General features: G+C 52.4%; 119 protein-coding genes, 1 tRNA gene and 2 pseudogenes (2 of these 122 only partly in view). 55 read left to right on the top strand and 67 right to left on the bottom strand.

Annotated features, from left to right (window positions below; all coding sequences use genetic code 11):
* Positions 1–886 carry the 5' portion of an IS5 family transposase gene (locus tag SYN7336_RS12455; RefSeq protein ID WP_026100947.1) on the bottom strand. 143 nt of this gene lie to the left of the window's left edge, so the window shows 886 of its 1029 coding nt (coding positions 1–886); its start codon is at positions 884–886; its stop codon lies off the left edge, out of view.
* An 822-nt stretch (positions 887–1708) separates the two neighbouring features.
* Between SYN7336_RS12455 and SYN7336_RS12445 the strand changes: the two genes are divergently transcribed.
* Both SYN7336_RS12445 and SYN7336_RS30845 read left to right on the top strand, forming a co-directional pair.
* A complete protein-coding gene (locus SYN7336_RS12445; protein ID WP_156820134.1) occupies positions 1709–3460 on the top strand; it encodes a hypothetical protein in 1752 nt (583 codons plus the stop codon).
* 159 nt (positions 3461–3619) lie between these two features.
* A pseudogene (locus SYN7336_RS30845) lies at positions 3620–3754 on the top strand (ISKra4 family transposase); the annotation flags it as partial.
* A 73-nt stretch (positions 3755–3827) separates the two neighbouring features.
* On the opposite strand, the gene SYN7336_RS25685 reads toward SYN7336_RS30845, so the two are convergent.
* The 6 genes from SYN7336_RS25685 to SYN7336_RS27990 form a co-directional block, all read right to left on the bottom strand.
* On the bottom strand, positions 3828–4640 hold the full coding sequence (locus tag SYN7336_RS25685) for a sugar phosphate isomerase/epimerase (RefSeq protein ID WP_017326277.1): 813 nt from the start codon (positions 4638–4640) through the stop codon (positions 3828–3830).
* A gap of 44 nt (positions 4641–4684) precedes the next feature.
* Positions 4685–5440 carry a hypothetical protein gene (locus SYN7336_RS12435; RefSeq protein ID WP_017326276.1) on the bottom strand — a complete coding sequence of 252 codons (756 nt, stop codon included), beginning with the start codon at positions 5438–5440 and terminating at the stop codon, positions 4685–4687.
* Between the two features lie 23 nt (positions 5441–5463).
* A complete protein-coding gene (locus SYN7336_RS12430; protein WP_017326275.1) occupies positions 5464–6282 on the bottom strand; it encodes a glycosyltransferase family 2 protein in 819 nt (272 codons plus the stop codon).
* A 142-nt stretch (positions 6283–6424) separates the two neighbouring features.
* Positions 6425–7423, bottom strand: coding sequence for a glycosyltransferase family 2 protein (locus SYN7336_RS12425; RefSeq protein ID WP_017326274.1), 999 nt, complete (start codon positions 7421–7423; stop codon positions 6425–6427).
* The gene (locus tag SYN7336_RS12420) at positions 7423–8565 is read right to left on the bottom strand and encodes an FAD-dependent oxidoreductase (protein ID WP_026100946.1); all 1143 of its coding nucleotides are present in this window, start codon (positions 8563–8565) and stop codon (positions 7423–7425) included. Before SYN7336_RS12420 ends, SYN7336_RS12425 begins: the two co-directional genes overlap by 1 nt.
* Positions 8566–9296: 731 nt before the next feature.
* Positions 9297–10283 (bottom strand): competence protein CoiA, encoded by a 987-nt coding sequence (locus tag SYN7336_RS27990; protein ID WP_017326272.1) that lies wholly within the window; start codon positions 10281–10283, stop codon positions 9297–9299.
* 147 nt (positions 10284–10430) lie between these two features.
* Between SYN7336_RS27990 and SYN7336_RS12410 the strand changes: the two genes are divergently transcribed.
* The 3 genes from SYN7336_RS12410 (at position 10431) to SYN7336_RS29785 (ending at position 11494) form a co-directional block, all read left to right on the top strand.
* Positions 10431–10754: a type II toxin-antitoxin system RelE/ParE family toxin gene (locus tag SYN7336_RS12410; protein WP_038026999.1), complete on the top strand. Its 324-nt coding sequence runs from the start codon at positions 10431–10433 to the stop codon at positions 10752–10754.
* Complete coding sequence (locus SYN7336_RS12405) at positions 10751–11023, top strand: helix-turn-helix domain-containing protein (protein WP_017326270.1); 273 nt, start codon at positions 10751–10753, stop codon at positions 11021–11023. The genes SYN7336_RS12410 and SYN7336_RS12405 overlap by 4 nt, the downstream gene beginning before the upstream one ends.
* Positions 11024–11227: 204 nt before the next feature.
* A complete protein-coding gene (locus SYN7336_RS29785) occupies positions 11228–11494 on the top strand; it encodes a hypothetical protein (RefSeq protein ID WP_156820133.1) in 267 nt (88 codons plus the stop codon).
* Between the two features lie 15 nt (positions 11495–11509).
* On the opposite strand, the gene istB is transcribed toward SYN7336_RS29785, so the two are convergent.
* From istB to SYN7336_RS28890, 11 genes are all read right to left on the bottom strand, one after another.
* Positions 11510–12298 carry an IS21-like element helper ATPase IstB gene (gene istB / locus SYN7336_RS12390; RefSeq protein ID WP_083885715.1) on the bottom strand — a complete coding sequence of 263 codons (789 nt, stop codon included), beginning with the start codon at positions 12296–12298 and terminating at the stop codon, positions 11510–11512.
* Positions 12192–13751 (bottom strand): IS21 family transposase, encoded by a 1560-nt coding sequence (gene istA / locus SYN7336_RS25675; RefSeq protein WP_071590778.1) that lies wholly within the window; start codon positions 13749–13751, stop codon positions 12192–12194. The genes istB and istA overlap by 107 nt, the downstream gene beginning before the upstream one ends.
* A 539-nt stretch (positions 13752–14290) precedes the next feature.
* Positions 14291–14830, bottom strand: coding sequence for a hypothetical protein (locus tag SYN7336_RS12380; protein ID WP_017326264.1), 540 nt, complete (start codon positions 14828–14830; stop codon positions 14291–14293).
* Positions 14831–15040: 210 nt separating this feature from the next.
* A complete protein-coding gene (locus SYN7336_RS12375; protein WP_017326263.1) occupies positions 15041–15343 on the bottom strand; it encodes a HigA family addiction module antitoxin in 303 nt (100 codons plus the stop codon).
* Between the two features lie 9 nt (positions 15344–15352).
* Positions 15353–15634: a type II toxin-antitoxin system RelE/ParE family toxin gene (locus tag SYN7336_RS28895; RefSeq protein ID WP_071590777.1), complete on the bottom strand. Its 282-nt coding sequence runs from the start codon at positions 15632–15634 to the stop codon at positions 15353–15355.
* Positions 15635–16310: 676 nt separating this feature from the next.
* Entirely contained in the window at positions 16311–16973 is a 663-nt protein-coding gene (locus SYN7336_RS12370) for an NAD(P)H-binding protein (RefSeq protein ID WP_017326262.1), read from the bottom strand.
* Positions 16974–17043: 70 nt separating this feature from the next.
* Positions 17044–17385: a hypothetical protein gene (locus tag SYN7336_RS12365; RefSeq protein ID WP_017326261.1), complete on the bottom strand. Its 342-nt coding sequence runs from the start codon at positions 17383–17385 to the stop codon at positions 17044–17046.
* A gap of 267 nt (positions 17386–17652) precedes the next feature.
* Entirely contained in the window at positions 17653–17904 is a 252-nt protein-coding gene (locus tag SYN7336_RS12360) for a type II toxin-antitoxin system Phd/YefM family antitoxin (protein ID WP_017326260.1), read from the bottom strand.
* Positions 17901–18194 carry a type II toxin-antitoxin system RelE/ParE family toxin gene (locus SYN7336_RS12355; RefSeq protein WP_017326259.1) on the bottom strand — a complete coding sequence of 98 codons (294 nt, stop codon included), beginning with the start codon at positions 18192–18194 and terminating at the stop codon, positions 17901–17903. Before SYN7336_RS12355 ends, SYN7336_RS12360 begins: the two co-directional genes overlap by 4 nt.
* A 134-nt stretch (positions 18195–18328) precedes the next feature.
* Positions 18329–18640 (bottom strand): HigA family addiction module antitoxin, encoded by a 312-nt coding sequence (locus tag SYN7336_RS12350; RefSeq protein WP_017326258.1) that lies wholly within the window; start codon positions 18638–18640, stop codon positions 18329–18331.
* A gap of 15 nt (positions 18641–18655) precedes the next feature.
* Positions 18656–18934, bottom strand: a complete 279-nt coding sequence (locus SYN7336_RS28890) for a type II toxin-antitoxin system RelE/ParE family toxin (protein ID WP_071590889.1) — start codon at positions 18932–18934, stop codon at positions 18656–18658.
* Positions 18935–19214: 280 nt separating this feature from the next.
* On the opposite strand from SYN7336_RS28890, the gene SYN7336_RS12345 reads away from it, so the two are divergent.
* Positions 19215–19478 (top strand): type II toxin-antitoxin system Phd/YefM family antitoxin, encoded by a 264-nt coding sequence (locus SYN7336_RS12345; RefSeq protein WP_156820132.1) that lies wholly within the window; start codon positions 19215–19217, stop codon positions 19476–19478.
* 1 nt (position 19479) lies between these two features.
* The gene (locus SYN7336_RS32985; RefSeq protein WP_071590776.1) at positions 19480–19749 is read left to right on the top strand and encodes a type II toxin-antitoxin system RelE/ParE family toxin; all 270 of its coding nucleotides are present in this window, start codon (positions 19480–19482) and stop codon (positions 19747–19749) included.
* A 121-nt stretch (positions 19750–19870) separates the two neighbouring features.
* Here SYN7336_RS32985 and SYN7336_RS12340 read toward each other — a convergent pair whose 3' ends face one another.
* From SYN7336_RS12340 to SYN7336_RS27985, 8 genes are all read right to left on the bottom strand, one after another.
* Positions 19871–20224 (bottom strand): DUF5615 family PIN-like protein, encoded by a 354-nt coding sequence (locus SYN7336_RS12340; RefSeq protein WP_017326256.1) that lies wholly within the window; start codon positions 20222–20224, stop codon positions 19871–19873.
* Positions 20225–20229: 5 nt separating this feature from the next.
* Positions 20230–20562: a DUF433 domain-containing protein gene (locus tag SYN7336_RS12335; RefSeq protein ID WP_017326255.1), complete on the bottom strand. Its 333-nt coding sequence runs from the start codon at positions 20560–20562 to the stop codon at positions 20230–20232.
* An 81-nt stretch (positions 20563–20643) separates the two neighbouring features.
* Entirely contained in the window at positions 20644–21228 is a 585-nt protein-coding gene (locus SYN7336_RS12330; protein ID WP_017326254.1) for a hypothetical protein, read from the bottom strand.
* Positions 21229–21735: 507 nt separating this feature from the next.
* Positions 21736–22074: a type II toxin-antitoxin system PemK/MazF family toxin gene (locus SYN7336_RS28880; RefSeq protein WP_071590775.1), complete on the bottom strand. Its 339-nt coding sequence runs from the start codon at positions 22072–22074 to the stop codon at positions 21736–21738.
* Entirely contained in the window at positions 22074–22310 is a 237-nt protein-coding gene (locus tag SYN7336_RS12325) for a hypothetical protein (protein ID WP_017326253.1), read from the bottom strand. The genes SYN7336_RS28880 and SYN7336_RS12325 overlap by 1 nt, the downstream gene beginning before the upstream one ends.
* Positions 22311–22564: 254 nt before the next feature.
* Positions 22565–23833: an ImmA/IrrE family metallo-endopeptidase gene (locus SYN7336_RS12320; RefSeq protein ID WP_227498497.1), complete on the bottom strand. Its 1269-nt coding sequence runs from the start codon at positions 23831–23833 to the stop codon at positions 22565–22567.
* A gap of 43 nt (positions 23834–23876) precedes the next feature.
* Positions 23877–24290, bottom strand: a complete 414-nt coding sequence (locus SYN7336_RS12315) for a hypothetical protein (protein ID WP_017326251.1) — start codon at positions 24288–24290, stop codon at positions 23877–23879.
* A gap of 151 nt (positions 24291–24441) precedes the next feature.
* The gene (locus SYN7336_RS27985; RefSeq protein ID WP_017326250.1) at positions 24442–25389 is read right to left on the bottom strand and encodes a toll/interleukin-1 receptor domain-containing protein; all 948 of its coding nucleotides are present in this window, start codon (positions 25387–25389) and stop codon (positions 24442–24444) included.
* A gap of 413 nt (positions 25390–25802) precedes the next feature.
* On the opposite strand from SYN7336_RS27985, the gene SYN7336_RS25660 reads away from it, so the two are divergent.
* Positions 25803–26096 (top strand): hypothetical protein, encoded by a 294-nt coding sequence (locus tag SYN7336_RS25660; RefSeq protein ID WP_156820131.1) that lies wholly within the window; start codon positions 25803–25805, stop codon positions 26094–26096.
* Here the strand turns inward: SYN7336_RS25660 and SYN7336_RS12295 are convergent.
* Both SYN7336_RS12295 and SYN7336_RS12290 read right to left on the bottom strand, forming a co-directional pair.
* Complete coding sequence (locus SYN7336_RS12295; RefSeq protein ID WP_017326247.1) at positions 26091–26786, bottom strand: hypothetical protein; 696 nt, start codon at positions 26784–26786, stop codon at positions 26091–26093. The two genes, SYN7336_RS25660 and SYN7336_RS12295, sit on opposite strands and share 6 nt — an antisense overlap.
* Complete coding sequence (locus SYN7336_RS12290) at positions 26779–27300, bottom strand: DarT ssDNA thymidine ADP-ribosyltransferase family protein (protein ID WP_017326246.1); 522 nt, start codon at positions 27298–27300, stop codon at positions 26779–26781. The genes SYN7336_RS12295 and SYN7336_RS12290 overlap by 8 nt, the downstream gene beginning before the upstream one ends.
* 636 nt (positions 27301–27936) lie before the next feature.
* Between SYN7336_RS12290 and SYN7336_RS25655 the strand changes: the two genes are divergently transcribed.
* On the top strand, positions 27937–28482 hold the full coding sequence (locus SYN7336_RS25655) for a phage integrase N-terminal SAM-like domain-containing protein (RefSeq protein ID WP_017326245.1): 546 nt from the start codon (positions 27937–27939) through the stop codon (positions 28480–28482).
* A 361-nt stretch (positions 28483–28843) separates the two neighbouring features.
* Positions 28844–29053 (top strand): tyrosine-type recombinase/integrase, encoded by a 210-nt coding sequence (locus tag SYN7336_RS28875; RefSeq protein WP_071590774.1) that lies wholly within the window; start codon positions 28844–28846, stop codon positions 29051–29053.
* Positions 29054–29109: 56 nt separating this feature from the next.
* Here SYN7336_RS28875 and SYN7336_RS12280 read toward each other — a convergent pair whose 3' ends face one another.
* Complete coding sequence (locus SYN7336_RS12280; protein WP_017326244.1) at positions 29110–34875, bottom strand: Ig-like domain-containing protein; 5766 nt, start codon at positions 34873–34875, stop codon at positions 29110–29112.
* Between the two features lie 162 nt (positions 34876–35037).
* Here SYN7336_RS12280 and SYN7336_RS12275 point away from each other — a divergent pair, with 162 nt between their 5' ends.
* The 6 genes from SYN7336_RS12275 to SYN7336_RS12250 are packed head-to-tail and all read left to right on the top strand — an operon-like array spanning position 35038 to position 44355.
* Positions 35038–35454 carry a GPW/gp25 family protein gene (locus SYN7336_RS12275; RefSeq protein ID WP_017326243.1) on the top strand — a complete coding sequence of 139 codons (417 nt, stop codon included), beginning with the start codon at positions 35038–35040 and terminating at the stop codon, positions 35452–35454.
* Positions 35455–35485: 31 nt separating this feature from the next.
* Positions 35486–37738 (top strand): putative baseplate assembly protein, encoded by a 2253-nt coding sequence (locus tag SYN7336_RS12270; protein WP_017326242.1) that lies wholly within the window; start codon positions 35486–35488, stop codon positions 37736–37738.
* Entirely contained in the window at positions 37735–38832 is a 1098-nt protein-coding gene (locus SYN7336_RS12265) for a phage tail protein (protein WP_017326241.1), read from the top strand. Before SYN7336_RS12270 ends, SYN7336_RS12265 begins: the two co-directional genes overlap by 4 nt.
* 45 nt (positions 38833–38877) lie before the next feature.
* Positions 38878–40248: a hypothetical protein gene (locus SYN7336_RS27980; protein WP_017326240.1), complete on the top strand. Its 1371-nt coding sequence runs from the start codon at positions 38878–38880 to the stop codon at positions 40246–40248.
* Positions 40249–40260: 12 nt separating this feature from the next.
* Complete coding sequence (locus SYN7336_RS12255; protein WP_017326239.1) at positions 40261–41967, top strand: sensor histidine kinase; 1707 nt, start codon at positions 40261–40263, stop codon at positions 41965–41967.
* Between the two features lie 3 nt (positions 41968–41970).
* A complete protein-coding gene (locus SYN7336_RS12250; protein ID WP_017326238.1) occupies positions 41971–44355 on the top strand; it encodes a hypothetical protein in 2385 nt (794 codons plus the stop codon).
* Between the two features lie 103 nt (positions 44356–44458).
* Here SYN7336_RS12250 and SYN7336_RS12245 read toward each other — a convergent pair whose 3' ends face one another.
* The gene (locus tag SYN7336_RS12245; protein ID WP_017326237.1) at positions 44459–46261 is read right to left on the bottom strand and encodes a multicopper oxidase family protein; all 1803 of its coding nucleotides are present in this window, start codon (positions 46259–46261) and stop codon (positions 44459–44461) included.
* Positions 46262–46594: 333 nt separating this feature from the next.
* Between SYN7336_RS12245 and SYN7336_RS12240 the strand changes: the two genes are divergently transcribed.
* Together SYN7336_RS12240 and SYN7336_RS12235 are read left to right on the top strand one after the other, a co-directional pair.
* Positions 46595–47878 carry a bifunctional sterol desaturase/short chain dehydrogenase gene (locus SYN7336_RS12240; protein WP_017326236.1) on the top strand — a complete coding sequence of 428 codons (1284 nt, stop codon included), beginning with the start codon at positions 46595–46597 and terminating at the stop codon, positions 47876–47878.
* A gap of 44 nt (positions 47879–47922) precedes the next feature.
* The gene (locus tag SYN7336_RS12235; protein ID WP_017326235.1) at positions 47923–48180 is read left to right on the top strand and encodes a chlororespiratory reduction protein 7; all 258 of its coding nucleotides are present in this window, start codon (positions 47923–47925) and stop codon (positions 48178–48180) included.
* Positions 48181–48254: 74 nt separating this feature from the next.
* Here the strand turns inward: SYN7336_RS12235 and SYN7336_RS25645 are convergent, their stop codons facing one another.
* From SYN7336_RS25645 to fabG, 3 genes are all read right to left on the bottom strand, one after another.
* Entirely contained in the window at positions 48255–48605 is a 351-nt protein-coding gene (locus SYN7336_RS25645; RefSeq protein ID WP_017326234.1) for a DUF5615 family PIN-like protein, read from the bottom strand.
* Position 48606: 1 nt separating this feature from the next.
* Positions 48607–48852 carry a DUF433 domain-containing protein gene (locus SYN7336_RS12225; RefSeq protein ID WP_017326233.1) on the bottom strand — a complete coding sequence of 82 codons (246 nt, stop codon included), beginning with the start codon at positions 48850–48852 and terminating at the stop codon, positions 48607–48609.
* Positions 48853–48976: 124 nt separating this feature from the next.
* Positions 48977–49672, bottom strand: a complete 696-nt coding sequence (gene fabG, locus SYN7336_RS12220; RefSeq protein ID WP_017326232.1) for a 3-oxoacyl-ACP reductase FabG — start codon at positions 49670–49672, stop codon at positions 48977–48979.
* 239 nt (positions 49673–49911) lie between these two features.
* Between fabG and SYN7336_RS12215 the strand changes: the two genes are divergently transcribed.
* The gene (locus SYN7336_RS12215; RefSeq protein WP_026100942.1) at positions 49912–51063 is read left to right on the top strand and encodes an NAD-dependent epimerase/dehydratase family protein; all 1152 of its coding nucleotides are present in this window, start codon (positions 49912–49914) and stop codon (positions 51061–51063) included.
* 148 nt (positions 51064–51211) lie between these two features.
* On the opposite strand, the gene SYN7336_RS12210 is transcribed toward SYN7336_RS12215, so the two are convergent.
* Positions 51212–52240 (bottom strand): amino acid ABC transporter substrate-binding protein, encoded by a 1029-nt coding sequence (locus SYN7336_RS12210; protein ID WP_017326230.1) that lies wholly within the window; start codon positions 52238–52240, stop codon positions 51212–51214.
* A 205-nt stretch (positions 52241–52445) separates the two neighbouring features.
* Here SYN7336_RS12210 and SYN7336_RS12205 point away from each other — a divergent pair, with 205 nt between their 5' ends.
* The 5 genes from SYN7336_RS12205 to SYN7336_RS25635 all read left to right on the top strand — a co-directional run bounded on the left by SYN7336_RS12205 (position 52446) and on the right by SYN7336_RS25635 (position 57953).
* Positions 52446–53231 carry an amino acid ABC transporter ATP-binding protein gene (locus tag SYN7336_RS12205; RefSeq protein ID WP_017326229.1) on the top strand — a complete coding sequence of 262 codons (786 nt, stop codon included), beginning with the start codon at positions 52446–52448 and terminating at the stop codon, positions 53229–53231.
* Positions 53232–53398: 167 nt separating this feature from the next.
* Positions 53399–54862, top strand: coding sequence for a DEAD/DEAH box helicase (locus tag SYN7336_RS12200; RefSeq protein ID WP_017326228.1), 1464 nt, complete (start codon positions 53399–53401; stop codon positions 54860–54862).
* A 35-nt stretch (positions 54863–54897) separates the two neighbouring features.
* Entirely contained in the window at positions 54898–55254 is a 357-nt protein-coding gene (locus SYN7336_RS12195; RefSeq protein WP_017326227.1) for a translation initiation factor, read from the top strand.
* 82 nt (positions 55255–55336) lie between these two features.
* Entirely contained in the window at positions 55337–57091 is a 1755-nt protein-coding gene (locus SYN7336_RS25640; protein ID WP_227498496.1) for an ATP-dependent RecD-like DNA helicase, read from the top strand.
* 403 nt (positions 57092–57494) lie between these two features.
* Positions 57495–57953 carry a hypothetical protein gene (locus SYN7336_RS25635; RefSeq protein WP_017326225.1) on the top strand — a complete coding sequence of 153 codons (459 nt, stop codon included), beginning with the start codon at positions 57495–57497 and terminating at the stop codon, positions 57951–57953.
* 157 nt (positions 57954–58110) lie between these two features.
* On the opposite strand, the gene SYN7336_RS12180 is transcribed toward SYN7336_RS25635, so the two are convergent.
* The 3 genes from SYN7336_RS12180 to SYN7336_RS25630 all read right to left on the bottom strand — a co-directional run bounded on the left by SYN7336_RS12180 (position 58111) and on the right by SYN7336_RS25630 (position 60487).
* Positions 58111–58872: a phycobilisome rod-core linker polypeptide gene (locus SYN7336_RS12180; protein ID WP_017326224.1), complete on the bottom strand. Its 762-nt coding sequence runs from the start codon at positions 58870–58872 to the stop codon at positions 58111–58113.
* A 98-nt stretch (positions 58873–58970) separates the two neighbouring features.
* On the bottom strand, positions 58971–59726 hold the full coding sequence (locus tag SYN7336_RS12175) for a phycobilisome rod-core linker polypeptide (RefSeq protein ID WP_017326223.1): 756 nt from the start codon (positions 59724–59726) through the stop codon (positions 58971–58973).
* Between the two features lie 212 nt (positions 59727–59938).
* Entirely contained in the window at positions 59939–60487 is a 549-nt protein-coding gene (locus SYN7336_RS25630) for a phycobiliprotein lyase (RefSeq protein ID WP_051039808.1), read from the bottom strand.
* Between the two features lie 350 nt (positions 60488–60837).
* On the opposite strand from SYN7336_RS25630, the gene SYN7336_RS25625 reads away from it, so the two are divergent.
* From SYN7336_RS25625 to SYN7336_RS12145, 5 genes are all read left to right on the top strand, one after another.
* Complete coding sequence (locus SYN7336_RS25625; RefSeq protein WP_017326221.1) at positions 60838–61029, top strand: NblA/ycf18 family protein; 192 nt, start codon at positions 60838–60840, stop codon at positions 61027–61029.
* A 281-nt stretch (positions 61030–61310) separates the two neighbouring features.
* Positions 61311–61859 (top strand): bleomycin hydrolase, encoded by a 549-nt coding sequence (locus SYN7336_RS12160; protein ID WP_017326220.1) that lies wholly within the window; start codon positions 61311–61313, stop codon positions 61857–61859.
* A gap of 82 nt (positions 61860–61941) precedes the next feature.
* Positions 61942–62436, top strand: coding sequence for a bleomycin hydrolase (locus tag SYN7336_RS12155; protein WP_017326219.1), 495 nt, complete (start codon positions 61942–61944; stop codon positions 62434–62436).
* 152 nt (positions 62437–62588) lie between these two features.
* Positions 62589–63875, top strand: coding sequence for a HEAT repeat domain-containing protein (locus SYN7336_RS12150; protein WP_017326218.1), 1287 nt, complete (start codon positions 62589–62591; stop codon positions 63873–63875).
* A gap of 50 nt (positions 63876–63925) precedes the next feature.
* A complete protein-coding gene (locus SYN7336_RS12145) occupies positions 63926–64525 on the top strand; it encodes a HEAT repeat domain-containing protein (RefSeq protein ID WP_017326217.1) in 600 nt (199 codons plus the stop codon).
* Between the two features lie 37 nt (positions 64526–64562).
* On the opposite strand, the gene SYN7336_RS12140 is transcribed toward SYN7336_RS12145, so the two are convergent.
* From SYN7336_RS12140 to SYN7336_RS12095, 10 genes are all read right to left on the bottom strand, one after another.
* Positions 64563–65477 (bottom strand): HEAT repeat domain-containing protein, encoded by a 915-nt coding sequence (locus tag SYN7336_RS12140; RefSeq protein WP_017326216.1) that lies wholly within the window; start codon positions 65475–65477, stop codon positions 64563–64565.
* Positions 65478–65506: 29 nt separating this feature from the next.
* Positions 65507–65842, bottom strand: a complete 336-nt coding sequence (locus tag SYN7336_RS12135) for a hypothetical protein (RefSeq protein ID WP_038025923.1) — start codon at positions 65840–65842, stop codon at positions 65507–65509.
* A gap of 16 nt (positions 65843–65858) precedes the next feature.
* On the bottom strand, positions 65859–66518 hold the full coding sequence (locus tag SYN7336_RS12130) for a chromophore lyase CpcT/CpeT (protein ID WP_017326214.1): 660 nt from the start codon (positions 66516–66518) through the stop codon (positions 65859–65861).
* Positions 66518–67096, bottom strand: a complete 579-nt coding sequence (locus SYN7336_RS25620) for a phycobiliprotein lyase (protein WP_017326213.1) — start codon at positions 67094–67096, stop codon at positions 66518–66520. Before SYN7336_RS25620 ends, SYN7336_RS12130 begins: the two co-directional genes overlap by 1 nt.
* Positions 67097–67327: 231 nt before the next feature.
* Positions 67328–68092, bottom strand: a complete 765-nt coding sequence (locus SYN7336_RS12120; protein WP_017326212.1) for a phycobilisome rod-core linker polypeptide — start codon at positions 68090–68092, stop codon at positions 67328–67330.
* 214 nt (positions 68093–68306) lie between these two features.
* Positions 68307–69089 (bottom strand): phycobilisome rod-core linker polypeptide, encoded by a 783-nt coding sequence (locus tag SYN7336_RS12115; protein ID WP_017326211.1) that lies wholly within the window; start codon positions 69087–69089, stop codon positions 68307–68309.
* A gap of 226 nt (positions 69090–69315) precedes the next feature.
* Positions 69316–70164 carry a phycobilisome linker polypeptide gene (locus SYN7336_RS12110; RefSeq protein WP_017326210.1) on the bottom strand — a complete coding sequence of 283 codons (849 nt, stop codon included), beginning with the start codon at positions 70162–70164 and terminating at the stop codon, positions 69316–69318.
* 667 nt (positions 70165–70831) lie between these two features.
* On the bottom strand, positions 70832–71173 hold the full coding sequence (locus tag SYN7336_RS25615; RefSeq protein WP_017326209.1) for a DUF2656 family protein: 342 nt from the start codon (positions 71171–71173) through the stop codon (positions 70832–70834).
* 67 nt (positions 71174–71240) lie between these two features.
* Complete coding sequence (locus tag SYN7336_RS12100) at positions 71241–71840, bottom strand: hypothetical protein (RefSeq protein ID WP_017326208.1); 600 nt, start codon at positions 71838–71840, stop codon at positions 71241–71243.
* 22 nt (positions 71841–71862) lie between these two features.
* Positions 71863–72090: a hypothetical protein gene (locus SYN7336_RS12095; protein ID WP_017326207.1), complete on the bottom strand. Its 228-nt coding sequence runs from the start codon at positions 72088–72090 to the stop codon at positions 71863–71865.
* 110 nt (positions 72091–72200) lie between these two features.
* Here SYN7336_RS12095 and SYN7336_RS12090 point away from each other — a divergent pair, with 110 nt between their 5' ends.
* The gene (locus tag SYN7336_RS12090) at positions 72201–72857 is read left to right on the top strand and encodes a HEAT repeat domain-containing protein (RefSeq protein ID WP_017326206.1); all 657 of its coding nucleotides are present in this window, start codon (positions 72201–72203) and stop codon (positions 72855–72857) included.
* 116 nt (positions 72858–72973) lie between these two features.
* Positions 72974–73954, top strand: coding sequence for a DUF4351 domain-containing protein (locus tag SYN7336_RS12085; RefSeq protein ID WP_017326205.1), 981 nt, complete (start codon positions 72974–72976; stop codon positions 73952–73954).
* 211 nt (positions 73955–74165) lie between these two features.
* On the opposite strand, the gene SYN7336_RS12080 is transcribed toward SYN7336_RS12085, so the two are convergent.
* The gene (locus SYN7336_RS12080; protein ID WP_017326204.1) at positions 74166–75023 is read right to left on the bottom strand and encodes a pentapeptide repeat-containing protein; all 858 of its coding nucleotides are present in this window, start codon (positions 75021–75023) and stop codon (positions 74166–74168) included.
* Positions 75024–75179: 156 nt separating this feature from the next.
* Here SYN7336_RS12080 and SYN7336_RS12075 point away from each other — a divergent pair, with 156 nt between their 5' ends.
* The 8 genes from SYN7336_RS12075 to SYN7336_RS12035 all read left to right on the top strand — a co-directional run bounded on the left by SYN7336_RS12075 (position 75180) and on the right by SYN7336_RS12035 (position 81378).
* Positions 75180–75752, top strand: coding sequence for a phycobiliprotein lyase (locus SYN7336_RS12075; RefSeq protein WP_038026972.1), 573 nt, complete (start codon positions 75180–75182; stop codon positions 75750–75752).
* 158 nt (positions 75753–75910) lie between these two features.
* Entirely contained in the window at positions 75911–76639 is a 729-nt protein-coding gene (locus SYN7336_RS12070; RefSeq protein ID WP_017326202.1) for a 15,16-dihydrobiliverdin:ferredoxin oxidoreductase, read from the top strand.
* Positions 76640–76674: 35 nt separating this feature from the next.
* On the top strand, positions 76675–77430 hold the full coding sequence (locus SYN7336_RS12065; protein WP_017326201.1) for a phycoerythrobilin:ferredoxin oxidoreductase: 756 nt from the start codon (positions 76675–76677) through the stop codon (positions 77428–77430).
* Between the two features lie 529 nt (positions 77431–77959).
* Complete coding sequence (locus SYN7336_RS12055; protein WP_017326199.1) at positions 77960–78478, top strand: phycocyanin subunit beta; 519 nt, start codon at positions 77960–77962, stop codon at positions 78476–78478.
* A 77-nt stretch (positions 78479–78555) separates the two neighbouring features.
* Complete coding sequence (cpcA, locus tag SYN7336_RS12050; RefSeq protein WP_017326198.1) at positions 78556–79044, top strand: phycocyanin subunit alpha; 489 nt, start codon at positions 78556–78558, stop codon at positions 79042–79044.
* Positions 79045–79146: 102 nt separating this feature from the next.
* Entirely contained in the window at positions 79147–79983 is an 837-nt protein-coding gene (locus SYN7336_RS12045; protein WP_017326197.1) for a HEAT repeat domain-containing protein, read from the top strand.
* A gap of 5 nt (positions 79984–79988) precedes the next feature.
* Positions 79989–80732 (top strand): HEAT repeat domain-containing protein, encoded by a 744-nt coding sequence (locus tag SYN7336_RS12040; RefSeq protein WP_038026969.1) that lies wholly within the window; start codon positions 79989–79991, stop codon positions 80730–80732.
* A 28-nt stretch (positions 80733–80760) separates the two neighbouring features.
* Complete coding sequence (locus tag SYN7336_RS12035; protein WP_017326195.1) at positions 80761–81378, top strand: chromophore lyase CpcT/CpeT; 618 nt, start codon at positions 80761–80763, stop codon at positions 81376–81378.
* Between the two features lie 76 nt (positions 81379–81454).
* On the opposite strand, the gene SYN7336_RS30840 is transcribed toward SYN7336_RS12035, so the two are convergent.
* Positions 81455–81607 carry a hypothetical protein gene (locus SYN7336_RS30840; protein WP_017326194.1) on the bottom strand — a complete coding sequence of 51 codons (153 nt, stop codon included), beginning with the start codon at positions 81605–81607 and terminating at the stop codon, positions 81455–81457.
* 201 nt (positions 81608–81808) lie between these two features.
* Between SYN7336_RS30840 and SYN7336_RS12025 the strand changes: the two genes are divergently transcribed.
* The 3 genes from SYN7336_RS12025 to SYN7336_RS25610 all read left to right on the top strand — a co-directional run bounded on the left by SYN7336_RS12025 (position 81809) and on the right by SYN7336_RS25610 (position 85682).
* Positions 81809–82903: a phosphotransacetylase family protein gene (locus tag SYN7336_RS12025; RefSeq protein WP_017326193.1), complete on the top strand. Its 1095-nt coding sequence runs from the start codon at positions 81809–81811 to the stop codon at positions 82901–82903.
* 723 nt (positions 82904–83626) lie between these two features.
* Positions 83627–84076, top strand: coding sequence for a ribonuclease H (locus tag SYN7336_RS12020; RefSeq protein WP_017326192.1), 450 nt, complete (start codon positions 83627–83629; stop codon positions 84074–84076).
* A 64-nt stretch (positions 84077–84140) separates the two neighbouring features.
* Entirely contained in the window at positions 84141–85682 is a 1542-nt protein-coding gene (locus SYN7336_RS25610) for an apolipoprotein N-acyltransferase (RefSeq protein ID WP_017326191.1), read from the top strand.
* Here the strand turns inward: SYN7336_RS25610 and argB are convergent.
* Positions 85647–86579: an acetylglutamate kinase gene (gene argB / locus SYN7336_RS12010; protein ID WP_017326190.1), complete on the bottom strand. Its 933-nt coding sequence runs from the start codon at positions 86577–86579 to the stop codon at positions 85647–85649. The two genes, SYN7336_RS25610 and argB, sit on opposite strands and share 36 nt — an antisense overlap.
* 129 nt (positions 86580–86708) lie before the next feature.
* Here argB and SYN7336_RS12005 point away from each other — a divergent pair.
* The 5 genes and pseudogenes from SYN7336_RS12005 (at position 86709) to SYN7336_RS11975 (ending at position 90670) form a co-directional block, all read left to right on the top strand.
* Positions 86709–86780 (top strand) — tRNA-Met (locus SYN7336_RS12005).
* A gap of 151 nt (positions 86781–86931) precedes the next feature.
* A pseudogene (locus SYN7336_RS32295) lies at positions 86932–87385 on the top strand (ISKra4 family transposase); the annotation flags it as partial.
* A gap of 405 nt (positions 87386–87790) precedes the next feature.
* Entirely contained in the window at positions 87791–88360 is a 570-nt protein-coding gene (locus tag SYN7336_RS11995; RefSeq protein ID WP_156820129.1) for a hypothetical protein, read from the top strand.
* 355 nt (positions 88361–88715) lie between these two features.
* Positions 88716–89615 carry a DUF1350 family protein gene (locus tag SYN7336_RS11990; protein ID WP_026100937.1) on the top strand — a complete coding sequence of 300 codons (900 nt, stop codon included), beginning with the start codon at positions 88716–88718 and terminating at the stop codon, positions 89613–89615.
* 542 nt (positions 89616–90157) lie between these two features.
* Positions 90158–90670 carry a hypothetical protein gene (locus tag SYN7336_RS11975; RefSeq protein ID WP_017326184.1) on the top strand — a complete coding sequence of 171 codons (513 nt, stop codon included), beginning with the start codon at positions 90158–90160 and terminating at the stop codon, positions 90668–90670.
* A gap of 21 nt (positions 90671–90691) precedes the next feature.
* Here the strand turns inward: SYN7336_RS11975 and SYN7336_RS25605 are convergent, their stop codons facing one another.
* Positions 90692–91141, bottom strand: a complete 450-nt coding sequence (locus tag SYN7336_RS25605) for an urease accessory protein UreE (protein WP_017326183.1) — start codon at positions 91139–91141, stop codon at positions 90692–90694.
* A 27-nt stretch (positions 91142–91168) separates the two neighbouring features.
* Positions 91169–91513, bottom strand: coding sequence for a hypothetical protein (locus SYN7336_RS11965; RefSeq protein ID WP_017326182.1), 345 nt, complete (start codon positions 91511–91513; stop codon positions 91169–91171).
* A 54-nt stretch (positions 91514–91567) separates the two neighbouring features.
* On the opposite strand from SYN7336_RS11965, the gene SYN7336_RS11960 reads away from it, so the two are divergent.
* Complete coding sequence (locus tag SYN7336_RS11960) at positions 91568–91891, top strand: phasin family protein (RefSeq protein ID WP_017326181.1); 324 nt, start codon at positions 91568–91570, stop codon at positions 91889–91891.
* Positions 91892–91930: 39 nt separating this feature from the next.
* Here SYN7336_RS11960 and SYN7336_RS25600 read toward each other — a convergent pair whose 3' ends face one another.
* From SYN7336_RS25600 to SYN7336_RS30835, 3 genes are all read right to left on the bottom strand, one after another.
* Entirely contained in the window at positions 91931–92920 is a 990-nt protein-coding gene (locus SYN7336_RS25600) for a MazG family protein (RefSeq protein ID WP_017326180.1), read from the bottom strand.
* Positions 92921–93124 (bottom strand): DUF2949 domain-containing protein, encoded by a 204-nt coding sequence (locus SYN7336_RS11950; RefSeq protein ID WP_017326179.1) that lies wholly within the window; start codon positions 93122–93124, stop codon positions 92921–92923.
* An 87-nt stretch (positions 93125–93211) separates the two neighbouring features.
* A complete protein-coding gene (locus SYN7336_RS30835) occupies positions 93212–93379 on the bottom strand; it encodes a hypothetical protein (RefSeq protein ID WP_156820128.1) in 168 nt (55 codons plus the stop codon).
* 170 nt (positions 93380–93549) lie between these two features.
* On the opposite strand from SYN7336_RS30835, the gene sipA reads away from it, so the two are divergent.
* On the top strand, positions 93550–93780 hold the full coding sequence (sipA, locus tag SYN7336_RS11945; RefSeq protein ID WP_017326178.1) for a regulatory protein SipA: 231 nt from the start codon (positions 93550–93552) through the stop codon (positions 93778–93780).
* A gap of 44 nt (positions 93781–93824) precedes the next feature.
* On the opposite strand, the gene SYN7336_RS11940 is transcribed toward sipA, so the two are convergent.
* A complete protein-coding gene (locus tag SYN7336_RS11940) occupies positions 93825–95102 on the bottom strand; it encodes a dihydrolipoamide acetyltransferase family protein (protein WP_017326177.1) in 1278 nt (425 codons plus the stop codon).
* A gap of 912 nt (positions 95103–96014) precedes the next feature.
* Here SYN7336_RS11940 and SYN7336_RS11935 point away from each other — a divergent pair.
* The gene (locus SYN7336_RS11935; protein ID WP_017326176.1) at positions 96015–96449 is read left to right on the top strand and encodes an RNA-binding protein; all 435 of its coding nucleotides are present in this window, start codon (positions 96015–96017) and stop codon (positions 96447–96449) included.
* Here the strand turns inward: SYN7336_RS11935 and SYN7336_RS27975 are convergent.
* Positions 96446–97087: a helix-turn-helix transcriptional regulator gene (locus SYN7336_RS27975; RefSeq protein ID WP_017326175.1), complete on the bottom strand. Its 642-nt coding sequence runs from the start codon at positions 97085–97087 to the stop codon at positions 96446–96448. The genes SYN7336_RS11935 and SYN7336_RS27975 overlap by 4 nt on opposite strands.
* Before the next feature lie 63 nt (positions 97088–97150).
* Here SYN7336_RS27975 and miaA point away from each other — a divergent pair, with 63 nt between their 5' ends.
* A complete protein-coding gene (miaA, locus tag SYN7336_RS11920; protein ID WP_017326174.1) occupies positions 97151–98092 on the top strand; it encodes a tRNA (adenosine(37)-N6)-dimethylallyltransferase MiaA in 942 nt (313 codons plus the stop codon).
* A 23-nt stretch (positions 98093–98115) separates the two neighbouring features.
* Here miaA and SYN7336_RS11915 read toward each other — a convergent pair whose 3' ends face one another.
* Positions 98116–100176 (bottom strand): DUF3769 domain-containing protein, encoded by a 2061-nt coding sequence (locus tag SYN7336_RS11915; protein WP_017326173.1) that lies wholly within the window; start codon positions 100174–100176, stop codon positions 98116–98118.
* A gap of 289 nt (positions 100177–100465) precedes the next feature.
* Between SYN7336_RS11915 and pheT the strand changes: the two genes are divergently transcribed.
* Positions 100466–102871: a phenylalanine--tRNA ligase subunit beta gene (gene pheT / locus SYN7336_RS11910; protein WP_026100936.1), complete on the top strand. Its 2406-nt coding sequence runs from the start codon at positions 100466–100468 to the stop codon at positions 102869–102871.
* A gap of 48 nt (positions 102872–102919) precedes the next feature.
* Here pheT and wbaP read toward each other — a convergent pair whose 3' ends face one another.
* The 4 genes from wbaP to SYN7336_RS25585 all read right to left on the bottom strand — a co-directional run bounded on the left by wbaP (position 102920) and on the right by SYN7336_RS25585 (position 106146).
* Positions 102920–104359 carry an undecaprenyl-phosphate galactose phosphotransferase WbaP gene (gene wbaP, locus SYN7336_RS11905; RefSeq protein WP_017326171.1) on the bottom strand — a complete coding sequence of 480 codons (1440 nt, stop codon included), beginning with the start codon at positions 104357–104359 and terminating at the stop codon, positions 102920–102922.
* Between the two features lie 117 nt (positions 104360–104476).
* Positions 104477–104608 carry a hypothetical protein gene (locus SYN7336_RS32695; protein WP_017326170.1) on the bottom strand — a complete coding sequence of 44 codons (132 nt, stop codon included), beginning with the start codon at positions 104606–104608 and terminating at the stop codon, positions 104477–104479.
* Complete coding sequence (locus tag SYN7336_RS25590) at positions 104583–105023, bottom strand: pentapeptide repeat-containing protein (RefSeq protein ID WP_017326169.1); 441 nt, start codon at positions 105021–105023, stop codon at positions 104583–104585. Before SYN7336_RS25590 ends, SYN7336_RS32695 begins: the two co-directional genes overlap by 26 nt.
* A gap of 412 nt (positions 105024–105435) precedes the next feature.
* The gene (locus tag SYN7336_RS25585) at positions 105436–106146 is read right to left on the bottom strand and encodes a hypothetical protein (RefSeq protein WP_017326168.1); all 711 of its coding nucleotides are present in this window, start codon (positions 106144–106146) and stop codon (positions 105436–105438) included.
* 410 nt (positions 106147–106556) lie between these two features.
* Between SYN7336_RS25585 and SYN7336_RS11885 the strand changes: the two genes are divergently transcribed.
* A complete protein-coding gene (locus SYN7336_RS11885; protein WP_017326167.1) occupies positions 106557–109400 on the top strand; it encodes a calcium-binding protein in 2844 nt (947 codons plus the stop codon).
* A 130-nt stretch (positions 109401–109530) separates the two neighbouring features.
* On the opposite strand, the gene SYN7336_RS25580 is transcribed toward SYN7336_RS11885, so the two are convergent.
* From SYN7336_RS25580 to SYN7336_RS11865, 4 genes are all read right to left on the bottom strand, one after another.
* Positions 109531–111078, bottom strand: a complete 1548-nt coding sequence (locus SYN7336_RS25580; protein WP_162139105.1) for a glycosyltransferase family 39 protein — start codon at positions 111076–111078, stop codon at positions 109531–109533.
* 158 nt (positions 111079–111236) lie between these two features.
* Positions 111237–111470 carry a type II toxin-antitoxin system BrnA family antitoxin gene (gene brnA / locus SYN7336_RS11875; RefSeq protein ID WP_017326165.1) on the bottom strand — a complete coding sequence of 78 codons (234 nt, stop codon included), beginning with the start codon at positions 111468–111470 and terminating at the stop codon, positions 111237–111239.
* Entirely contained in the window at positions 111451–111666 is a 216-nt protein-coding gene (locus SYN7336_RS32980; RefSeq protein WP_017326164.1) for a BrnT family toxin, read from the bottom strand. Before SYN7336_RS32980 ends, brnA begins: the two co-directional genes overlap by 20 nt.
* A complete protein-coding gene (locus tag SYN7336_RS11865; protein WP_017326163.1) occupies positions 111666–112007 on the bottom strand; it encodes a helix-turn-helix domain-containing protein in 342 nt (113 codons plus the stop codon). The genes SYN7336_RS32980 and SYN7336_RS11865 overlap by 1 nt, the downstream gene beginning before the upstream one ends.
* Positions 112008–112162: 155 nt before the next feature.
* Here SYN7336_RS11865 and SYN7336_RS11860 point away from each other — a divergent pair, with 155 nt between their 5' ends.
* Together SYN7336_RS11860 and SYN7336_RS11855 are read left to right on the top strand one after the other, a co-directional pair.
* Positions 112163–112657, top strand: coding sequence for a cupin domain-containing protein (locus SYN7336_RS11860; RefSeq protein WP_017326162.1), 495 nt, complete (start codon positions 112163–112165; stop codon positions 112655–112657).
* A gap of 82 nt (positions 112658–112739) precedes the next feature.
* The gene (locus SYN7336_RS11855) at positions 112740–113336 is read left to right on the top strand and encodes a shikimate kinase (protein WP_017326161.1); all 597 of its coding nucleotides are present in this window, start codon (positions 112740–112742) and stop codon (positions 113334–113336) included.
* On the opposite strand, the gene SYN7336_RS11850 is transcribed toward SYN7336_RS11855, so the two are convergent.
* A protein-coding gene (locus SYN7336_RS11850; protein WP_017326160.1) for a hypothetical protein crosses the window boundary here: on the bottom strand, positions 113311–113355 show its 3' end. 726 nt of this gene lie beyond the right edge of the window; only the last 45 of its 771 coding nucleotides appear in the window; the start codon falls outside the window, past its right edge — the gene reads right to left on this strand; its stop codon occupies positions 113311–113313. The genes SYN7336_RS11855 and SYN7336_RS11850 overlap by 26 nt on opposite strands.

Genomic DNA, 113355 nt, shown 5'->3' with positions numbered 1-113355 from the left:
CGTGTTTTACTTTCGCTCTAGTGCTAGATTTTTTGCGATTACTTGACTTTTGCTCTTCGTTTAAAGGCCGATTTCGATATGCTCGCTCGTGGATTTCACTGTCAAATCCTATTGTCTCTAATACCCATTCAATGTCTTCACTTCGATAAGCACTATCTGCCCATATACGGTCATCTGAATTCTCTATGTCTATGACTTCTCCTAAAGCCCGAGAGTCATGTACGGCTGCATCAGTCACTTGATATTGGCGTACAAAACCAAACTTAACATCGATACTAATATGATTCTTGTACCCGAAGTGACTCTGTCCATTCTTCTTTGTCCAACGAGCCTCAAGGTCTTTCTGAGCAAGGCGATGAGGCTTATCCTCCCATTCCTCTGGAATCTCTCCGTCACGGATTTTTTCATTCTCTTTTCGACTATTTCTCTGCTTTGGTACTGGCACTAGAGTGGCATCTACAATCTGCCCTTCTTGGGCATGATATCCTTCTCGCGAAAGATAATTCTCAAACTTCTCAAACAGCACTCTCGTCAATCCGTGTTTCGTTAATTGCTCTCGAAATGACCATACTGTCTTTGCATCAGGTATAGTATCCTCAATGTCTAAATCTAAAAACTGCATGAATGAAAGTCGATCATTGACCTGATACTCTAATTCCTCGTCGCTGATATTGTAAAATTGCTGCAGCAACAATAACTTGAACATCAAAATCACATCGAACGGTTTACGGCCTGCATTGCTTTTTCGTTCTTTCTGATGTATTTGCTCTAGAAGTGGCCGAAACTCTTCCCAGGGAACTATATCATTTAATCTATCTAGTAAAGGTTTTTTACTGCTCAGCTTTTTGCGACGCTCTTCCCAATCCCAAAAACCTTTCTGACCCATCACCTTAGACCTCATCAAGTGATAATCTATGATCTCACTATTTGGCCTCAATAGTCAATTAATCGAGGTGCCCATATGACAGAAGAGGGCTACTCCCTTCCCGGCGTAAGAATACATAGGGTAAAAACAGCCGGAAGCCTCTAAGATAGGTGTGTTTAGGGCAAAACAGCTACTCAATCATGGAGCGGAAAAGGAGTATTTGCACTTAATGTGAGTCCTGAGGGCTCCTTATTTGCACTTAATGTGAGCCCAAAAACGGCTTGTTTGTGAGCCCTGCCGATTCTGTTTGCAAGCCCCAACATACAAAGAAAAGTCAGTGGATGCTTTGGGATGCTGGACCAGCGGGCGCATTCGTGCAAAAACCTACGGTTTTGCACTGTCAGGAAACTTAGAACTGCACAGTCAACCTTATTTTGATTTTTGGACGAGTTTTCTTGCACTCATCAAGGCCCAATTTCCACTAAAACCCCAGTGCAAAGAAAACCCTCGGATACTGTTGGCGAACTCCAGAGCAGAGCTTCAAACCCATTAAACTCGTTCACTGTTACTGGACTGAAGTCGTGAAAACTCGCTGTTTCGGAGTTGAATATTGACTTCGCCAACAGTATCCCCTCGTTTTTCTTGCAGTCGTTTTTATACAGGCTGAAAGGCCCATAGTTCAAGGGTTTCATTCAAAACCGTAGGTTCTTGTATGAATGCGCCCGCTGGTCCATACTGGTAAAATCAAGGGGTTTGGTAGGTCTGAATGGATAATCGAGCTAAGCTCACACTGTCAAGCTAATACAGCCATTATATTGCTTTGGCCTTCTCAAGAGCATATTCATGAAAAATTTATTGCCATTTCTCCATAAATTTCTGTCAAACTGGGAAACCCAAAAGGGAAAGTCTTGGTTACATAACAATTATTTTTTAGCAGGAATATTGTGCCTATTAACAGGACTAATGTCTTTTATTCAAGGTTGGCATGTTAGTTTTGATTTGATGAATTATCAATATTACAATAACTATGCATGGTTGAATAATGTCCTCGAATATCACTTTTCCCCTGGGCAAGTTCAAAGTTTTCATAACCCTTTGCTATGGCTGCCATACTATCTTAGTATTAGGCATCTTCCTACACCATTAACAGGATTTCTGATCGGCCTACCCCAAGGTCTTAATCTGTTCCTAATCTATTGGATTTCAACAAAAGTTTTTCCAGGTGCGCGGGTTATACATATTCTCTCGATTGCTATGGCTATGATTTCTCCAATGTATACTTTTGAGCTTGGCAGCTTTGCAGGAGATAATATCTGTAGCATATTTGTGCTTGCTGCACTCACAGTTGTGGTAAAGATAAAGGAATCAAGTTGTAGAATAAATGCTCGTGCTACACTAATAAAGTGGCTTTTTTGTGGCTTACTTATTGGCATCGCATCGGGTTTAAAGCTTACAAATTTAACTTTCCTGATTCCAATACCAATTGTACTATTTATTCAAACCTATCTTTCCTCTAGGAAGACTAAAATTGCATTTTATCTTAGACAGACTCTGTTACCAATTGCATTTCTGATCTTCGGATTCGTGCTAGGATTTCTATGTACTAGTGGACTTTGGATGTATTTCTTGTATTCGAGATATGAAAATCCATTATTCCCTTACTACAATGCCATCTTTAAATCTGAATATTTCCAACCTATTAACCTTAAATATGACCGATGGATCCCTGATGGATTTATAGAAGGAATCAAATATGTCTGGTTTTGGCTAGTAGGAAAAGACGAGCAAACAACATGGCATTGGTTTCCATATCGCGATGCAAAATGGTTCTTGTTTTGGCTTTTGCTCTTGTTCTTGGCGATTCTAAAATTATTTCGACTTTACAGATATAGTTACGGTCAATCTAATCTATCTGAAAATAATATCGCTTCTTGGAGGACAGATTTTAGTTACTTTCTCGTGCTTTATTCGGCTATTGGATTTACAATTTGGTTATATCAGTTTGGGTACATTCGATACTTGCTGCCACTTGATATAATAGCTGGAATAGTTTTGTTTTTTATAATTGAAGAAATCGTCAAGGAGCTGAGATGCAATATTCTATACAGGCAGTATTTTTTAGTCCGGCTTACCCAAGTATTATTAGTGATTTGTCTAGCCATTACATCAACTAATTATTCACGAATTGGCAACTTCCTAGACTGGCCTCAGGACTGGTTTGGGGTCCAAGTTCCATCACTGACTAATGTTGAGTCATCTATGATTTTGATGTACTCAAGACTTCCATACTCTTACATTGTCCCCTACTTTCCGGTTACAACTCAATTTGTACGATTTGATAATAATATGGAGAGCTTGATCGCATCTACTCGGTTTCCAGAAACTAGAGAATCTATGATCCAAAACCATACTGGACCATTCTATGGTATCTTTCCTACGCATCATCTTTCTAATGAAACTGAGCTTGAGGAAGAGGTCGTTAGGATAAACGCTAGTTTGGGAGTGCGCGGCATGACGCTTTCATTGGATGAATGCATACCTATGATGAGTAATATCCATGAATTTCGTATTTGCCCTATCACTTTATCGGACTAGATGTAATTAATTTAGATCGCGGCTGGATGGATTTTCTAGAAACAAGTAGACCAGGCAAGAAAAAGTGAGCTATGTAATGCTGAAGGCGTAATATATTTTCATCAACCAGAGTTTTTTGATACACTACCTCATCGATGAATTGTTTGGGGCACTTGCAACGTGGATTACGAACTACGTGTGGTGGTTGAGAAAGTTGCTGTGAGCTCGCAAGAGGTTGTCAAACGAGACACTCTCAAAGTCTACGATGTTAAGTCTCCTGAATCCATCCTAGACCTCAGTCTGCGTCATGAAGAATAGATTCTTCTGTTGGAGAATGTGCAGAATTCTGTCCTAGCTGCCCAATCTATTGAGAAGCCAAACACTAATTTCAGCCATAATACTTAATCGCCAACCTCAGCATCTTAGCAATGTTAAAACTATTTAAATTTGGACTTTGTGCCCTCATTTCAATCGATGTCCAGCCATCATAGTTAAGATTGGCTAGAGTATTAGCAAAAGTCTGATGATCAACACCACCTTCACCTACTGGCACCAGATAGGGCTCACTAATGTGAAAGTGGCATAATCGACTGAAACATCGCTTCAGTGCTAGTTCGATCACTTCTTCACTCAAAGTCATTCCAGCGGCATCTAAATGAAGCCCAAAACCCTCGTTATTAGTCTTATTAACTAGTTCTAAGCCTTGGCTTGAATTGATAACAAAGTCACAGCTATAGGCTTTAGGGTTCGGTTCAATACAAAATATAATGCCATTCTTTTTGGCTACCTCTCCTAATTCATAAAAGAACGAAAGGGCAATTTCCTCAGCTTCTTGTAACTCTATGTTGCTAATTTTTCTGTTTTTAGGTGAGCCGAATACGAGGGTACGGGCTCCCAATTTACTTCCCAGTTGAATCATACCTGAGAGATACTCAAATGTTTCCTTTCGCTTCTGGGCATCCTGAAAAATTGTCAAATCAGGTCTGCCGAATAGAAGTGCCTGCATCGCTACAATCTGAATCCCTCGACTCTGCCAAAAGTTCCTGTAGAGCTCAATTTCACCATCTGCTATCGTAAGGGGAGACTCCCAAATCTTAGTGGGTGCAATCTCGACTCCTTTGATATCGAGTTCCTGCATAATTATGGCGATTGCCTCTTCTTCTTCTACTTGCCAAGCAATGTTGGAAATAGCAACTTTCATCAATTCAGCCTTTGATAATTCTACGAGCTTTGCTTTAATAGTACCTATTTCGATACGAACTCCTTTAACTCTTGCAATACCTGATTGCTACTGTACAGATAACCAGGTTCAAAACCATTAAAAAGCTTTAAATATTTAGTCCTAATATCATATCGAACCGGATTTTTCTGAGGCTTATTCGCAAACTCAAAGCCAAAGGCTTCAGCGGCAACTACCTTGACACTCGTAGGCTCAGTGGCAAAATTGACTAACTTTAGATCATGCTCTAGCGCAGTTTGAATATCTCCCCAGAGATTCTCCAAATTGTAAAACTGAAACACGCTGTCTTTATCTATCCAATCGCCAATATTGTCGTTCAGTAAATCATAGATAATATTCTTCTTCAATCCACTCCCAAAAAGACCGGGCAAACGGACAATCAGCGAATTAAAATGGTCACGCACAAATGTTTCCAGTTCTAGCCGATGTTTGCCATAGGGGGACAAGCTCTCAACCTCAATTCTCGTGTCTTCGTCTACCTCAACAGGTACGGGATACACATCAATCGTAGATACTAAGATGATTTTCTGAGCTGAGACTTTTCCCAAATAGTCTATTAATCGCTGCAAATTTTCTCTATCCTTAATTGGCTCTTTGTTCGCCAACCACTTTACAGCAGGTGCCCCAGCGCAAACTATCAGCTTAAAATCACCTCCAACAATAGATTCAATATTTTGAGAATTATAAAAATCGTCAAATTTTCTCTGACGAATGAGATTACTCCCAACGAATCCAGTGTAGCCAACAATAGCAGTCCTCATGTCAAGTCCATTCTCGATATCTTTTAACCTAACCGCTGAGGCGGATTAAATTGATGTAGGCAGGCTTTGAATAGGGTTTGCAGCACCAGGAAATTGCCTTTGAGCGGGCTAATTTTCGTCGGTGTCGGTCCCTTGGCCGGATAGCGCCGAGTAACAGGTAACTCCTTAGTCTTGTAGCCCAAGCGAACCGACCTAATGGCAAGGTAGTAGTGAAGTTCATAACCTGAGAAAACATGGCGAAAGGGAGCAACTCGGGGGTCGAGCAACAATCTCCGACTGTAGGCACGAAATCCATTGGTAGTATCAGTGTAGCGGAAACCTGCCGCCAGACTAATTAAAGGGGCATGAACCAGTCGGACAGCCCAATATCGCTCCCAGGGAGTGTTGATTGCCTTCCCACCTCGGATGAAGCGAGAACCTTGGAGGTGATCGAATCCCCCATCTAGTGCCTGGACAAAAGAGGGAATCGCAGAGGGTTCGTCCTTATTATTACCATCAATGGTGATGATTCCCTCATAACCCTCTAGCAGGGCATAGGCAAAAGCCATGCGCATTTGAGTGCTCAACTTCCCCCTATCCTGCTTAGTCAACAAAGTTCGGACAGAAACGCTCTTGAGAAAGTCCAGTTCCAGAGAGCCATCTGTACTGCCGCCATCGGCAATAATCACATCAATAGTTTGAGAAATTTTCCACATGCTTTCTAACTGCATCCTGATTTTTTCCCCTTCATTAATGACAAAGATGCAAATACAGTACTTGCTCCGCTTTAGGGCCAGTTCAGAAGTGACATAGTGGGGCAGTTCCCAGCTCTTATATATCAGGGAATTCTCATCTAGAGTCATGGACACCTCGATTAATTCAGGCTTGTTGAGAATAAGTTCGATTTATTGAGAATACACAACGAGATTGCAAGGGTACCAGCCTCTATTTTTTGGGGAAAAGCAATTTTTTTTAAGGTGCCCTCATGAGCAGTTCATCTCTTATTTAAATTTTGATGTTTCTAGAGTCATTCACAATATTTCGCCGCTCTTTATCGGCAATTAAAATGGAGCTATTTTTTTCCCCAGCAATGTAATAAGCTGCCCATCCTCTAGATTTTACAAACATTAAACCAATGTACTCGCACAAGATCGCTAAAATGATCGAGATGAAGAAAAACATGAAGGCATTTTGTATCGACAAGGTCACCCATCCTTCTACTACTCTCTCTTTAAACAGATATACGAGCGCGACATAGAGGATATAAATCAGATTTAAAAGACTGGAAAAAAGACTCAATAAGCTGGCCAATCTCAGTGGGTTGGCAGAATTAAAAAAAATAATCTGTAAGCCGAGATTAATAGATTCAATTAAACTTTTAGCTCTGACTCTTCTATATCTCCTAATTGGCTCGTAAATGAAGGTTTGGCTCCTGTAACCTACGTAGGCACTAAGGAGGCGCAAGTACCTATACTTATCTCGAACCTGAACCAGTGCATTGACCACCTGCCTGCTGAGAACCCAAAATTGAGTGGCATTTTTGGTTAGGGGGATTTTGAATAGCCGTTTGCAGCACCAGTAAAATGAATTAGCACCAGCCCTCATCCAGAAGGGTTCTCCACGACGGTTCTGGCGAACTCCAATTAGGATATCTTTTCCCGTTCGACATTGCTCAATTAGCCTAGGAATCAGTCCAGGGGGATCTGATTGAGGGAGCATCACCACCACAAAATCCCCAATCACTGAATCCAAGCCTGAGGAGATGGCAACTTCAGTCCCGAAGTGTCTGGAAAGCTCGATCAGTCTAATACATTCATATTCTTTCAACAGTAAAGCGGCTTTTTGTGCCGTGTCATCCTCTGAAACGTCATCAACCAGTACCAGTTCATAATTGGTATAGTTGTTGCGCAAGACTTGAATGACTTCATCGACAAAAGCCTCCACAATCTGGGAATGATTATAGAGCGGAGCAATTACTGAAACAAAGCAGTCAGATTTAGCCATCAAATTCTCACTCCTTCGCCTTCGCCTTCGAGAAACTGAATTTCACCGGGAAGATCGTAGACATTGTCAATTTTTCCTCCCAAGACACAGGTCAAGTTGGGCAATCTCTGATTCCTTTTAAAAAGAATAGGCCTGCTGTCATCGACTTCACTTTGAGGTAGAACGGTCTTGACTTCCCACAGAGAATCAACATAGCGGCAACTTTTGAGAATTGGCATGTAGCGTGCTGCGTCCCTAATCATGTGGGGATAATTGGTTTGACGGGCTGCCTGCCGATAAATCTCACTGGCTGCACTGGCAGAATCTTCAGTATCTTGCCAATAGCAGTGAGGTGTGTATCGCACGTGTGAGAGCGTATGCAAATTCCTCGGCGGGAAAGGCATGATGGAGAAAAAGGGGCCGCACATGACGGTAATCCCCAAATATTTTACCGGCTCTGGGACTTCAACCAGTGACATCTCAGCTAGCTCGTGCTTCAGCGGAATAGTCGGCAAATTAGACGCTGAGAGAATCTTATTGAGCGCAGAATAGGTACAGTTAAAGACATATCTGGATGCGACGCGCTCGCATCCAGATTCAGTTTGAAAATCAACTTCAATTCCTGCTGAATCATTGTGATTTTTTAACCTAAATACTTCTGCCTTAAATTTGACTTCTACTTTCTCTTTCTCCAGCTCACTATACATTCTTTCTTTCAGCTTAACCGCATCGAAAGCATATTCTTTGGTGCAAAATACTTCCTCAATTAAATGTCCATTGAAAAGTTTTTTGATTGACCTCGGAGCCAGCTCTATTGGAGATCCAATTCGCTCGCAAAAGGTTTTAAATTGATTAGCATTAACCTTGGAAAATATCTGACTAACTGCATAGTAATTATCAAAATTAATAGCAATACACTCTCGGTATTCATTCACAAATTGAGGGAAGCTGACTCGGGAGCGCAGGCCAGTCAGAATACTTCTTGGATAGTGATAGCCGTTGTGAACTCTAGCCTGATTGGCATAAGAGGCGCGTTGTAGTAAGTTAGGCTCCTTTTCAAGAATCAAAACATGTTTCATGTACTGTTTCAGGTACAAGGATAGCTTGCATCCAAAAAATCCTCCTCCAATCACAACAGCATCATATCTTGAAGATTTCGCCATACTAGAGAAATTAGTGAATACTTTTTGCTAACTGCGGGCGACATAGACTTTCCCGATTAAGATGAAAATAATGCCAGTGATGCGCCCTAACTACTTGGACTACTCTTAAATGCTTCCTTCACACTTTTGACGATCCGGTCAGAATCCTTCACTATATCTCTAGGATCACGTTTTTTTAGAACCAGAAATACCGATTAACTGTTCCTCTACGTAGGTATTGGAGACTCTCCTGTATTGATCGCCAAAAGCGTGAAAGATCCTCTTAAATACTACAAAACCCTAGAAAAATAGAGCAAAGCTCTATGGGATCATGATAACTCAGGCCGAGTGTTTATCCTCATCCTTTCGATAATCTCCGGATTTCATACATAAACATACAACAGTTCGGAACTAACTCATCATCATCTGGTGTACTTCCTAAGAGAGCGTTTGAAAAGGTAGCTGACAAGCCTGAAACCCTTATGCTCTTGTTCGGAGCTGACGTCTGTAGCCCCCACTCTCTCGTAGGACGGTAGACTTGTCAAACATGCTCTAAGACAATAATTCTCCCGATGGCTGTGAGGGAGCGTAATATATTTAGAGTATCGCTATAACCCATTCCACGTAAGGGTTACGAGCCCTTACGTGGAATGGGCATGGTTCAACCGAGGGTAACACTCTCGGTTGAACACCAAAGCCTCCAACCCTTGCCGAGTAAGCTTTGCTTAGATCTGCCCTGCCCTTAAAATGTGTTACCCAAAAAAGACCGGTTTTGAACCGAGCCCGTAACTCTTATCTCCGCAGTAGAAACCGCTATTATTGCGATGACATCTGCGGCAAGTTAGTCCGCAGTCGGGCGCAAGCTGATTTTGATGGATGTAGCGGCTGCTCACTCTGCCATACCCCAGACTGGCGAGCAGGTGGTCGGGGACATGGCGCTCGATCAGCTCGGCGACGCCGTCCTCTCCGAACTGAGCGAACCGCAGGCGATCGCCGCTGGTGGTGACAATATCAAAGCCGGTTACATACTTCATAGGACACCCGCAGTGCCAGCAGGTTTCAGGCTCCCCCACTGCTGCGCCCAACACCTGTGCCGTCAGCACCTCCCCTGGCTTGGGGGAAAACTTCAGGCGACCGCTCATCATGCCACTGACAAAATCTTCTATCCCTGTCCGGAACTTCGGCACCCGCATCTCGCCGGTCTGCCGGTCATGGGCGATGCCAAAAACAGGCAGCTCGTAACTATCCTGTAGCTCGACTTTGTACCCCTTCTGCTTGCTTCCCTGCAGCCGGTAAAGCCAGACACCCAAAACGTTCGAGGCGGCGTATTTCCGCTGACGGCGCTCGTATTCCTCGACCGACTGGTGAGACCACTGAATCTCGATCGCCATGCGCGATTTCTGTTTGCTACAGAGCACGTCAGCGCTCCACTCTTCCCCCTCGGGTGTCTGCCCCACCGACTCCGTCTCCACCTGCCAGCCGTTTTTCGCGGCGGCGCGGGCGGCTAAGTCTTTGAGGTAAAGATGCTCCTTCGTTTCTGGCGCGGTGGGGCAGTCGCCCTTCTGTTTGTGGGCAAAGTACTGCGTCCCCAGCTTAGAGGTTTTCGGAACTGCTTCGCGATCGCAGCAAGCCATCTGCAGGCGGTTCTTGCGGTAGGCAGCTTTAAGACGTTTCCAGGCTCGGTCGTCGTAGGAGTAAGCGGCGATCTCCTTGCCGTTCAGTCTCGCTCTAAGAGGCATCTCTCCCCTCCGCGAGCGCTGGATGTTGACTTTCGCCTTTCATGGTCGATTTGGATTCTTCCAGTAATTGCATGCACTACACCACTGGTCCCGCAGGGAAGAGAGCCCCATATCGAAAGAATCGCATTTATGCTATATTTTATCAGTATGTGGACTGTTGAAACACTCAATGAAACCGTTGATAAAGAATTAGATGCATTGCCCTCAGATATGAAGGCGCGTTTAGTGCGCATCTCATTGCTGATTGAATCGGTCAGCCTGCCCAACGTACGCGAACCTCATGTCAAACATCTTGAGGGCGCAATATGGGAAATTCGCCTGAAGGGTAGAGATGGAATAGCACGCGCCCTTTATGTAACGGCTAGAGGGGAACGAGTGGTGATAGTTCGCGCGTTCATCAAGAAAACTCAGAAGACACCGCGTCGAGAGATAGAACTCGCCCTCACAAGAGCAAAGGAGATCTCGGAATGACCAAGATCCAAGATTTACACCAGAAGTGGTCGGCCGATCCGGAGTATCTAGCTGAATATCAGCAATTGGGGGAAGAGTTTGAAATCGCGAAAGCCTTGATTGAAGCTCGTGTCAGCGCCGGTCTGACCCAGGCAGAAGTCGCTAAACGGATGAAAACCACACAATCTGTCATCGCTCGTCTTGAGGGTGGGAGGAGTAACCCCTCGACAGGAACTCTAGAAAAATTTGCCGCAGCAACGGGGAAGAAACTACAAATCCGCTTTGTCTGATCCGCCGCTCTCCTAACACATTCACACTGCTAGCAACCTTCCCAGACTCAGCTCAAAGAGGCAATTCAAACAGGAAGAGCTCCAACCCTGAATGGTGCAGGTAACTCTCTATTAAATGTCAACCATCCTGGCCGGTCGGCGTCAATCATTCTGGCCGGTTACTGTAACGCGCAGTAAGCGGATGATGGTCGCATCAGCCAAGAAGTGCTCGGTGAGAGCAGTGGCGTCAAGCATCCTGTCGGGTTGCGATCGCCAAAAATGCAAACCTCGACGGCCTGCTGTGGCTGGGAACTCTCAGTTGGAATCGCAGTGTTTGTCGCGCTATCCAAACAGCGATCGGTGAAAGCAGTGGCGTCAAGCATCCTGCCGGGTTGCGATCCGCTAAGAATGCGAGTCTCGACAGCCTGCTATGGCTGGGAACCTCAGTTGGAATCGCGATGTTTGTCGCGCTATCCAAACAGCGATCGGTGAAAGCAGTGGCGTCAACTATCCTGCCGGGTTGCGATCGCCAACAGAGTGAGACTCAACGGCCTTCTGTCGCCGGAAACTTTCAGTTTGAATCTCGATGATGGTGGCGTGATGCACGAGGCGATCGACCGCCGCAACCGTCATGATGGTGTCGGCAAAAATAGAATCCCAAGCACTGAAGGGATGATTGGAAGTGATGGCCAAACTGCGCCGTTCGTAGCGATGGGAGATCAGCTCGAAGAGCACCGACGTTTCAGCCTCCGAGCGTTTGACGTAACCAATATCGTCAAGCACCAACAACTCGAACTGATCGAGAGCCAGCAGCTGAGTCGGTAGTGAAAGCTCAAGCTTAGCCTGCTGTAACTGCTGCACCAGAGTGGTGGCACTGACGAACTTCACCCGAGCGCCTAACTCAATCAGGGAGCGGGATACAGCCGTAATGACATGAGTTTTCCCAACTCCACTGGGTCCGAACAAGAGCAAATTTTCTCCTCGCTCCAACCAACCCCGGTCATTAGCTAACTGCATCAGTTGAGTCTGATTGAGATGGGGGCAGTGGTCAAAGTTGAAATTGGTCAGCGACTTGCCGGGAGGCAACTGAGCCTGCTTGAGATAGCGCTGTACCCGGTTGTGGTAGCGCTGAGCCTGCTCCTGTTCGCACAGAGCGGCGAGAAATTGACCGTAGGACCATCCCTGCTCGCTAGCCTGTTGCTCCAGGGAGCTCCACTGTTTGAGCATGTGGGGCAGGCGCAGGGATTTGAGCAATAGCGGTAGGGTCTGCTGGATGCGGGGATTGGATAGAGTCATGGCAAATCAGTTGGTCGTAGTCGAATAAAGAATGTTGATGTACCTCCAGCGGATGGGGGGAGGATTGAGTCTGCCCGAACTGTTGCTGCAAGCCAGATAGGGTCAAGCTTTGGGCCGCAAACTGAGATTCGAGATACTCCAGCACCGCCTGTTGCTTGTCTTGTTTGGCGGCGATGTAGAGGGATGCCACCATCAACCGGCAAGCAGTATCGGAACCGAACTGCTCGAGAAACTGGCCCCACAAACGGCGGTAGTCCTCGCTGGGAAGGAGCTGCTCGCGCCATTGACAGTTGAGCAGGGCTCTCGGCTTGCTCCTCAAACTGTCAATCACATGCCGGTAATCGAGCTGGCGACCCCGGCGGCTGGGAGCCTCTTTGGGCACGTGCAATCGCTTCAACTCCACCACTGGTTGCAGACCCACAAACCCCACCAAGCGGTCGTGGTGTAAGTGGATCGTCAGTCGCTGGCCAATCAATCGAGAGGGGACGGTGTAGAGGATACAGCACACGCTGATGGTACTGTTGCGAGTCACCTTAACCGAGAGCACTTCGCAATCCGGGTGACGATGAGTCGGCAGAGCTCCCAGAAATTCTCGTTCGATGCCGAACTCTGCCTCGCAGCTCTGATTGAGAGAGGCCACCACTTCGGCAATACAAGCCTGATAGTCGGCTTTCGAGTCGAAGTCCGTGCTTCCCCGCAGCAGCAGGGCTTGGCGTAATCGCTGTTTGAAGTGACCGTGCGGGGATTCGATGGAACCGTTCTCGTGACCCTGACCCCGGTTATTCCGACTGGGCCGCATGCGGTAGTGTTCGCACAGCTTTTGGTAGCTGAAACTCAAGTCTTTTTCCGCTCGTCCTCCCAGGTTGCGATAGGCAGCACTGAGGCTATCGGTGCGATGTGCTTTGGGCACTCCGCCACATTCATGCAGGGCATTTTGCAGGCATTCGGAGAGACTGATGAAACTTTCCCCCCCTTCCACAATCTCCACATATTGCCAACCGCTGTAGGCCAGACGGTAGTGATAGAGCAGGTGGGCAAAGGCTTCTCCCCCGATGGTGACCTTCACCGGTTTCAGTTGCGTGTAATCCGACAGACCTTGCTCGCCTGGACGATGCTCCTGGGGAAACATCACTTCTTTGGCTGGGCCATGCTGGGCTCGCCATTGCTGCACTCGCCTTTGCAGCGTTCTCAAGATGGAACGGGAATACTCGCCAGGGTGCTTCCTCTGTAGATAGAGCAACAGGGTCATCGGTTTGAGCTTCGGTTCCCGACGCAGCAACGGTTCCAGCTCACTTTCCCATACAGCCTCTAGCGGATCTGGGCGACTGCGCCAGCGCTGACGCGCCTTTCCCGGTTGATGCTCCCCCCTCTCAATTCGTCGACTGCTTCGGGTTGATATTCCAGCTTTGGCTGCCGCAGCTTCCTGCTCGCAACCTCCCTCTCTTGCATTCATATAGATCTTGACCTGTCGTTGATTGATTCGTTGACCGGGCACTGTGCAGATGGGGATATGGGTTGCTGCTTAGTTTCCGCTTTCACCGGCCAAGATGATTGACACTTGGCGGCCAAGATCATTGTCGCCAGATAGGATGACTAATGAGTGGCTAAAAGAGCAGGGATTGCTATCAATTCGCGACCTTTGGATGAAAGCCCAAGGGTATGCGAAATAGCCTCAATTCATGTTTGCTCCGCGATATTGAACCGCCCTGTGCGGACCCGCTTGCAGGGTGGTGTGGGAGGGGGGAGTTAAACACTTCTCCCTATCCCGATTAGGTTTGATGGCTAACTTGCAAGAGCTAGACCAATTAGAGCGATCGCAGGTTAGCACCTCCCAATTTTACCAGGAGAACTTAAGGACAGCAGAAACCTAACGGATTGCCGTCAGGGGTACAAACGGAAATGGGAAAACCCCAACTGACTGCTTAAATCGAGTGTCCCTTGCGCGGCGTTTTTAGGTAACCCTAGAGGCAACTGTGTCAGTTAGTGAAAACTTTATAATGCTTGATGAAGCTGTTTATCTCGATGCAGCGTTCGTAGCGCAGCCCCTGAATTTCGTTTCTCTTGGATCAACGAAGGGGCGATCGGTCTAATTCCAAATTCTGCACGAATCTCTATCAGTTGTTTGTCAAGATATCGGGTGTATTCCTGAGCTGGGAAGTGCTTAACCATTTGATTTGCACGGTAAAGTGTTTGCACAATTTCTGGAATCCTATATATCCACATCCTCAAAAGTCGTGTATGCCCTATCCTTGCCAAAACATCTTGATGATCTTGATGCATGTTTACCCGTGCCATTTCTCGAACATCGTATGTGGTACCAAATACAGTCCAAATATGTGCAATGACTTCACTCGCCAGATCGGTTTTACATGCAAATAGAACATGAATGACATCATGGATTTCAATATCTTCTCGAAGTTCGGGAGCAAGGTTTACAACAGCATCATCAGCTCCCTCTAATGCCCGAAGCTCCATGAGCGCTTCGTTTAGAGTTTGTTTAGATTTTGGATCGAGGTATTGCGGAATTTCCATGAGCACTCTCCAGTTTTTTTTGCTCAGACACTAGCAGATTCATCACATATTAATTGAACTCTGGCTAAATCTATAGCGCTAAATTGTGCCTAACGGCTTGAGCTTCAGCGGACGGTGTATTACTTATTAACATCAATGTGGATTTAGATCCGTTCCGTTGCAAGCCCTTGTTAGCTGATAAGCAACTAGAGCAGAAACAGGAAGCGATACTCATTTGTTGACCAGAACAGCTACTTCCTCTTTCAGTTTTTTGCCGAGTTCATCTTCAGTTACATCTAAGTCATAATCCATTTGCAAGCCCAACCAAAAACGGGGCGACATATTAAAGTGATGGGCTAGGCGTAGAGCCGTATCTGCCGTAACACGTCTCTTACCGTGAACAATTTCATTGATCCGTCGTGCGGGTACTCTCAATGCTAGAGCCAATTGATTTTGGCTTAAGTTCATCGGCTTCAGAAATTCTTCTAGAAGCACTTCACCAGGATGAACAGGTTGTAGCTTCTCTTCATTCATATTGCCCTCTCAATGATAATCAACTAGTTCTACATTTATGGAATAACCATCCTTCCATTCAAAGCAAAGTCGCCATTGATTGTTAACTCGAATACTATACTGACCTTCTCGATCGCCCTTCAGACGCTCTAACCGATTAGCTGGTGGAATACGAAGGTCTTGAAGTGTCTCTGCCTGGTTCAACATACGTAACTTTCGTAATGCGATTTGCTGAATGTTTGATGGCAACTTCCGCGAACGCTGTCGTTCAAATATTTTTTGAGTTTCTTTATCTTTGAATGTACGTATCACACTCAGTCATTTCACATTAGCTTTCTTGAATGATAAAACAAGGCGCAGTCCGTATCGAAGAGGAAACGAATCACCTTCGGAAAAACCCTTGTAGTCTTCGGAAGGGGAACGCTCACTCCTCAAGGCATATTTAGTATCGCTAGCTGCCCCTCCTTTGAGAAAGCCCCGCTTGCTGGGTAAATTTTGATTGCTACTCATACCATTCCTATCTCAACTTGCGCTTAATCTTCTAGGACTTACACTGCTCGGCCTACTGTAAAAGGCATTCATGCGATCTGGCGAAGAAGTATTAAGCGTACCCTCATAGAAGATTGTATCATTTATTACTACTTTTCGATAATTAATTTGTTTAGGAAAACTAATTTACCTTATAGTATGATGCTATGCGTTAAACGTCAAGGGGGTGCGAGCTTTGAGGGACTATACGGAGAGGCTCTCACAATGCCAGTTCGATAAGTCGTTGTTGAGGCGGCTAACGGCCTTGAGGTTAGCGGTGCTAGATAAACTATCAACGAAGAGCAATAGTTTAGCCAAGCATCCGCTGCGGCGAATGGTTAGGTTTGATGGCCAACTTGCGGTAGCTAAACCCATTAGGGCGATCGCAGGCTAGCACCTCTAAATTTCACCAACAAAATTTAAGGACAGTAAAAACCTAACGTCAAAGTGTGGCGCGGCGTTAGCCGTTGCCACCACTGCCTTGTTCGAAATTTTTTGAGAGGTTGCGGACAGCCAAAGGAATAGGAGTATTTCCGGCAACGACATCAAATGTCGAAAGATCTGATGAGCTGTCGATGATAGCGCACGCTATCGTCTGTGCGACATCTTCGCGAGAAACATTGGGATCTCCATCTTCATTCATCGAAGTCGCAATAGATCCAACTCCTGGATGATTATTAAGGATACCTGGGCGTAAAATCGTCCAGTTCAAATCCCGCTTCTTAATAGCTTCCTCGCCGTTTGATCGTGCCAGTAGGTATTCACGAAACTCATCTCCCCATGAATTCGGATCGTGAGCCCCAAGGGCACTAACATAGATAAATTTCCTGACACCGCAATTCTCTGCTGCTCGCGCAGCCTTAGAGGCACCAACATTATCTACCGCATCTTCATGGGACGAATCCCCTCCAGCAAGATAGATGACAACGTCACAACCATTCGTCCAGTCATCGGGATTATCTTTCGTAACGTCTCCTTTTACTTTTGTCACGAGTATGGACTCGGTAGAGGGAGGAGTTTTGCGGTATACGGCAGTTATTCTAGTTCCACACACAAGTAGAAAGTCAATAAGATGTTTTGCTGTCGGGTTCCCCGATCCAATGATTAAAATTCTGTCGCTCATTTTATTTCTTCGAACGTAGAGACCAGACGACCAGCCTACGAGGTCAATCGTCCTGTTGATTTTTAGAGTTTTACGGGCGGGTTATCTGGTTGTCTGCGTCGACTGGTTCAGAATCGAATCTATCGGAAGAGTTCAATGAGTAGAATTCTTCTAATATCTCATGAAGGCTGACTTTATCCTGACTCATCCCTATGTCTCCAACCACCGTATTCAGCAATTCAATTTTCTTTTTCATCCGTTCTAGGTCTCCAGAATTCATGTCAGCGTGAATTTCTCCAACGGCCTGCTTCAGGCGATGTGTGACGTCGCTATAATACATTGATTCCATTGAAACCTTTTCGACATCTTTTATCGTTCCAGTTATCCAGCAGCTTGAAATGGCTGTAATTATGACGATGATGACGACCTTCATTCTATTTCTGAACGGCCTTGAACCTAGCGGTGCTAGATAACCTCTCAACGAAGAGCAATAGTTTTGCCAAGCATCCGCTGCGGCGAATGGCTAGGTTTGATGGCCGACTTGCAAGAGCTAGACCAATTAGAGCGATCGCAGGCTAGCACCTCCCAATTTCACCCACAAAACTTAAGGACAACAGAGACCTAACGCCCAAGATCAGCGGCCCGGACGTATTGACTGGAAAAGGGAGCAGAGCTTTCATAGGTCCGCTGCATCTTGATGTTAGGTGTCTCGCTCGATCTCTTCGAGGGGAAGACCCTCTCCGGCTCGGATTCTTCGACGCGCACGTTCAATGCGCTCCAAAAAACGCGGATCGTTCTCAAGCTGATAATTAAACCAGTCGTCGTCGTCTTTGAAACCAATCAGTACGCCCGCAGGTTTGCCATGACGAGTAATTAGTACCTCGTCCTTCTGGGCCAATCGAAGATACTTGGACAATTGGTCCTTGATGGCGGATAGAGCAACTCGCTTCATTTGGGTTCTCCGAACCGCTGCAACCAGCGGTCAGCACTTGGTTTATGCACGATAGCCAGGATCTCAACCGCATCGTCGATAATATCGTAGAAGACTCGATAATCGTCAATACGTAGTCTGTACTGCGGTTTCAGCAACCCACGCAACCTCTTGATTCGGCTCCGACTTACCTTGTCGGGTTGATGCCGCAAATGGCGCTCAATGGCATCTGCGACGTTGGATTGATGACGAGCGCTGAGGCTGCGAAGATCTTCAACCGCCTCAGGGGACAAGATGATATCGAATGGCATTCTGGCCAGATTCTAGCCAGAAATGGAAATACCTGCAATGGCAGTTCAGCAACACCTAACGTCCCGCATCAGCGGCGCGCTACAAATATTTCGCTGCGGCACTTTATCTATATCGTGTCCGTTGCATGCGGTTGTTATGCGGCACTGAGCGGCTTGATTCGACACACATCCTTTTCGATCGCCTGCTCAGCATCCCACAAGTCCACTGCACGCTGTGCATTTAGCCAGAACTCAGGACTGTTGCCAAAGAGCCGAGCGAATCTCAAAGCCATTTCCGGACTCACAGCACGTCGTTCACGCAACAGTTCATTGATGGATTGACGTGAAACACCTACTGCTTCCGCAAGACTAGATACACTAAGCTCGTAATCGGGAAGAAAATCCTCACGTAGCATCTCTCCGGGATGCGTTGGCCTGTGCTTTATGCCTGTGTTTGAAATGCTCATTTGCTCCACCAAAACTCAATGATAGTCACAGATCTCAACATCATAAGCATCACCATCCACGAATCGAAAGCAGATCCGCCACTGGTCGTTTACGGCGATCGAATATTGCCCTTTTCGATCGCCCTCCAGGGCATGAAGCCGGTTCCCTGGCGGGTTCTTTAAATCCTCAAGCCTGGCTGCTAAATCTACGTATTCGAGCTTTCGACTCGCTCGCTTAGCGACGTCAGGCGGAAACCGCTTGGCTTTGCCTGTGGCATATAGTTCCTGCGTGCGACGGTCGGCAAATGTCTCGATCGCGCTGCCTAGTGTAATGCGTCACGTGACACGCGTCAATGATGAATGCTGCCGCCTAACGGCCTTGAGGTTAGCGGTGCTAGATCAACTCTCAACGAAGAGCAATAGTTTAGCCAAGCATCCGCTGCGGTGAAGGGTTAGGTTTGATGGCCAACTTGCAATAGCTAAGCCAATTAGGGCGATCGCAGGTTAGCATCCCCCACTTTACCAGGATATTGAAATACAGCATTACAGCTTTTATCTGTGGTACGCTATGTACATGACGTACAGGACTCTTACGATGCGTTCCTTATCTTCTGGAGAAGCGAGAAATAGCTTTGCCGATACGCTCAATCATGTCGCTTATGCTTCAGAGCATGTTGCTATACAACGACTTGGTAAAGAACCGGTGTATATGATTCCAGCTAAAGACTACGAACTTTTTTTGAAGCTTCTGCAACAAGCAGAAGATGACCTCGATCTTCAAGGAGCGGAGAAACGCATGGCTGACTCAAAGCAAGAACGGGTTGACTTTGATGAATTTTTTGCGGAACTAGAGGCGTGATGTGAGTCAATACAGGATTGAGTTCGATCGGCGTGTAAAAAAGGATCTTAAATCAGTTACTACTCAGGAAGTAGTTCGCATCCAAACTGCAATATCTGACCTAACGAATAACCCTCGTCCCTCTGGCTGCAAACAATTGAAAGGGAAAAACTGTGAATATTTTAGGATCAGAGTTGGTGATTACCGAATTGTCTACACAGTTGAAGATAAAGTTCTGTTAATAGTCGTAATCCGTGTAGGCCACCGAAGGGAAATCTATAAAAAACTATAACTATAGCCTGTTTTGCGTGCCTAACGGTGAAGTGCAGCGGCGGTAGACATTCTCGAACTAGCAGCAGTGGCTTTCGACCGTCTGCTGCCACGCAGTGTTAGGTGGCGACAACTACCATTGCTTATCTTAAAGGGAGAAATCTTACTTGTCCTTCCCACTCTCCCTCAAGACTGCACTCCGCAATCAAGATAATTTCCTCTATCGCTAAACCTACTGGGACACGACGATTCACCTCAAATAATCCGGGCATAGATAATCCAGCTTGAATACGTTGGTATGCAAAGGCGATCATTGTAGCAACGTCGTGAGTCAGCACAATTCGTCTTTCTTCGGCTGCCCGTGCTAAAACAGTTGGGTCATCTACTCCCGACAGCTCCACGTCTTGAACACGCACAATGTCAACGTTTGGGTTTTGGCGAAGAACACCTCGAACAATTTGGTTATTGAAGTTTTCATCAGCCAGGAATTGAGCCATCTAGATTACCTGGCTTGATTGCGTCGAGCAAGCAAACGATCGCGTATTCCAATGGGGTTAAAGCGTTGTTCAGCCTCTTGCCGAATCAAATCTGCCTGCCGGTGACGTTCTGCAAGGTAGGTATGCACTTCATCTCGATGTCTAAGGTAGTAACCAATAACTAAGTAGATATCTGGAAGTTGTAGCGATGGATACTGCTCCCCTATCTCCTCTGGCGTACATCCCTCAATAAAAGCAGTCACAACAGTGTCCAACGTGACACGAGTTTTGGCAACTCGCACAACACCTTGGGGATCGGTCTCTATTGGCGCAGGTTCAAGGGCAATTGCTAGAGTCATAGACTTTATCGAGATTCCTGCTTCCCATAGTAGCAAACGCTTTATGAGACTGAAACCTTTCTGATTTGTAGGGTTAGTCTGCTAATTCTTTTTATCCTCATTCTGCCCTTTTCCCCAAGAGGGTCGTAAGACTCCACGTAACCGTAGAGCTTCGACAAAGAGAGGTAACAGTAAGAACGTTGCAACAACAGTCAAAATTATCTGACCCGCCTTCCCAGGCAAAAATACACCAACTGCATAACCTGCTAAAGCGAGAACAATGTAAACAATTACAAAGTCCAACAGAATGAGTAGAGGAGCAGAAAATCTTGGATCTACAAGAATCTGAATATTATTTCCATCCGAATGATCCAGATAGATCCGATGACCTTCAAATTCTTTCGGAAACTCTGTTTCAGTTTGCTCTTGTAATTTTTGAGCTTCTAATTCAATTTTACGAATCTCTACAATTGTTTTACGAATTTGTAAGAATGCAACTGGGACACCAAGAACTGCTGTGATGGCAGCAACCACACCAGCAATAACTTTGACAGAGGTATCAAGATTGCTCCAGAAATTTGTACTAGCTGGCTGTGTCTGAGCGTAAGCAGGCTCATAGACCAGAAGAACTAAAATGGTCAGTGCCGAAACAAAAAACAGCCAGAAACGAGTGGTCGATTTCCCCACAATGCCAAAGGATTCACAGACAACATTGATATACGCCTCAACAGAAAGCTTAAGCCACCTAACGTCCTTGAGGTTAGCGGTGCTAGATCAACTCTCAACTAAGAGCAATAGTTTAGCCAAGCATCCGCTGCGGCGAATGGTTAGGTTTGATGGCCAACTTGCGGTAGCTAAACCCATTAGGGCGATCGCAGGCTAGCACCTCCCAATTTTACCAACAAAACTTAAGGACAGCAGATACCTAACGGCCTTGAGGTTAGCGGTGCTAGATAAACTATCAACGAAGAGCAATAGTTTAGCCAAGCATCCGCTGCGGCGAATGGTTAGGTTTGATGGCCAACTTGCGGTAGCTAAACCCATTAGGGCGATCGCAGGCTAGCACCTCCCAGTTTCACCCACAAAATTTAAGGACAGTAGAAACCTAACGGCTAAGCTCACCGGAAGCAGATAACCTTGAAAACCCAACCGACAGATTAGAACATTCCGGTGCAGCGATTTGTTAGCTTGTAGCTAAAGATACAAAACCACTCGTAAACCCTCATCTACCTCCTCTTGCGAATAGTCTGGTAGTGAACTGATACGTTCAGTTAAAAACGTTTTATCAACCGTAAAAATCTGAGATACATTAGCGACAGAATCTCTAGATAAACCTGATACTTCACCAGGCAATAACACATTTCCTGGTGCTCCTGCTAGCTGAGTATTCGAGGTGATGATTACGACGATAACTGTATTGATACGGCTTTGAGTAAAAACATCATCTTGAATCACCAAGACAGGACGACGGTATCCAGGTTCTGAACCTACTGGGTTGGGTAGGTTCGCCCACCAAATTTCTCCCCGATACATTACCAGTCCTCATGAGGCAGAGACATAAACTGCATCTTTGCCATCACTGCATCTAGCTCAGAAGACTCTTTAGAGTAAATTTGGTTCAGCTTATGCAAAATTTGATTGCGGTTGTACTTTTTTAGATAAGTTTTTAACGCTTTCGTATAAAGCTCACTACGTGACAGCCCTAGCTGCTGAGCCATGGCTTCTGCCTCTTCAAACACTGAGTCTGGAAGCGAAATTGCAGTTTTCATAGCGATCTTAGCTGCAAACCCTACGCTTTAAGTTATACCCCAGTTATACCAATATTACAAGAGCGACTACACTCAGACAACAATAAGTAACCTTTCTGCATGTCTCAAGCCAGAAATGGAGCTAGCTAACGGTAAAGTTGTGCGGCGGCAGATAAGCTTGAATACCCACCGATAACCTCTGTTTCGTCCGCACCAACGCAGTGTTAGAGCAATTTTCTAGTAGACGAAGCTCTTTACCCGCTAGACTCAATGAACTAATAGGGAAGACTAGCTTCTAGGTAACTAGCTGACTGAGGAGAAGGAATCAATCCATTATTTGTAAGGATTGACTCAATAGTCTGTGAACTTACCTGAAAGTGCTCAGCTGCATCTTCCATAGCAGACTCTGAATAATCATTGTCTAAGTAAGCCTGTAAGCTGTTGAGAGGGCAAAGAAATTCTGCTGCAAAAGCACGTTGATACTTCTGCCTTGATGTTCTTAGATCTGTGTTCGCAAGCCATGAGTTTCCACAATTTTCATAGAGTAAGTAGTCACCAATGAACCTGGCTAGTTCAAACCTTTTTGCAATCGGGTGCCTTTTTCTAGTGTGAAATTTGAACCTAGTTTGCTCTGATGGAACTGCAATCGAGATGCGTCGTTGACGTGGAGGATCAAACGCTTCATATTCAGCTTTTTGTATACCAAGCAAGTCATAGAGTTGATCGTCAGCAACTGGTTTTTCTCCAACATCAATCTCATCGTGTAGACGAGATGCTACTTCATTTGCCTTTTGCCAAGGTGCTTTTGAAAATTCTTGTGAAACGGAATAGTCAATAGAAGCTTCAGGATTTCCATCAAGTCCTGGTTCTTGGGTCAGTTCGGCAATTTTTGTACTGAGTGGTTTTGCTTCTGATATGTCTTCACTGTAAGCAGGAGCTATCTCTGAAAATGTTTTGTCCCCCATCTGCTCAGCAAGATTCAGGGCATCTCTCACAAGGTCTTCAGAACAATCATCAGGATCGAAACCCAATTCAGCTTCACGACGACGATACTGATTTGCATACGGATCGGCAAGTTCTTCCTGAACTTCTTGCCAAAGACCAGCTAGTGGAGTGTTTGCAATCCCTGTTGCGTTAAGTCGAGATAAGACAGATTCAATAAAAGTCTTAGCTGTTTGCTCAAATTCAAGCAGATTCACTGAGAATGGCCGGTTAAAACTGTTAATGTATCTAACTGATTGTTGGTCAGCAGCGTTAGATGCAGTTGACCATATCTGCATTAACTCAGTATCTGAGGCTAATATTATCCTCGGCCAAATAAATCCTTGATTTGCTGCTGTAAGCTCATGAGCTATTCTCCAACTCACTGAGGGCTTAGTACCCGTTGAAGGAAGAGGCTCGTAAAGTAACCGCCACCACGAGGACACCATCCATGCAGCAAGAGGATAAGCGGAAACAAGAACACTGCCGCGGGTTGTTTGAGACCAAGTGTCTTCATTTCTCGTAAGACTGATATCTCCCACCTTCAGCCCAAACATTCCCATCGTCTGTCGGACCTCGGGCGAATCATTTCCGCTGGTAAGCCAGTCAAAATTGAGACTTAGCGAGTTCACTCCGAATCCTCCATTGCTTAATCACCTCTTCACAAAATGGATCCTCAGTTTGCATGGGATAACCATGGTATGCTCCCTGCTCGGCTGACTCAAGCTGCGCTTCGAGCGGAGTCTCATCCTCCATGACCGACCAAACGTTCTTGGGCCATTGTCCTTCAAAGCGATCGCTGACTAGTCCGTTTTCAATGCCTTTCTTTAACAACCCTAGAGCTTCCTGCTTGGTAAAAACCTTAACAGAGTCACAGAGAGATTTGCCTGGTCTAGGTCTACTAGGAGGTGTCAGGCTGAAATCACCTGGATTCCTCTTATGTTCAGGATTTCCACCATACTTAGCCTGAGATGCAAGGGTAGCAAGGCATTTGAAATCACATTCTTCAACCTTCAGCATTCTGCGTTTGGGGTTAAATTGGCTATTGCGCCTTTTCATAACGCTAGGAACATAGCTTCAGTCTTAACATACTGTAGGAATGTCGTTATGCATCTGAAGGCTTGTCGGCTGAATCCATAATTTATCTTCAATGTGTCTGTTGTTGGCTGGCTCAGTCACGATCAACATACTGCCTGGTCCGAAACGTCGGAGTGACGCTCCCGAAGGTGAACGGTCGCGTGCCGATTACCCTATGGACGGTCGCTAGCCCAGAGTCATCGAGGTACTCCACGGCACGACTAACCCGCCCGGGTGACAATCCAGTCTCCTTTGCGAGTTCACTGCCTCTGCAGTCACGATCTGACGATGCTACTGCCGCCGCCACTCGGTGGACGTCATCGTCGGGATCGTAATCCAGATGGTTGCAAAACTCCCGGAAGAGCACGTACGTCGGCTCCACCTGCACGAAGCTTGTCCCAAGTGCTCGCATAACCCGCACAAGGCCGTGTTCTCTCAGTTCGTCAACCGCGTCGTTCAACGCATCCGGATCGAGGGCAAGCTCTCGACGTAACTCGTGCTGCTCCACGGAAGCTTGCAGGCCCGTACTATGATCTCTGGCTCGTAGCACGTAGTCTCCAACCATCGTGGCGGCAGAAGAGAGGCCACCTACCGACTGCGGCAGACTAGGTGCAGTGCTCGGCGTTGAAGGCCGCGTAGAAACGCCGTTGATAACGTTGGCGATACGTTGAACGCCCGCCTCGAAGTCGGAGCGCAGGTCGACCCACAGAATGGCTCGGAGGGACACTGGGATTTCGGTGTCGTCGATCACGGCCGGAATAATACGAGTGAGCCCATTGATCTTGTTGACTGTCGCAGCGTCTAGTTCCTCCCGAACCCAGGATGACCGTACGCTCTCTCGAGACAGGAGAATTATGAAGTGGCTCGCACCCTTGAGACCTGATTCGAACACCTTGCGAATGATGGAGTCACCGGGCTCAAGGTCCCACCGATCCCACCAGACACCCTCCACCTTCGCATCAAGTGAATCAACGAATCGCTGGGCGACATCGGCGTCAGCGTGGCTGTAGCTCACGAAGGCTCTGGTTCTTTCCTTATCCATTCCCGGCCTCCCGGATAGCCCTTTCGACACAGTCAAACGTCGGAATCCGAGAGACACGGAATGACAGCACCGAAGAGGATCGCTTATTGAAATCGTTGAGTCCTCCAGAAGACAACCACAGGGGCACGGCCTGATGAATCCCCTCGGCATTTCGTCCCGTGATTCGTACCAGCGCAAATGGTGTTTCATGGCCATCAGAGAGGCGCCGATCCACCTATAAAACGGACCCCGTGTCGATTCTCGGCTCCCGTAGCTGCACGACCCACTTACCTCCTTGCTCAGGCACGGATGCCTTCTGGAAAGACACGACGTCGAACGCTCGTTCACGTTCAGCGTAGAGCTTCCAACCCTGCGTCAAGACGGAGATCGTGAGGAACAGGAGGGCGCTTGTGGTAAAGGTCAGGAGCAGCACGGTGGTGCTCGACATGGCCACATCTACCGGCGTCCATACGAAGGCGATCAACGACGCGACACCCGTGAACGCGGTCCACCACCACGCGAAAAAGGGCCGGAAGACCCAGGCGATGTATGCGGTGATGGTGTCGCTCACTTCCAAGGCCTCATCGTTTCCGCTCCGTGTTCGGGAGATTCCCTACCTCGCTCGCCTCGCCCAGCCAACGCCCCGCATCACCGGCAACAAAAAGCGCCGCTCCTTCGTCGCTCTGCTTTTTGTTGTCCGTGTGCATGCGATTGTTAGCCATTCATAGGCCAAGATTTCCCTGGCGCAGTTCAGCAGAATGTTCTTTCTTAAACGAATCTGATGAAACCATATCAATAAAATCTTTCTGAGACCGAAGTGCATCATCTAGAGCTTCTAGTTTCAGTAATGAGACTAGTAATGCGCATGTTCGGGCTTGGCAATTTATGGATTTATTAGGGTTAAATTCAATATCTGTAAAGCCTTTATAGGCAAACAATTTTTTGAGATATTCTTTATGAGGACTCAACGCGGAAAGATATAACCAATCATAGAATGCCGTTTTAGGCACTAACGGCCACTCTTGGCCGAAATAATTGAATCCGATAAGGCGGCCTGATTCTTTTATGCGCGGATCTTTCTTTGCTCCTCTTGCATCTCTTCCATAGATGTCCGTAAAAGGCCCTCCTTTTTGGAACACCTTACTTCCCTGAAACGCAGCTTCCAAGCTGATTTCGCCTATATCTGTTTCTACCTTCAAGCTGAAAGCACTTAAACGTTGGCCCAACAATTCTTCAGATTTCGTGGAGATTTCGAGCAGTGGCGACAAGTTCCTCCTTTCGGCTGCCGCATGTAATGCGGCAACATTTTTTTTCTTTTGAATAGGGGCGAAACCGGGACTCCATTCAAAATCGACGAGCACCTCTTTGACTAGGTGATCTGATTTTGCCAAGGGGATGAATACTGGACGCTTAGCCATTCTTGAGGCCTAATATTTGTTCGATAGGGATAAAAATGGGAATAAGTATTTCTGATTTTATCGCAGCCTGTCGCCTGGCCTGAATATCCGGATCCCTCCAATCCATGTATGTAAATAAGACATCAAAATCGATTTGATCTTTTGCTTCATAGGCATTCAGTATTGGAACGCCAGATTTGTTTGAAACATCAGAACAGTACCTCACGCCTTCCTCAAGAAGTATAGAGGATTTGATCTTCAGCCAAACTGGATCAGGTATTCGTCCCTCCTGCTTTGCACGGAAAAGCATTGGGTGGTCGTCCACAAACGCCAAATGTACGTACTCATCAACTCCTTTCAATTTATCTGCGTCATGGCTCCATTCGTTACCACCAGGCACGGGGATCGCGACACCGCGCCTTCTTGCCTCTCCGAGAGACAACAGCCCATGATGTTCTTGAATCAATGCGAGGTTGGATCTGTCAGTAAAATGCCAAATTCCATCAAATTTATACTTTGCCAGAATGGTGTTCATCAGTTTTCCTTGGCTAACGGCCTTGAGGTTAGCGGTGCTAGATCAACTCTCAACGAAGAGCAATAGTTTTGCCAAGCATCCGCTGCGGCGAGTGGTTAGGTTTGATGGCCAACTTGCGGTAGCTAAACCCATTAGGGCGATCGTAGGCTAGCACCTCCCAATTTTACCCACAAATCTTAAGGACAGCAGAAACCTAACGGCCTTGAGGTTAGCGGTGCCAGATAATCCCCCAAAGAAGAGCGATAGTTTAGCCAAGCATCCGCTGCGGTGAAGGGTTAGGTTTGATGGCCGACTTGCAATAGCTAGACCAATTAGGGCGATCGCAGGTTAGCACCTCCCAATTGTACCAGGAGAACTTAAGGACAGCAGAAACCTAACTATACTTAGAGCTCGACTTGCAGGCTAAGACGCAGACCTTATTCTGGACGTTAAGCCATTACAGTCTTCGCCGAGCCAGGATACGAGAAGAATAGCATTCAGATATTCAAGTGCCAAGATTGGGCAAAGTGTCGGTATAGAAACAAGGGCGAAAATGGTTGTAGCCATTGACATACAAGCATTCTAGTCACTTTGATGCTCTAAATCAAAAGGTGCTTAGGCTGCATCTGCACTGGTACACACTGAAAACGGGATCTTATGCGGCCCACCATAGATGAATCAACCAAGCCCAGAAAACTGCTCGATCGCGTGCGAGATGCACTGCGCACCAAGCACTATGCCTATCGCACCGAAGAAAGTTACGTTCAATGGATCCGCCGCTTTATTCCCTTCCACAATAAACGTCATCCCAGTGAGATGGGAGAAGCTGAGGTAGAAGCCTTCCTAACCCACTTGGCAGTACAAGGAAAAGTGGCAGCCTCTACCCAAAATCAAGCCCTCAGTGCCTTATTCTTCCTCTATCGATATGTCCTGAAGCAGCCCCTTGCAGAATCCATTGAAGCAGTCAGAGCAAAGCAATCCAAGCATTTGCCGACGGTTTTGACAGTAGACGAAGTTCAACGCTTGTTGCAATGTTTGGAGGGCACTCATCAGCTACTGGCCAAGCTGCTATACGGCTCGGGAATGCGAGTCAAAGAGGGACTACGCCTGCGGGTCAAAGATATCGATTTTGGCCAATCTCAAATTATTGTGCGGGATGCCAAGAGGAATCGAGATCGCATCACTAAACCGAGTCTAGTCTGAAACCCGTAGTTTTGATGAGACATCGATTAGTCCCTCTCACTAGCGCTGTCAATCGCTGCATTCGCCCCCTCAATCCCCCATTCTGGGGGACTTGACGACAGTACTAGCTGGGGTCTGGAGACTGGGAAGACGAACCGGCGAATCGCGGTCATTCAAGTTGTAGAACCGAAGCCAATAGCCTCTCACAAGTCCCCCACTGGTGGGGGATTTAGGGGGCCGAGTGCAATGCCTAAAAACTCCAGGTCTCAATGGATGCGGTTTATCCCAAAGCCGAAAAGGAATGGATTTGGCAATATGTTTTCCCTGCCAAGCGGCAGAGTGCGGACCCGAAATCAGACGACATCATCGAGATGACGGCTTCTTGAAAAAAGCAGCTCGACAAGCCCAAATCCCCAAGAAGGTAAGCTGCCATACCCTACGCCATAGTTTTGCCACCCATCTCTTGCAAAATGGCTATGACATTCGCACCATTCAGGAAATACTGGGACACAAAGACGTGAAGACAACCATGATTTATACTCATGTCCTTAACCGTGGTGGAAGAGGAATCCGTAGCCCCTTGGATTTATAAAACTCCAGGTTTCAACGTGGGTGCAGTTTATAACTGCACCCATCCTTTGACAGCCACTAATCCACCTGTACGCTCGAAGAAGCCGTGCGGCCAAACTCCTCAGGCGCATATTCTAGATGCACCTGTGCCCCAGGCCAGATAAACCTGCCGGGAGTCACCGATCGCACCAGATAGTGCATTTCATAAACCCCCGCATTGAGGAAATCGGCATAAGCCGTGACGCTATCTTTGCGAATCGTCTGGAGGTCGATCTCCCAACTGTCTCGGCCCGCCTGGAAATAGGAGGTAGAGGTTTGGAAACTGGTGTCTACCGCCTCGAAGCCAGCAGGCAGAGGATCGCGGATAACCATGTGGGTGACAGGGCGATCCGCAATGATTTCGAGGCCAATATCGAACACTTGACCGGCAGCAACCGCCAGCGGCTCCTCTGGGGGGTTGAGGCCAATGGTTTGCAGCACCTCTGCTTGGTTGGCCGGACGAATTTGGCGGGTGACTCGCAGGCCGTTGAGTTGACCGGGTAAGTCGCCGGGGAGGCGATAGCTGTAAGCGGTGAGGTAATGGAGGGTGCCATCGCCATCTTTGGACAGCGTCAGGCTATTTTGACCTTGGGGAAGATCGGCCATCGGCACCTTCTCGGTGTGGTTACTGTTGTCGTATCCAGAGAATTCGACGTCCGCCAAGGTGCGATCGCCCAACTGCGCGATCGCCGTAAACTGCGGCGGCACGGGTTCAATGTCGCTGTAACTGACCAAGCCAGTCAGAGCAGCAGCATCGTCATAGCGGTTGCGCCAGAGGCCATCACTTCGCCGCAAGGCAAGGAGACCTTTGAGGGCGCGATCGACGGTTTCCAGATCGCGATTTTGGCTGACAAACAGTTGCAGAATTTCCGACTGAGCAGCGCTATTCGAGTCGAGCCAGCGCCATCCCTGCGGCAGGTTGATGGTGGCCGTTCGACCCGTTTCGTAGACAATCTCCTGTAACTGGTCCGCCATTGCCTCGGCTTCCGCTTGCCATTCGGGGAAGCGATCGAGATAGCGGGCAAGGCGAATCCGTTCCACCACATTGAAGCGATCGCGCCAGTCATACAACTCGCTCAAGTAGCTGGTGCGCTCGTCCCCCAATTCCGCCAGCGCCAAGAGGGAATCTAAGCGGACGCGGTTGCGACAGTAGCGGGAACTGCAGCGCCCGCGACCGCCAGGGTCGGCCAGTTGGGCACTGAGATAGCCGGTCAGGCGATCGCGCAATTGCGAGTCAATCTCCACCCCTGCCGCAGCGGCGCGGGCAATGCTGCGGGCGGCATAGGGGGTGTAGTAGAAACTCGACCCATTCTGACCGGGCCAAAAGGCAAACCCGCCGTCCGGCTGCTGCAGTTCGGCTAGCACTTCGAGGGCATCAGCGGCGATCGCCTCGGCATCGAAATCGGGAATCGCAGCTCCGTATTTCTCCTGCAGGCGATCGATCTGGGCGGCGATCTCCAAGCGACTGGCGGCGGGCTCTAAAAAGTGCAGCCAGTCTTCGGGCAGAAGAGGTTCCATGGCGGCCACCACGGGGGGCAAGAGCGTGCTGGCAAGGTTGAGTTCCAAACCGCCCATATTGGGCAAAACGGTGTCGTCAACATGGATGGGGATTTCGACGCGATCGTCCGCCACCCCTGTTTCCACCACCTGCTCGGTCACATTCAATACCCGCACTTCTAGCGGCACTTTAAAGGCATCGGCCACATCGCCCAGTTGCGTTTCGAATTGGATGGTGGCGGTGCCGACGGCTTCTGCTCTGACGGGGAAGCGGAACCCTTGGGTGCCGGACTGCGCCCGCACATCCCTCTCGATCGCCATGCCATCCGGGCTCTCTGCAAATTTCAGCGGTAGGGAATCGACATCTCCCTCCAACTGACCGCGAACCTGATAGGTGCCGGTTGCCTCCGTTGTGTTGGTGGTAGCAACGCCAATTTCAAACTCGTCCCCCAAACGCGCAAACTGCGGCAGGATGGGGTTGGTCAGCAACGGCTGTGTCGCGATAAAGCTACTATCGCCGCTACCAAACTGCATGGCTTGCGTAGCCGCCACCACCATCACCCGCCAAGTGGTGAGATCGTCCGGCAGCGCAAACGTCACTGCTGCCTCGCCATTCTCATCCGTCAAGACCGAGCCATTGTAATAGGCCAGCGGTCGAAAATCGGTCCGCACGCGGGTACTGCCTCCCCCTGCCGACAGACCGCCGCCAAACCCCCATCCTTTAGCGATCTCTGCTTCGGGAGATTCCAGCACCACATCCGGGCGGTTGTCGGCAAAGCGGGTGGAGATGGGCTGTTGGGCAAACACGGTTGCCACAAGATCCGGCGGACGGTAGCCATTCAGTTGCAGAATCGCCTCGTTCACCGCCATGACGGTGAACTGCGCCTCGACGGGATTGCCCTCGGCATCCTTGGCCGCGAGCTTGACGGTCTGTTCGCCTCCAGGCAAGACGGACTCCTGCTCGGGGGTGACCTCCACATCTAAATAGCGATCGCTCAGATCGACACTGAAGGGGACAAAGCCCACTCGACTGAGGCCATCAATACTCTCGGGCTCCAACTCGGACAGGGGCTCTCCCTGACGCACTAGAATCGCTTCCACTGCCGCGTTGGGCAGCATGTCGGCGGTCACTGTAAACTGCACCTGCGGCGCACCCCCTTCCACAGTCATCTGGGTGCTGTAGAGGGTGTCGTGACGAATGACGGCAAAGTAGAGATCTGCCTCGGTATAAGGAGACTCAATTAGAGCCGTAGCTATGTCGCCAATTTCGTATTTGCCTTTATCGAGCCGAATGGATAAGCGATCGCCGCGATCGCCCCAAAACACCGGTTCGCCCCCCGTCACCCAAATGCGCAGATCCGTCGCCGTGACATCGCTCTGGGCATTGCGGAAGTTGGCCCGAATGCGATAGGTGCCCGACTCGGTCGGGGTTAATTCTGCTGTGACCGCTGCCTTTGCCGAGCGAATGTTAACTTCGTCTACTGTGATAAACTCCGCCTGATTGCGAGCTACCTCGCTGCCTTCAATCGTTTGAGTGACGGTGCGATATTCAATCCGCTGCAGCTCTAGATGAATGGCTTGATTCCTCAGCACTTCGCCGGTCTCGTCAGTGGCAATCACCTCCACGGCAAACGGTTCCTCCGCCTTGCCGATAAAGTCGCCCTTCAAACCAATCAAGCGATCGCTCGGTAAGGCCACAAAAGATTGCGAGCCCGCCACCGACAGATTGGAGACATCGGACACCTGGGCGTCAAAACGGTAAGTCATGGGATAGGGCAGATCGTCCGCCACCGTCACCGACTGCATACCCTCGCCCGCCGCATCCAGTTGGGCTTCCTCCTGCAACACGTCTCCAGGCACAGTAGGAGTCTCTTCCGGCCAGTACCAAGCGCGACCGAAGCTGAATCTCCCCCAGCCTTCCGGTACAAAAAAGGCCCGCTGCCGCTTGACTAAATACTCCACCCGACCGCCATCCACGGGCGCGCCAAACAGATAATTGCTCTGCACAGACGCTTCTACTGCATCTCCTGGAAACGCCATCTCTCGACTCAAGGCCAAATCCACTTTGAAATTGGGGGGTTTGAATTCCGCCAGCCGAAAACTGCCGGATATAGATGCGCCACTGCTGGCTTCCGCTTCAATCGAGTAGAAGCCCAGCGGCTGGCGGCGATCGAACTGGAAGGGTACGGAGAAGGTGCCGTAGTCATTGGTGGTAAAGCTGCCGAGGGAAACGGTATTGCCATCGGGATGGCGCAATTCCACCGCGTACTCTTGGCCCCCATCCCGCACCAATTCGCCATCTTTTAAGTAATAGGCCACCGCCGTAAACTGCGCTTCTTCCCCCGGCTGGTACAGTTGGCGATCGCTAAAAATCGTCCCCCGCGAGCGGGGCTCGCCACTATCCCAACCGGTCCAAATTCCATATCCCCAAGCGCCGCTATAGCGGCGTAGCCGCGTAAAGGCCCAATCGTCATTCTCGCGAGCCACCACCACCAGTTGCGGCGGATTGTCAAACGAGGGTTGCCCTGCCATGCAGGTTTGCAACTCCGCAGCGGTCAATTGTAACAATCCGTCCGTGGCTCGGCCCACGGCACAGGGCTCTAGCTGGGATTTAGGCGTGCGTTCCTCGGAGGCTTTGTCCAACTGCGATTCGTAAATTTCGATTGCCGCGCTGGCGGGGGAACCGTCCGAAAGGTGATGGACGTGTACGATCGCCGATTCTGGCTGCACCTGCGCCAGCACCCCCAAATTGGTGAGCTGCACTAGGCCGTAATATTCCGGTTCCCACCAATCCAGTTGGCCGTCATAACGCTTGTACTCGTTCACTCGCGCTTTGACCCCATAGGCCAACAGTCCAGTTCTGCCCCCCAGGCGATCGCGCAGCGGCACCGCTGTAGCCTCCATTTCATTACTGGGGTTCGCCACAGACACCGAGGACCACTCTGCAATGGGGGGCAGGAGGGCCTCTCCCTCTCGGCCCGGAAAAGCCGAGTCGGCATAGGCCAAATCCACCGGATTCACCTGCTGGTAAGCGGCGAGAAATTCTCCATCCGGTAAATTGACGCTGGTGATGTCCAGTTGGAGGTTGTTGTCTGCTGGGAAAATATTGAAGCCTTCGGGAGCCCAAAAGCCTGCGGCCAGATCGCCCGAGCGATAGTCCAACGCGATCGGGGTACCGAGGGTTTGCCCAAACGTATCGGCGAGTTCGGAGCCAATCTCGATGGTGTAGGAGATGTTGGGATCTAAGGCATAAGGGTTGATTTCGATATAGCGCCAGCCGGAGCTAACCAAAGGGATGTCGGGTTTGGGGGCGGGGCTGACGGTAATGTTGGCGATCGCCGACTCAGCTTCAATGGGATTGTTGAAGATCAGTCGGGGGCTGCCGTTGACAAATCGTCCGAAAGCCCCGTTAGAAGAAGGTAGACCAATCAGCTTCAATTCTTCAAAGGCCAGCGGCGAGTAAGTGGTTGCCGTTCCGACAAATTCCATCTGGCTGGGCAGGTTGCCGTAGGCGGGCATAATGCCTGCTGCAAATTGCAAGCGATAGCGGGTGGCTTTGCGCAAGGGGCTGTCGGGAGAGAGCCGGTAGCGCCAGCTCTGTTGAGAGGCGTCAAACTGCTCGGCGGGGGTAGTGAAGCGGGGTTGCTCGACGGGGGTAATGGCGATCGCGACAGGTTGTTCGTCTGCTTCGGAGACAAAGGTGAGGCGATCGCGAACGGAATCGAGATCGAGTTCGACATTGGAGCTCATGCCAAACTGAGGTTCTAAATCGATCGGAGAGCTGGAACTGGGCAGTCCCGAGAGTTCGATCGCCTCTGTCTGAAAGGTCCAAGCCAGATCCTCCGCTAGAGCATTCCCCTCCAGATCCGCCAAGCCCGCTTTGAGGGTGACTTGAATGCGGGTCGCTTTTGGCAGGGCGCGATCGGCTTGAAAGCCCACCATACGGGGGGTCAAAAACCGAAACTGGCCCCCTAAGGCAGGTTCCACTTGGAATTTGTCCAGTAGGTCCTGCTGGCCGGGGCTGTCCAGCCGTTCCAACGGAATCAGCGGATGCTCGAACCGCATCCGAATTTGCGCGAGGGGTTCGGCCGATCCGGTGGGACTAATTTGGGCAATCCAGTCGGGAACGGTGGGCTCGGGTAGTTCTGCCACTACTGCTAGGGTCGGCAGCGGTGCTGAGGAAGGAGTAGGAGTGGGCGAGACAATTGGGGAATCCGAGCCGAGGTTGCAGGCCACAACGGCGATCGCTAGGGCTGCCAGACTGAGGGCAAATGCCAGCAAGCGCCAAATCCGTCGTTGTAACCTCATAACACCTTTTCAGTAGCGTTCCATACAAAGCCTATTCCTTTTAGCGCCCTCAGTCAGGGATCGTTACAAGTTCTGTAATGGAGCGCGAGGTTCGACCTTTGGCCAATAGAGACCTCTGCCCCCCTCCGCTAGCCTGACACCAGCGCGGACTAGAGATCTCGAATGCCAGACACCAACCAGGATGCGCTCGTCGGGCGAGGATTTGCCTACCCACTGCGGTTGAGCGTGCAAGGCAAACTACAACTCAGCGCCTCCGAGCAAAACTTGCGGGAGTCGATCCTGCTGATTTTGCGCACCAACCTGGGGGAACGGAAATACCGCCCCAACTTCGGCTGTCGCTTGGGGGAATTACTCTTCGCCCCCATGAATACCACCACACTCCGCCAAGCCCGCCTCTTCGTCCGCCAAGCCCTGACCCATTGGGAACCCCGCATCGCCGTCGACGAAGTCCGCATCGTCAACCCCAACCCCCAAACCGGGCGCATGGATATCCTCATCGCCTATCACCCCATCAATACCCACGATCGCCGCAGTTTGGTCTATCCCTTCTATCTCGTCCCCGAGTCGGAACAGGTTTGAGCGGCGCACCAAACCCTACCCCCCCATCCCTATGGATCGCAGCTTTCTTCCCCAATTGCCCAAATCCGATCTAGACGATCGCACTTACCAGGACTTGCTGGACGAGTGCCTGTTGCGGATTCCGCGCTATTGCCCCGAATGGACCAACTTCAACCCCAGCGATCCGGGGGTGACCTTAATCGAACTGTTTGCGTGGCTCACCGACCAGATGTTGCTGCGCTTCAATCAGGTGCCCCGCCGCAATTACGTCGCCTTTCTCGAACTTTTGGGCATTCGCTTGCAGCCCCCCGCCCCGGCCCAGACGGATGTGACCTTTTATTTGTCGGTGTACTTGTCCCTCGGTCAGTCCCCCTCGCTCCCCCGCCAGCGCACCCTCAATGCCGGTATAGAAGTTGCCACTGTACGGGCGGAAAACGACGAAGCCGTCATCTTTTCCACCGACGAGGATTTAGAGCTCGCAACCCCCAGCATCAAGCATTTTTTGCGGGCCAACGCCGCCCTCGATCGCCCGGACGAGTTTTATGACTGTTTTGCAGCAGGCCGCTGGACGAATCTCTCGGAAGATCGCCTCTGGCGCGGGTTGGAGCAACTGGTGTTTGGGGAGTATCCCCAGCCGAGCCATTGCTTCTACGTAGTGTTTGAAGAGTCTGCCCCGCTGGAGGGCAATGTCATTTCGCTCATCTTTGAAGGACAAGCGGGTACCGCCACGGGAATCGACCCCGAGCAACCGCCACTGCGCTGGGAAGCCTGGGATGGCCGAGCTTGGCAGCCCGTCTTGCGATCGCTGAATGACGATGCCACCAAAGGCTTGAGTTTCGACGATCTGGGCAACCAACAGCAGCCCAATGCCGTCGTCACCAGCGCGGCCACTCTGCACATGCCCCGTCAGTGGCCGGTCGATACGTTTTCGGGCTATCGAGGCCGGTGGGTGCGAGCGGTGACAGACAGTTCGGACGGACAGCCCATGTATCGGCAATCGCCGCAAATTCAGGGGTTGGGGGCGCAAACCATCGGCGGCACGATTGGGGCGACCCAATGCTTTACGGTGCGGGATGAAGTGTTGGGCGTTAGCAATGGCAAACCGGGGCAAGTCTTCACTCTGGCCAGCCGACCCGTCTTGCCCCGTCGGCCCGAGGAAAGGGAATACATTGTGGTGGAGCTACCTGGAGGCTCGATCGAACGCTGGCAGGAGGTGGAGAACTTTGCCGAATCGGGGCCGAACGATCTCCATTACACAATTGATTCGCTCTCGGGGGAGGTGCAGTTCGGGCCGCTCATTCGAGAACCCGAACACCTGCAGCAGCAAACTGCCGAGCGCAGTCGCATGCAGTCGGGCGATCGCCTTCCCCTCCCTCCAGATGCCCCCCGCGAGCGGTTAGAACGGCATTACGGCAAGGTGCCGCCTCGCGGGGCCGAAATTGTGATGGCGGCCTATCGAACCGGGGGGGGGATTCGCGGCAATGTGCCGTCAAAGGCGATCGTGCAGCTCAAAACTGCAGTGCCCTACGTGCGGGAAATTGTCAATTATGTCGAGGCCCGCTACGGGGCCAATGCCCAATCGCTAGAAGATGCGGCGATTAAGGTGCCGACGATGTTTCGCACCCGCGATCGCGCCGTTACCCCCGAAGATTTCGAAGTGCTGACGGAGCGAGGGGGAGCGGGGCAGGTGGCCCGAGCCTATTGCCCGCCGCAGTTGCAAAACAGTGGGGGAATCGTGCAGGTGTGGGTGGTGCCTCAGGCCAGTACCGACGGCATCGAGCGCGGGGTGGGACTGCATCCCGATCGCCTCGCGATGACCCCCACTCTCAAGCAAACCTTGCTGAATTATCTTGACGAACGCCGCTTGCTGGGGGTGCAAGTGCAACTGGAGTCTCCCAATTACGTCGGAGTTTCGGTGCAAGCGGAACTGGGGCTGGAGCCGAAATACCAGTATGCCGATGCGGAGGAGGAGATTCACCAGCAGGTGCAGCAAGCCCTCTACCGCTTCCTCAATCCCCTCACCGGCGGGAAAGATGGCCAGGGCTGGCCGTTCGGCACGCCGCTATATCGCTCGGATATTACGGCAGTGATTCAGCCGGTGCCGGGGGTGCAGTTTATTCGCAATGTTTATCTCTATCAGTTGCGCCAACAGGGCGATCGCTGGCAGCGATCGCTGGCGCAGGACGGTTACATTGCTGTGGAACCGCTGGAATTGCTCTGTTCTTGGGCCACTGAACTGGGAGACGGTGTAGATTCCAGCCACTCCATCATCACGATCGGCGCGGGGGTGGGGGCAAGCCGATGACGCAAGCGATCGATCGCGCTCAGACCCCCTCCACCAGCAGTTCGATCGAACTGACGCTCACCCCCATGCAAGTGCCGGTGGGGTTAACCGCCGAGCAGTTGCAACAGCAGGCCCAATCCCCCAGCACTCAGCTCGCCACGGGAACTTACCTCGAACATCACGTCGGCTTGCTGGCCCATCCGGGGGAAACCAGCGAGATGGTGCTGCAGGCGGGCAGCGATGGGGACACCCTGCTGCAATTCGAATCCGTCCGGGTGGATGGAGACTTTCCCCCAGAGTGGTATCGGTGCGCTCCCGTTAGTGAGGGGGCCAATTTGCCCAAGCGACCGCCACTGTTGAATATTTCCCTCTATTTTGCGCCGCCCGCTAACTATTTTGAAGGGCCGATGGCAAAGGGAGAGCGCTGCCGCTTGCGCTATCAGGTGCGGGTGCAACTGGTGGCGGCAGACCCCGATAGCGGCCAGCGCCAATGGGCCTATGCAGCCTTCGATTTAGATGTTCGTCCCCGCAGCCTCTATCTCGATTTTTTGCCCAGTCTGTTTCGCGAAGTGGACTTTATCGGTCGTTTCTTGGCGATCGCCGAGCAGGCATTCGAGCCAGACGTGCAGGCACTGGACGCGATGTGGGCCCACCTCGATCCGCTCACGGCACCGGCTAAATTCCTGCCCTTTTTAGCCTATTGGGTGGGCTGGGTCGACAATCAGCGCTGGAGCGAGCCGCAGCGGCGCAGGCTCATTCGACAAGCGGTAGAGATTTATCGCTGGCGCGGGACGCAGCGGGGGTTGCGTCATTACCTCCACCTCTACACTGGCTTGCCGCTGGAGGATCTCGAGACGCTCCCCCCCAACCGTCCGCCCCGCATCGAGATCCGCGAAAGCTTTGCCCGAGGGCTGGTGCTCGGCCAAGCCCATATGGGCGAAGACAGCTTGTTGGGGCGGGGACGTCCCTTTCACTTTGCCGTTATCCTGCGCCCGGGACCCACCGATGTCGTGGACGAAGCCCTCGTACGGACCATCATCGAGCAAGAAAAACCGGCTTTCTGCAGCTACGATCTGACGATCGCCCCCGACCGACCTCCCCCCTCAACTGCTTGAAGTCTCGCCCTCAAGCTATCCCTTTAACCCCGACCCCCGTTCGCTATGGTTGTCTCCCCTTCCCACACCCCCATTCAACCCTTCGAGCGCCTCAAAATCTACGACGGCTTGCTCGTGGACGCAGAAGGCTGGCAACTGGCCCACTCTTACCACAGCCGCCGTCAAAACCTGCACTATCAGGCCCTCCACCGAGGCGGCATTCTGCACGGACTAGGGGTGCATCCGATCGCCCCTCCCCCCAACACCCCGAGCGAATATCGAGGCGATCGCTGGCTGCAACTACAGCCCGGAATCGCGATTGATGCGGCGGGCAACCCAGTTGTGGTACCTCAGCCAGAGCCCTACTACCTCGTCTCCCGAGCTCAATCCGAGCGTCCTCTGTTGGTTTATCTCGTCATCAGCTTTTTCGACCCCGCAGCAGTGGCCGAACGGTTTGTGGGCGATCGCCTGCAGGAGGACTTTCGCCTCTACGAGAAATCCACACCCCCGAACCCCGACGAAATCGAAGTCTGTCGCATTCTGCTCTCTCCCGACCCCGTTGTCCTGGCGAATGCTCGCGATCCGTTCCATCCCCTGGCCAACAACATCGACTTTCGCTTTCGACCCCAATTGGGCGCGCGATCGCAATCCAGCCTCACCATTGCCCATTTAGATTGCGCAGCTGCAGTGCCGCCCGCCGAAGACAGTATAGATTCCGAGCTCGCTGGCGTGGATGCCCTGCTGCAGGCGTTGCCCAGCGTCTATCCCGATCTGCAGGGGCAGCATCTCGGCCTGCTGCGCTTGCCAGCGGATGGAGGCGATCGCCCGCAGATCGACCTGTTAATGGCCAACTACTGGCAGTTATCTGCCCTGTCTCGCTCCGAGCTCGGCAGCCTCAACCAACTCCTGACTGACGGAGCAACCCTCCTCGTCACGATGGATGCCAGCCAAACCCACATTGACGAGCTAGCTTTGGTTCAACAACACCTGCGAGAGGCGATCGAGGACGTGCGGGAGGATCGGCTCTATGACGATATTCGCAAGGATTTAGAGGGAGAACTGCTCGCGAATCAGCCGGTGGTCGATCGCCTCTTGCAAAATTTGCGCCAAACCCTGAGAGAAACGCTCGATCTCGATTGGAGCTCCATTCCGACAGGGGGAGCCCAGATCGATTCCACTCACCCGCTGCGCTCCCGGCCCTTCACCTTCTCCCGTTTTCCAATGGTGAATCGGGGGCTAATTCTGCTGTTTAACTGGGAGGCAGTCGTACTGGCGATCGGCGATCTGGGCACGGGTTGGGGGGGGTCTAAATCCCCCGATATCCCTCGCGAAACGGTGCGGGAGGCCCAGGAACTCGGGGCCAATCTCCTCCACTTTGCCTGGGCTCGGCGACACCTGCGCGAGCTTCAAGTCGAGACCTCTACCCCCCACTCCTAGCGGACTGAGACTATGGCCGATTCCTATTCCCAGCGATCGCTCGTGCCGTCCATTCGGATTTTGCTCCCCAGTGTCGTCTTTGTCTTGGTGAGCCTTACCGGCCTGTTCTCCTGGTTTTTCACCGATCGCGGCGGTACAACAGCGATTCAAGAGATTTCAGCATCATTAATCGAGCGAATTAGCCGCAACAACGCTCAAGTGATGGAATCTTTTCTGCAAGATTCGGAAACAATTTTGCGGATTAGTCAGGCGGCAGCGATCGGTGGAGATGTTCCGTTAGTGGCATCGGATTTTTGTGCTGGTCGAGCCAGTTGTTCGGAAGCGGAGTACGTGCAAAGAATTCGAGATTTTTTATATCTATCGGTGAAAAACTCGCCATCTATTCGCTCCATGCTCTTTGGCAATGCTGCCAGCAATCCCGCCTTAAGTCAGAGCGTTCGGGGTAATTCCAATATTGCGAACATTCAGGACGATCCGACATTCTCTGGAGATATTTTTGTCAAAATCGAAGAGCTGGATAGCGGATTCATCGTGAAGATTTTGGCTTCGTGGACATCTGGCCAATTACTCACGTATCCTCTGGATGACAGTGGTAACTACATCGAGACGCTGTCTGGAAACCCCTCGATTCCAATTAATTCTACGGCCTCCACCGACTTCGCACTGGCCCAGCGACCTTGGTACGTAGAAGGGCTAGAAGCAATTACCAATTGTAGTGACCTCCTCTTATGCCAAGAGGATATTGGAGAAGTATACGTATTCGCCGGTAACGAAATTGGAGTGACTCCTAGAATTCCGATTCTCAGTACAGAGAAGGACGGCCAGAACAATCCGAGTGACAACCCGATCTTTGGCGGTATTTTGGCGATCGACTTACCCGCCGATAACGTGAATGACTTACTAGCCGGTCTGGCTGCAGGGGCTCCAGTCAGCTCTCTCAACCCGTTTTTTGTCACGAACGATTCAGGGCAGTTTATTGCCAGTTCTCTGCAAGAATCCCTCGAAACCTGTTCGACTGATAATCCCGATCCGAACTGCATCCCTCCGAGATCCTTACAATATAGCGACCATCAACTCATCCGCGATACTTATCAGTTCTTAAATACAAAATTTGCCGAGTCTGGCGGATTTGCTGGTATCGATCCAGAGGCTTGCCTCGGGACGATCTGCAAATTTTCGTTTGCAGGATCGAATAGTGCAGACGATTCGAATGGCATTGCTGGAGGGCAGATGATTGTGGTTCTTTCCAAGTTGGCGATGCAACCTCAAGATTGGTTTGTGATTGAGGTAATTCCCGAGCGGGAGTTTCTGGATAGATTAATTGAGGGACGGCGGAATACTGGCTTGACGGTGGTTGGCTTGGTGCTCGTCTTTGTGATTGGCGGTGCCTTATTCGGTCGAATCTGGATTACTAAACCTCTACAGAGATTGAGTCGAGCAGCAGACGACATCGAACACGATCGCTACAAGCCCGAAAGTATTGGAGCCATGACCAAACGATCTGACGAGCTCGGCGAGCTGGCAGAAACGCTACAGCAAATGGGAGCATCGGTGGACGATCGGATTGTCAAATACAAGCAAAAGATCGGCGAGCTGGAAAAACAGTTGAACGAACGACAGGAGGGGTCGGCGCTATTTCAGTACTTGAATTCCCTGCGAGCCCGCTCGCGTCACGTGCGCGCGATCGCCCAGCAGGACATTCAGGGGGGCGAAAAGTGACGCATGGCTACTGCAAAGATTGACTACAGCATTGCTGTCACCCCCCCACAGTTGACCTACACCCCAGGGGGCGATCCGGCCAAATTGCAGGTCAAAGTGACCAATCTGGCCCCCCGTCGGGTGTCATTTTGGCTAGAAGTCATCGCGGCAGGCATTCAGGTGCCTGCCGATCGCCGTTGGTACCGCGTCTCCCCCGACACGGGCGTGAATATTCCCCCTTGGGACTCCACCGAGTTTGAAGTGGCGATTATTGCCAATCCCAAACCCCATTACGCCGGCTTGATGAATCTGAGCGTGCGGGCTATCTCCCCTCAAATCGATACAGAGCCGCCGCCCGCAGTGGTGCGTTTGGAGATCGAGGGCAGTGCGATCGAGCCCCTGCAACTGTCCCTCGCCGAGACCCCCATCTCAGTCCCTGCCGGGGGAACTGCCCAGATCGAGGTGACGGTCAACAATCCGAACCGCCTCCCCCTGCGGGACAGCTTGCTCTGTCGCCAGCTCGATGCTGCTTGGCTGCCTCAAGGGGCAGAATGCCCGATCCAGATCGAAGGACGGGGCAGTACCAAAGTAGCCTTCGCCGTACAAGTCCCTCCTGCTCCCCACGCCATCAGCCAAAACTATCCGTTCGAAATTGTCACCCAACACTCCCCTGCCCCTGCCAGCGTTGCCGGACATCTGGAGATCGCCCCTGAAGGGGACATCGCCCTGACCTGTCCCAATCCCAAACAGGTACTGCCCAACCGCCGCGAAAAATCTGCCCGAGTTCTCGACACCGCCCTCTATACCCTCCAGTTCCACAACCGCAGCAATCTGCATCAAACCATCACTGCCACCCTCGCCTACGACTCCCCCGAGCGCCGCGATCGCGCTTGGGAACGGGCAGCACTGACCGAAGAAGAGCTCCTCCCGCAACTGGAAATTGCCCCTCCCCAACGAGAGCTACCTCCTGGAGAAGAGACCGAACTATCGTTGCTGGTGCGCAGAATCCGCCCCAGATGGGGATGGCGGCGTCGCTATGCCCTCACTGCCACCGGCTCCCTTTCCCGCCCGGATGTACCCCTTCTACCCCCACAGCAGCCGTTAAGCCTGGAGGTATTGCCCCTCGTCCCGTTTGTACTGCAGGTGTTGGCAGCCCTCTTATTCCTGGCCCTCGTGATGGTCTTGCCCCTGTGGTTTTGGCGCTGGCGATCGCAAATGCAGCACCATGCCGCTCCCGTTAGCACCGTGCAGTTTAATGGGGGGGGCGGCAGGGCTCTCAGTGGCTCCCTCGACACGACCGTGCGCCAATGGCAAGTGCGGGGTCGTCGCTTGCAGTTTCTCGGTATCGTCAATCCTCCGCCAGCTGCAGGTACTGTTTCCCCCACTAGCACTTCTGCCATCCATGCGATCCGCTATCGACGCGAAGACAATACCTGGGCCGCCGTTGGCTACGAAAATGGCGATATCCAATTGTGGAATTTACCCCAGCGTTTATCCCGTCCGTCCTTCGCCCAGCATCTCTCTAGGTTTCATGGGGCAGAAGACCTGTCAGCTTGCAAGCTCAAACCAGAGGACTCCGGCCTTCCCCCGGCCGTCGCTGCAAGCACCGCCACACCGGCAACGCGACTCTTGAGCGATCGCGTCTTCGATTTGGCCTTCCTGCCTCGCAGTTCCGTGCTGTTGAGCGCTCACGGCAGTGGCAATATCTATCGGTGGGATTTGCAGCTAGACGGGAGTAACGACGCTCAATTGCTCAATCGACAACTGCAGCCCATTCCCATCCAAACTCGATCGGGAGTGCCGATTTGCACGGCGATCGAGACCATTGCTCCCTTTAGCTGGAATGGCGATCGCTATCTGGCCATTGGCGGTCAACGGAACCGTCTCGATCTGCTCGACCTGGACGAGCCCAAGCCGACCGAGAGCCTGACGCGATTGAGTTATCCCCTCGGCACCCTCCCCCCCGACGTTAGCTTCATTTCTACTCTCGCCATCGCCATCGAACGCCCTGAGGTTCTGGCCGTGGGGGACAACCAAGGCAACCTCACCCTTTGGTCTCTATCCCAATGCTTCAGCCAAGCCAACTGCCAGCCCACCAGCAGCCAAGCCGCAGCCCACGGCGGCCAACCAGTTCAATCGGTGGCTCTGACTGCCGATGGCTGTTACCTCGCCAGTGGCGGTCTTGACGGGCAGGTTTTACTCTGGCCCCTGAACTACGACGATAGCGGTAATGCCAGTTTCTTCACTCCCGTTCAGATTCGTCAGGATGCCAACAACCCGATCGCCTCTGTCGATGTGTTTCGAGAAGGCGATCGCGTCTTAGTCCTGAGTGGTGGCGAAAACAAGCGCGTACAACTTGACGAACATCGCTTGCAGTCTGCCGGTCTTTGCAGGCAGCCAGGGGTTTAGCTCTCGACGCCAGCGGTTCTCTCGATGTCTACACAATTCAAAGCCTGCCAACTGGCAGGCTTTAGGTCGATCGACTCGCGAATTCCCCGCTAGCGATCGCCTTTTAGAGCGGACATTCTGCAATCGGAACTGCCGGAGAACCACAAGGGGGACAGGGTTTTACCCCTTCTTCATAAACTTCAAATTGAGTCATCATCGCGTGGTCTTCGTGAACGAGATTGTGACAGTGAATCATATAAATCCCCTGAATTAATTCGCCATCTTTTTCCAGTTCTCCCTCTGTATCCTCATCCAGACCTCGCGGTACGCCAAATCGAGCTATCAGTCGAACTGTTTCAAACTCTTCAACATTAAAAACATCTTTCCAACCCATCTCGTAGGGCAAAGGAGGTTTGCCGTTGCGATCGAGAATTTGCATATCTGTCAGGTGTATGTGAACCGGGTGATTCCAACCCCCGCCGGGGTTAATTAATTCCCAAATGGCGTAATCGCCTGCCTTGACTCGCGCGTCAATCCGATTGCGGTCCCACTTTTTGTGATTAATGGTCCATTCCGAGCCGGTTAAGCTAAATTTCCATCGCTTGATGGGCAGTTGGTCGAGGCGGATGGTTGGATCGCGATCGAACCGGTTGATGGGTCGCAACTCATCCGGCAACTGGGAATCATCCCGAACGGGGGGACCGACCACATCAAACCGCATCAGGGCGTGGCTGCGATTGCTGGGATCTCGGGAAACCGACCAAGGCTCATTGCGCAGATAAATTTGAGTACCTTCAGCGAATTTGGCAAAATCAATCACCACCTCATACCGCTCTGCCATGCCCAAACGCAGGGTGTTGGCCGGTCCAGTCGGCCCTGCAATCGGCACGGGAGTCTCTAACAAGCCGCCATCGCTGGCAATGACATACATGACATCATTGCTCCAACCCTCCAGTGTCTGGCTGATAAAAAGCTGGTAGAGGCGGGAGGCTGTGGCATTCAGAATGCGAAAGCGGTATTTGCGTCGCTCTACCTGCATCACCGGCCAAGGAGCTCCATTCACCAACTGAATATCGCCGTAATAGCCCCGCTTGCGGCGATCGTCGAAGTCAACTTGTCCGTTTCGATCCAAGCTCACCTCTTGCAGCATTAAGGGCACGTCGTATTTGCCTTTCGGCAAATTCAAATCGCGCTCCAGTTGGTCCTCCACAATGTAAAAGCCCGCCAATCCCATCGCGACATTGCGAGAGGTTTTGTCGATCGCGTGGTCGTGATACCAAATGGTGGCAGCGCGATCGTTCGGGTAAATATATTGCTTGCAGTAGCCCGGTTTAATCAAATCTTCGGCATAGCCGTCGTACTGCGGTAGCGAAGCCATGCCGTGCAGGTGTACGGAGGTACAAATGGGAGCACCCCCGCGATCGTTGCCCAGGTCGTTCAGAAACGTCACAACCGATTGTCGCAGGGTATCTTCTTTCTGCAATCCACCCGTTTGGCGAATCACAGGCCCCGGTACCGTGCCGTTATAGCTCCATAGTTCTGTCGCGGGCCAAGCTTCATCTAAAATTTGCACCGACACCTTGCGCATTTCAATTTTGAAATAGTCGGTGGGAGTATCTCCTTTTCTGGGATCGCCTTCGATGCTGTCGTAGGGCTTTAGCTCTTGCAAGATCGGCAACGGTCGTTCGAACTGCTTCACCTGCGGGCTGTAGGGGATGATGTGGGGAGTATTGCTAGGGGGCAACTTTCTAGGCTCGCACTCAACACATTTCACATCCCCTTGGCACAGATCGCCATTAGCCCCCACCGATCGCGCTCCACTCAACCACAACGTTCCACCGAGCAAACCCCACTCGATCGCTTTGCGCCGTTTGATTTTCACAATTCCCTCTCCCAATTTGCCGATCCCACCACCTGCAAACACCACTGCGGTCAACTCGAGCTGACCTCTGTAACTGCTATGGTCTGTAACTGCTATAGATTGTGAGGAGATCGTGGCCCTCTACTGCAGTCGGGCCATGGCGATCGCTTGCCTGCGTGCAGGAGGTGAATAGAAGTTCGATGAAGCCTTAATCCACTCCTACTACAGGATGTTTGACGGTCTGTCGTTTGGGCAAATAACTTTAGATTAAACCCCTCAAAAGCAGGAAAATCCCGATCTTTATTTACATTCGCACACACTATTGCAACCGAATGCGTCAGAATATTGCAAAGATGTAGCCTTTCGGCAGGCATCGACTTTGGCTTAGGTGTGCAGTGTATGGAACTAGATTGGCTGGCGATTTGCGGCTGGGGTGCGGGTTCGATTTTATGGGCCGAGATCGTGCGCGATCTCTACCATGCCCTCTCCCATCAATGGCCCTGGCTGTATCGCCACCACGTTTGGCATCACCGCGTCTTTCGTCGCGATCTCACCTTTGCCAATGCAGAGATTTATCAACAGGCCCAATGGCATAATGATTTTCCCGAATGCTTGGTGATGTTGGCAATGGCGATCGCCTTTAGCGGTCTAGCCTGGTGGCTGGATGCCGCCCATTACAGCGCGACTGGGTTGGGTATTGTTTACGTGCTCGGGTTTCTGGTTAGCTGCATGGCTCGCGGCAGCGGCAGCGAGTGGGCGCGGCAACTGACTGACATCACCCATATGCCCGGTCCGTTTCTGGCGCCGCCCTCTGCCTGGATCGTGAATCGTCCCTATCATTGGCGACATCACTTCGATGACGATCGCGCCTACTATTGCAGTACATTTTCGCTGGTTGACAAGCTCATGGGTACGGCATTGTCGTTGAAGGGCAAAACAGTTGCAGTGACGGGGGCTTCGGGCACGTTGGGGCGATCGCTGCTCCTGCACTTGCATAAAGCTGGAGCCAAGCCCGTTGCCCTCACCTCGAAGCCGCAAGCCATCGCAATCGAGCTGGATGGAGAAAGGGTCGAGCTCAAAACTTTGACCTGGAGCGTGGGTCGCGAATGGGAGTTGGCGGAGCACCTGCACAAAATCGATATTCTGGTGCTCAACCACGGCACGAACGGGCATGGCGATCGGACCCCCGAAGCGATCGCTCGAGCTTACGAAGTCAATGCCTTTTCCAGTCTGCGGCTGTTGAACTTATTTCTGGAGACCGTTCGCACCAACGAGGATATTGCCAGCAAAGAAGTATGGGTCAATACTTCAGAAGCTGAGGTGCTACCGGCAGTCAGCCCCCTTTACGAATTGTCCAAACGTACCTTGGGGGATTTGGTCACGCTGCGGCGACTGGATGCCCCCTGCGCAATTCGCAAGCTAGTGTTGGGACCATTTAAGAGCAATCTCAATCCGATTGGGGTGATGTCTGGCGATCGCATTGCCCGCCAAATTGTCGCCCTAGCCAAACGGGATGTCCGCAATATTATCGTGACAATTAATCCCCTCACCTATCTGCTGTTTCCTCTGAAGGAGGGGATGAACTCGCTATATTTCCGTTGGTTTAGCCAACCAGCCGAGCAGTTGGGGGCTGCCGACATGGAGGTCAAGGCTAGCGCCAATAGTGCTGGGAGAAACGGCTAGATTGAGTCAAGAGAGATGCGATCGCATAAGAGGGTTGACCGACCGTGCCCGAACAACTATTTGAAGAAAACCACTACGTTTTGCTGATGCCGGGGTGCCCGGAGGAATTCGTCTCTGCTGCCGAACTGGAGGTGTTTTTGGAACGGCTACTGCAGGAATATCCCGACGCAGCGGATGCCGACATTCAGCAATACGACACGCCCGCCAAACGAGCACAGCGGCTGATTCAAACCACCTGCGAACTGCCCATTGCCCCCGGTCAAATGGTCGAATGGTATGCTGTGCGCCTCAACAAGCGCTAGGCTGCGGTCTTGCCGACTTCCTGCTATAACATCAAATTATTCAGAAAAAGTCGAAGCATTAGCAAACGTCCGTATCAGTCAGGTGGCCTAATTCTTACTCTCGTCGAGTTAGCAGTGATAATGGCACCTGTAGATAGTTCATCTCCGTACAGACTAAGAACTGTAAGACCGACTTGGCTTTGCTGTTCGGAGTTGAGGTCGACCAGACGCAGTATGCCTTTGTGAGGAGAGCCTTTGACGATCGCCAACTCTCCAAAATCCTTGTCTAGCGTGACTAAAATGCGACTCTCCTCAAATGCCTGGGCTAAGATCTCCTCATCCCCTGGATCTTCATCCCAGTCGCCTGACCAAATAACGTCATATCCAGCAGTTGCAAGTGTTTTTCGAACACTTTTACCGATGCAACTATCGAGAAGCACTTTCACTCTATTGGCTGACCAGTAGTGGTTCTACACGTTCGTGACCCACTAAGCGACGGGCGTAAGCCAAGCAGGCTTGAATATCCTCAGGCTCGAGCCAGGGATAGTTCTCTAGTAAGGTTTCAGGTGTATCGCCTGCTGCCAGCATTCCTAAAACATGTTCTACAGCAAGCCGCCGCCCTCGCACAATCGGCTTACCGCCAAAGATCTCGGGATTGACCGAGATGCGCTCTAGTAATCTTTGCTCGTCCACCGCGATACCTCATCGGTATGTCGTTTTTTCTCCGCCTCTGCTTTTTAGTCTTTCCTCTGTCATAGCCTAAGCCAATTAAAGCTGTGTGAGGATCGATAACGCAATCGACTGACGGACTGAGGGCCTATAGGTTGCCGTAGATCGGCAAGGCAGCACCCCGAATATCCCCCGCAGCTTCCGACGCGAGCTCGCAGATTGTGTGGGCGAGGGATTCGGGTTTGACCCACTCGCCAGCATTCTCCGTCCCCATCGCCTTGCGGTTGGCAGGTGTGTCAATCACACTGGGCAGAACGACATTGGCCGTGACATTGGTGCCTTTGGTTTCAGCGGCGATCGCCTTTGTGAACGCCACCACCCCTGCTTTCGAGGCAGCATAGGCCGCGAGCTGACCGGCAGGCTGCACGGCTCCTCGGGAGGCGATCGTGACAATACGCCCGTAGTTTTGCTCCAACATGCGAGCCAAAACATGTTTGCAAACCAAAAACGTTGCGGTCAGATTCAGATCCAAATCCTGACGCCACTGTTCTAGTGAATAGCTGGGGGTTGGCCCCATCGAAAACCCGCCCATCAAGTGAATCAACCCATCCACTCGCTCCATCCCCTGCACGAGTTCGGCCACGCGGCCCTCGTCGAGTAAGTCTGCCTCTACCCATTGCAGGCGCACGAGCTCGCTGGGGGATACGAGACTCTTGAGTCGTTCTGCGTTGGCTCGCGAGCGGTAGGGCAGCGTCACGTAAGCTCCGCGCCTGAGCACTTCGGGAGTCACCCCCAGTCCCAATCCCCCCGTTCCGCCAGTCACCAGTACGTGCTTGCCCTGCATCTTCTGCTCTCCCCGTGCGATGTTTCTGCAAGACCCGAATGCGATCGCGCTTCTCCTCAGTGTAGGTGTTGTCGCCAGACATAAGGACACCCAATTGAGGCAATCGCGGACGCGAAATGTCTCAACGCAGCGATCGCGTTAAACCCTCGAACTCGCTCGCTCTCAGCCGGACGCGATCGGCATTTGATATTGGGGACGACATCCTGGTAGATTCAAGGGCGACACTTATCGGAAGCTTGATGAAAGTCCTAGTTATTGGCGGTGACGGATATTGCGGTTGGGCTACCGCCCTCCACCTGTCAAATCGCGGCTATGAAGTTGGCATCATTGACAACTACGTGCGCCGTTTTTGGGATTTGCAGTTGGGATCCAACACCTTGCCTCCCATTCAGCAATTGGAACGACGACTCGATTGCTGGAAAGGAATCAGTGGCAACGATATCGAGCTTTTTGTCGGCGATATTACAGATTACGGCTTCCTGTCGAAAGCGATGCATGCCTTCGAACCGGCAGCAGTGGTCCACTTTGGCGAGCAGCGATCGGCCCCCTTCTCGATGATCGATCGCGAGCATGCAGTGATGACCCAGACGAATAATGTGGTCGGCACCCTCAATCTGCTGTATGCCATTAAAGAAGATTTCCCCGACTGCCACCTAGTCAAGCTGGGCACGATGGGGGAATACGGCACCCCCAATATCGATATTGAAGAGGGATACATCAAAATCGAGCACAACGGTCGCTCGGATGTGTTGCCCTATCCCAAGCAACCGGGCAGCATGTACCACCTGAGTAAGGTCCACGACAGCCACAACATTCACTTTGCCTGCAAAATTTGGGGCCTGCGCGCCACCGATCTCAATCAGGGGGTGGTCTACGGCGTTCTGACGGAGGAAACCGGTGCGGACGAGCGGTTGGTCAACCGACTCGACTACGATGGCGTGTTCGGTACTGCCCTGAATCGTTTCTGCATCCAGGCGGCGGTGGGTCACCCCCTCACGGTTTACGGCAAGGGCGGTCAAACGCGTGCGTTCTTGGATATTCGCGACACAGTGCGCTGTGTGGAGTTGGCGATCGCCAAACCCGCCGATGCCGGTCAGTTCCGGGTGCTCAACCAGTTCACGGAAATGTTCTCGGTGGGCGACTTGGCGCTGATGGTGAAGAAAGCCGGTACGGCGTTGGGTCTGGATGTGGAGATCCAGAACATCGAGAACCCCCGTGTTGAGGCTGAAGAGCATTATTTCAATGCTAAAAACACCAAGCTGCTCGACCTCGGCTTGCAACCTCACCTCTTGTCCGATTCGCTGTTAGATTCGCTGCTCAACTATGCGGTGAAGTATCGCGATCGCGTCGATAAGCGACAAATCCTGCCCAAGGTGACTTGGAAGCGGTAAGGGTCTGGGCTCTATAGGGATAGAGATAGAAGCGGCATTCTGCTAGCGTACGAGCAGCGGATCGGATATAAAACAGTGGGCCGAGCTGAAACCCGACCCACCTTAACTTCGACAATCGCCCCGACCGGCAACAGCCAAGGATCGCGCTCTAACGGAAAGGAGGCGAATAGAGCAACCCGCCATCCACATAAGACGCATTCAGACCGCGATCGGTAACACCTAAGGGGGTGAGATGGCGATCGAACATCTCGGCATAGTTACCCACGCTCTTGATGATATTCACTGCAAAGTCAGCATCCAAACCCAGCACTTCACCCAGATTTCCATCCAGCCCTAAAAACCGCTGGATATTGGGATCGTTACTGGTGGCAATAAAGCGATCGATATTCTCGGAAGTAATGCCCACTTCTTCCGCATAAAACAGTGCATTCACCGACCAGTCCATAATGTCGGACCATTGCTCGTCCCCCTGAGGCACCAACGGACCCAGAGGTTCCTTCGAAATAATCTCCCCCAAAATGACATGAGCGTCGGGGTTTCTCAGAGTCGTGCGACGGGAGATCAGCGAGCTTTGGTCGGTGGTATTGGCATCGCAACGGCCTTCATCGTAGGTGGTAAAGCTGGCGTCGTCAGTATCCACCACCACGGGCGTAAAGTCTAAACCTCGGGCGCGAAAGGTATCGGCCAGATTCAACTCGGTGGTGGTGCCCGCAATGACGCAAATGGTAGCTCCATCCAACTCTTCAATTTGGGTCACCCCTAAAGACTTGGGCACCATAAATCCTTGACCGTCGTAGTAGGTGGTCGGACCGTAGGTGGCCCCCCATTCGCTGTCGCGGGTGAGGGTGTAGGTGGTGTTGCGACTGAGGATGTCAATTTCGCCAGACTGAAGAGCCGATTGGCGATTGGCTGAGGTCAAGATAATATACTCGACGTTATCGGGGGTTCCAAACACCGCTGCAGAGACAGCGCGGCACAAATCGACATCGAACCCTAAATGGTTGCCTTCGGAGTCAACCGTACTGAACCCCGGCAGTTGACCGTTCACGCCACAGCGGATCGAACCCCGCGCGCGCACCTCGTCGAGCACGCTAGCCTGCGCGGCACTCGTCCCGAAAGCAGTTGCCAAAGACAGCACCATTGCCCCTGCAAACGTAGCAATTGTTTTAACCCGCATTGTTATCGTTTCTCTCCTGTACGGTGGTGGGTTCCTGTATAGTACCTGTCAGCTTTACATCCCCCGAAAGCAGGAAATGTGATGCTAGATACTTCATTTTTCTTGCTGGATCCGACAATCTTGCTAGGATTTGCGCATGGGTGGCAGCGATCGCCACCTGCAAGACCCTGACAATACTGACTAGAATTACTGACTAGGATTTGCCATGAATGTTCCCCAGGCTGCGACTGAGCGAGAGAACGCAAATGCGCCCAGATCCGCCATTATCGAATGCGAAGACGTTCACAAGTGGTATGGGGAATTCCACGTTCTCAAAGGAATCACCACCCAGATTCAAAAGGGCGAAGTGGTGGTGGTGTGCGGCCCCTCAGGCTCGGGCAAGTCCACCTTTATTCGCACCCTCAATCGACTCGAAGAACACCAAAAGGGCTCTATTCGGGTGGACGGCATCGAGCTCAGCAGCGATTTGCGCAATATCGACGCCATCCGCCGCGAGGTGGGTATGGTGTTTCAGTCTTTCAATCTCTTCCCCCACCTGACGGTGTTGCAAAACGTGACCCTAGGGCCGGTGTGGGTGAAAAAGCAAAAGCGGAGACTGGTGAAAGAGAAAGCCCTGGAGTTACTCGATCGGGTGGGGATTGCCGAGCAGGCGGATAAATTTCCGGGACAGCTCTCTGGGGGACAACAGCAGCGGGTGGCGATCGCCCGCGCCCTGGCCATGAACCCCACGGTAATGCTGTTTGACGAGCCCACCTCCGCCCTCGACCCCGAAATGATCGCGGAAGTGTTGGACGTGATGCGGGAATTAGCCGGATCGGGCATGACGATGGTGTGCGTCACCCACGAAATGGGCTTTGCCCGCGAGGTAGCCGATCGGATTATCTTTTTCGATCGCGGTCAAATCGTCGAGGAAAACATTCCCCAAGCATTTTTCACCAATCCGCAAGAAGAGCGCACCAAGCTATTCCTCTCTCAAATTCTGTCCCACTAGGACCTCGTCCAACGCGAGTTGGCCCCCATCCCCCATCCCCCATCCCCAAGCCCCCTCTCCCAAACCGCAAGTTAATAGAGGCTGTTCCTCCCCTCTCCCTAGGGAGAGGGGCCGGGGGTGAGGGGCCAACCCTCGATACAATAAGCGGGAGTTCGCCCTAAGCCGCTATGCCCCGCCAACCCACCCTCACCTTCGATCGCGGCACCCTCATTCTCCATCCCCCCCCGCGCGGTAAAGGGTGGATCGACTTTGCCACTTGGGACGATCGGATCGAACGCTTTCGCATTCCCGCACTGCAGTATCGATCGCTGGTGGAAAGCTTGCGACGGGAGGAGACAGAGTTTGCCGATCGCGCCAAAGGGTTTGAGGCCCTCCCGCTAGAAGCGCAACCGCAACGAAAACCCTACCGACACCAAAGCGAAGCCCTCGCAGCTTGGCGACAGGCGGGGGGGCGCGGAGTTGTTGTTTTGCCCACTGGATCTGGCAAAACCTATTTGGCACATTTGGCCTTGCAGGCGATCGCCCGACACACTCTGGTCGTCGTGCCCACCCTCGACTTGATGCACCAGTGGTACGAGCAATTGGTGGCCGCCTTCCCCACCATTGAAATTGGCCTGTTGGGCGGGGGCTCTCGCGATCGCAGCCCGATTTTGGTGGCCACCTACGATAGCGCCGCCATCCATGCCGAAACTTTGGGAGGTGCTTACGGCCTGATCGTATTTGACGAATGCCATCACCTGCCCAGCGACTTCAATCGGGCCATTGCCGAATATGCGATCGCCCCCTACCGCCTGGGATTGAGCGCCACCCCCGAACGCGCCGACGGTCGCCATGCCGATCTCGACGACCTCATCGGTCCGCAGGTGTATCGCAAGTCTGCCGACGATCTGGCCGGGAGCACCCTGGCCGATTACGAAGTGGTGCAGATTAAAGTGCAACTGTCTGTCGCAGAACGCGATCGCTATCAAACGCTGATAAACAGCCGCAACGAGTTCTTGCAACAAGCCAATATTCGCTTGGGCTATTTAGAAGGGTGGCAGCAGTTTGTCCGGGCCAGTGCGCGATCGCCCGCCGGACGCCGCGCCATGCTGGCCCATCGCGAAGCCAAACAAATCGCCCTGGGCACCGCAGGCAAATTGCAGACTCTAGCGGAGCTAGTGGAGCGACATGCCGACGAACGAGTCTTGATCTTTACCAACGACAACGCCACCGTCTATCGCATTTCCTGCGACTTTCTCATCCCCGCCATCACCCACCAAACCCCCGTCAAAGAGCGCCACGCCATCCTAGAAGCCTTTCGCAACGGTACCTACCGCACCCTAGTGGTCTCCCACGTCCTCAACGAAGGGGTAGACGTGCCGGAGGTGAAAGTGGCAGTGCTCCTATCTGGAACGGGTTCCGCGCGCGAGTACATCCAGCGCCTGGGGCGAATTTTGCGCAAAGCAAAAACCCCTGGCAAATCCGCAATACTGTACGAGGTCGTTGCCGAAGGAACGGTGGAGGAACGCACCTCCGAGCGCCGCCGAGGCCAAGGGCGCAGCCCTCGCCAATTAGAGATCGTGCCCCAACGAACAACCCCCCGAGCTGCCGAGGCTCCCGCCGAATGGAACATTGACGATCTGCCTTTCTGACATCCAACCCCAACCACACCCCTTTGAGGCATCCCATGAGCAGTTCAAAACGCCGAGCATCGCAGCCCACTGACCCCAGCGGCAAGCGGATCGTTTACTCGGAATTTGGCAGCGACCTCGCTTACCCGCCGCTAGACCGTCCCAGCCCAGAGCTGCCGCCCGAACAGCAACAACTCCGCATCCAGACCTCCCGAAAAGGGCGCAAGGGAAAAACCGTCACGCTGATTTCGGGATTTCAAAGCAAGCCCGAAACACTGGCAACCCTGCTGAAACAGTTGAAATCGCTCTGTGGCGCTGGCGGAACTGTCAAGGAGATGACAATTGAAATTCAGGGGGACCATCGCGATCGCATCCTCCAGAAACTCCGCCAATTGCGCTATAGCGTACGCTGAATCCATTGCCCCTAGCGGACCGATCGTTCCTAGGCACTGGCTGAAGGGGAATCGGAGTCGGAGAGCGATGCATGCAGATCGGATGGCCTTTCAAACAACGCTGCTCTATTTCGCCTATTGCGGGCGATCGAGCTTGTCTTCGCGCGCGATCGCCCGCGAGGATCGCAAACTCAGCCGCATCTTTGCCGACCGACTCGTTAAAGGCGGCCAGCCCCTATCTGCTGCAGAGGAAACACAAGCCTTCGAGATTTTGCAAAAATATCGCCAACCCTTGACGGAGGCAGGCGTAAGCGTTCCGAACTCTTTGCCCGATCGCCTCGCCATTCAGCTCGAATCCGAAGGGATGTGGAGAGTGGTTAACGAGCGTCAAGGCACTGCTTACAGCGTGACCTTCGCTGCCGGACAGGGGAACTGCACCTGTCCTCAGTTTCGCCTCAAACACAATTGCAAGCACCTCGCAGCCGTTGTGGCAGCCAGCCTGACAGAGACGGAAGCCGAAGCGCAAGGCGATCGCACGGATGTCGACACCGCCGAGTTAGATACAAACATTCCAGCTATCTTGCCCGGGATTACCTTGACTCAGCAGCAATGGCAAGCACTGCAGGAGTTAGAGGAGTTTCTGCACAGTGACGAGCGACTCTACCTGCTAACCGGCTATGCCGGTACGGGAAAATCAACCCTCCTCCAAGCCCTAATCCAGCGCTTGCGCAGTCAAGGGGACGACAGAGCGATCGCCTTAACTGCATTTACCAACAAAGCCAAAAAAGTATTGGAGTCAATGGCTGTGCGATGGGGGCTAGCAGTTGAATGTCTGACCTGCTGTCAGCTCTTGGGCATCCGGCCTGTCATCAATCCCCAAACGGGGCAGCAGGAATTCAAACCCGAGCGCGGCTTCGAGAACCAAATCGATAAGTTTGCCTTGGTGGTGATTGACGAGAGTTCGACCATCGGCGAAGAAATGTGGGGTTTGCTACTCAAAGCGGTTTCTGGCTTGTTTCGAGAAGTCAAGCTGCTGTTTGTGGGCGATCCCGCTCAATTGCCCCCCGTCAACGAAGCAGAATCCCCTTGCTTTAAAGAAATTGCGCGAGCTTCTCACCTGACTGAAGTGGTTCGCTACGGCAACGCCATTGGTTTGGTGGCCGAACGCCTGCGCCAGACGATCGATCGCCCTGCGCTGCCAAGATTTCAGACCCAATTGAATGCCCAAGCTTCGGAAGGGGTCGAGGTATTGGATGCAGAAGCATGGCACCGCTCGTTGATAGACGTGTTTGTCGAGTCTGAGGGATCGGCAGATTTCGATCGCGTCAGGGCTTTGGCCTACACCAATCGGCGAGTCGAACAGCTCAATCGTACGATCCGACAGGCTACTTATGGGGTGGGTGCAGATCGGTTTGTGGTGGGGGAACGTCTCATAGCCCACAACCCCTGCTTAAAAGACGAGACCATCCTGCTAACCTCTTCGGCGGAATGCACGGTGTTAGAAGTGCGGCTGGGTCGAGTGGATCGCTGGCAGGTCTGGGCTCTGGGTGTGGAGGATGAAGAAGGCCGCTGGCGTCAGTTACAGGTGTTGCACGAAGCGGGCCGAGCAGAACTCGAGCGCAGATTGAAGCAACTGGCCGAGTCTTTACAGTGGGGGGAGTTTTGGGCACTGAAGAACCAATTTCACGATCTGCGCTATGCCTATGCACTCACCGTTCATAAGGCGCAGGGGAGTAGTTTTGAAGCGGTCTATGTGGACGTTCGTAATTTTGCGATCAACCGCAGCGCCTTGGAGCGCAACAAGCTCTGTTACGTGGCCCTGACGCGGGCTTCCAAACGGGTACTGATTTTGCAGTAAGGAGATTGCGTCCAACCATTTGGGGATATCAACCACCCAATTGAAGCATTGTCGTGGAAGGCAATGCTGTCGTTTTTTGTACTGTGTAAGGTTTAAACCTAAAAAAAATTCACAACAGGTCTCGCTCAGTTGCAGAGCAAATTCCGCATCGCCGAAACCCGCAAACTAACGTATCATTTGTCCAGGGGCCGAGCTAACTGCCGCACTACAATCATCGAACAGTGGAGTTAAAAACTTCACTATAGAACGCGAATCCAAGTCCATTTGCTTGGCAGATCGGCTTGCTCTGTACCGCCCCGCAGTCAATGTCGGGAGTACATTGCCTTCAGATGTTGTGGTTGGCCAGCAGTTCGATTAGACACACTTTGATGCCGGTCTCGTTGTTGCATGGAGATTAACTAAATTGAATTTCTTCGAACGCCTTGTCAGCAGGGGAAAAGCAAAGTCAAATGCTGCTGAAGACAGTAAGCCTCAACCTAAAGCAGAGTCCAAAGCAGGGTTTTTCTTGAGTCCAGATGAGTCTAAAACCTTTGGCAACCTAGACTACATGCGTACGCCAAAATCTGTGAGGCACACCTTCCCCAATGCTGCTGACCCCGATCGACCCCTCGAATTTGTGGCTGAGGTGACAGCTACAAAAAAATCTATTTCCGTAGAGGGCAAGAAGGATTCTGCCGCTTCTGGGGTTTCAGGCTCTATTCCTAGACCGCTATCCCCAGCGGCAGCAGCATCTGAAGCGACTCAAAAAGGCAAATTGCCTCCCCGCGTTTCTGCCTCTATGTCAAAAGATGTATCGGCTCGCCGACAAAAAGATAGCAACATGGACATGTTTCGCAAGATGGCCGACGAAATCATTAAATAGCCACCATCATTTGCGCCGTAGAGGCTTCTGACAGGCTGTCAGAAGCTTTTTCTTGCGATTGGAATCCTTGATGAGGCCCTCCTTCGACCAGTCGAAGGAGGGCCTTTAGATTTAGAAACAGTTTGCCAAGGCAAGGGAATTGACTAGACGTTCTGAACTATTTGCGAGAAGGAACCTTTCTCATGTAATCGCCAAAGTCGGAAGCTGAAACTCCCCGCAAGGAATTGGTAGGAAGCCCAATCTTTTTGGCCATATCCAGATAAGAAGCTGGATCGCCAGCACGGGTTAAGGTTTCTCCACGGAACGCACGCTTCGGTCTGGAAGCGTAAGTCATAATAAACTGCGGGAAGCCGAGGAAGTCTCGATGGTACTCGTTATAGCGAGGAGACTTAATGTTGAACGGCAGTTCCCCTTTAGCCCGACCGGGTAACACGCGACGGCGCTGGTAGGGGAGAACATCGTCGCCAAAGTTCTCCAAGTACTCCTCACTGCTCAGCAAGGCATCGACAAAACCGACGATACCTTTGGTGGCCACAACAATCGACCAAGCGATCCTCTCTGTTTCGCCGTATACGTCTCGACCCAGCACCCGCTGAACCGTCTGCTCCACAAAGCGATAGTTGCTGTTGAGGTCGTAAAAGCTCTTTCTATAGGTGTTGGATAGCAGTAAACCGCGTACGAACTCCCTCACCGTGATTTGACCGCTGCGCAGTTGCGACTCGAGGCAGGGCTCGCGATCGCATTTGAAGGCGTGGAAAAATATTTGACGATAAGCTGCTTCGATGAGCTCGCCGACATCTCCAGCAGACAGGAGATTCTCAGTAGAATAAACCTTGGGCCGATCGTCCCCCGGTACGTCATAACCGAGTACCCGAGCATTTTGCGTGGACGACTGGTAACTTAATAACGGTAACGGCACGTCAGAGTCTCCATGAATTAGCAAAATTATTATTGATACAAAGTTTAAATCAACCCGCGCCATATTCTCAGGAAAGTGGGCCAATTGGGTATTTATGCTTAGAGAGGGAATCCGGTGTAATAGGCTAGAAAGACTGCCAGAAGCCCTAGCCCCACTAGAATGCCGCCACCTTTAGCCAGGACTTCACCTAACTTAATGTAAATGACTGGAATGGGCGGGTTGTCCCAATCCCAAGCTGCGGGGCGAGCGCTACCGACGAACGCATAGTTGCAGCCCAAAGCCGTTAAGGTTTCTAGGCGATCGCGGCCATAGCGAGGCATGTGCTCGAACGAAATCTCTCCCATGTCTCGCTGAGGCAGCACCCGCCGACGCTGATAGGGGACAATGTCGTCTCCGAAGTTTTCCAGATATTCGTCAGTATTCAGCAATGCATCGATAAAACCTTGCAGTCCTTTGGTGGCCAGCACAATCGACCAGGCAAACTTCTCCCGCTCGTCGTAGGTGTCGCGGCCCAGCAGGCGCTGGATACACATTTGCACGAAGCGGTAGTTGTTACTGGCTTCGAGGTTGCGGCGACGGAAGGTATCTGAAGTTGCCAAGCCGCGAATAAATTCTCGCACGGTAATTTGGCCCGATCTGAGCTGCGACTCTAAGAAAGGATTGCGGCTGCTGGCGGTCATTTGTTGCTCGTTGATGACTCGACGATAAGCTGCCGCAATCAGGTCGTCCATGTCGGTTGCAGAGAGCAAATTTTCAGCAGAGTAGATGGCGGCTCGGTCATCATTACCCACTTCGAAGCCTTTGACACGTTGATTTTGGCTCGACCGAGGGTAATCCAACAGAGGAATGGTCATTGTCGTTCTCCGAGTATCTTGAAGCTTTGTTAAAATATTGCGGTCGGGCGTGCCGCAATGGGGAAATACACGTTCAAAAAAGTAAGGCCAGAAGCCTAGCAAGACTCAACTGTCCATGCATCAGGGTAGGAGATAAAATCAATTGAACTGGCAGAAGGGCGATCGCCAGAAACAATCTGTAATACAGCGTCATAAAAATCGTAACGATCGCCTCAGCCGAGACTTTGCCGCGCTTCCTCGACAATGCGCGTCTCTACACATAAAGACGCTGTACTGAATCCGCCATACCGCTTTACAGTACTCGTGCGCAGCCGCAAGTCGTCACTGGCAAACGAGAACCGCTCTACCGCGCTCATGGTTTCGTACTCGGTTGTAAGCACCAGCCCATCCTCGTCGTCCATCTGAAAGTGACCCGCCACAGGCATTTTCTCGGCATAGCCCTGCTCTCTCAGCAAGCGCCCCTTCCGGCCTGTTTCGTCCTCTGCCACCAGCACCATCACGGTCGATCCTTGATGGTCTTCGGCGCCTTCCTTATCCCAAGCCATCTTGCCGCCCCAGCACACCCGACAGCCCCCCAGTGCTGTGTCTGGGTCGAACTGATGCAACTGGCATAGCTCTAAGACATCCGGGTCGTCTGCTGGCAATGTCGAGACTTCCACTTCCAGATCGCCCGTTTCCGCCCGGCGGAATGCCAGATGGTGGGTAATGCGATTGGAGCGCCATTTCCCCGCACTGAGTTGAAAAAATTCCATTGCGTTCATGATTCAATCAGCTCCATCCGCCTGCCTTCGACTGCGCCAGTATTCAATTTTAAGATACTGCGCGTGTTGGGGAATACTCGATTTACTCGCCAATACGGCAACCATCCGTCCTTCGATCTCAATTTTGTAGCCTTTAACACAACAAGCCTCAAATAAACCACTGATAATGAACCGCAATGTTTCCCTATTGCATATGTTAAGTTTTAATGCTTAAATTATGAGTAGCTTGACTTAATTCCATTAGGTCTGTAGCCGAGCACTTATAAATTCCTCGTTTTTCTCACCTTGTTGCTAGCCGTTTGCATCCACTTATCTTGCACGACCGACTAACCAGCCAAAGGAGTTAACCGATGGAATCTACCGATCTGAGCATGGAACAACAGTTCAAGTTGCGAGTTTTGTCCGAACAGGTGCAACGGCTCAGCCGCGAGCAGGCGCAGGAGTACCTGATGGAGGTAATGCGCCAAATGATGGTGAAAGACAACATTGTTAAGAATCTGCTCATAGGCCAGGGCAACCTGTGGCAGCAGCAGAATGGTTGATTCGATCGGGTTGAACGCAGCGCGAGAACTCAACTGAATTCGATGCCTCTTAGGCCGAGAAGCCTTTGCCGATCGCGCCTCTTGCAATTCAAACGACATCAACGAAACGTCCGTAATGCTTGCTCGTCGGCAAACATTACGGATTGTTTCTTTATCTCTCATTTAGGGGGGGGATATGTCCTGCCATCTCCTATGTTTATTCCCAGCTTGCCGAGCGCCACTGTGGTAATGGCTGGCAAGCAATGTATAAAAGTATTTACTTTTAAGTTAAGGAGAGCTCAATGCTTGACGCTTTTTCTAGAGCCGTAGTAGCGGCTGATGCCAGCACTTCCCCCGTAACCGATCTGTCTGGCCTGAAAGCCTTTGTTGCTGAAGGCAACAAGCGGCTAGACGCAGTAAATGCTGTTGCTAGCAACGCTAGCTGCATCGTTTCTGACGCGATCGCTGGCATGATTTGCGAAAACACTGGCTTGATCCAGGCGGGCGGTAATTGCTATCCCAACCGTCGCATGGCTGCTTGCCTGCGTGACGGCGAAATTGTTCTACGTTATGTAACCTATGCTCTGCTGGCTGGAGATGCTTCCGTTCTGGAAGATCGTTGCTTGAACGGCCTCAAAGAGACCTATGCAGCTTTGGGCGTGCCCGCCACCTCCACCGCTCGCGCCGTGCAAATCATGAAAGCTAGCTCTTGCGCCCACGCTAATGGCACCCAAACCGAAGCTCAGGCTGGCGCTAAGTTCAAGAAGAACCGCGACGACCAAGGTCTCTGCAACGAGCTGACTGCTGAATTGGGCGGCTACTTCGATCGCGTTATCTCCGCTATCAGCTAGTCCTGCACCTCTAGCCCTTGTTTAAACGAGACACCTCTTAAGTCTCAGTTGTCTGACAATCTATTTAGGAGTTAACAAAAACATGAAATCTGTTGTGACCACTGTGGTTGCTGCTGCTGACGCAGCGGGCCGTTTTCCCAGCACTTCCGACCTCGAGTCCGTACAAGGTAGCTTGACCCGTGCAGCTGCTCGTATGGAAGCGGCTGAGAAGTTGGGGAATAATCTCGACGCTGTGGCAAAAGAAGCCTACGATGCTTGCATTACTAAGTATCCCTACTTGAACGACTCTGGCGAAGCCAACTCTACTCCTACCTTTAAGGAGAAGTGCGCTCGCGACATCAAGCACTACATGCGCCTGATCCAGTACTGCTTGGTTGTCGGCGGTACCGGTCCTCTAGATGAGTGGGGCATTGCGGGTCAGAAGGAAGTTTATACTTCCTTGGGTCTTCCTACCCCTCCTTACGTGGCTGCTTTGACCTTTGCTCGCAACCGTGGCTGCAGCTCTCGCGACATGTCCGTTCAAGCATTGACTGAGTACAATGCTCTGCTCGACTATGCGATCAACTCTCTTGCCTGAGCTCGGTCGTCAATCCTGTAGGACTTGAGTCCAAATTGTCTGGGGATTCTTGGAGAGATGTCTTACCCTCTGGTTAGCCATCTATCTGGAATCTCCAGTTCGCTGTTTGCACGAGTCACGAGTTAATTGAGTTGCCGCTCGAATAGAAGGCTATGGATAAACGTTTTTTTCGGCTCTTCGATATGAGTGAAGATGAGGCAATTGCTCTGCTCGATAAACCGATTGAAGATCTAGAAGAGGATGATGTGCGGTATGTAGCTGCTGCTCATCTTGTGAATTTCCCAACCGATCGTTCTATTGCTGCACTCATCCGCGCCGTCGAAAATACGCATCCATCATTAGACAATCGCATCACGCGGCGAAAGGCGATCGAAACATTAGGCCGCCTAGAAGTTCGGGAAGCCCTTCCTTTCATTCGGGTTTGCTTGCAAGATGACGATCGGTTTACGGTGGAGAATGCGGCCAAGGCAATTGCTGAAATCACCACTGACGATGCTGAAATTCTGGCAGAAATCGCACAGTTACTCGACAAACCCGAACAGTGCTATCGCTCCCTCATCCAAGTTTTATCCAAGCTGGGATACAAGCCCGCCCTCGATCGCATTCGAAACTTTTTAGACGCCGATAGCGAACCCCTGTATAGTGCTGCGATTTCTGCTGTTTGTAAATTATCGGGAGACGATTCTCAAATTGGCAAAGTGATTGACTTATTGCAGCATCCCAGTGTAAATGCCCGCCGCAGCAGTATTCAAGATTTGATTGATGCTGATTATTATCGAGCCATTCCTAAAATTGCTGCTTGTCCCGTGTCAATTGTTTTCCGGCTGCGGGCCATTCGCTTAATGGCTGGGTCTGATTTGTCCGATGGAAAGCTAATCGATCGAGATCTGTATGCCAGCTTGGATCGGGTCTTGATGGATCGCCCCAGTGACTTGAATCGGGTTCACCAATACGATGCTCTACCCCCCCTAGATGTTTTAATCAAAGATCTATACAGCACTGATTTCGGTCGCTGCTATCTTGCCACTCAAACATTGGTGGAGCAATATCCTGAAGCAGCGCCCAAGGCTTTATTCGCGACTTATGAAACAGAAGCACGTCAAGACTATGGCGCTCACTACCATGTCATCAAATCGCTAGGATGGCTGAGATATGCTCCTGCATACGATTTATTCATTGAGGCGCTGAATAATACTTCGCCTCAGTTTCAAAAGTCACGATCTGCAGCTGCGCTGGCTCTTGCCGAATTGGGAGAGAGAAAAGCGATTCCCGCTTTAAGGGCAAGCTCGGCCACAAAGATCTGGGCTCTGAAATATGCCTCGATCTTGGCCCTAGAAGCATTTGGAGACTCAACTGCACGTGAAGTTTTGGCTGACGACCCAGACCGACTAATCCGAGCGCGGGCCACCCAGGCTGCGAACTCCGTTCCAGTCTCCTGAAAGGACTGAGTGATTGCTTAGCAGAGATTTGAATTGTCGAGAGGGAAACTATGTCTTTAGAGGCATCATTGCAAAAATTGAAGCACCCCAACCCCAATATGCGCAGTCGGGCGATCGCTGAAATTGTCGATATTCGCGATGAAAACACGATTCCTACCCTGATTGGATTTTTAGGGGAAGCCAACACTGATTTTCGTCGGGCGGTCGTCAAAACCTTAGGGGTCATTGGACCGGACTCGGTTCCTTCCTTGGTCAAAAAGTTGCATGCGAGTGACGACACGACAGTCAAGGCTAGCTGCACGAAGGCAATGGCTCAAGTGGCAGTCAACCACCCCGACAAGCCCTTTCCTGCAGTGGGTAGCGAAGCGTTAAAAGCTGCCCTCAGCGATGCCGATCCTGTCGTTCACATTACGGCGGCAATGGCGCTTGGAGCCGTTGGAGCAGCGGCTAAGAATATTTTGCTAGACGGCCTCACAGCCACCGACAACCCGGCGGCGGCGATCGCGATTGTCAATGCCCTCAGTTCCATTCAGGACGAGGGTCTGATTGATGTGTTGAACGAGGTCGCCCATGACGAGTCTGTCGATAGCTACGTTCGCGAGACGGCAACGAGTGCCGTGTCTCGTCTGGAAATGATGCTCGGACGTTAGGTGCCGTGCCAATCGAGGCGGCTCGCATCGGTTGGCATTACCAGCCTTCCTCTTCCGTCTCCAACCTGCGCTCAATTTGCATAATGGCCAGTTTGATTGCCTTTTGCACAGCGTCGTCAGATTCTCGTTCGAGGGCAGCAGAGAGGGGGGCGATCGCCTCTTTCCCGCTGAGTTTCATCAAGGCCAGTGCGGCGGCTTTGCGACTTTCCCCCTCGGGGCGATCCAACATCTCTAGCAGAGCGGGGATGGCCGGTTTGTGCTCGATTTTGCTCAAAGCCGCTGCGGCCTCGCTACGGACATTTTGAGCGGGATCGTTCAAGGCATCGAGCAACAGTCTGAAGGCACGGTCTTCCGGTTGACTTTCTGCAATGCTGGCGACAGCACCGACCACCGCTGCCCGCACTGCGGCAGAGTCCGAGCCGATCTCCCGATAGATGGGCTCCGAGGCTTCCGCACCAATAAAGGCCAAGGCCCAAGCCAAATGTCCTTTGGTGGTTTCGGGCGTTGCGGGGGTCGCCAAAATGGCGATCAGCTCGGGAACCGCGTCTTCCCCCAAGCGAGCCAGTGCCCCCACTGCCGAGCCATGGACGACGGTGTCTGGATCGTTGAGCAGCGCATCGATCAAAGTGGGGATCGCAGTTCTATCTGCAATTAAAGTGAGGGTTTTAGCACAGGCTCTACGGATGACAGGGTTGGGGTGCTGGGCTAAAGCGCCAATCAAATAGGGAGAAGCGGGTTTGCCCACCTCCGCCAGAGCTTCGGCGATCGCCATGCGGGTTAGGCCCCGAGGGTCTGAGAAATTTTCTACTAAATCGGCCAGTAATTGTGCGTCAGCTTCAGGATTCAAGCTGCCCTCGACTAGTTTTTGGCGCAGCTCGGCCAATTGGGCATCCGTTCTGTGCTGGGCAGCCAGTACGGGATCTGCGGCGACTGAAGCATTGGGCTGAGACATAAGAAAGTGATGGTGAAAGACAATTTCTATTAAGTGCGTTCGTCAAAGCGGGTACGAAAGCCACCGTATTTAATCCAATATTGTTTGAGATCGTGGTGGGGGGTATGGAGGCTGGCTTTGACTCGGTACAATACGACCTTGCGATGGGTCCCAATCCAAACCTTTCTGATGGGATTGACGCCAATCACAGTACCGCCCAAACATTTGACACACTCAGAAAAGCGATCGATCGTAGAGGTCTCCACCGTTTCAAACACAAAAAAACTACCTTCGCAAACCAAGTGACGGCTGCGAATCCACACCTGCATTTTTTTAGAAGCCTGTGGCGGTAGCACGATCTCCTTCAGTCCTGTTGTTACATGCATGGAATGACGTTCTAGCTTAAAAGGCATCTACCGGAATTTCTGTCGAGAAACTCGCTCTTTTCTCAAACCGCAACAGACCCTCTGCCGAGCCCCACACCTGTTCGTGGGTCTCCACATCTAACCCCCGATCGCGGCTCACCCACGTCGTCTCGGTCAACTCCACCTCGCTGACCAAATAAGTTTGCGCCCCATTGCGATGAATCAAACACCGGCATCCGGGCTCCACCTTGCCGATCAAGCGATCGTCCTGGCGCTCGAACACCATCGAACATCCGTGCCGCCGCTCGATATCGTCCCGCGTAATGCTGTCTAAAATCGAGCGATCGCGGCTGGCCCCGGCAAATACAACCGGATCTTTGAAACCGTAATTCTCGATATAAACAAAATCGCCGCGATCGACCAAGCGGTGCATCCCTTGGCGGTATGGAGTCCACAAATCGTGGTTGTAGGCTTGCTCGGAGTAGAAACCAATACCATGGAAAAAATCGTAGGGCAGCGGACGAAAGAAAATACGAATATGGGCAAACTTAGTCGGCTCGGCGAAGACTTGTTTTTGATTGCTAAAATCCCCTGCCATCCAATGCGCTAATGTAGGCAGAAGTTTGGTGTCAGTGGCAGTATTTGGGTTAGAGGGTAGCAAAACCATGATGGAACGTTCGGCTAGATTCAATGACATTAAACAGATGTCGAGCTGGCTGTAGAGTTTTCTATTTTCTCTTCTGATGGTTGGGGTTGGCGACGAATTTCTGAAGAAAAAGAGGCAGTCAATACACCCGTTCCATCACTGGTTTTAATACTGGCAACTCGAAATCTTAACTGGGGGGTGGCGAACCAAATTCGTTCTTCTGCAGAGGCACGATCGTACTGACTCACAAGCGTAAAGGTACCGTCCTCCGAAATGGAAAATAGGGCCGCTGCCGGAACTGTTTCAGCATACCCGCGATCGCGTAAAAGTTTTCCCTGCTTGGGATTATCGGGATCGGGAACGGGCACCAACACCGTACTTCCGCTTAACTCTTCATCTTCATCCCAATCAGATTCTCCTTCCCAACTCATGCGAAAAGGTTGAGCGATTGTTTTGGTATCGATTTTGTAGCTTTGACATAAAGCAATCACTTCGGGAGCAGTCGCAGAGACGGGCTCGATATCGATAACAGATCGCACCTCTTCAAAATGCTGAAATATCAAGTGGTGGGCGCTCCGCTGCGATCGCCACTGTCCCAAAGATAACTGTACAAATTGGTGAATATCCATCGATCTAGCTAACCTGGGAAAGGCTGGATCGGGACATTACAGTATCCTGCCAGTCTCAATAGTTTGAGATGAAACTCCACTCGTTGAATGAATCGATCTGACATTCATCAACCACCTCCATTCTAGATGAATCGTTTTCAGAGATGAGGTCCAGTTCGAGGGGAAAAGTAACCTCGCCCTATACTCTCAACTGAACCTCCAAACTCCGACTAGAGACTGCGATCTCGCGATCTAATCGACTTCCGCGACGCGGACAATCTTGCCACCAGAGCGATGAATGCTTTGAATGCGCTGGGTCAATTGGTCGAACGCAACTTCACAACTCATGTTGCTGCGCTTGAAACGAGGGCCAGCTCCAGCTTTGGAGACTGAAATGCGAAAGCGCTTGCCGGTGTTGTCGTAGGCTCCGCCTCGTCCTGCCGACGGTGGTTTGATTGCCACAGCACTATTGCTACCCAAAGCGTATACGAGCTGGGCAGACTTGCCGCGATCGCTGCTGGCATAGCCGCGCTCGATCGCAAACCCGCGACTGAAACTGACATTCGCAACCCCAGCTCGAGAGACATTGCTGCAGCAGTAGGGCACGATATTTTCGCCAAAATTGCTGATGTACTCGTCGCTATCGAGATACGAGTCAATTTCGGCCTCGTAGCCTTGCTCGCTATAGCGCTGCACGTGCTCGGAGATCTCTGCTCGATCGGCGGGGGGACGACCCAAGAGATGCTTGCAATTCAGCTCGATAAAGCGGTACTGGGGGACGGATTCAAACGCGAGAGAGCGATACAAAGCAGATTTTGCCACCTGCCCCACAAACCCCCGCACGGTGATTTCGCCATTGCGCAGTAGCGATTCTGCGCTGGTAAGGCGATCGCTCTCCAGTACGTGGGGATTACCCAAAACCTGGCGGTAGACAGCGCGGATCGCTATTTGCAAATCTTCTTCCGAAGCATTGGGGTACAGCTCGACAGGCTCGGATACCTGGACTAGATTAGCCATTTGAGAGTCCTCTGGGTAGTGAATATCGAGTTGAGATGCGAATATCGAGTTGAGATGCGAATATCGAGTTGAGAATTCAATCGAGTTTTAAGGCAAATTGCGAATGCAAAGCTTCCAATAGGCTGTCCGTCAAGGCGTTAACATCCCACACAGAAAACGAGGGTGGCGCTGGAAGAGGAAGTTTGAAATTTTCTCCTCCAAAAACTCAGTAGACTTATGACACCTCAGTAATGCTGAGGATGCGCCCCTTCGAACGGCAAATCCGCTGAATTTGCGGAGTCATCTTGGCTCCCGAAACCAGATATTCTTCATTGCAGCGGCGGCGACGGCTGCCGCTATCAGTCGAGACCACAATTTTGAAAGTCTTGTCAGTTGCAGCAGAGTAGGGGGATAGACGACCGCCGTTAGAAGGGCCGGTGATTTTGGTCGCACTGTTGCCAGCGATCGCCGCCACCAGTTTGGCGCTCTTGACCGCCTTATCGGATCCGGCAACCCCTTGATAGAGCTCGGACAGGCGGTTGTAGGTGGCTTGTTTTTGGCCCACCTGGCTCGTCATAGCCCAGCAATAGTAGGGGACAGTATTTTCGCCGAAGTTCTGTTGGTATTCGTCGCTGTCAATATAGGAATCGATTTCAGCGTCGTATCCTTCATTGACACAGCACTGAATGTGTTCGGATAATTCCGCCCGATCCAGGGGGGCGCGACCCAACAGATGCTTAAAATTGAGTTCCACAAAGCGATAGGGAGCAGAGGTCTCGAAGAAGCGGCTGCGATATTGGCTGGACTTGGCCACAGCGCGCACAAAATCGCGCACGCTGTAGCTGCCATCCTTAAACTTCGACTCGGCTTCAACCAAGCGCTCGCTCTCCATTAAATGGGGATTGCCGAGAACCTGCTTGTAAATTGCATTAATCACCACTGCTTTCTCTTCGCTAGAGGCACCGTCCCATAGTTCCACTGGGGTCGGGTCCACCGATTTAAACGCTGCGCTAGGCATGGATCGTGTCTCCTAATATCAAAGAATTTCGAACTGTAAATAGCGAGGCCAGCAGTACAAACTGGCAAGTCTTCAGCTAAGACTGAGGGAAATAGTTTTAGATTGGTCACTCAAAAGAATCTGCAACAATAACGCCTACTGACGCGATCGCCTTTGCAAGATTGAGGGATAGATGCAGGATACGAATGAGCCAACCTTCAGATGGAGGTTGGCTTGTGTGAGAGATTTAAACCGCAGTAATACTAACGATCGTGCCCCCTTGGGCGTGAATGCGTTGGTATTCTTCCGAAAGCTTATCGAAGGGAACGAGGTAAACCTTGTTCGAACGACGGAACTTGGAGACGCGATTGACGGTGTTGGCGCGATAGCCAGTCACCTCAATGCGATAAGTCTTGCCGCCGGAGCTAGCGTCTATGCCGTGGCGGGTGCGGGCTGCTAGAGCAGGGGTCTGGAACGTGGTGGTGGTGGTGACCGGTGTTGCGGTTCCGTTGATCACCCAATCGTTGAGTACGGGTCGCTTGCCAGCCAAACTACCTTTGAGGTCGCTGCTGGAAGCACCGCGAACCAACTCGAAGGTATGGGTAAAGCCAATCATATTCTGACAGGCTTCGGTTTTGTAACCGCGAACGTACGGCACGGTGTCTTCACCGAAAACCTCTTGATATTCGTCACTATCGACAAAGTAATCGATTAAATCTTGGTAGCTGCCGCCCGAGTCGAGCACAGCACTGCAAACCTTCATCTCATCGTAGTTATTGGGAGCGCGACCCAAGAAGTGCCTGAAGCAAAGCTCGAAGGCACGGTAGCGAGGGCAATCGAAAAAGTGAGATAGGTAATAATCAGATTTACCGAGCTGGCGAACGAATTCGCGCACGCTAAACATGCCCAACTTGAATTGAGACTCAGCCACAATGGCTCGCTCGCTATCCATCACGTACGCATTGCCATAAATCTGACGGTAGGCCGCACGGATAATCGCTTCTTTATCTTGGTCGGGAATTCCGGGCCATACTTCGTACGGATCGGTTTCTTCAAAAAAGCTCACGCCCAATCGTGAGGCTGGTCCAAAAACCATTCATTACTCTCCAAGTAACAACGGAACGTTATACATAAACGCTTTTATAAGCTGCCTAAATTTAACAACGCTGCCTAAATTTAACAACCTACGTTACTCGAGGGTGAGTTATGAAAACATAACCCCTTAACAAGCCAACAGAACCGGAATGCAAACTTTACCGGGGTGAAGGAATGTTAAGAATCCCCGCCTTATTCAACTCCAATTCTCATATAGCTCTGCTCGGACAGCGGTCAAGATTTGTAAACTTTAGCGGTTGTCGTCGAGGCAGCTCTGAAGCTGGGCTGACAGTTCTGAGAAGTAGGCTGGTTAAGGCTTTTGCCATCGCAAAGCTGGCGATCGATAGGGTCGCAATTGCTCGTTCCCGATACTAAATTCGCCAATAATCTTTCATTGAAGCGCCGCTTGGAAACGTGCAGAGGTGGTCTATAAGTGATGAATTCTGAGGGAAGGGTTAATAAAGTTTAATGGAAGTGTAGCTGCATTCGCCCTCTAAATCTCCCATTCTGATGGACTTGACGACAGTGCTAGCTGGGGTTTGGAGACGGGGAAGACGAACCACGAATCGCGGTCATTAAAGTTGTAGAACGAAGCCAATAGCCTCTCACAAGTCCCCCACTGGTGGGGGATTTAGGGGGCTGAGTGCAACACCTGAAAACTCCAGGTTTCAACATGGATGCAGAAATAAGCGGCGCTTGGGATCATTTGCGGCGTGCAAGCAAGGAGAGGCCGTGGCGATGGGGCGCGATGCCACAGCTAAGGCTTGAGTTCTACACAGAGCTCGGGCACAAAGTTCGCCCACTTCGGCAGGGGAAACACTCCGATTGTCAAACCGGATTTCAACGATCCAGTGGGGATGCTCGATCGCCTGAGTACTCAAGCTAGGACGGCCATTGAGGCGATCGCTAAAAATGGCTGCAAACTCAGCAGGGCTGAGGGCTGGAACGATCTCTTCCGAAACATTGTGGTTGTGGGACAGCAACATGCGGGCTGTCAAGGACTCACTCACAGCAAAATCCCTTCGATCGAAAGTATAGGTATGTGAAAAAAGACAGGTATGCGGACTCGACTGCAAACTAAGCGGCATCGGGGCAGGGGCGGAATCGATCTAGGGCCTCGCGCAGGCGATCGAAATAGGGGGCAACCTTGTCTGGGCGATCGCCCTCCAATCGAGCGAGGCTCGCTACTTTAAGAGTATCCAACCCCAATACCATCGCATCGAGAGGGACATTCAGCTCTCGATAGAGCAATTGCATGTGGTGCAATCCTTCAGCACTGGTGTATTGAACTTGCTGTCCGGCAATTCCGTAGGTAATGCAGCGCAAAAAATGCCAAAAATCCCGCCAACAAGCCTCTGCTCGCAACGGAGGATACAAATCGCCCCCCGGCTCTGTCAGTCCCGGAAAAGCAATCAGGACTTCAGCCCTTGCCTCGGCAACAATCTCGGCAGCACCCTCTCGCAGCAACCGGGCTGTGGCGATCGCCTCTGACGAGAACGCATCGGAGAATGCTTGAATTTGGTCTAGATCGGTATCGCTGAGAAAGCGACCTTCGTCGTCTGCCGCCTGAAAAATGGCGATCGCTTCAGCCGGGTAGGCAGATTGCCAAGTGACAAAGCTGACAATTCGGGCTTTAGCGATGAGTTGCCGGACGGCTTCGCTCAGTTGGCGGGTCATAAGAACTGATTTGCCCCAGGCGTTAGCGATCGGAAGCGGAGAGCTGAGTCTTTAATTGGGTCACTGCTGCATCGATCTTCACCACATCTGGATGGTTCTCCAGTTGCTGCATCACCATTTTTTTAGGCAACTTGGCCTTCTTCGCCACCGCCAGCGTGTCTTCGTAGATGCGAGCCCGATATTGCTCCAGTTCTGCAATGACTTCCTGGATCTCTCGGGCGGAGGGAGCTGCTTTTACACCATTTGACATATCTCAAACCTGATTCGTTCAGAAGGGGATTTACCCCCATCATCCCAAATCAGGTTCTCAGCCCCTAGTTTTGTAAAGTAAGGTAAAAACAACGCTATGCAATCGTGGTGATGGACCTTTCTCAAATTGAGGCTACCCTTCAAAGCGAAGACCTTCAGGAGCGGATTGTCGCAGTTAAAGCATTGTGGCAGTGCGACACCGACGTTGCCGTACCTCGGCTGGTTGCCCAACTCAAAGATCCCGAGTTTTTGGTGCGATCGTTTATCGCGATGGGCTTGGGCACTCACCAAACCACCGAAGCCTTTGCCGCCCTTTTGGAAATGGTCAAGTTCGACCCCGACCCCAATGTCCGAGCCGAAGCCTCGAACTCCCTGTCGCTCTACGGTCCGATCTCGCGATCGCATTTAGTCAGCATCTTTTTCCAAGACGATCACTGGCTAGTCCGCCGCAGTATTTTGGCAGCCCTGACCGAAATGGATTCTCCCGAAGAGTTGTTCGAGGTTTGTGTCTGCGGTTTGGCAGGGGAAGATGCAACGGTTCGCGAAGCCTCTGCCACCTGTTTGAGTAAGTTGGTGGGAACCTCCCGAGAGACCGAAGCCCTGCAGGCATTACTGAACCACACGAGCAATCCCGCTTGGCGGTTGCGAGCCCAAGTGGCGCGATCGCTTACCCTATTTGCAGGTCCCGCAGCGAAAGCAGCTTTGCAAAAACTGGCCAAAGATGAAGATCGTAGAGTTGTGGGTGCAACACTCGAAGCATCGGTGTAGTTCTCCGGTAGAACGTGGATACGGCGACGCCGAACCGCTCAGATTCGCTGTAAGCTTTGCGAGCTTGCGATCTAAGCCGATGACCTGCTTGCGCTCCAATCCTCATCCTCTGCGACATGAATTCAACCCGCCAAGATTTTGATAACCCCTGGAAGGATATTCTCGAGGCTCATTTTGCTGAGTGCTTGGCCTTTTTCTTTCCGGAGATCCACGCCGAGATTGATTGGAGCCGAGGTTACGAATTTCTAAATACCGAACTCCAACAAATCACCCGCGACGCAGAAGTGGGCAAGCGCTGGGCAGATAAGCTCGTCAAAGTCTGGTGCAACGATGGCAGCGAAGCCTGGGTCATCATTCATGTTGAAGTGCAAGGTCAGCCAGAGACGGTTTTTGAAGCGCGCATGTTTACCTACTACTATCGCTTGCGGGACAAATTCAATGTTCCCATCGTCAGTCTGGCCATCTTGAGTGACGAGCGGGCCAGTTGGCGACCCAATCAATTTGAGACTGGTCTGTGGGGCTGCGAGGTGAGCTTTCGGTTTCCAACGGTGAAGCTGTTAGAGTACAGGCAACGCTGGGAGGAACTGGAAGCCAGTCAGAACGTGTTTGCTACGGTGGTGATGGTGCATCTGAAGGCACAGGCAACGCGGGATCGGCCAGTCGAGCGCAAAAGCTCGAAATTGAGGTTGACGCGGCGGTTGTACGAGCGAGGTTACGAGCGTCAAGAAGTCGTGAACCTGTATCGGTTTATCGATTGGGTGATGCAGTTACCAGAAGAATTGGAGCTAGAATTTCGGACAGAGTTGGCGCAATGGGAGCGGGAGGGTCGCATGCCTTACCTCAGCACGATGGAGCGCATAGCACATCAGGAAGGGCTCGAACAGGGGCTCGAACAGGGGCTCGAACAGGGGCTCGAACAGGGAGAACGAGCGCTGATCTTGCGCCAGCTCGCGCGGCGATTCGGGGAGATTTCTGCGCAGCGCCAAGCTCGCATAGAAGCATTGGCACTGCATCAACTGGAAGCACTGGGAGAAGTGCTATTGGATTTCAAGCGCGGGGCAGATCTAGATATGTGGTTGGATGAATGCGATGCGTGAAGGCGATCGCTTCGGAACTTAAGTTCAAATAGAGCACCGCTCGGCCGAAGAATTTTTCAAGCATTGAGTGGTCCAATCGGTATGTTATTAATCTGCGGGTCCCCGACAAATTTGACGCGATTGAAGTCAAAGAGACCGCTTTTCGCATCGACGGCGTATGTGCCTCTCAAGGCAAGGCCAATGTTTCTCCGCCGATCGCCTCTCAACTAAACTATTCCTCGGGCCTATTCTCCTGCAGGCTAGCTTTGGTGTTCGATCGCGTATATGAATTCCAGGTAGTAATCTCAGTTGGCTTGCGCCCCAGGATCTCTGCCCGCGTTGCCTCGTCCAGCCCAACCGCGAGGGTGAAATCTGCCCCCGCCAAGCTCACCACATCCGAGAAATCCGCCCCAGTCAGATCCGCCCCGCGAAAATCCACCAACTGCAGTTCGGCATTGCACAGGCGTGCATTTCTCAGACAGGCCCCCGTCAAAAAGGCCCGCTGCAAATTCGCTCCACTCATCGAGGCGTCCGTCAAATCTGCTCCGGTTAGATCGGCCCCGCTCAAATAGGCTCCCAACAACCGAATGCCGCGCAGGTTGGCCCCCCTCAAGTTGGCTGTGTTGAGATAAGCGCCGTTGAGCACTGCCCCCGGTCCCACAGCGCCAGAAGTTGGGTACCGAAACCCCTCCAACCAAATGGTGCGATCGTCGTATAAGGCCGCCACCAACTTGGCTTCACTCAAGTTGGCCTCGCTGAAATTGGCCCCGCAAATATTGGCTCGATTTAAATATGCCCCTTCTAGGTTGGCTCCGGTAAAATCGGCCCCAGCTAAATTGGCTCCGCGCAAATCGACCCCTTTGAGATTGCTGCCCAGCAACTTGGCCCCACTCAGATTGGCATTGGTCAGTCCGGTCTGCTCCAAATTGGCTCGACTCAGATTGGCCCCCCTCAGATTGCCTCGATAGAGATCGACCCCGCTCAAATCGATGCCTGATAAGTGAGCCTCTGCCAAACTCTCACCCCGATGAGCTGAGGCCGCCACTTCAGCGGCGGAGCGCAGGCTATCCCTTACGGTAAAACTCGTCATTGTTAAGGTAGCTAACTTATAGATAGACTCGAATGCGGTCATTCTAAGGTTTCTGGCAGGCCAAAACAAAGCCCTAACCGATCGCCTCCCAGCTCGATCCAGCGAACGTTCGCACATTTGAGGATTACGTCTGTGACCTTCCACCCCCCCACAACCATGACTGAGTTCTTTCGCAAGAGCGAAGGCACCTGGTATATCCAACGCAGCGTTCACCACTTCGATTCGACAGAAGACGAATCGGGAGAATCGAACATTACGGTAAGGGCGATCGCCCCTGAGGATGAGAGGGCGATCGCCATTTGCAAGCAACAGAATGTCGATCCGGCACTAGCCACAGGCGGTGCGGCGTTTAGCTGGAAAGTCAATCTGGACCCGCGAGAGCTCGATCCCGACAATGCTGCAGTTTTGGTCTCGGTGCCCAATGGGGAAGATTTGCGCTCGGGCCGAATTTTAAGGGATGTGGGTTATGTGGAAGGCATACCGGTGGTGGGTCGCTATCAGTTTGCGGATGATGGCCTGCTGACCATTACGACCGATTATGACAACCACCAAGGACAAGAGCGCGCTTGGTTTATCACCGATGATTTTCGGGTACGGGTCAGCACCGTGCGCATGATGAATGGCGTCAACATGATGGCCTATTGTTCGGAGCGGCGCTGTGTCTCTCGCAAGATGTTGGAGCGCATGATTGCCGATCGCCAGCAGCCCATCCCAGTCATTCTCCCTTGAGGCGATCTCCATCCCGAACCGCTACTCCACTCAACTTGCCGAGGCACAATAGAGAGCTTCTGACATTCGTTACAGTTTGTTGCTTTGTCAGTTAGCCCCTCAGTTGCGATCGAGGGCGTCCCCTATCTTGGGAACTATCGCGATACAGATTGCCTGGTATGTATAAGCCTTTCTTAAAGCACCTAGAAGAGTCGATCTTCCAGCAGTTCGATCTGCGCAGCCGACCCATCCCTGCCGGACTAGAGGGCAATATTAGCGATCGCGGCAAACATACTGCCACCATCCAAAGCTGGTGTTACGAATGCCCGCAACTGCGCAAGATTCGCTATACCTACATCGATGCAGGGGCAGCCGCTCAGGTCTTCAATAGCGTCATCTACCCCAATCATCAGTACGATATTCCGCTGCTGGGGGTAGACTTTTTATCCTTCGGCAAAAGCAAAATCCTGGTGGTTCTAGACTGCCAGCCCCTGTTTCGAGACAAAGCCTATCTGCATCGATACATCGAGCCGCTGCGATCGCTGAAAGAGAAGTACAGCGATCTCGCGCAAGATCTCGAAATGAAGTTTTACGATGCCAACCAATACTTCTCGAAGTATTTGTTATTTGCCAAAACTGACGCCGATACCGTTGCGACGCAGGTCTTCGACGCGTTTAAAGACTATTTAGAGTTTTACTGGCAGATGCTCGAACGGGCCGAGCCCCTCACCGATCCGTCAGATATTCAGCGGATCGTCAAAGCCCAAAAGGGCTACGACCAATACAGCGCCGAGCGGGATCCGGCCCACGGTCTATTCAGCAGCTACTTTGGCTCCGAATGGGCCAATCGGTTCCTATACGAGTTCCTGTTTGAGGATGCTCGACCGCTCGCGGTCGCTCGCTCGTAGCCCCTGCCGTTCGATTCAACGACCCCCTACCTTCAATGACTCTCTATCAACCGTTTCTCGATTGGGCGATCGCCACTCTGCAAGAGCGATTGTCCCTATCCCCCTATCCAATCCCCGAGGGGTTTGAATCCAAGTCGGCGGTCTCGGGTAAAGGCAAGCGCCAAACCGAAGTGCTGACCACCAGCTTTGCCTGCCAATCCCCCAAGCTGCGCCAAATTCGGGCCGCCCACGTTCAGGGGGGAGAGGCGCTGCAGGTGCTGAACTTTGTGATCTTTCCGCAGTTGAACTACGACTTGCCCTTCTTTGGCGGCGACTTAGTGACGCTGCCGGGGGGACATCTGATCGCCCTCGATATGCAGCCACTCTTTCGGGACGATCCGGCTTACCGAGAGAAATATGCCGATCCGGTGATGCCCAGCTTCGAGCGCCATCGCCAACAGCTCAGTTGGGGGGGCGACTTCCCCGCAGAGGCCCGAGCCTTTTTTTCTCCCGCATTTCTCTGGACTCGCCCCACAGAGACTGCAGTGGTCGAAACCCAAGTCTTTGAGGCATTCCGCGACTACCTCAACCTCTATCTAGAGTTTGTCGATCGGGCCGAGCCCGTCACCGACCCCGAGCGCAGAGAAGCCATTTTGCAGGCTCAACTGCGCTACCTGCGCTATCGAGCGGAGAAAGATCCCGCCCGTGGCATGTTTACACGCCTGTACGGCCCCGAATGGACAGAGGAATATATCCACGGCTTCCTCTTCGATCTAGAGCGCAAATTTCCGGAGCTGAGCTGCACCGTTTGAGTTCATCCCCTCGAACTACGAGAAGCCAATATTCTACGAGAAGCCAATATTCTACGAGAATCCGATACTATTTTTGGCGCGATCGAGACGCTTATCGATCGGCCAAAGCCCTCCATTTCTCAGGAAAGTCGTGCAGTTGAACGAGCTCGGAGCGCGATCGCCAGCAGGAGTTTGCAGCTTGAGAGCACTGATTGTGAGATGTAAACAAATGAAAATTTTTCTCAGACAGGGATCCGGCAGACGGTATAAAGAGAAGTCGAAGGCCACGGCTGCCAAGGTTCACCAGCGTTAAGCCAGTGCCGGGGCGTTCGGGATTCTGGGTCTGCTGCAAGAGGATCGTGTGAAGTCTTGTTGACTTGTGCGACACTTCACGAAAGCCGGAGTCTGGGAGCCTTTAGAATGACGATGGTGACTCTGCTTCACATTTCTTAGCTGCTTCTTCAGTAAAGTAACGACTTGTTGAACGCAGGGTCTAAATTCCTTATGACAATCGTCCTTAACCAAAACGCTAAGTAGGAGACTTGAATACATGTTTGACGCATTTGCTAAAGCAGTCGCTGAAGCTGACGCTAAAGGCGCATACCTCACTGACGCGAAGCTAGACGCTCTCTCCAGCCTGGTTGCTGATGGCAACAAGCGTTTGGATACCGTCAACCGCATCACCAGCAACTCTTCTGAGATTGTTGCTAGCGCCGCTCGCGAACTGTTCGCCGAGCAACCCGCTCTGATTGCCCCGGGTGGTAACGCTTACACCAGCCGTCGCATGGCTGCTTGCCTGCGGGATATGGAAATCATTTTGCGCTATGTGACCTACGCTGTCTTTGCTGGCGACGCTAGCGTACTCAACGATCGCTGCTTGAACGGCTTGCGGGAAACCTACCTAGCTTTGGGTACCCCCGGTAGTTCTGTTTCGGTTGGCGTTCAGAAAATGAAGGCTGCTGCAATCTCCCTCGCTAACGATCCCAATGGCGTGACTCGCGGTGACTGCTCCAGTTTGATGTCCGAAGTCGGTAGCTACTTCGACCTAGCAGCAAATGCTGTGGGTTAATCTGCCAATCAATCTGAGTTCTAGACTCAAAATCATCATTTCTTAACGCTTTGAACAGCATCGGAGATCTTTAAACAATGAAAACCCCCCTGACTGAGGCAGTTGCTGCTGCTGATTCTCAAGGCCGTTTCCTGGGCAATACCGAAATGCAGTCTGCATTCGGTCGTTATAAGCAAGCAGCCGCTTGCATGCAAGCGGCTAAGGGTTTAACCGCTAGAGCTGATTCTTTGGCTGAAGGTGCAGCTCAAGCTGTTTACCAGAAGTTTCCTTTCACCACCACGATGGCTGGTTCTGCTTACGCCTCTACCCCTACGGGCAAGGCAAAGTGCTCCCGCGATATTGGCTACTACATCCGCATGATCACTTACTGCTTGGTAGTCGGCGGTACCGGTCCGATGGATGATTACCTAATCGCTGGTTTGGACGAAATCAACCGTACTTTCGAATTGTCTCCCAGCTGGTATGTCGAGGCGCTCAAGTACATCAAAGCCAACCACGGTTTGTCTGGCGATGCTGCAACCGAAGCGAATGGTTACATCGATTATGCGATTAACACTCTGAGCTAATTTTTAAGCTCTTAAGTTCGGGTAGACAGCGGTTACAAGCTTGTAGCTAGCTGCCTGCCCGTTTTTTGCTATGCGCACGAACGCGTCAAGAGATGAATCGCGATGTTACGAGATCCTTACGAACCTTTGCATGTGGGAGAAGCCGAACAGTTGACCCTGGAGAGCGCGATCGCCAATCTCAAGGGGGAAGATTTAGGACTGCGATTTTATGCGGCTTGGTGGCTGGGGCGATTTCGAGTTCGGGATGCCGAGGCGGTTGACCTCACGATCGCAGCTCTGACGGATGAGGACGATCGTACGGAAGATGGCGGCTATCCATTGCGGCGCAATGCGGCTAGGGCTTTAGGGAAAATGGGCGATCGCCGCGCGATTCCAGATCTGATTGCCTGTTTGTCCTGTTCGGACTATTACGTGCGGGAAGCTGCCGTGCAATCGTTAGAACTGCTGGGGGAGGCAGACTGCATTGCTCCCTTGGCGCAGCTTTTGGAGGGGGGCATCGAGGCGGCACAGTTTGTGCCGGGAAAACCCCATCTCGTGCAACCTTACGATGCGGTGTTAGAGGCCCTCGGCAGCCTCAACGCCGTTGGAGAAGTCGATCGCATCCGCGAGTTTTTGGCGCACCCGGTCGAACGGGTGCAGTATGCGGCGGCACGGGCACTGTATCAAATGACAGGGGAAGCGCAGTATGGCGATCGCCTGATTGAAGCGTTGGCCGGTCCCGAGCTGCAACTGCGTCGGTCTGCCCTGATGGATTTAAGCGCCACTGACTATATCCCCGCCGCACCTGCTGTGGCAGAGACACTGGCGGAAAACAGCTTGAAGCTGATTGCTCTGCAAGGATTGTTGGAAAATCATTTAGGGGAGGCAGGAGATTCGCTGCCAGACTCCGTTTCCGAACAGACTGCAGAAATTTTGATGTTGATGGATACCTTGCTGTAGTGCTGATGTCTCAACACCCCACCTGTGCAGAACTCATACGGGCTGTCGATCTGGCGGATTCTGCAGATGCCATGCTCGATGCGGTGGAAGCGCTAGCAGAGGCCCGCCTGCTAGAGGCGATACCGACGCTGATTGAGGTACTGAGCTTCAACAATCCCGGTGCAGCGGTTGCTGCTGTGGATGGCTTGGTACTGATTGGCGAGCCTGCTGTGGTGCCGTTACTGGAGTTAATGGATGGGTATAACTACACTGCTCGGTCTTGGGCAGTGCGGGCGCTAGCGGGCATCGGCGATCCGCGCGGGTTAGAGATTCTATTACATGCTGCAACAACCGATTTTTCTTTTAGCGTCCGTCGGGCCGCAACGAGAGGGTTGGGATTTGTGCAGTGGTCCTCAATCTCGGATGGAGATCGCCGTCTCGCCGCCCAAGCGAAAGCTTTAGAGGCATTATTACTCAAGGCTAGAGATGAGGAATGGATCGTTCGTTACGCCGCAGTTGTGGGGTTGCAGCGGCTAGCTGAGGTCTTCTCTCTGGCTCGCCGTCAAGATGACCTAGCAGCAGAGAAAGCGTACCTGCAACAAGTCCAGACTTGCTTCGATCGCCTGCTGCTCGAAGATTCCCAATTGGCTGTCAAGGCTCGGGCGATCTTTGCCCGACAACAATTGCAACAGTGTTCTGGGTTTGCCGATCGCCGCCATCCAAATGCTTCTAGCGCGCCTGCACTGCAAGCCGACCCTTCAAACGATTGATTGACCTCTCTACACTATCCTCGCCATCATGAGCGATCGCCCGTCCCCCCAACTGTTAGAACTCACCCGCTGCCTAGCTGGTCATTTCAACAACATCGCTCAAGCAATGGAGCAACCGGTTTATTTTGCCAATATCCACGTTCACCACTGCCCCCTGCCTTGGTCGGTGTTTGACGGTCCGGGGCTCTATCTAGAGCAGCACTACGATGTCTATCCCGACTATCCCTATCGCCAGGGGGCCTATCGCGTCTACGAAACAGACGAGGGGCTGTGGTTGCAAAACTACGCTCTGGCCAATCGCGATCGCTTTATTGGCGCTTGTCGCGATTTGAGCAAAGTGGCTGAGATGACCGCTGCCGATTTTGTCCAACTGCCGGGTTGTTTGAGCAACCTAGTCCCCACCGAAACGGGATTTCACGGCGAGAGCATACCCAGCAAAAACTGTCGCGTGACTCGCAAAGATCGAGAAACCTATCTAGTGGTGAAATTCGACATCACCCCGACGCGGTTCACTAGCCTCGATCGCGGTCTGGATGTGGAAACCGACGAGCAGGTGTGGGGTTCTCAGTTGGGGTCGTTTGAATTTGTCAAAGTGAAGGACTACGCAGAACGGGTGCCGAGGGGAAAAGTTGCAGAAAGTTTTTAGGTGCGGGCAATCGACAACGGAGCCCCTAGAAGTTCGTTACACTGGGGGTACACAAACCTTTGAAAAGGGTGGCGGCTTAGGTTTTTTCTATTTTGTAGTGACGCGAAGTTGCAGTTGAGTCCGATTGGGTCACTGCAAGAGTGCGATCGCTGGGCGGAAAGACGGCAGGCAGGCGATCGAGCGTGGCTCTTTTGGCAATCTGTTGACGATTTACCCCATAAAAAGCCATCTATTCTGCCACCGAATCGGGTAATGTGGGGCCAGCGATTGACTCAATGTCGTTCGTTAGTACGAGGTAGCTGCCCATCGTTGATTAGCCGCAGCCTTGGCGGTTAACAGTGACGCTCCGGTTGCCTGCAGTCGTTATGTTACCCACTGGCGTTTGCATTTTGGTCGCGCAGAAATGAGGTTTTAGGAGGGTCAGACAGGCGTGTCGCAGTTTTTATTCATTGGATCGACGGCTCCCTATAGCGGTAAGTCTGCTGCAATTTTGGGGCTGGCTGCCCACCTGCAAGCGCAGGGGTTGAGAGTAGCCTACGGTAAGCCCTTAGCGGCTTGTATGGACGGCAACTGCAATCGCGACGGAGTTGACCCCGATGTCACCTTTATTGCCGATTGGCTGGGGCTGCAAGCCGAGGCTCGCCTGCCGACCATCGCCCGCCTCGATCCAGATACAGTATTGGCGGCAGTCGATCGGACGGGTCCCACCAACTACACCCCCCAACTGCAAAACTATCGAGAGAAATTTGCTGCCGATCTCGCCCTCTTGGAGGGGCCGGGAGATTTGCAAGAGGGCCAACTGTTTCACCTATCACTGGTGCAAATGGCCGAGACCCTAGATGCCTCGGTAGTCTTATTAGCTCGCTACACCGATGCAGTGGTGGTGGATACCCTATTGTCCGCCCGCGATCGCTTGGGCGATCGCCTGATTGGAGTCGTGCTCAACGATGTCCCCGAAGACATCACAGACACAGTGAAACATCATATCGTGCCCTATTTAGAGCAGCAGGGCATTGCCGTATTGGGCATACTGCCCACTAACCGTATTTTGCGCAGCATTAGCGTGGGCGAGCTCGTGCATCAGCTCGATGCCGAAGTGCTCTGTTGCGACGATCGATTGGACCTGCTGGTCGAAGAAATTACCATCGGCGCGATGAACGTCAACTCCGCCCTCAAGTACTTCCGCAAGTCGGAGCACAAAGTGGTGATTACAGGAGGCGATCGAACCGACATTCAACTGGCGGCACTAGAAACCTCTACGAACTGTTTGATCCTCACCGGTCAGCTTCCCCCCACCGATCTGATTCGCCTGCGGGCAGAAGAATTGGAAATCCCCATCCTGTCTGTGGATCTGGATACCCTCTCCACAGTCGAGCGGATCGAACGGGTGTTCGGTCAAGTGCGTCTGCACGAAGAGGTAAAGGTGCAATGCGTTCGAGATTTGATCGAGCAATCCTTCGATTTTCCGCGTCTGTTCGAAAAATTGCAGCTACCGAAGCCCTTGGCCGAAGTACGTACTGCCTGAGGGATCCTCTCTTTCTCTCAACTCTATATCTAGCGTTTATGCGGCAAGAATATCCCATTTAATCGCCTATATGTTGAGGACTAAACGGTATTTCCTTCGGACCTAAAACGTCATTTGTGGCTGTACGTTCCACCAGGGGAAAATACTCATCAACGCATGATTTTTGCGTTTTATCTACCACTTGTTGAAATCCAAGGATATACTGGGTTTATTCATCACCTCAACACACCACTCCTCCCCCGGATCTGTCTGGGGGTTTTTTCTGCATTGATAAAATATCTAGTGTCTATAAGGTTTGGCAAAAGTAGATTACGCTGTATCTAGTGTTTCTATGCCTCAAAAACTGATTTTCCCCTAAACAACGCCAGTTCGACAGGTGTCTGGCCCCCATCCCCTAACCTCTTCCCCCAAACTTGATGCTGCTGGCGAAATTCATATTCCGAAACATTGGCCATTTGTCTAGATGCCTGTGGCCCCCTTCCCCTAACCCCTACCCCCAACTTTGGGGGCAGGGGAACAAGGCCCCGTAAGGATTTTCGGCTGCTTCTCCCCTCTCCCAAACTTGGGAGAGGGGCCGGGGGTGAGGGCAATCAGAGCCATCGAACTCAGGTTAAACAAATGTGGGGATCGCAGCGGTTTTCCAACCCGAAATCCCGTCTTGTGCGGACAGAGGCTAGAGCAGCTCAATCGCAGTTACACAAATAGTGGTGAAAGGATACGGGTATGGATCGAGTGTGGAAAGTATTTACCGACGGCGGATGTTCCCCCAATCCCGGGCCGGGGGGATGGGGATTTGTGGTGGTGGTGCGGGATGAGGCGATCGCCGAGGACTGCGGCGGCGAGAAAGCGACCACTAACAACCGAATGGAATTGCTGGCGATGATTCGGGCTTTGGAGTTTTGCCGCGATCGCCCTCGGGACTGGGATGCCGCCACCCTCTATTCCGATTCGAATTTGTGCGTGCAAACCTACAATAGCTGGATGGCTGGCTGGCAGAAGCGCGGCTGGAAACGCAAGACAGGACCGGTCGAGAATTTAGATTTGGTCAAGCAACTGGCGGCGCTGAAGCAGGATTGTCCCGAGATCTCGGCAGTCTGGGTCAAAGCACATACTGGACTGAGGTGGAATGAATATGCCGATCGCTTGACTCACAAGGGGCGCGATCGCAGGTAAGGTTCAACAGCTAACCAAAGGATGCGGGGATCGTTCCTGCGTTCTCCGTCATGGGTCATCCGTCATGCCTGCATCTCAAAAGACTATGCATCGATCGCCAAGAGCGAGCCAACCCACTCGTTTCCAGCCCTGGGCCGCGATCCTGCTGTCAATTGTCGCGATCGCCTTGGGGTCGCCCAATCGCCTATTGCACGTTTATCCCGCCGCATTGCTGGGGCTGGCTCCTTTGCTCTATCTGTGCTGGCAAAAACCCTTGAGACAGCAGATACGCTACTGCACAGCCACTTGGGTGGGGGTATGTAGCCTCATTTTCTTACCCGATCCCTTCTCTGTTGAAGCGCTGACGGAGGGGGAAATCATCGGGGGCATTATCGCTGCGCCACTGGTTCCCCTCTATTTCATTGCTGCCACCCTGCTCAGCTTGCAACTGACGCAGCAGTGTGGGCTGTGGCTGCGTCCGCTGGCGATCGCCGCTGTCTGGACCAGTTTCGATGGCTTTTTTGGGATCGTACAGTTTCCCCTCCCCTTGCACTACGGTGCCTGTCTGTTCAACTGGCTCGTCGCCATCCAAATTGCCGACATGACCAGCATTTGGGGCGCGACCTTTTTAGCGATCTCGAGCAACGCCGCGCTCGCCGCGCTCTGGATTGCCCCTCCCCCCAAACGCTGGCTTGCCATCGCTTTCCCACTGGGGCTGTGGATTGCAGCTCTGGCCTATGGAACCATTCGCCTATCGGTTCTAGAAAGTGAAGTCGCTGACAGCTACCGCATTGCCACCCTTCAGCCGGTGGCATGGCTGGAGGCCGATCGCAGTTGGAGCTATCGCGATCGCCGCTATCGAGAGTTACAGGAGTTTTCCACTGCTGCGATCGCGGCAGGTGCCGACCTGGTGGCGTGGCCGGAAGGGGCAATGCGAGCCCAGGTGGAGGACACCGATCTGGAGGAGAGGGTTATCGATCCCCTGCTGGTACAGTTGCCAGAAGGGGGTGGCTTGATTGTGGGGGCGAGCGAGCCCCTCCCCGACCAGCAGGGAGTAGCTTGGGATCGATTGAAATTTGTCAATTCAGCCCTGCTGTACGGCTCGGATGGCAGCATTCGCGATCGCTATGGCAAGCAGTGGTTGTTTCAATATTTCGAGACGGCTCGCTACGTCCCCTCTGAGGGTGGCTATCGACCGCTAGAGGCTGGCGATCGGCTGGGCCAGCTCGGTGTAGCCATCTGTTTGGAAAGCGTCATGCCCAGAGCCTCCCGCTCGCTCGTGCGACGGGGAGCTCAGTCGTTGCTAACCATTTCGGATGACAGTTGGTTTGGCCGCAGTAATTGGCCCATCTTGCATTCCGTATTGTCGGTGTTCCGGGCGATCGAAACGCGACGCAGCTTTACCTTTGTCAACAATACTGGCGGCAATCTCGTTGTCGCCCCTTCGGGACGCATACTGGAACGAGGTCCGTTATGGCAGCGGAAGACCGTCTCCGGGATCGTTTCCTTACGCTCCGAATTGACGATCGCCAGTCGTTGGGGAGATTGGCTAGCTTGGGGGTGCCTGGGGATAACTGGGCTGTTAGCGGGGTTAAAGGTGCGATCGCCCCATTCCCGCTCGAGCTGATTGTTCCATACAGTAGCGAGAGGCCAAAATTTGTGTGCCGCTGCCTTCTTTGGTCAATACTTCCAGTAAGAGCGAGTGGGGATCGCCACCGTTCAGAATCGTAGCAGAACCCACCCCCTGAGCGAGGGCTCGAATGCAACAGTTTAACTTGGGGATCATGCCGCCAGCAACGGTACCGTCCTCAATCAGTTGGCGGGCCGTTTGGATATCGATGCGATCGAGCAGGGAGCTGGGGTCGTCTTTATCGCTCAAGATGCCTGGTGTATCGGTGAGTAAAATCAGTTTTTCGGCCCCCAAGGCAGCGGCGATCTCCCCCGCAACCGTGTCGGCATTGATGTTGAAAGCCTGTCCGGTTTCGTCGGCAGCCACACTGGAGAGCACCGGTATGTGGCGATCGCGAATTAAGGTATTGAGCAACGTCGGGTCAATCTTAGCGACCTCCCCCACAAAGCCAATTTCCTCGCGCCCCTGCGATCGGGCTCTAACGATCTGACCGTCGCGACCGCAAAGACCCACACCAGAACCCCCAGCCAGCTCGATCAACTGCACTAGCTGCTTGTTGACCCGACCCGCCAACACCATCTCCACCACTTCCATCGTTTTGGCATCCGTCACCCGCAAACCATCTACAAATTGGAAGGGAATATCGAGTTTGGTCAGCCAAGTATTGATCTCGGGGCCGCCACCGTGAACGATGACGGGTCGAATGCCCACGCAGGCCAGAAAGACAATATCGCGCAGCACTTCAGCACGCCGTTCCGCCTGCACCATTGCGGCCCCCCCATATTTAATGACAAGAGTGCGCCCCTGAAACTTTTGAATGTAGGGCAGTGCTTCGCTGAGGATGCGGGCGCGGCTGAGGGGATCGCAATTGAAAAGAGATGGCGTGGGACTCATGCTAGCGAGGGAGAATATAGTCGAGAAGACTATACCTCAAAGTTGGTGGAGGGAAGTGCTTGGCAGCGATCGCACCGAGGTGATAGGTTAGTATCCGGCCTAAAGCTTTTGTTTAGATTTTGGCCCTCAGGCACAGTAGCTCAGTGGTAGAGCAGGGGACTCATAAGCCCTTGGTCACGTGTTCAAATCACGTCTGTGCCATTCCTTTCTCTGATTGAATTCCAGCCCAAAACCCTTTTCTGGCAAGGGATTTGCATCCCCCTTGCAAACTTCTGCTATCTCCGGTAACCTCCGACTATCTCCGGTGTTTCGGCACAAAACCGATTGGAAGCGTAACGGATTATTTTGAAATCTCATCGATCTGAGTCCCGATGCTTGCCCTCTGTGCGGACAGAAGATTAGCAAGAATGGATTCCTGCAATCCAAATTGCACGCAGTCTTCAGCGACGATAAGCTACGCATCCAAAAGCATCGTTGCAAGAACCCTGAGTGCAACTGGCAAAGCACCCCCACGATTACCTCTGTGTTTGGCTCAGATATCCACCCAGACTTGGCCAAACTGCCCAGACTTGGCCAAACTGCAATGTGAGCAAGGGGCACTGCATAGTTACCGAGAAGCTGAAAGCAACCTAGAGAAATTGAACGCTCAGCGTCGCAGTGTCAATAACCATGCCCGAGTCAAAAGCCTGACCAATCAGCTTGGGGCTCAACTGGCTAAGGAGCATGAGAAACCCCCAACTCAAGAGGAATTGCCTGCCCCTGCTGCGAAATTGGTTGTGCAAGTAGATGGAGGGCATATCCCCACCGGGACTACCTCGTCAACTACAACGAGTGGGAAGAAGCCAATAAGACATTGACGGGTCAATTGGCAGAATCTCATATAGACCCCCTCATCAATGCTCGTCACAGGAGGAAGCAGAAAATCTGGAGTACTAGTGGGGGACTTGTGAGAGTCGGTTGGCTTCGTTCTGCAACTTTAATGACTGCGATTCGCTGGTTCGTCTTCCCCGTCTCCCAACCCCAATTAGCATTGTAATTAAGTCCTCCATTCTGGGGGACTTAGGGGGCGAATGCAGCGGTTAACAGCGTTAGTGAGAGGGACTAAAAGATGCCTCATTAAAACTACAGGTTTCTGACTAAACTCGGTTTAGCTGCATAAGCTTAAACCATTCAGAAATAATAATGTCGTGTAAGAAAACAAGGCTAGAGATATGGAAGTTTCCCCATTTGAACTTTTAGTCAGACCGATTGCTCCACGCTCTCCTGGAGTTTCTGTTCTCAATAAAGTTGCCCGACGAGTGATTCAAGGCTACTTCTTAACTATATCCAATCTCATGGAAGATCCTCTCAAGCTAAGAGGGGTTTTCACGATTAGTGCTCCTGATGCAGGTTTTCCTTCTCCTGGAGCTAGGATATTGTTAGGCAACGCGGTTCTTCTCTATGACATAGCTGGAGACAACCAGCCGATAAACTATAGTGAAACAGTTTCTGCACCTAGCTATATAACTTATGAGAGCGATAGCTTTATCCTCCCACCTCTAGCTACGGCTTCGCTACAGCTATTGCCGGATGTAGGTAAGTTTATTCTCGATCCCGACCCGGAAATAGAGATTCGAGGTTTCGCCTCTATTTTCTCAAGTGAAAGAGCTGAAGTTCTACTCAATCCAGAAATCCGTGGTACTTTCTTGCCAAATGATTTCCCGCTGGTTTGCGATTGCTTAGATTTCGACAACTTAAGTTATTCCCTTGGAACTCGGCGAGAAGTAGTTGCTCCTGGATAAGGAGTCAATTTTTCTAAAAAAGGCATTAGAGATCTGAGGGTCAATTTGCAAGGATACTCAAACAATCATTTTGTTGAGATCTGATTGAGCCCATGCCATTGTTGGGTTTGTCTACTCGTTAATTGCATTAACAGTTCACAGCTATAGCATTCCTAAGCCATTTGTAAACGCCAGGATGCCTGAAATCCAGTGCTGGCAGGGATCGGTATTTACAAGTCATCTCGGATTGTTATAGGCAAATCCAATAAATAGGGTGAAGAGTATGCAATTGTGCCTATATTTATAAATTGGCCCTCAGATTACTATCAATTGTACTGAATCTAAAGCTTTATTTAATAATGTGGAGATTGTTCAAGTGCAGTCAGAAATAATTTTTAAGCCTCTAAAATTTGACTGGGTTGCTATCCATCCAGAACCAATTGGTGTTGTCCAGTTTATTGGCGGAGCTTTCTTTGGAACTTTTCCTACTATTTTCTACAGAGATTTGTTAGGATCTATATTTTCTCAAGGCTATACAATCGTAGCTAAGCCTTATAGATTTACCTTTCGCCATTGGTCTGTAGCAATAGATTTATTAGATTCTCAAGCCGATCTATTTAAGTCAATTTTACTTGAAGCTGAGAGTCTCGGCTATTCTGGTCTTCACCTCTATCAAAACTATATCAATGCTATTAAAGATCCTGAAATAATACTTGAGAAAGGGAAATATTTTTGGCTGGGACATAGTTTGGGCTGTAAGTACATAGCCTTGCTAGAACTTTTATCGATATTAGAATCTGTCGATCCTGAAGATGCTAATTTGCGATCGGATATCGGAGCTGCAGTAAAAAAATATGGCAATGTCAATCTTAATGATATTGCCTCTCTGACAAACCAATCAATGATTCTGCTCGCACCTGTCTTAGCTGATTTAAGGAATGCTATCCCGATTCCTGCTCTAGCTAACCTATTTGCTAAATTTGGCCTTGAAGTTATCCCCTCCGAGAAAGAGACTAAAGATTTAGTGGTTGCAGCCGCTAGGAATAATGGTGGGCGCTTCAATCTAGTCAATATTACAGGGTTCGAGGGAGATGTTAGGGCAAAGGATACTCTCGATTGGAGTAGTCAATTTCGAAACCGATTTGTCGGTGGCTTTGACCCCACTCTCTCGGTTCGGTATATACCCTTAGGGCCACATCTATCACCAATGGGAGCAAAAAATATAGATTCTAGAACTGTTGATGCTGTTAAAGATGCACTCTCTAAACTCAGCTAATCATCCTGCGGCCGAGTTTTGGGTAGATTCACTTTTCACAGCTAAAATTTCAATTTGCAGGGCGGTAATTTCTATTGGTGAATGTTTGAGCGATCTATTTGACGGACTTGAGTGCAGTGCCAGTTGGCATTGGGAGGCTGGGAAGGCGATCGACAGCTGCAGAACGAAGTCAATAGTCTCTCGGAAGTCCCCCACTGGTGGGGGATTGAGGGGGCCGAGTGCAATGCCTGAAAACTCCAGGTCCCAACATGGACGAGGTTTATACTTCTCCAGCAAGTCTCGCGAGTATGTCCGCAACGAGCCGGATGAGGTTGGCGTACTCTCATTCACGGGTACTGTGCCCGAAGAGGAGAACTTTCCTGGGCAGTGATGGCGCACAAGCCCTTCTTTGTGGTGGTCACTTGTTATGCAGGCTCGGCGGAGGAAGGGGAACGCGTCCTGCAGCCCCTGCGCGAATGGGGTAAGCCGATTGCAGACTTCAACTGATTCACTATTCGGGCGATGCTAGAGTAAAATCCGGCCCATTGAGGGATAGGTGCAAGATGAATTATCTCGTGGCAGTATTGAGCGATCGCATGCAGGCAGAGTCTGCCTATACTGCGCTCGAAAAAGCCGGATTGCCGATGGATAAAGTCGCCATCTTGGGCAAGGGCTATCGCAGCGCAGACGAGTTCGGCCTCATCAATCCTCAAGAAGAAGCCCGCAAACAAGCCACTCTCATGTCCTATTGGTTGGTGCCGTTCGGGTTTGTGGCAGGGATTGCTTTCAATCTCTCCACCGGATTTGTCATTGTGGGCAACCCCTTCGGCGATCGCCTCTTGGGGGGGGTGTTAGGGGCGATCGCTGGGGCGATGGGCAGCTTCTTTGTGGGCGGAGGAGCGGGTATTGCCTTCGGTAGCGGCGACGCCTTGCCCTATCGCAACCGTCTCAACGAAGGTAAATACCTCATCGTCGTACAGGGGTCCGATGCCTCGATCCGATCGGCTACTCCTATCCTGCGTCAGTTCGATCCCGAAGCCTTGCAGGGCTATACCGACTACAACCTACAAACGTAGCCATCCTTCTTGCAGGAGATTTCAATGGGGGTGTGCCACTGAATTGGGCTGAAACGGCGCTTCAATTGCCTCAAACCGAATGCCCCCCGCCTCCAACCAATCCACCAGCGGTCGATCGCATTCTGCCAGCAACCCCCCATCCGCTAAAATCTCCACCGGCCGGTGCCAATTGCCCAAGTGGTGGGCCACCCGACAACTCTCGGCAATTGAGGCGGGCTGAATTTTCACAAGTGCCTCGGACTGCGATCGCACCACAATCTGCAGTTTCCCATCGCGATACAACACTTGCCCCTCCTGTAACACCGTTCCGCGCGGCAGAGCTAGCAACAGTGTCGTGCCGCGATCGCCCTGCACCCGCTGGCGTGCCTTGCGGCGCTCGTGCCAGCCCAACCAAACCCCCTCAGTCACTAATCCTGCCTGCAGCCCCCCCTTTGAGACTTCAGTGACGGCGATCTCCGCAGCCTCAGTCATGGCCGAACTCCCCCATAGCTCTGCAACCTAAGCACAAGCCTCTAAAAAGCGATCGAGATCCTCCCGCACCTGCGATAGCAGTACTTCCGCCGACACCCGCACCTGCGCAGTCTTCACCGTGATGTAGACCTTTGCCACAAACGGTGTCGCCCACTGATTGGGATTGCAAAACACCTCCAAAAACAGCTCCCCAGTCTGGCGGAACTCAAATGACTCCTGCCGCTGCTTGGGATTCTCTGCCACCCCCCGCAACCGAGCAGCCAAGGTATCCTCCAAAGCTGCCTTTAACTCCCTCGCCACCTGCGGCGAACAAGCAAAACCCAGTGAACCGCCATCGAGATTGAGCGTTAGCAGAGAAACCGATGTTGTCATAAGAGAGTAATACTTTCTGACACAATAGATGTAAGTAAAGCTGGTCGCGAACACATGGACAATAGCAGCTTATTACGACAAATGCTGCTGATGGGTATTGGCACCTCGTCGCTGGTCATAGAGCAAATTTCCAAAGCTGCCGACGATTTAGCCCAATCCGGCAGCATCGATCCTGCTGCTGCCAAGCAGGTTGTAGAAAAAGTCATGACTCAACTCAAAACCGAGCAGGGCAACCTCGAAGCCCAACTGCAGCGGCAAATTCGCAATGTCATGCAAGACTTGGGCGTCCCCCGCCAAGCCGAAATGGACGAACTGCGAGGACGCCTAGACCGACTAGAGCGCCAAGTTCGCTCCCTCGAGGACAAGTTATATCGTTAAGCGCCCACCCTGACAGTCTGGCAGCTAACTGCACTCCTCTCATTTGCCCAACGCTACACCCTCGATCGCCTCTACCCGCCGCACCGCTGCAGCATTTGCTCCCTCTAACGCCGCCGTCGCCTTCAATCCGTGCCGATGCCCCAACTGCACCAATAGGAACAGCACTTCTCCCAGGGATGCTTGGGCCAATTCGCGATCGCCTTTTACTGCTGCCTCAAACGCCATGATCGCATCACCTAACTGCTGTTCGGACCCCAGAACGCCATCGACCCCCTCCAGACCAGCCGTTTTTTTGACAATCTTGCTAGTCGCCAATAAAGGAGGAAATGTATCTGCATAGCTGCGTACCTTGTCCGCCAGCGTTTCCGACTGCTTTTCTTCGGTCTTAATCTCTTCCCACCGCCGTCGCACCTCCTCCACCGCGATCTCCGACAACGCTTCTGGACCGAATACGTGCGGATGGCGGCGAATCAACTTAGCGGCAATCCCTCCTGCCACATCTGCCAGCGCAAACATCTCTGCTTCAGCAAAAATTTGAGCTTGTAGCACCACCTGCAGCAGCAGATCTCCTAGCTCTTCAATCGTGTGCTCGATGTCTCCACTGCGAATTGCTGCCACCGTTTCATAGGCTTCTTCGAGAATGTAGGGGGTCAGCGAGATAGGCGTTTGGGCGCGGTCCCAGGGGCAACCGGCGGGCGATCGCAGTTGTGCAACCACCTCAATTAATTGCTGCAGGGCAGGCAACGACCCAGCAGCCACAGGGGGCAGGTAAAGGTTACAAAACGGTTCGGAGGCGAGCAAAGTTGGAAAGCGATCGCCGACTTCTGCTAGCGGAATTGAATCGTATGAAGTGTGTTGTTTGGCATCGATGGGGCTCACGAGATGCCAAGCGGGATAGGTGGCTCTCAACTGCTCGAAGAGTTGTCCCCAGAGGGCGAGCGAGCAATGGGTGAGTAAAATCGGAAATGCCCCCAACTCCGGTATGGGGTCATTCGACAGTAGAGTGCGACAATCTCGAACCTGAATCACCTACGAGGCCCAAGCTGCCGAGTCAAAATCCCACAGTCGCTCTAGCTGCGCGATGTCGATAAAATTCAGGTGTAACAAAATCATCAACAGGGGTCCTTCTTCCCGCTGCTGTAATTTCTTCGCTAGAGACAATTCGCTGCCGTTCACGATGCCCGCTTCCAGCAAATACCGCTCTAACGATGTCGCTGCTCCATCCTTTTCCATAACCCCATGCGGCAATCGCCGCCCTCCCAGTGCTCAATCATCTCAATTTCAAAACAGTTTGCAATAATTTTAATCATTCTTAATTTTTTAAGCGAGAATAGACAGCCCGCAATCGCCAGACACAGCGTTGCCCCCTATCTTGGCAATGAATTCGGCGATCGCTAAGGTTGCTTTCAGCCCTTGCCAGGGGTGGTTTTGTTCAGTTCTCTGCAGGCAGTTATGGTTGAGGTGCAGTCTGCCCGACCTTTGACTCACTCGTCCTCCTCCTGACGAGTCCCTCACTCAATGCGATCGAGGCAACCGCTGCACTCTCCAACAACTTGCCATCGAGTGCAAACGTTAACATTGCATCTCATCTGAGCGAGGGACACGATGATAGCATCTACTTTGCCCTAAACAATGTCTAAACTGATTAAGTTTAAATTATGGATATTGCAATTCGTGTCGGCGATGTTGTGAAAATTGTCGAATTACCTCCTTTTCTTAAAACTGCCGACCCAATGCCGATGCTGCGTCCAGCAACGCTCGTTCGGCTGGGGGAAGAGGGTCGAGTCTTAGAGATGCGACCAGCGGGATATTACAGCGTTCGATTTGCCAACGGAACATTCTTAGTGGATGGCAAATATTTAGCGGCAGCAGACACCGCTAGCGAGTGAACCGCTTGCCTGTAGAACTCCCCCTTCCTTGAAATCGGCTCGACCTACATGGCGAGTGTTTCCACCTGAGTTTCGAGCAGTGCTGCCAGATCCTTGAGGAACGCAGCGGCATTGGCACCGTAAATTACGCGGTGGTCGCAGGTGATGTTGACTTGCATTTGGGGCTTGACGGCGATCGCCCCCTCCGATGTTGCCACCACAGTAGGCTGAGAGCCCCCAATGGCCAGAATCGAGCCTTGGCCGGGAGGCAGAATGGCATCAAACAGGCTGACCCCAAACATGCCCAAGTTCGAAATTGTGAAGCTACCGGAACTGTACTCTTCCGGTTGCAGTTGCTTGCGACGGGCGCGATCGACCAGATCCTTCCACTGGCGAGACAGCTCGTATAGATCCACGTGGTTGGCATTTTGCAAGACAGGAGTAATCAACCCACCATCTTCCATCGCTACGGCCACAGCAATATTGATATTGGCTTTGTAATGCACCCCTTCTTCGGTATAGCTGGCATTGAGTAAGGGATGTTTTTCCAACGTCATCGCCACGGCTTTGGCAAGCAGCGCCGTCACGGTCACGCCCTTCGGCTTGACCCGCGCGTACAAGCGGTTGAGGGCATCGGTGGCGATCGCGTAGCCAACATGGAAAGTCGGTATCGACAGACTGGCGGTCATATTGCGAACCACAGCCTGCTGCAAAGTTGTGAATGGAGCAACTTCGCCTAAAGCCACTGGAGGAATAGTTTCGGGGGCAGTTGCAGGAGCAGTCATCGCCTCAGGTCTTGCTGCCGTTTTAGCCACTGCTTCCACATCGGCAGCCACAATGCGTCCGTTTGGACCGCTGCCGCGCACATTCGCGAGATTGATATTGAGCTCCCGCGCCAATCGCTTAGCTCGCGGCGATGCAATCGTGCGGCCAGAGGGGGAGGCTGGGGTTGCGGAAGTCGGCGAGGACGGGCGAGATTTCCCATTTCCTTGACTGGCAGGTTTGGCTGCAACGGCCTCGGCCGCAGCTGCAGGGGCTGCCACCGGAGCAGCACTGCGAAGCGCTTCAGCCTTTGCTTTGGCTTCTGCAATATCATCCGTCGATTCGGCGATAAAGGCGATCGCCGATCCGACCGCAGCCGAAGCTCCGGCCTCTACCACAATGCCCGCCAGGGTGCCGCTATAGAAAGATTCCACATCCATATCGGCTTTATCTGACTCCACCACCAAAATGGTTTCGCCCTTTTCCACTCGATCGCCCTCAGCTTTTGCCCAGGAGACCACTTTACCTGTTTCCATGGTGGAACTCAGGGCTGGCATTGTGACTTCTTGAATCGCGGACATTGTAACTTCTCGGATCTCGGCAAGGTAATGGCTGATTGAATCGTGGCAAAACGGCCCGAAATAAAACTTCGATCGCTAATGCAAGTCACATCCTACCCCACAACCTGCCCCGCTTAGCGGTCTGCTGGCAACGCGAGTTCGACAAGGAACTGGCCCTCATTCCCTAACCCCTTCCCCCAAAATTGGAGGAAGGGGAATAGAATGGTAGATTGCGGGTTTTAGGCTGCTTCTCCCCTCTCCCAAGTTTACGGCTGACGCCACGCTTCGCGAGGGGAGAGGGGCCGGGGGGTAAGGGCAATGCAGAGTCATCGAACTCAGGTGCTGGCAACCCCCGCTCGCCCAGTTGACCGATCTGGGTTGGCTGTGCCCTGCTGGCAAAAAGGAGGGCTCTCGGTGGAGAAAATAGTGTTATGCTGAGCGACGGAGCTGTCATGAAGCGCCAATTGAAATATTAATCTCGAAATTGAGCGAACTGGCCTAGAATATTTGGGTCGAATGAACCGCCAGCAGGCAACCTACTCGAACGGGCCAACCTGTTAGGATGTTACGTTCTATTATTGAATACCTGTATATAGAAATTTTGTTATAGGAATTTAGTAGTGGTCCCTGCAGATTGATTCTCGAACTATCCACTAGGTTCCATCAGAGTTTTTACGGGGTTATGTAGAGTGTTTCAAGGGGTTTTAGCTCTAACGCTGTTGTATTTTTTAAGCTTTACCGATAATGTGATGTCGCGTAGCTAATCAGTCCCCTGTTTACTTAAGCTGTGTCCGAACGGGGCCAGGGCAGTGTTTAGAGCAGTGGACTTCAAACGGTGTTAGAGGAATGAATTGCAATTCTCGAGTGTTAGTTAGCACTTTTTTGGATACGTCGATCTGTTGTCTAGGAGTCTGGTTGCTAGGAGTTTCCTGAATGTCTGTGCGTCTCTATATTGGCAATTTATCTGAAGATGTTGACAAGCAAGCATTGGAAGAACGGCTGTGCGAAATCAGCAAGCCAGTCTCCCTCAAGATTGTGACCGATCGCAAGACGGGTCAATGTCGCGGCTTTGGGTTTGCCACGGTTGAATCTGACGAAGTGGCTCAAAAGTACATCGCCGAGCTGAATGCTCAACCCTTTGGCGATGCCACTCTCAAAGTAGAAGTAGCCCAGTCTCGCGATAAAGAGACTGCTCCTGCTGCAGCGAAGTCTGGTGGCGGTGGCGGCAAGTCTGGTAAGTCTGGCGGCAAGCGCGGCAACCGTGGCGGTTCCAACTTTGTCGATAAGACCGTTGCTGCCCAGCCCGATCCCCGCTGGGCCGATCAGCTGCAGCGCATTAAAGAGCAACTGCAATCGGCTAAGGTCTAATTGACTATCGAGGCTCGTTTGACTTGAGCCCTAAGCCAGAGCTTGTCTCGCCAGCGGTACCCGATGTAGCGAATGCTGACTGGGGTACCGCTTTCGCATGGCTCGTCTGAAAGCGGTTGCTGCCAACTGGGATCGAACGCAGTCACTTGGCCGACTTGGCCGAGGGGAAAAATTTCCCACTGGCGCAGTAAGCGATCGAGAGGGGCGAGCAGTCCCAGTAATTGGCTGGCTGGGAGATTGTGATGTCGGGCTGCGTAGAGGGCAGTGGGCCACTGTCGTAGCAGGGGTTCGAGTTGGTGGAGGGCCTCCCGTTGCCAGTCTTCCTCCAGGGCTATCTGCGATCGCTCGACAATCGCCACTTCGCGGCTGCCCCTGTCTGGCTCGGAGCGATCGCCGTCGAAAGGGATGCCAGCAGCTGCGGCGAGCTCGGATAGCGAAATCTGCAGTGCCAGACAGAGGGACAGCAAATCCTCTAGCGGCCATCTGGCGATCGCCCCCGCCCGCAGTTGTTGAATGCGGTGGCGAGACAGGTTGCTGGCTTGGGCCAATGCCTTCCAGGTATCCCTACCAGCCTGTTGTTTCCAAGCCTCCAGTTGAGCTATCCAAGTTAGAGGGGGGGCATCTCCGGGTGAGGCCATCGCAGTAGGATCGAAAGGGTGCGATCGCACTGTAGCGAATTTGGACTGCCTTCTACAGGATCTATGTCGGGACTGATTGTGATTTGCGGGCCGACAGCAACGGGTAAATCCGCTCGCGCCCTCCAGCTTGCCCAGCGGCTGCGGGTGCCATTGTTGAGTGCCGACTCGCGTCAAATCTACCGGCAGTTCGACATCGGCACGGCTAAGCCCACCCCTGCCGAGCGCGCCCGCTGGCCCCACCATGCAATCGATCTTGCCGAGCCGACTGAGACCTTTACGGTCGTTCAATATCAACAGCAAGCCCAGCATCTCATTCAGACTGCCCACGCTGCCGGCCAGACCCCAATTGTGGTAGGGGGAACGGGACTGTACGTGCAAGCCGTGACTGAGGGCTTGGCCATCCCGGCAGTGGCCCCCAATTCCCAGTTGCGATCGCAACTCAGTCAATTGCCACAACCCTTGCTCCACCAGTACTTGCAGCAGGTGGATAGCGTGGGGGCGAGTAAGATTCATCCCCATGACTGCGTGCGCACCTTGCGATCGCTAGAGGTGTTCTACAGCACCGGTCGTCCCCCCTCAACTCTGCAACGACGGCAGCCACCCGCTTACAGCAGCCTCATTCTGGGCTTGTGCTGTCGAGACACTGCGGTGTTGGAGCAACGCATTGCCAGACGGACCGATCGCATGTTGGCTGTTGGCTGGCTAGAGGAGGTCCAACATCTCCAACAGCAGTACGGCAGGGATTTGCCCCTGCTGCAAACATTGGGCTATAGAGAGTTGGGGCAATATTTGGCCGGACATTGGTCTTTGGAACGAGCCAGACTGGAGATCGTCAAACACACCCGCCAATTTGCCAAGCGGCAGATGACCTGGTTTCGCCGCACCCCCAATCTCATCTGGCTCGATTGCGATGCGCCTGACATCGACGCTCAAGTGTATACCTTAGTTCGGCAATATCTCGCTCGACTGGAGGTACCTATTACCTCGGCAGAGACACCCAAGTGAGTGGACTCCTGCAGAGCTCTAGCTTACTGCGTCCTTCCTTCTGTAAATTCGTCTGCCGCGAACTCAATCCAGTTGAAGTCGTCGATGCGGATGACAAAACTGCCCGTCTGTCGGGTCGGACTGTAGCTTAATGTAACTCCATAAGTGCGGCGATCGTACGACAGACTCAGAAGGGCCTGGAGAGCGCCACGATCGGGGTCTCTCAGATCGAAGCTAGATTCACCTCCTACCCGGAAAGGCCCGAAAATTTGCTGTCTGACCCCAACGCGCAGAATCTCGCGCGCAGTAATGTCATCAAAGTCGAAGGGGGTGTTATCGACTTGAAAGATAGCGTTGCTATAGACCACATTGAAAGCAGTAAAGTCGAAAAAGTTGCGATCGAACTCTCCCAGCACTCCTTGAAGGCCGACGCTGCTCGCAAACTGACCCTGTTCGTCGCCGTTGGAATATTGCGAGTAGTGGCCTCTCAAACCGGTTAAAAGCCATACCCCCTGCTGAATGGGGGCAAAGCTAAACCTCGGCTGGGCATCGGGATTGGCGATAGACGGCTGCCAAAGGGGAAATCTGCGGGACAGGGATGAGTCGGCACGAGCGCGAACGAGCTGTAAAAATTCATTGCCAACTCGTTCCTCAGCATCGAACCAGTCCACTGCCACTCGGCCATTCAATCGCAGTCCGGTGTTGCCTAGGCTGACAGAAGGACTGTTGTACGCAGCTCCCACTTGATGGGCAATTTCAGGAGAATCGGAGTCATCGTCAAAGGTGGGGGTAAATCGCGGTCGGTAGAAATATCGATAGACTGCGCTCCCATAGCGGCTATTGCGGCCAACAGGCATGGTATGGCGGACGAACCCGCGCAGATCGTCTTCAAACCCGTCGCTGCCAATGGCCAAGGAATTGAGGGCCAAAAATAAGTCAGTCACCCCAGAAGATGTGACAGCATTGAAATCTAGGTTGAGGCCAAAGGCTGCCAGCACTCCATCCTCATTGCCGAACTGCTGGACGCGCACTCTGGGGCCGAGGGAAAAACTAACATTGCGCTGATTGAGCAACTCGAAGTCTTGTTGCAAGATGAGACCGCCATCATCTTCATTGAACGAGACGTTGAAAGGAGGTCTGCGGCGGGCTTCGTCAGCCCCCAAAATAATTTCGCGATTGAAGTAGGGAAGTCCAAACAGGCGATCGAACCAGATCTGGTTGCTGCGGACCCGGAGCAAGCTAGTCCCGTCGGGTAATTCTTCCAACGTGGCCAGACGCGAGCGAATCTCCAGCTCCGGTCCGAGCGGCGGTCCCTCGCGATCGTTGGTGATGCGAGCATTGAGAGCCCGCCAATCATCTGGGGTGAGGAGGAGTTCCTCTGCCTCAAAACGGATAAATTTCAGCCGCTGGGCGGAAGGAGGCTCGAAGACGCTGGTTGCCGCGACATCGTCGGGCAGGACGGCCCGCTGAACGCTGGTGGGCAAGTTGACGAGATCGAGGTCTCCTTCTGCGTCGTATAGAGTGCCTGTTTTCGTATCGAGATGATATTCCAGATAGGTGCCTCGCACCTGCTGCCGCTCGTCAATGTCGATGATGACGTCGCCTTCGGCGGTGGTCACTTGTTCCACCAAGTCCATCCTGACAATGTTGGCCCGCAACACCGTTTGTCCGAAAGTCACTCTGACGTTGCCAGTAGCAGTAAATACCTGCGTTTCGGTGTCGAAATTTTGCCGATCGGAAATGACCTCCAGACCGTTAGCTGGGATAGAGTCTTCGGCAACGTCCAGCTCTGTCCCGGCTTCAAATGGGACGGGGGAGCTCGGTCCGAAGTCGAGCTCGCTCCCTTCTCCCGACGTATCTCGATCGCCTAAACCCCCTTCATTCAAACTATCCTGTATGTCTGCAGTGGGGGTGTCTGAGGTGGCGGCATCTGGGCTGTCGGGAACTGACAGTTCGCGGCTGGCGGAAGGTCGATCCATTAGGTCGGAGGCTTGTCCCTGGGCCACTTGCAGGTCGCTAGCGCTAACCAACACATCGTCGGCAGGTACCGACAGCTCAGCCGCAGTGGCTGAAGACGCGATCGCGAGAAGAAGCAGAAAAATCACGTTGGGTCCATCCAGTCACAAATGGTCAAATCGCCACGGGGTCTCCTGCGGGCGATCGCAGGTAGGTAGCGCGGGCATCACAACTGTTATAGCGAAACGCAGCCCAGCTAGAACCCTAACCGCCTCCCGACAGTCTCCAGTTGGGAAGGTTTCGGGCCATCGCTGCCTATCTTGCCTTATTTAACCTCAAAGGCTGACTTGTGTTCCTGGGAGAGGTAGCGCGCCTACAGGAGGAGAGAACTGGGAGTGATAGCATAAGTAGCTGTGCGTGCAGAGGGATGGGTGCGAGATGCAGATTTCTTTAAAGTGGCTGAGGCAACTGGTGGACTTCGATTGGGAGCCAGAGGCCATTGGCGAAGCCCTAACGCTGGCGGGCTTTGAAGTGGAAGGCATCGACGATCGCCGCGCCCTTGCCGATGGGGTGGTGGCGGGCAAAATCCTCGCTACTGACAAGCACCCCAACGCCGATCGCCTGCAGGTCTGTCAGGTGGATGTGGGGGGAGACGCGCCCCTCAATATTGTCTGTGGGGCACCGAATGCGCGGGTAGGTTTGTACGTGCCTGTCGCCACCGTTAGCACCTATCTGCCCGCAATCGACCTCAAATTGAAGCAAACCAAGCTGCGGGGCGTCAAATCCGAGGGCATGATTTGCTCTTTGAAGGAATTGGGCCTAGAAGAAGACTCTGCGGGCATTCACGAGTTTGACGGGGAGCCCGCACTGGGCAGCGACGTGCGACCGCTATTGGGGCTAGATGACGCCATTCTCGATCTATTCTCCACCGCTAACCGCGCCGACGCCCTCAGCATGGTGGGCATTGCCCGCGAAGTGGCAGCCCTAACTCGCAATCCGGTGCGCCTGCCTACCTCAGCTCCCCCCAAACCCGCCCGATCGCCATCGATTCAGTTGGCAGTCGCTGACAGCCACCACTGTCCCGCCTACAGTGCCAGCCTGATTCGCGGTGTCGCCATTGGTCCTTCTCCCGAATGGCTCGCCCGCAAGATTGAAGCGGGCGGACAGCGATCGATTAACAACGTGGTGGATATCACCAACTATGTTTTGTTGGAATGGGGCCAGCCCCTGCACGCCTTTGATTGGGATCGGTTGCAGGCGGTCATGGGTGCGGCGGATCGTCCCCCCACAGTGGGAGTGCGGCTGGCAAAAGCGGGGGAAAGGCTGCAAACGTTGGATGGTAGCGATCGCCCTCTGGCCGCCGACAACCTTGTCATTACGGCGGGGGATAAACCCGTTGCACTGGCGGGTGTCATGGGGGGCGAACGGATGGAGGTGAATGATGACAGCGTCAATATTTTGCTGGAGGCGGCACTGTTCGATCCCGCTGCGATTCGGCGATCGGCCAGGTCTCAGTCTCTGCGTACCGAGGCTTCGGCCCGCTACGAGCGGGGGGTGGATGCGTCGGCTTGGCTGACGGCACGCGATCGCGCGGTCGCTCTCATCTTAGAAATTGCCGGGGGCGAATTGGTGGAACAAGTGGAATGCGACGCCCGTCCCACTGAAGAGCGCTCCATTAGACTGCGGCTGCAACGTTTAATCGACGTCATGGGGGACGAGATCGCGGCTACCGATGTTGAAGACATTCTGACGGCTTTAGGTTTCGAGCTCGCCTTGGAGACTGCGACTGAAGGTCTGCGACCGAGCTGGAAAGTGGCGGTACCGGCCTACCGACAGCGGGATATCGAGCGGGAAATCGATTTAATTGAAGAATTCGCTCGCCTTTACGGTTACGATCGCTTCTCCGCGACGCTGCCAGCCGAACCCATTATCGGCACCCTGGCAGAATGGGATATGCTGGTGCGTTGCGTGCGGGAAGCCTTTCGCAGTGAGGGCTTGACCGAGTTAATGCAAATTTCTCTCTGCCCTCGCACTACCGGCTTGCCGGTGGCGATCGCCAACCCGATCGCTGAAGAGTTTTCTGCTTTGCGCCAGGAACTGCTGCCGGGATTGATCGACGCATTGGTTTATAACCTCGATCGCGGTAACGGCCCCCTGAATGGCTTCGAACTGGGCAAAGTGTTCTGGCGGGAGGGTGAGAATTATGCAGAAACCACCCATATTGGGGGCATTGTCGGGGGCAATCCCACCCGATTTGACTGGCAGGGGAACAGCCGAGCGCTCGATTGGTTTGGGGCGAAAGGGCTGTTGCTAAACGTGCTCGATCGGCTAGGTCTCACGGCAACGTTTCAGCCGGAAGCGGAGATCCCAATCCTGCATCCGGGGCGAACGGCTTCACTGTGGTTGGAACAAGCTCGCTTGGGCAGCTTCGGCCAACTGCACCCTCGCGTCCGCAGTCAGCGGGGGTTGCCGGATGAGGTGTATGCCTTCGAGCTAGACCTGGAGGTGCTGCTAGCAGGGCTGCGCGAGTTGGGTGTCGCCACCTACCGCAACTTCTCCACCTACCCAGCCTCCGATCGCGATATTGCCTTTTTCAGCTCCACTGGGGTCAGTGTGGGGGAGTTGGAGGGAGCAATTGTCGAGGCTGCTGGGACGCTACTGGAATCGGTGCAGTTGTTTGATGAATATCGGGGCAAGGGGGTACCCGACGGACAGCGCAGTTTGGCCTTTCGATTGCTGTATCGGGCGGGCGATCGCACGCTGACTGAGGCAGAGGTGGAATCGGCTCACCAGCAAGTGCGGGAGCGCTTGGAGCGAGATTTTGCGGTCAGTCTGCGCAGCTAGGTTCTGGCATTCCCCCGAGAGGGATAGCCCATCCCCAACCGCTATGCCTCAATAAGCCCCTTTGGCCAACACCGCCACCCAAATGGTCTTCGCCAAAATATAAATATCCAGCCATACCGACCAATTGCGCACGTAATACTCGTCCAATTTCACCCGCTGCGCGTAGGTGGTATCGCTGCGCCCCGACACCTGCCACAGCCCCGAAATCCCCGGCAATACCTTGAGGTAAAGCTGAATGCGATCGCCATACAACACCACCTCTTCATCGATGATGGGACGCGGTCCCACCAAACTCATCTCCCCCCGCAATACATTCCACAACTGCGGCAACTCGTCCAAGCTCGTCCGTCGCAGCCATCTTCCCACCCGCGTCACCCGAGGATCGTACTTGAGCTTGCGTTCGCCCTCCCACATCGCTCGCATCTCGGGATACCTCTCCAAATAGTTCTCCAGAATGCGATCGCCATTCGTATGCATCGACCGAAATTTCCATGCCTTAAACTTGCGCCCCTCCCGACCGATGCGGGTATGACCGTAAAAAATCGGGCCAGCCGAATCGAGTTTGATGGCGATCGCGCAGGCCACAATTAAGGGCAACACTAACAGTCCGCCCAGCACTGTCAAAACATAATTCAAACAATGCTTGACCAATTTCGGACCGGGCAATAGCAACTGCTGTCGCACCTCCAACCCCAACACCCCCCCCAAATCTCTGGCAACCACCCACAAACTGGAGAATCCGAACAAGTCGGGAATGAGTAATACGTGTCGAAAGAGATGGCCGTACTGTTCGAGTAATGGCAGCAATTGCTGCCGATCGACCCCCGGCATCGCCACAATTGCATAGGTAACGTGCAGTCGCTGCACCAAGCCCGGTGCCAACTTGACTCCCCCTACCACCGGCACCCCCAGCAGTTGCCCCTGCTTTTGCGGATCGTCATCCAGCACAACGACGGGCTTGAGTCCAATATCCGGGCGCGACAGCAAGGTTTCTACCACCATCTCGCCGGTTTTGCCCGCCCCCAACACCATCACCGGAAACCCCCACCATCTTCGGGGCGCACACCAGTGACGCACAATCGCTCGCAATAAAGGCACTGCCCCTAGAGACAACACCCAAGCCATCAAAAAGACTGCCCGCGAATAAGCATTGCTGCCCGACAAAAAAGTCGCAGTCCCCAGCACCACATAAATCAGTGTCGTGGCGAGGGAAGTGCGCCGCAGTTCGTCTACGGGACTGAGAGAGACCCCTTGATAGAGCCCCATTAGGCTATAGGCAAGAGCAAACAACCCCAACAGCGGCCACATTTGCCAATACAGGGATAAGGGGTATTGACCGTTGAAGAGCCAACGCCCGACGACTGCAATGCCCGTGGCGATCGCCAAAGCGACGAGATCCGTCATCAATAAGATGCTGGCGGTTGCCACCGGTCGAGCGGAGACGACTAACTCCCGCAAAGCAGGCTGTAACGTTTGTTTGAGTTGCATACCGGGGATGTCGAACTGCCGTTCTCAACGGTTAGAGCCGCGCGATCGCTGTCTCGATCTGGGATAGCCCCCTTTCAGGCGGCGATGAGATAGGCTTCAACCTCACTAGCCTGTAGTTCACAGCAATTGTCGCATAATGGCTAGCGCCTCTAACCTGAGGCGATCGAGTTCCCAGGCAAAGGGCTCGGTTGCGCTCGACTGGAGCTGTTCCGCTCGCTGCAAATCATTCGTCGTGCCGCATGCGGCCATCCGGCATTTTGGTCTTAAAAAATCGCGCCCCTGCCAGCTTGGCCCCCGTCAAATCCGCTTCGGTCAAATCGGCTTCGACTAAAACAGCTTCTCGCAGATCGGCTTCGACAAGGCTGGCTCGCCTCAGTTTGGCTCGATACAAGATAGCCTTGTACATCTTTGCCTGATGCAGCTTCGCTTTGTAAAAATCAGTTTCCGTCAGAATGGCCTCTTCCAGGTTGGCCCGATACAGCACTGTGCCGGAGAGGTGCGCTTCCAGCAGGATCGCTTTGCGCAACTGAGCCTCATTCAAAATGGCCCAGTCTAGCTGAATGGCCACCAGTTCTGCCCCCTCTAGATTGGCGTGGCTCAAATCGATGCGACGAAAATTACGCTCCCCTCCCGCATAGAGTTTGAGCAGCTCGCTAGCCTCCATTACACCCTCCTCTCAATCGGCATATCGGAGTTAGGACAGTAGCGGAGCATAAACCTTCGAATATGCGGGCGGACAGACAAATGTTTTTCTCCCTCGATTGGGTTGAACGCTGAAGTACATCGCCAATGGGATGGTTTTGCTAAAAGTCTAATCGATTTTAAGGGCTGAGACTATCAATTGTTACCAATAAAATTTGCTTTGCACGGACAGAGCGCAAGAGATCGATCCAGATATCTTACCTTTTGTAGCATAATTTTTCGATTTTGTAGAAATTTTGTGTTTAAAACAACCTGTCTGTCGATGGGTTGTGTGGGTGCCGCGAGCTGGCACAATTTTCTCCAGCAGCGATTCTCTCAGAGCGAGCGATCGCGCCCGAGCTGCTGAGGTTGGTGTCTGCGTGGCAACGGGAAGATTAGGGAGTGGGCTGAAAGTCGCGAGTCACTGTGAGATTGAGCGGCGTATCGGATTGCACCACGATCGCTCTGGGAGCGGTAACGTTCCCGAGAACAGCCCCGACAGCGGCAGCACCTAAGACTTCTTCGGTGGCAATGGCGCGATCGCCAGTAATGGCGGACAGAATCAGGCCGATACCCGCCCCAATGGCGGCATCTTGAGCGATCGCGCCAGCAGAAGTTTGACGGGGATCGCGTTGGGGTTGAATGATGCTGCTTTGGGCGGAGAAGGGAAAGGCACGGTTGTCAATGGCGATCGAGTCGGCAAAAAATTGGGAGCCGCCAGAGACGGGGCGAAATTGACCGGTGACGATCGCCCCTGCAGGGATTGCGATATTGCCAAAGGCGTCGCGGATGTCAGTTGAAATTTGCAGGGCAACCGAGCGGGTTTCGTTGGGGTCGAGATAGAGATTGCGGCGATCGCGGTAAGCGGCACCAACGGTGTCTCCAGCTTGGAGGGCAATGGTGGCTTGTAGCGAGAAAGGCACTTCCTCGGGGGGAAGGGGTTCGGGGTTCACGGGTCGCCATTCGCCGTTGTTGGGAAATTGTGCGATGTAGGTGGGAGCTTGGGGAGCAGCAAAGGCTGCAGGGATTGAGGCGATCGCAGTGGAGAAGAGCGCAACGGTGCAGAGGAGTGGCGGGAAGTTGACAGGAAGGTGATGGCGATTCATCGATAGAGCTCTCTAAAATGAGGGGTAATTTTAGGCAAACACAAAACGCAAAGGGGGAAAACGGCTTAAAGTGACTAGTTGTATTCTACTTTGCGCAAACGTAGTTTATTTAACGCATTAATACGGAAAGGCAACAGAGCACGATGGAGTGACTCAATTGGTCATCACTCGTTGCGATCGAAGCGACAGACAATTGCTAATCGTTGCTTTTGAATAATAGAGGGCTTTAATATAGTTCTCGGTGCACAAATTTCTCTCACGACTCTGAAAGCTATACAGTTTCTATGCAGCCTTTAATGTTTGGCTAAGATTTCAAGGTTAGCTTCAGTTTTTCTATCTCGAGAGAGATATCTTTGACCTCCTCTCGCGTTGCTAAATTTACAATAAATCACACAGGAGTACTGGGAATCATGAACAGCTTCTTCGAACGGCAGCTCTTAGAGCCGATCGTTATTGATACGAGAGAAGTAGAAGTTATTTTTAAAGATATTATTGCACCCCCTGGAGAACCTGCAGTTACTATTCCCGGAGAAGATGCTCGACTTATCGTTGCGGGTATAGGCTCGATTTCTGCGGCAGATGAAGGAAATACAGCCGTTCAATCATCGGGAGAAGATGTCTCGATCGTCAATCGAGGAGAAATCTTTGGCGATTTTAATGGCATTGTTTCCACTGGGGACGAGCTAAGTCTCATTAACATTGGCACCATCTCTTCTAATAGTCGGGCAGTCGATTTAGCGGGTGGCGACGATCTGCGCATTATCAACCTTGGCAGCATCATCGGTACCGGCGATCAGCGCAATGGCACCCTTTACATTGATGGCGATGTGGACGATGCAACTGTTATCAACTCGCGCAGTGGCGTTATTGATGCTGGAGAAGGCAATACGGGTGACGGGCTTTCGGTACAAGTGGGGGAATTGGGTGAAGATGCTCTGAGCGAGGACATCGACATTATCAACTTCGGACGCATCTCCGGTCGCGGTCAGCCAGAATTCGAACCTGGAGTAGGCCGTCTGACAGCGAATGGCTCTAGTGGCGTTCGTTTCGTCAATGGATCGGGAGAAGCCGAAGCAAGCGTGACAGGTTCGCTGACCAACTCCGGCACGATTGAGTCTGAAGCGGCAGTCGGTTTCTTGGGAGGGGTCGTTATTGAAGATGGCGTTGCCTTTGATGGCACGATCGCCAACCGCCGCAGCGGAGTCATTCAAGGGGTGCAGAATGGCCTCTATCTTGGCAATGCCGAGCACGATCTGGAGATTGCCAACAGCGGTTTAATTTCCTCCGACAGTCGTGCGGTGAATTTGGATGGCGACAACGTATCGCTGATTAACAGTGGGGATATTCTCGGCACGGGCGACCAGCGCAACGGGACTGTTTATATCGACGGCACGGCTGACGATATTTCCATTACCAATCGGCGCAGTGGCGTTATCGATGCTGGAGAAGGCAACCTGGGAGATGGCATCTCGGTGCAGGTTGGGGCGGCTGCAGAGGGTGTTCTGAGTGAAAACATCAACATCTTTAACGATGGCTTGATTCAGGGCCGAGGAGATGGTCCAGAGGTATTCGCAGATGGCGCGCGGGTGGCTGCCAATGGTTCTTCTGGCGTTCGCTTCTTTAACGGATCTGGCGAGCCCGAGGCAATAGTCAGCGGCTCTCTGACCAACTCTGGCACCATTACCGCAGAAGTCAGCGTCGGCTTTTTGGGAGGTGTTGTGGTTGAAGATGGTGTCGCTTTTGAAGGCACGATTACTAACACTAGTGGCGGTTTGATTAGCGGGCCTAATAATGGTTTATATCTCGGTAATGCCGAGCATAGCTTAACCATTGACAACAAGGGCACGATTACTTCTGACAGTCGTGCGGTCAATCTGGATGGCGACAATATATCGCTCGTCAACAGTGGGGATATTCTCGGTACAGGCGACCAGCGTAATGGCACGGTCTATATTGACGGCACTGGCGACGACATTGCGATCGCTAACCTGCTGAATGGCGTCATTGATGCTGGCGCGGGCAACAGCGGTAGCGGTGTCTCAATCCAGGTTGGGGCTGCTGGCGGTCTAGGCGATGGCATCGACGATCTGGAGACATCGGCCGAGCTGATCAACAGCGGCCTCATTCAAGGGCGCGGCGATGGCAATGTCCCTGCTGGTGTACGACTGTTTGTGGGTTCTGGCTTAGAGCAAGCAACATTTGTCGGCCAAATTGTGAATGAAAGCAGCGGCCAAATTCTGTCTGAGGAAGCGGCAGGCATTCTCATTGAAACAGGCACGATCTTTGACGGCACGATTGTCAATGATGGTGAAATCAGCGGTGGCAATGGCATCGCAATCGATGCTGCAGGGGCTCTGGGATCTGTTGTTGTCATCAATAATGGCGAACTGGATGGGGAGGTTCTGCTCGGGCAAGGGGACGATATCTTCATTCAAAATTCTGAGGAAGCGGTTTCTCTGATTGACGGTGGAGACGGCACCGACACGCTCGATCTCTCCGGCCAATCTGAAGGGATTGCGATCGATCTCGACTTGAACACTCCCGTACCTGGTCCAGCCACTCAAGACGGAGCCATCCTCGACGCCCCTGGCGGTAATGTCATTACCGAAGTCATTGATTTCGAAAATGTTATCGGTACCGACTTCAACGATCTGATCTTTGGCAACAACGAGATCAACGTCCTCGAAGGGGGTAACGGCAATGATACGATTCACTCCTTTGCTGGGTCCGATACCCTCGATGGCGGAGACGGCATCGATACAGCCCTATTCACTGCTGGCGGTGGCGTGACGGTGGATCTCGATGACGATGGCAACGGGACTTCGTCGTTTGGTGACACCCTTATCAGCATTGAGAACATCAACGGCTCGGGTGCAGGCGATGACGATATCTCCGGCAACTCCAGTGCCAATGTGCTCAACGGTCAAGGGGGCAACGACACCCTCGATGGCGAAGGGGGAGCAGATACCCTCTTGGGCGGAACCGGTGACGATTTGCTGACCGGTGGCGCAGACCTCGATACCTTCCTGTTCGAAGACAGTTCGGGCAACGATATTGTTACTGACTTTACGATCGCGGACGACGTGCTGGATGTGAGTGCATTCTTTGATAGCGCAGACGCAGCTTTAGGTGCAGCGATTCAGGTGGGTAGCGACACCTTAGTTGACTTTGGCAATAGCAATTCTGCACTCTTGCTAGCTGTCAATGCCAGCGACTTGACTGCAGCCAACTTCATTGTTGCACTGACGCCATGAGTTCGAGCGAGCATGAGGTTGCATGAAAGTGGAGTGAGTTGTTTGATGCTTTGCGCTCCGAGCGATCGCCTCTGAAGCCGAAGACAATCGCAGACGAACTCTCAGAAAAATGCCGGGGTAGACCGTTTTTCTACTCGGGCATTTTTTCTCTGAAATCGTACAGCCCAACAGCCGTATTCGGCAGTTGCAGTCGATCGCGTTGTTGGCCGAGGCGATCGAGATCGGCAAACCAAAATACCTGTTGTTCGGGCTCGATGCTGCTGGCGATCGCCCACAGGCGAGATTCTCCCTGCAACTGGGCTAAAGAGTCGATATATTGCTCTCTCGCTGCCGCTCGATCGGCAGTTTTGGGGATGGCTGCGGAACCGAAGATGGCTCGTTCGGAGGTCAGTTCGTAGCGGGGAGCGTAATAAAGGAAGGATTGCTTGGCTTTGGGAAACACGTAGAAGCGATCGCCCGGTTGTGCGCGATCGCGAATGTATTCGATTATTGGCCTGAGATGTTCGATCGCCAGGGGGGATGGGTCGGCCATCAAGCGGATCGAGCGGAGGCTGGGGGGAATGAGTAGGATGGCGGCGATCGCAATGCCGCAGAATTTAATCGGCTGGCGATATCGCCATGTTGTTTGGGCGATCGCCACAATGCCTGTCGATAAAATCAAAATGGCGTAGGGCACTAGAAAGAGGACGAGTCGTTCTCGGAAGGGATATTGGTGCAGGTAGGCTGCCACTAAGGCGATCGCGATTGGGGAGAGCAATACCAAAAATTGAAAGCGATCGCGGCGGTAGTAAGCCACACATCCGCAAACAAAGGCAAATAAAGCAACGCCATCGGCAATGCAGAGAAAACCCATCGGTCGATAGAAGAAGCGGGCGATCGCATCCAAAAGCCAGACAATATCCACAAGCGAATCGGGGTATCTCGATGCCCAAGAAGACGTGAGAGCATCGTTCCCCTTAGCAGGATAAATACTCGATAGATAGAGCAGGATGAAACTCGCAATCCAGGTGCAGTAAACGGGAATTCGGTTGAGAATCAGTGCTTTGAGTTTTTGAATGGAAGTGCTACACCAAGCGACTAGCTCTGCTGCGGCGAGGATAAAAATGGCAGGATAGGATGTCCAAATACTGCAGGCCCCGATCGCCGATAGGATAGCAATTTGCCAATAGTTCCAAAGGCGCGATCGCCAAGCGAAGAGAATGGAAAAGAGCAGCAGCGAGACGAACAAATCGATACTGTAGGGCTTCAGTTCTGTGGAAAAGTAGACGGTATATTTGAGGGTGGCGAACAGGGCGATCGCTACTGTCGCGGAAGCCCCGGACAAAAACTGATAGGTCAGACGATAAAACAAGCACAGCGCAGCAATGCCAGCCAAGAGCGGATAGAGCCTCAAAACCGCCTCGGAATTCCCCAACAGTTGCACGCAAAACTTTTCTATCCACAAAAACAGAGGGGGTGCCGCTTGATTGAAATCCAGCGGCCCCAACAGTTCGGCATAGGAGCGATTGACAATGTTGAGGGCAGTGTTGACTTCGTCCAGCCACAGGGAGCGATTGTCTAGATAGAGCACCAGCCGGATGGCAATGCCAAACAGGAGAAAGGCGATCGACAGGCGTTTGAATCGATCCGCGTTCTGCCGAGCGCCGGACTTCTCTAACACAATTTCCGGAGAGGCCAAGTCTGAGTTACCCAATCGACGAACCGGTCTAGAGTGCTTTTCTACAGCCGCAAGCGAGAGCTGCCAGTTCCCCAATACCGGCATCGCGCCGAGGAGGGATCGCCTCAACATTATCAATCGCGAGCCGTATCATCGAATCATACGCCAGCGAAAACCGGTTACCGACCAGAAGTGTGCTCGATCCGCTCTGCAATCCAAACCTTGATAATAGACTGGCGAGTAACCCCTAAGCGGCTTGCTTCGCGGTCGAGGGTTTCTATCATCCAAATTGGAAAATCAACATTGACCCGCTTCTGCTGGTGGCCGGGGCGCTTCATCTGAGATAGATTCAGATCGTCAATGATGTCTTCCTCGCCTTTGTCAAATTTTTTGTCAAAATCTGCTGCCTTCATACAGTTCTACCTCACGCTTACGAGCCCGCCGTACCGAAATAATTCTGATGTTCTCCTCACGATAAGTAACGACCGCTGTCCATATCTTGGCTCCGATCCTGCCGAAGATGGCGGAATGATAGCACCGCTCTTCACTTGCAAGCGCGATCTGTTGCTTCCCCCAATACCGACCTCGCGCCAGGGGCAGCCCCCACATTATCGATCGCCAGCTGCCTCCGTGCCGGTACCGGGAATCTGTCGCAGCCCCCAACGGGCGATCGCCTTCAGAACTGGACGGAAACTTTCCCCCTTCTCCGTCAAGCAATAATTCATCCGGCGCGAATGACTGCTATAGGGCTGCTTCTCCACTAAACCCGCCTGCTCCAGCAGCTTGAGGCGATTGCTCAAAATATTGCTGGAAATGCCTTCTGGCGATTGCAGAAACTCCTCAAACCGCTGTTTTCCCAAGGCCATATCCCGAATCACCAGCAGCGTCCAGCGATCGCCAATTAAATCCAACGTGCATGCGATCGGACAATCCGAGCGTCGCTCAGTCATCGGTCATCTCCATGAGCTCCATCTCAATCGGAACCGTCCGAATCTCTCCAGTCATCCTTCAGCTTCTCAGCAATTACTTGCATTTTACAAGTGAGTCTGTCACCCTAACTTCTAAGTTGCAATTTACAAGTCAATACGAGAACTGGACTGAATCCATGTCTGAACCCTTACTTCCTTCAATTGGCGGCGAGAACTTTGCGGCGGTCAACCTCGGTCCGTTTGCAGCGCTCGACCGATTTACCTTTGAGCCTGAAGGCAAGCCCTCCTTAGAGGGGAAAGTGTTTCTCAAGCAGGTACTCGCTCTGACGGGAGCAGAAATTTCGCTGAACAAGCTGCCTCCCCGCCGGTCGATGCACTTCTATCACAAGCACCATCACAACGAAGAGATTTATATCTTTCTCGGCGGTCGGGGGGAATTTCAGGTGGACAATCGAGTCTTTGAGGTATCGGAAGGGACTGTCGTGCGGGTGGATTGTGCAGCGGAGCGCTGTATGCGCAGTACGTCGGACGAGGGACTGTATTTTGCCACCATTCAGGTGCGGACAGGGACGTTTGAAGGGGATACGATTCAGGATGGCATTGGGGTTTCCGAGCGGGTGAGATGGGTGGGCAAGCAGTGGTTGGAATGGGGGGATGTTGGCACGAGTTAGAGGCGATCTGCGAACGATACTTGACAGTTTTCCCGACGGTGCCGAATCTGAAATGAATACACCGCTCTCCACTGCCAATTCAATGACTGCATTCGACTGGACTGACCTACGCGATCGCCTGCGCGGCACGAGTGTTTACCTGGTGGGCATGATGGGGGCGGGCAAAAGCACGTTGGGTCGACTGCTGGCCAAAGAACTGGGCTACGGCTTCGTCGATACCGATGCCGCGATCGAAAAAGTGGCGGGCAAATCCATTCCCGATATCTTTGCTGAATCGCAAGAAGCAGGCTTTCGCGCACTCGAATCGCAGGTTTTAGCGGAGCTCTCGCAATTTCCCCGCCTAGTGGTGGCAACAGGGGGCGGCATTGTGGTGCGCAAGCGCAATTGGGGGGAGCTGCGCAATGGCTTAGTGGTGTGGCTGGACGTTCCGGCAGAGGTATTGCACCAGCGGTTGGCGGCAGACGACACCCCCCGACCGCTATTGGAAACGCCCGATCCGGTGGCCACACTGAATGCATTACTGGAGCAACGGCGATCGCTCTATGCCCAAGCCGATGTCTGCATCCGCAGCGATCGCCAGTCTCCGGTCGAACTCTTGCCCCAACTGGGCTATCAAATCCTCCAAACCCTACAACTCAACCCCCCTGAATCCGCTAAGAGCCGTTCAACCGATCCTTGAGTTCCTCATACCGCTGCCG

The organism is Synechococcus sp. PCC 7336 (assembly GCF_000332275.1).
Lineage (GTDB): Bacteria > Cyanobacteriota > Cyanobacteriia > Thermostichales > PCC-7336 > PCC-7336.
The sequence above is the reverse complement of the archived record's forward strand: the minus strand, read 5'-3'. Positions and strand labels throughout refer to the sequence as shown.

Coding starts and splice junctions, on each gene's coding strand:
- SYN7336_RS12445 (WP_156820134.1), top strand. CDS start 1,709: ATGAAAAATTTATTGCCATTTCTCCATAAATTTCTGTCAAACTGGGAA.
- SYN7336_RS25685 (WP_017326277.1), bottom strand. CDS start 4,640: ATGAAAGTTGCTATTTCCAACATTGCTTGGCAAGTAGAAGAAGAAGAG.
- SYN7336_RS12435 (WP_017326276.1), bottom strand. CDS start 5,440: ATGAGGACTGCTATTGTTGGCTACACTGGATTCGTTGGGAGTAATCTC.
- SYN7336_RS12430 (WP_017326275.1), bottom strand. CDS start 6,282: ATGACTCTAGATGAGAATTCCCTGATATATAAGAGCTGGGAACTGCCC.
- SYN7336_RS12425 (WP_017326274.1), bottom strand. CDS start 7,423: ATGGCTAAATCTGACTGCTTTGTTTCAGTAATTGCTCCGCTCTATAAT.
- SYN7336_RS12420 (WP_026100946.1), bottom strand. CDS start 8,565: ATGGCGAAATCTTCAAGATATGATGCTGTTGTGATTGGAGGAGGATTT.
- SYN7336_RS27990 (WP_017326272.1), bottom strand. CDS start 10,283: ATGCCTCTTAGAGCGAGACTGAACGGCAAGGAGATCGCCGCTTACTCC.
- SYN7336_RS12410 (WP_038026999.1), top strand. CDS start 10,431: ATGTGGACTGTTGAAACACTCAATGAAACCGTTGATAAAGAATTAGAT.
- SYN7336_RS12405 (WP_017326270.1), top strand. CDS start 10,751: ATGACCAAGATCCAAGATTTACACCAGAAGTGGTCGGCCGATCCGGAG.
- istB (WP_083885715.1), bottom strand. CDS start 12,298: ATGACTCTATCCAATCCCCGCATCCAGCAGACCCTACCGCTATTGCTC.
- istA (WP_071590778.1), bottom strand. CDS start 13,751: ATGAATGCAAGAGAGGGAGGTTGCGAGCAGGAAGCTGCGGCAGCCAAA.
- SYN7336_RS12380 (WP_017326264.1), bottom strand. CDS start 14,830: ATGGAAATTCCGCAATACCTCGATCCAAAATCTAAACAAACTCTAAAC.
- SYN7336_RS12375 (WP_017326263.1), bottom strand. CDS start 15,343: ATGAATGAAGAGAAGCTACAACCTGTTCATCCTGGTGAAGTGCTTCTA.
- SYN7336_RS12370 (WP_017326262.1), bottom strand. CDS start 16,973: ATGAGCGACAGAATTTTAATCATTGGATCGGGGAACCCGACAGCAAAA.
- SYN7336_RS12365 (WP_017326261.1), bottom strand. CDS start 17,385: ATGAAGGTCGTCATCATCGTCATAATTACAGCCATTTCAAGCTGCTGG.
- SYN7336_RS12360 (WP_017326260.1), bottom strand. CDS start 17,904: ATGAAGCGAGTTGCTCTATCCGCCATCAAGGACCAATTGTCCAAGTAT.
- SYN7336_RS12355 (WP_017326259.1), bottom strand. CDS start 18,194: ATGCCATTCGATATCATCTTGTCCCCTGAGGCGGTTGAAGATCTTCGC.
- SYN7336_RS12350 (WP_017326258.1), bottom strand. CDS start 18,640: ATGAGCATTTCAAACACAGGCATAAAGCACAGGCCAACGCATCCCGGA.
- SYN7336_RS12345 (WP_156820132.1), top strand. CDS start 19,215: ATGCGTTCCTTATCTTCTGGAGAAGCGAGAAATAGCTTTGCCGATACG.
- SYN7336_RS12340 (WP_017326256.1), bottom strand. CDS start 20,224: ATGGCTCAATTCCTGGCTGATGAAAACTTCAATAACCAAATTGTTCGA.
- SYN7336_RS12335 (WP_017326255.1), bottom strand. CDS start 20,562: ATGACTCTAGCAATTGCCCTTGAACCTGCGCCAATAGAGACCGATCCC.
- SYN7336_RS28880 (WP_071590775.1), bottom strand. CDS start 22,074: ATGTATCGGGGAGAAATTTGGTGGGCGAACCTACCCAACCCAGTAGGT.
- SYN7336_RS12325 (WP_017326253.1), bottom strand. CDS start 22,310: ATGAAAACTGCAATTTCGCTTCCAGACTCAGTGTTTGAAGAGGCAGAA.
- SYN7336_RS12320 (WP_227498497.1), bottom strand. CDS start 23,833: ATGGGAATGTTTGGGCTGAAGGTGGGAGATATCAGTCTTACGAGAAAT.
- SYN7336_RS12315 (WP_017326251.1), bottom strand. CDS start 24,290: ATGCTGAAGGTTGAAGAATGTGATTTCAAATGCCTTGCTACCCTTGCA.
- SYN7336_RS27985 (WP_017326250.1), bottom strand. CDS start 25,389: ATGGATAAGGAAAGAACCAGAGCCTTCGTGAGCTACAGCCACGCTGAC.
- SYN7336_RS12295 (WP_017326247.1), bottom strand. CDS start 26,786: ATGGCTAAGCGTCCAGTATTCATCCCCTTGGCAAAATCAGATCACCTA.
- SYN7336_RS12290 (WP_017326246.1), bottom strand. CDS start 27,300: ATGAACACCATTCTGGCAAAGTATAAATTTGATGGAATTTGGCATTTT.
- SYN7336_RS25655 (WP_017326245.1), top strand. CDS start 27,937: ATGCGGCCCACCATAGATGAATCAACCAAGCCCAGAAAACTGCTCGAT.
- SYN7336_RS12280 (WP_017326244.1), bottom strand. CDS start 34,875: ATGAGGTTACAACGACGGATTTGGCGCTTGCTGGCATTTGCCCTCAGT.
- SYN7336_RS12275 (WP_017326243.1), top strand. CDS start 35,038: ATGCCAGACACCAACCAGGATGCGCTCGTCGGGCGAGGATTTGCCTAC.
- SYN7336_RS12270 (WP_017326242.1), top strand. CDS start 35,486: ATGGATCGCAGCTTTCTTCCCCAATTGCCCAAATCCGATCTAGACGAT.
- SYN7336_RS12265 (WP_017326241.1), top strand. CDS start 37,735: ATGACGCAAGCGATCGATCGCGCTCAGACCCCCTCCACCAGCAGTTCG.
- SYN7336_RS27980 (WP_017326240.1), top strand. CDS start 38,878: ATGGTTGTCTCCCCTTCCCACACCCCCATTCAACCCTTCGAGCGCCTC.
- SYN7336_RS12255 (WP_017326239.1), top strand. CDS start 40,261: ATGGCCGATTCCTATTCCCAGCGATCGCTCGTGCCGTCCATTCGGATT.
- SYN7336_RS12250 (WP_017326238.1), top strand. CDS start 41,971: ATGGCTACTGCAAAGATTGACTACAGCATTGCTGTCACCCCCCCACAG.
- SYN7336_RS12240 (WP_017326236.1), top strand. CDS start 46,595: ATGGAACTAGATTGGCTGGCGATTTGCGGCTGGGGTGCGGGTTCGATT.
- fabG (WP_017326232.1), bottom strand. CDS start 49,672: ATGCAGGGCAAGCACGTACTGGTGACTGGCGGAACGGGGGGATTGGGA.
- SYN7336_RS12215 (WP_026100942.1), top strand. CDS start 49,912: ATGAAAGTCCTAGTTATTGGCGGTGACGGATATTGCGGTTGGGCTACC.
- SYN7336_RS12210 (WP_017326230.1), bottom strand. CDS start 52,240: ATGCGGGTTAAAACAATTGCTACGTTTGCAGGGGCAATGGTGCTGTCT.
- SYN7336_RS12205 (WP_017326229.1), top strand. CDS start 52,446: ATGAATGTTCCCCAGGCTGCGACTGAGCGAGAGAACGCAAATGCGCCC.
- SYN7336_RS12200 (WP_017326228.1), top strand. CDS start 53,399: ATGCCCCGCCAACCCACCCTCACCTTCGATCGCGGCACCCTCATTCTC.
- SYN7336_RS12195 (WP_017326227.1), top strand. CDS start 54,898: ATGAGCAGTTCAAAACGCCGAGCATCGCAGCCCACTGACCCCAGCGGC.
- SYN7336_RS25640 (WP_227498496.1), top strand. CDS start 55,337: ATGGCCTTTCAAACAACGCTGCTCTATTTCGCCTATTGCGGGCGATCG.
- SYN7336_RS12175 (WP_017326223.1), bottom strand. CDS start 59,726: ATGACCATTCCTCTGTTGGATTACCCTCGGTCGAGCCAAAATCAACGT.
- SYN7336_RS25630 (WP_051039808.1), bottom strand. CDS start 60,487: ATGAACGCAATGGAATTTTTTCAACTCAGTGCGGGGAAATGGCGCTCC.
- SYN7336_RS25625 (WP_017326221.1), top strand. CDS start 60,838: ATGGAATCTACCGATCTGAGCATGGAACAACAGTTCAAGTTGCGAGTT.
- SYN7336_RS12160 (WP_017326220.1), top strand. CDS start 61,311: ATGCTTGACGCTTTTTCTAGAGCCGTAGTAGCGGCTGATGCCAGCACT.
- SYN7336_RS12155 (WP_017326219.1), top strand. CDS start 61,942: ATGAAATCTGTTGTGACCACTGTGGTTGCTGCTGCTGACGCAGCGGGC.
- SYN7336_RS12150 (WP_017326218.1), top strand. CDS start 62,589: ATGGATAAACGTTTTTTTCGGCTCTTCGATATGAGTGAAGATGAGGCA.
- SYN7336_RS12145 (WP_017326217.1), top strand. CDS start 63,926: ATGTCTTTAGAGGCATCATTGCAAAAATTGAAGCACCCCAACCCCAAT.
- SYN7336_RS12140 (WP_017326216.1), bottom strand. CDS start 65,477: ATGTCTCAGCCCAATGCTTCAGTCGCCGCAGATCCCGTACTGGCTGCC.
- SYN7336_RS12135 (WP_038025923.1), bottom strand. CDS start 65,842: ATGCATGTAACAACAGGACTGAAGGAGATCGTGCTACCGCCACAGGCT.
- SYN7336_RS12130 (WP_017326214.1), bottom strand. CDS start 66,518: ATGTCATTGAATCTAGCCGAACGTTCCATCATGGTTTTGCTACCCTCT.
- SYN7336_RS25620 (WP_017326213.1), bottom strand. CDS start 67,096: ATGGATATTCACCAATTTGTACAGTTATCTTTGGGACAGTGGCGATCG.
- SYN7336_RS12120 (WP_017326212.1), bottom strand. CDS start 68,092: ATGGCTAATCTAGTCCAGGTATCCGAGCCTGTCGAGCTGTACCCCAAT.
- SYN7336_RS12115 (WP_017326211.1), bottom strand. CDS start 69,089: ATGCCTAGCGCAGCGTTTAAATCGGTGGACCCGACCCCAGTGGAACTA.
- SYN7336_RS12110 (WP_017326210.1), bottom strand. CDS start 70,164: ATGGTTTTTGGACCAGCCTCACGATTGGGCGTGAGCTTTTTTGAAGAA.
- SYN7336_RS12100 (WP_017326208.1), bottom strand. CDS start 71,840: ATGACCCGCCAACTGAGCGAAGCCGTCCGGCAACTCATCGCTAAAGCC.
- SYN7336_RS12095 (WP_017326207.1), bottom strand. CDS start 72,090: ATGTCAAATGGTGTAAAAGCAGCTCCCTCCGCCCGAGAGATCCAGGAA.
- SYN7336_RS12090 (WP_017326206.1), top strand. CDS start 72,201: ATGGACCTTTCTCAAATTGAGGCTACCCTTCAAAGCGAAGACCTTCAG.
- SYN7336_RS12085 (WP_017326205.1), top strand. CDS start 72,974: ATGAATTCAACCCGCCAAGATTTTGATAACCCCTGGAAGGATATTCTC.
- SYN7336_RS12080 (WP_017326204.1), bottom strand. CDS start 75,023: ATGACGAGTTTTACCGTAAGGGATAGCCTGCGCTCCGCCGCTGAAGTG.
- SYN7336_RS12075 (WP_038026972.1), top strand. CDS start 75,180: ATGACTGAGTTCTTTCGCAAGAGCGAAGGCACCTGGTATATCCAACGC.
- SYN7336_RS12070 (WP_017326202.1), top strand. CDS start 75,911: ATGTATAAGCCTTTCTTAAAGCACCTAGAAGAGTCGATCTTCCAGCAG.
- SYN7336_RS12065 (WP_017326201.1), top strand. CDS start 76,675: ATGACTCTCTATCAACCGTTTCTCGATTGGGCGATCGCCACTCTGCAA.
- SYN7336_RS12055 (WP_017326199.1), top strand. CDS start 77,960: ATGTTTGACGCATTTGCTAAAGCAGTCGCTGAAGCTGACGCTAAAGGC.
- cpcA (WP_017326198.1), top strand. CDS start 78,556: ATGAAAACCCCCCTGACTGAGGCAGTTGCTGCTGCTGATTCTCAAGGC.
- SYN7336_RS12045 (WP_017326197.1), top strand. CDS start 79,147: ATGTTACGAGATCCTTACGAACCTTTGCATGTGGGAGAAGCCGAACAG.
- SYN7336_RS12040 (WP_038026969.1), top strand. CDS start 79,989: ATGTCTCAACACCCCACCTGTGCAGAACTCATACGGGCTGTCGATCTG.
- SYN7336_RS12035 (WP_017326195.1), top strand. CDS start 80,761: ATGAGCGATCGCCCGTCCCCCCAACTGTTAGAACTCACCCGCTGCCTA.
- SYN7336_RS30840 (WP_017326194.1), bottom strand. CDS start 81,607: ATGGCTTTTTATGGGGTAAATCGTCAACAGATTGCCAAAAGAGCCACG.
- SYN7336_RS12020 (WP_017326192.1), top strand. CDS start 83,627: ATGGATCGAGTGTGGAAAGTATTTACCGACGGCGGATGTTCCCCCAAT.
- SYN7336_RS25610 (WP_017326191.1), top strand. CDS start 84,141: ATGCCTGCATCTCAAAAGACTATGCATCGATCGCCAAGAGCGAGCCAA.
- argB (WP_017326190.1), bottom strand. CDS start 86,579: ATGAGTCCCACGCCATCTCTTTTCAATTGCGATCCCCTCAGCCGCGCC.
- SYN7336_RS11995 (WP_156820129.1), top strand. CDS start 87,791: ATGGAAGTTTCCCCATTTGAACTTTTAGTCAGACCGATTGCTCCACGC.
- SYN7336_RS11975 (WP_017326184.1), top strand. CDS start 90,158: ATGAATTATCTCGTGGCAGTATTGAGCGATCGCATGCAGGCAGAGTCT.
- SYN7336_RS25605 (WP_017326183.1), bottom strand. CDS start 91,141: ATGACTGAGGCTGCGGAGATCGCCGTCACTGAAGTCTCAAAGGGGGGG.
- SYN7336_RS11965 (WP_017326182.1), bottom strand. CDS start 91,513: ATGACAACATCGGTTTCTCTGCTAACGCTCAATCTCGATGGCGGTTCA.
- SYN7336_RS11960 (WP_017326181.1), top strand. CDS start 91,568: ATGGACAATAGCAGCTTATTACGACAAATGCTGCTGATGGGTATTGGC.
- SYN7336_RS11950 (WP_017326179.1), bottom strand. CDS start 93,124: ATGGAAAAGGATGGAGCAGCGACATCGTTAGAGCGGTATTTGCTGGAA.
- sipA (WP_017326178.1), top strand. CDS start 93,550: ATGGATATTGCAATTCGTGTCGGCGATGTTGTGAAAATTGTCGAATTA.
- SYN7336_RS11940 (WP_017326177.1), bottom strand. CDS start 95,102: ATGTCCGCGATTCAAGAAGTCACAATGCCAGCCCTGAGTTCCACCATG.
- SYN7336_RS11935 (WP_017326176.1), top strand. CDS start 96,015: ATGTCTGTGCGTCTCTATATTGGCAATTTATCTGAAGATGTTGACAAG.
- SYN7336_RS27975 (WP_017326175.1), bottom strand. CDS start 97,087: ATGGCCTCACCCGGAGATGCCCCCCCTCTAACTTGGATAGCTCAACTG.
- miaA (WP_017326174.1), top strand. CDS start 97,151: ATGTCGGGACTGATTGTGATTTGCGGGCCGACAGCAACGGGTAAATCC.
- pheT (WP_026100936.1), top strand. CDS start 100,466: ATGCAGATTTCTTTAAAGTGGCTGAGGCAACTGGTGGACTTCGATTGG.
- wbaP (WP_017326171.1), bottom strand. CDS start 104,359: ATGCAACTCAAACAAACGTTACAGCCTGCTTTGCGGGAGTTAGTCGTC.
- SYN7336_RS32695 (WP_017326170.1), bottom strand. CDS start 104,608: ATGGCCGCATGCGGCACGACGAATGATTTGCAGCGAGCGGAACAGCTC.
- SYN7336_RS25590 (WP_017326169.1), bottom strand. CDS start 105,023: ATGGAGGCTAGCGAGCTGCTCAAACTCTATGCGGGAGGGGAGCGTAAT.
- SYN7336_RS25585 (WP_017326168.1), bottom strand. CDS start 106,146: ATGAATCGCCATCACCTTCCTGTCAACTTCCCGCCACTCCTCTGCACC.
- SYN7336_RS11885 (WP_017326167.1), top strand. CDS start 106,557: ATGAACAGCTTCTTCGAACGGCAGCTCTTAGAGCCGATCGTTATTGAT.
- brnA (WP_017326165.1), bottom strand. CDS start 111,470: ATGAAGGCAGCAGATTTTGACAAAAAATTTGACAAAGGCGAGGAAGAC.
- SYN7336_RS32980 (WP_017326164.1), bottom strand. CDS start 111,666: ATGTGGGGGCTGCCCCTGGCGCGAGGTCGGTATTGGGGGAAGCAACAG.
- SYN7336_RS11865 (WP_017326163.1), bottom strand. CDS start 112,007: ATGACTGAGCGACGCTCGGATTGTCCGATCGCATGCACGTTGGATTTA.
- SYN7336_RS11860 (WP_017326162.1), top strand. CDS start 112,163: ATGTCTGAACCCTTACTTCCTTCAATTGGCGGCGAGAACTTTGCGGCG.
- SYN7336_RS11855 (WP_017326161.1), top strand. CDS start 112,740: ATGACTGCATTCGACTGGACTGACCTACGCGATCGCCTGCGCGGCACG.